The 115,343-nt window shown below is 68.0% G+C and carries 102 protein-coding genes, 2 pseudogenes and 2 riboswitches (1 of these 106 only partly in view); of the genes and pseudogenes, 54 read left to right on the top strand and 50 right to left on the bottom strand.

The features are described 5' to 3' along the window. Positions 1-19, bottom strand: the beginning of a protein-coding gene (locus tag CJ179_RS19035; RefSeq protein WP_095862745.1) for a DUF445 domain-containing protein. It extends 1,253 nt beyond the left edge of the window; 19 of the gene's 1,272 nt are visible here — the first part of the coding sequence; the start codon lies at positions 17-19; the stop codon falls past the left edge of the window. A 190-nt stretch (positions 20-209) separates the two neighbouring features. On the opposite strand from CJ179_RS19035, the gene CJ179_RS19030 reads away from it, so the two are divergent. Both CJ179_RS19030 and CJ179_RS19025 read left to right on the top strand, forming a co-directional pair. Continuing rightward, positions 210-905: a TetR/AcrR family transcriptional regulator gene (locus tag CJ179_RS19030; RefSeq protein WP_225858509.1), complete on the top strand. Its 696-nt coding sequence runs from the start codon at positions 210-212 to the stop codon at positions 903-905. Between the two features lie 48 nt (positions 906-953). After that, a complete protein-coding gene (locus tag CJ179_RS19025) occupies positions 954-1,262 on the top strand; it encodes a DUF4873 domain-containing protein (RefSeq protein ID WP_095862507.1) in 309 nt (102 codons plus the stop codon). Here the strand turns inward: CJ179_RS19025 and CJ179_RS19020 are convergent. After that, a complete protein-coding gene (locus tag CJ179_RS19020) occupies positions 1,249-2,724 on the bottom strand; it encodes an NAD(P)/FAD-dependent oxidoreductase (protein ID WP_083395789.1) in 1,476 nt (491 codons plus the stop codon). The two genes, CJ179_RS19025 and CJ179_RS19020, sit on opposite strands and share 14 nt — an antisense overlap. Before the next feature lie 35 nt (positions 2,725-2,759). Between CJ179_RS19020 and CJ179_RS19015 the strand changes: the two genes are divergently transcribed. Next, on the top strand, positions 2,760-3,620 hold the full coding sequence (locus CJ179_RS19015; protein ID WP_095862506.1) for a polyphosphate kinase 2 family protein: 861 nt from the start codon (positions 2,760-2,762) through the stop codon (positions 3,618-3,620). Between the two features lie 21 nt (positions 3,621-3,641). On the opposite strand, the gene CJ179_RS19010 is transcribed toward CJ179_RS19015, so the two are convergent. After that, entirely contained in the window at positions 3,642-3,863 is a 222-nt protein-coding gene (locus CJ179_RS19010; RefSeq protein WP_072939646.1) for a hypothetical protein, read from the bottom strand. A 105-nt stretch (positions 3,864-3,968) separates the two neighbouring features. On the opposite strand from CJ179_RS19010, the gene CJ179_RS19005 reads away from it, so the two are divergent. The 3 genes from CJ179_RS19005 (at position 3,969) to CJ179_RS18995 (ending at position 6,087) form a co-directional block, all read left to right on the top strand. After that, complete coding sequence (locus CJ179_RS19005) at positions 3,969-4,526, top strand: DUF2231 domain-containing protein (protein WP_095862505.1); 558 nt, start codon at positions 3,969-3,971, stop codon at positions 4,524-4,526. A 16-nt stretch (positions 4,527-4,542) separates the two neighbouring features. Further along, on the top strand, positions 4,543-4,698 hold the full coding sequence (locus CJ179_RS51385; protein WP_095862504.1) for a DUF6131 family protein: 156 nt from the start codon (positions 4,543-4,545) through the stop codon (positions 4,696-4,698). Between the two features lie 186 nt (positions 4,699-4,884). Continuing rightward, on the top strand, positions 4,885-6,087 hold the full coding sequence (locus tag CJ179_RS18995; RefSeq protein WP_072939642.1) for a glycosyltransferase: 1,203 nt from the start codon (positions 4,885-4,887) through the stop codon (positions 6,085-6,087). 22 nt (positions 6,088-6,109) lie between these two features. Here the strand turns inward: CJ179_RS18995 and CJ179_RS18990 are convergent, their stop codons facing one another. Together CJ179_RS18990 and CJ179_RS18985 are read right to left on the bottom strand one after the other, a co-directional pair. Further along, positions 6,110-6,418, bottom strand: a complete 309-nt coding sequence (locus tag CJ179_RS18990) for an STAS domain-containing protein (RefSeq protein ID WP_225858508.1) — start codon at positions 6,416-6,418, stop codon at positions 6,110-6,112. Positions 6,419-6,776: 358 nt separating this feature from the next. Continuing rightward, positions 6,777-7,532, bottom strand: coding sequence for a GAF and ANTAR domain-containing protein (locus CJ179_RS18985; RefSeq protein ID WP_072939639.1), 756 nt, complete (start codon positions 7,530-7,532; stop codon positions 6,777-6,779). A gap of 225 nt (positions 7,533-7,757) precedes the next feature. Between CJ179_RS18985 and CJ179_RS18980 the strand changes: the two genes are divergently transcribed. Then, a complete protein-coding gene (locus CJ179_RS18980) occupies positions 7,758-8,192 on the top strand; it encodes an anti-sigma factor (RefSeq protein WP_072939637.1) in 435 nt (144 codons plus the stop codon). Beyond that, positions 8,189-8,986, top strand: a complete 798-nt coding sequence (locus tag CJ179_RS18975; RefSeq protein WP_072939636.1) for an RNA polymerase sigma factor SigF — start codon at positions 8,189-8,191, stop codon at positions 8,984-8,986. Before CJ179_RS18980 ends, CJ179_RS18975 begins: the two co-directional genes overlap by 4 nt. A gap of 1 nt (position 8,987) precedes the next feature. Here the strand turns inward: CJ179_RS18975 and CJ179_RS18970 are convergent, their stop codons facing one another. The 4 genes from CJ179_RS18970 to aceA form a co-directional block, all read right to left on the bottom strand. After that, positions 8,988-10,028, bottom strand: a complete 1,041-nt coding sequence (locus tag CJ179_RS18970) for an NAD(P)-dependent alcohol dehydrogenase (protein ID WP_095862503.1) — start codon at positions 10,026-10,028, stop codon at positions 8,988-8,990. A gap of 83 nt (positions 10,029-10,111) precedes the next feature. After that, positions 10,112-12,406: a 5-methyltetrahydropteroyltriglutamate--homocysteine S-methyltransferase gene (gene metE, locus CJ179_RS18965; RefSeq protein ID WP_095862502.1), complete on the bottom strand. Its 2,295-nt coding sequence runs from the start codon at positions 12,404-12,406 to the stop codon at positions 10,112-10,114. A 119-nt stretch (positions 12,407-12,525) separates the two neighbouring features. Next, entirely contained in the window at positions 12,526-13,422 is an 897-nt protein-coding gene (locus tag CJ179_RS18960) for a 3-hydroxybutyryl-CoA dehydrogenase (protein ID WP_072939631.1), read from the bottom strand. Positions 13,423-13,541: 119 nt separating this feature from the next. After that, positions 13,542-14,831, bottom strand: coding sequence for an isocitrate lyase (gene aceA / locus CJ179_RS18955; RefSeq protein ID WP_072939629.1), 1,290 nt, complete (start codon positions 14,829-14,831; stop codon positions 13,542-13,544). A gap of 363 nt (positions 14,832-15,194) precedes the next feature. Here aceA and CJ179_RS18950 point away from each other — a divergent pair, with 363 nt between their 5' ends. The 3 genes from CJ179_RS18950 (at position 15,195) to ramB (ending at position 18,280) form a co-directional block, all read left to right on the top strand. Next, positions 15,195-15,524, top strand: a complete 330-nt coding sequence (locus CJ179_RS18950; RefSeq protein WP_373560146.1) for an FmdB family zinc ribbon protein — start codon at positions 15,195-15,197, stop codon at positions 15,522-15,524. Between the two features lie 21 nt (positions 15,525-15,545). Continuing rightward, complete coding sequence (gene fmdA / locus CJ179_RS18945) at positions 15,546-16,805, top strand: formamidase (protein WP_095862501.1); 1,260 nt, start codon at positions 15,546-15,548, stop codon at positions 16,803-16,805. A gap of 62 nt (positions 16,806-16,867) precedes the next feature. Then, positions 16,868-18,280: an acetate metabolism transcriptional regulator RamB gene (ramB, locus tag CJ179_RS18940; protein ID WP_072939624.1), complete on the top strand. Its 1,413-nt coding sequence runs from the start codon at positions 16,868-16,870 to the stop codon at positions 18,278-18,280. A gap of 39 nt (positions 18,281-18,319) precedes the next feature. Here ramB and CJ179_RS18935 read toward each other — a convergent pair whose 3' ends face one another. Next, positions 18,320-19,057, bottom strand: coding sequence for a Pycsar system effector family protein (locus tag CJ179_RS18935; RefSeq protein ID WP_143548912.1), 738 nt, complete (start codon positions 19,055-19,057; stop codon positions 18,320-18,322). 580 nt (positions 19,058-19,637) lie between these two features. On the opposite strand from CJ179_RS18935, the gene urtA reads away from it, so the two are divergent. Genes urtA through CJ179_RS18905 form a run of 6 tightly spaced genes read left to right on the top strand, consistent with a single transcriptional unit; the run spans position 19,638 to position 25,176 of the window. Further along, on the top strand, positions 19,638-20,888 hold the full coding sequence (urtA, locus tag CJ179_RS18930) for an urea ABC transporter substrate-binding protein (protein ID WP_095862499.1): 1,251 nt from the start codon (positions 19,638-19,640) through the stop codon (positions 20,886-20,888). Between the two features lie 48 nt (positions 20,889-20,936). Next, positions 20,937-21,821, top strand: coding sequence for an urea ABC transporter permease subunit UrtB (gene urtB / locus CJ179_RS18925; RefSeq protein WP_012689050.1), 885 nt, complete (start codon positions 20,937-20,939; stop codon positions 21,819-21,821). Continuing rightward, positions 21,818-22,936 carry an urea ABC transporter permease subunit UrtC gene (urtC, locus tag CJ179_RS18920; protein ID WP_095862498.1) on the top strand — a complete coding sequence of 373 codons (1,119 nt, stop codon included), beginning with the start codon at positions 21,818-21,820 and terminating at the stop codon, positions 22,934-22,936. Before urtB ends, urtC begins: the two co-directional genes overlap by 4 nt. After that, entirely contained in the window at positions 22,933-23,778 is an 846-nt protein-coding gene (gene urtD, locus CJ179_RS18915) for an urea ABC transporter ATP-binding protein UrtD (RefSeq protein ID WP_095862497.1), read from the top strand. The genes urtC and urtD overlap by 4 nt, the downstream gene beginning before the upstream one ends. Further along, positions 23,765-24,478 (top strand): urea ABC transporter ATP-binding subunit UrtE, encoded by a 714-nt coding sequence (gene urtE / locus CJ179_RS18910; RefSeq protein ID WP_072939610.1) that lies wholly within the window; start codon positions 23,765-23,767, stop codon positions 24,476-24,478. The genes urtD and urtE overlap by 14 nt, the downstream gene beginning before the upstream one ends. Next, entirely contained in the window at positions 24,478-25,176 is a 699-nt protein-coding gene (locus CJ179_RS18905) for a GntR family transcriptional regulator (RefSeq protein ID WP_095862496.1), read from the top strand. Before urtE ends, CJ179_RS18905 begins: the two co-directional genes overlap by 1 nt. Positions 25,177-25,327: 151 nt before the next feature. On the opposite strand, the gene CJ179_RS18900 is transcribed toward CJ179_RS18905, so the two are convergent. Next, the gene (locus tag CJ179_RS18900; protein WP_095862743.1) at positions 25,328-26,476 is read right to left on the bottom strand and encodes an RNA-guided endonuclease TnpB family protein; all 1,149 of its coding nucleotides are present in this window, start codon (positions 26,474-26,476) and stop codon (positions 25,328-25,330) included. Between the two features lie 22 nt (positions 26,477-26,498). Between CJ179_RS18900 and tnpA the strand changes: the two genes are divergently transcribed. After that, the gene (tnpA, locus tag CJ179_RS18895; protein WP_095862495.1) at positions 26,499-26,945 is read left to right on the top strand and encodes an IS200/IS605 family transposase; all 447 of its coding nucleotides are present in this window, start codon (positions 26,499-26,501) and stop codon (positions 26,943-26,945) included. A gap of 87 nt (positions 26,946-27,032) precedes the next feature. On the opposite strand, the pseudogene CJ179_RS18890 reads toward tnpA, so the two are convergent. Next, positions 27,033-28,275 (bottom strand): annotated as a pseudogene (locus tag CJ179_RS18890) (IS110 family transposase). A gap of 285 nt (positions 28,276-28,560) precedes the next feature. Here CJ179_RS18890 and CJ179_RS18885 point away from each other — a divergent pair. From CJ179_RS18885 to atzF, 5 genes are all read left to right on the top strand, one after another. After that, entirely contained in the window at positions 28,561-29,298 is a 738-nt protein-coding gene (locus CJ179_RS18885; protein ID WP_257015618.1) for an SDR family NAD(P)-dependent oxidoreductase, read from the top strand. Beyond that, complete coding sequence (locus tag CJ179_RS18880; protein WP_072948413.1) at positions 29,295-29,828, top strand: carboxymuconolactone decarboxylase family protein; 534 nt, start codon at positions 29,295-29,297, stop codon at positions 29,826-29,828. The genes CJ179_RS18885 and CJ179_RS18880 overlap by 4 nt, the downstream gene beginning before the upstream one ends. A 42-nt stretch (positions 29,829-29,870) precedes the next feature. Further along, positions 29,871-31,310 (top strand): short-chain fatty acid transporter, encoded by a 1,440-nt coding sequence (locus tag CJ179_RS18875; protein ID WP_072948415.1) that lies wholly within the window; start codon positions 29,871-29,873, stop codon positions 31,308-31,310. A 70-nt stretch (positions 31,311-31,380) separates the two neighbouring features. Next, entirely contained in the window at positions 31,381-35,031 is a 3,651-nt protein-coding gene (uca, locus tag CJ179_RS18870; RefSeq protein WP_095862494.1) for an urea carboxylase, read from the top strand. Further along, entirely contained in the window at positions 35,031-36,773 is a 1,743-nt protein-coding gene (gene atzF, locus CJ179_RS18865) for an allophanate hydrolase (RefSeq protein WP_095862493.1), read from the top strand. Before uca ends, atzF begins: the two co-directional genes overlap by 1 nt. A 9-nt stretch (positions 36,774-36,782) precedes the next feature. Here atzF and CJ179_RS18860 read toward each other — a convergent pair whose 3' ends face one another. After that, positions 36,783-37,640, bottom strand: a complete 858-nt coding sequence (locus CJ179_RS18860) for an SDR family oxidoreductase (RefSeq protein WP_095862492.1) — start codon at positions 37,638-37,640, stop codon at positions 36,783-36,785. 123 nt (positions 37,641-37,763) lie between these two features. Between CJ179_RS18860 and CJ179_RS18855 the strand changes: the two genes are divergently transcribed. Then, positions 37,764-38,174, top strand: coding sequence for a helix-turn-helix domain-containing protein (locus CJ179_RS18855; RefSeq protein ID WP_095862491.1), 411 nt, complete (start codon positions 37,764-37,766; stop codon positions 38,172-38,174). Here the strand turns inward: CJ179_RS18855 and CJ179_RS18850 are convergent. Both CJ179_RS18850 and lpdA read right to left on the bottom strand, forming a co-directional pair. Further along, entirely contained in the window at positions 38,167-38,616 is a 450-nt protein-coding gene (locus tag CJ179_RS18850) for a DUF5709 domain-containing protein (protein ID WP_095862742.1), read from the bottom strand. The two genes, CJ179_RS18855 and CJ179_RS18850, sit on opposite strands and share 8 nt — an antisense overlap. 113 nt (positions 38,617-38,729) lie before the next feature. Next, a complete protein-coding gene (lpdA, locus tag CJ179_RS18845; protein ID WP_072948424.1) occupies positions 38,730-40,133 on the bottom strand; it encodes a dihydrolipoyl dehydrogenase in 1,404 nt (467 codons plus the stop codon). 67 nt (positions 40,134-40,200) lie between these two features. On the opposite strand from lpdA, the gene CJ179_RS18840 reads away from it, so the two are divergent. Next, entirely contained in the window at positions 40,201-42,276 is a 2,076-nt protein-coding gene (locus CJ179_RS18840) for a prolyl oligopeptidase family protein (RefSeq protein WP_257015668.1), read from the top strand. A gap of 52 nt (positions 42,277-42,328) precedes the next feature. Here CJ179_RS18840 and CJ179_RS18835 read toward each other — a convergent pair whose 3' ends face one another. After that, positions 42,329-43,162, bottom strand: a complete 834-nt coding sequence (locus CJ179_RS18835) for an alpha/beta fold hydrolase (protein ID WP_241031315.1) — start codon at positions 43,160-43,162, stop codon at positions 42,329-42,331. 73 nt (positions 43,163-43,235) lie between these two features. Beyond that, positions 43,236-44,279, bottom strand: a complete 1,044-nt coding sequence (locus CJ179_RS18830; protein WP_095862489.1) for an alpha/beta hydrolase family protein — start codon at positions 44,277-44,279, stop codon at positions 43,236-43,238. A 734-nt stretch (positions 44,280-45,013) separates the two neighbouring features. Between CJ179_RS18830 and CJ179_RS18820 the strand changes: the two genes are divergently transcribed. Then, complete coding sequence (locus tag CJ179_RS18820) at positions 45,014-45,220, top strand: PspC domain-containing protein (protein WP_072948529.1); 207 nt, start codon at positions 45,014-45,016, stop codon at positions 45,218-45,220. A 179-nt stretch (positions 45,221-45,399) separates the two neighbouring features. Here CJ179_RS18820 and groL read toward each other — a convergent pair whose 3' ends face one another. The 5 genes from groL to CJ179_RS18795 all read right to left on the bottom strand — a co-directional run bounded on the left by groL (position 45,400) and on the right by CJ179_RS18795 (position 50,597). Beyond that, positions 45,400-47,025: a chaperonin GroEL gene (gene groL, locus CJ179_RS18815; protein ID WP_072948434.1), complete on the bottom strand. Its 1,626-nt coding sequence runs from the start codon at positions 47,023-47,025 to the stop codon at positions 45,400-45,402. 229 nt (positions 47,026-47,254) lie between these two features. Further along, positions 47,255-47,809, bottom strand: coding sequence for a DUF6764 family protein (locus CJ179_RS18810; protein ID WP_072948436.1), 555 nt, complete (start codon positions 47,807-47,809; stop codon positions 47,255-47,257). A gap of 80 nt (positions 47,810-47,889) precedes the next feature. After that, the gene (locus CJ179_RS18805) at positions 47,890-48,669 is read right to left on the bottom strand and encodes an HAD-IIA family hydrolase (protein ID WP_072948438.1); all 780 of its coding nucleotides are present in this window, start codon (positions 48,667-48,669) and stop codon (positions 47,890-47,892) included. 20 nt (positions 48,670-48,689) lie between these two features. Beyond that, the gene (locus CJ179_RS18800) at positions 48,690-49,583 is read right to left on the bottom strand and encodes a universal stress protein (protein ID WP_095862487.1); all 894 of its coding nucleotides are present in this window, start codon (positions 49,581-49,583) and stop codon (positions 48,690-48,692) included. A gap of 12 nt (positions 49,584-49,595) precedes the next feature. Next, entirely contained in the window at positions 49,596-50,597 is a 1,002-nt protein-coding gene (locus CJ179_RS18795; protein ID WP_072948531.1) for a zinc-binding alcohol dehydrogenase family protein, read from the bottom strand. A 147-nt stretch (positions 50,598-50,744) separates the two neighbouring features. Between CJ179_RS18795 and CJ179_RS18790 the strand changes: the two genes are divergently transcribed. After that, positions 50,745-51,908, top strand: coding sequence for a CdaR family transcriptional regulator (locus CJ179_RS18790; RefSeq protein ID WP_095862485.1), 1,164 nt, complete (start codon positions 50,745-50,747; stop codon positions 51,906-51,908). 103 nt (positions 51,909-52,011) lie between these two features. After that, a complete protein-coding gene (locus CJ179_RS18785; RefSeq protein WP_095862484.1) occupies positions 52,012-53,268 on the top strand; it encodes an FAD-binding oxidoreductase in 1,257 nt (418 codons plus the stop codon). A gap of 7 nt (positions 53,269-53,275) precedes the next feature. On the opposite strand, the gene CJ179_RS18780 is transcribed toward CJ179_RS18785, so the two are convergent. The 3 genes from CJ179_RS18780 to hutH form a co-directional block, all read right to left on the bottom strand. Further along, positions 53,276-54,139 carry an alpha/beta fold hydrolase gene (locus CJ179_RS18780; protein ID WP_095862741.1) on the bottom strand — a complete coding sequence of 288 codons (864 nt, stop codon included), beginning with the start codon at positions 54,137-54,139 and terminating at the stop codon, positions 53,276-53,278. 134 nt (positions 54,140-54,273) lie between these two features. Further along, entirely contained in the window at positions 54,274-55,416 is a 1,143-nt protein-coding gene (locus CJ179_RS18775) for an RNA-guided endonuclease TnpB family protein (protein ID WP_095862483.1), read from the bottom strand. Positions 55,417-55,513: 97 nt separating this feature from the next. Next, positions 55,514-57,061, bottom strand: a complete 1,548-nt coding sequence (hutH, locus tag CJ179_RS18770; RefSeq protein WP_095862482.1) for a histidine ammonia-lyase — start codon at positions 57,059-57,061, stop codon at positions 55,514-55,516. A 476-nt stretch (positions 57,062-57,537) separates the two neighbouring features. Here hutH and CJ179_RS18765 point away from each other — a divergent pair, with 476 nt between their 5' ends. From CJ179_RS18765 to CJ179_RS18740, 6 genes are all read left to right on the top strand, one after another. After that, positions 57,538-57,993 carry an SRPBCC family protein gene (locus tag CJ179_RS18765; RefSeq protein WP_072948448.1) on the top strand — a complete coding sequence of 152 codons (456 nt, stop codon included), beginning with the start codon at positions 57,538-57,540 and terminating at the stop codon, positions 57,991-57,993. A 34-nt stretch (positions 57,994-58,027) separates the two neighbouring features. Further along, the gene (locus CJ179_RS18760; protein ID WP_095862481.1) at positions 58,028-58,549 is read left to right on the top strand and encodes a hypothetical protein; all 522 of its coding nucleotides are present in this window, start codon (positions 58,028-58,030) and stop codon (positions 58,547-58,549) included. Further along, the gene (locus CJ179_RS18755; RefSeq protein ID WP_095862480.1) at positions 58,524-59,561 is read left to right on the top strand and encodes a MerR family transcriptional regulator; all 1,038 of its coding nucleotides are present in this window, start codon (positions 58,524-58,526) and stop codon (positions 59,559-59,561) included. Before CJ179_RS18760 ends, CJ179_RS18755 begins: the two co-directional genes overlap by 26 nt. A 63-nt stretch (positions 59,562-59,624) precedes the next feature. Next, positions 59,625-60,338, top strand: coding sequence for a phosphatidylserine decarboxylase (locus CJ179_RS18750; RefSeq protein ID WP_095862479.1), 714 nt, complete (start codon positions 59,625-59,627; stop codon positions 60,336-60,338). Beyond that, positions 60,335-61,198, top strand: a complete 864-nt coding sequence (gene pssA, locus CJ179_RS18745) for a CDP-diacylglycerol--serine O-phosphatidyltransferase (RefSeq protein WP_072948454.1) — start codon at positions 60,335-60,337, stop codon at positions 61,196-61,198. The genes CJ179_RS18750 and pssA overlap by 4 nt, the downstream gene beginning before the upstream one ends. Before the next feature lie 27 nt (positions 61,199-61,225). Beyond that, positions 61,226-63,409, top strand: coding sequence for an AAA family ATPase (locus CJ179_RS18740; protein WP_072948456.1), 2,184 nt, complete (start codon positions 61,226-61,228; stop codon positions 63,407-63,409). Positions 63,410-63,448: 39 nt separating this feature from the next. Here CJ179_RS18740 and CJ179_RS18735 read toward each other — a convergent pair whose 3' ends face one another. After that, positions 63,449-64,201 carry an isocitrate lyase/phosphoenolpyruvate mutase family protein gene (locus CJ179_RS18735; protein ID WP_072948457.1) on the bottom strand — a complete coding sequence of 251 codons (753 nt, stop codon included), beginning with the start codon at positions 64,199-64,201 and terminating at the stop codon, positions 63,449-63,451. Between the two features lie 111 nt (positions 64,202-64,312). Here CJ179_RS18735 and CJ179_RS18730 point away from each other — a divergent pair, with 111 nt between their 5' ends. Then, positions 64,313-65,665 (top strand): hypothetical protein, encoded by a 1,353-nt coding sequence (locus tag CJ179_RS18730; protein ID WP_072948459.1) that lies wholly within the window; start codon positions 64,313-64,315, stop codon positions 65,663-65,665. On the opposite strand, the gene CJ179_RS18725 is transcribed toward CJ179_RS18730, so the two are convergent. Further along, complete coding sequence (locus tag CJ179_RS18725) at positions 65,662-66,072, bottom strand: NUDIX domain-containing protein (protein ID WP_244163738.1); 411 nt, start codon at positions 66,070-66,072, stop codon at positions 65,662-65,664. The genes CJ179_RS18730 and CJ179_RS18725 overlap by 4 nt on opposite strands. A 201-nt stretch (positions 66,073-66,273) precedes the next feature. Here CJ179_RS18725 and CJ179_RS18720 point away from each other — a divergent pair, with 201 nt between their 5' ends. From CJ179_RS18720 to mnhG, 6 genes are read left to right on the top strand one after another with little or no spacing between them, the layout of a single operon-like run. After that, the gene (locus CJ179_RS18720; protein ID WP_095862478.1) at positions 66,274-69,105 is read left to right on the top strand and encodes a Na+/H+ antiporter subunit A; all 2,832 of its coding nucleotides are present in this window, start codon (positions 66,274-66,276) and stop codon (positions 69,103-69,105) included. Continuing rightward, on the top strand, positions 69,105-69,674 hold the full coding sequence (locus CJ179_RS18715; protein ID WP_095862477.1) for a Na(+)/H(+) antiporter subunit C: 570 nt from the start codon (positions 69,105-69,107) through the stop codon (positions 69,672-69,674). The genes CJ179_RS18720 and CJ179_RS18715 overlap by 1 nt, the downstream gene beginning before the upstream one ends. Then, positions 69,671-71,293 (top strand): Na+/H+ antiporter subunit D, encoded by a 1,623-nt coding sequence (locus CJ179_RS18710; RefSeq protein ID WP_095862476.1) that lies wholly within the window; start codon positions 69,671-69,673, stop codon positions 71,291-71,293. The genes CJ179_RS18715 and CJ179_RS18710 overlap by 4 nt, the downstream gene beginning before the upstream one ends. Beyond that, positions 71,290-71,862, top strand: a complete 573-nt coding sequence (locus tag CJ179_RS18705) for a Na+/H+ antiporter subunit E (RefSeq protein WP_072948471.1) — start codon at positions 71,290-71,292, stop codon at positions 71,860-71,862. The genes CJ179_RS18710 and CJ179_RS18705 overlap by 4 nt, the downstream gene beginning before the upstream one ends. Further along, the gene (locus tag CJ179_RS18700; protein ID WP_005251754.1) at positions 71,859-72,119 is read left to right on the top strand and encodes a monovalent cation/H+ antiporter complex subunit F; all 261 of its coding nucleotides are present in this window, start codon (positions 71,859-71,861) and stop codon (positions 72,117-72,119) included. Before CJ179_RS18705 ends, CJ179_RS18700 begins: the two co-directional genes overlap by 4 nt. Next, positions 72,116-72,454 (top strand): monovalent cation/H(+) antiporter subunit G, encoded by a 339-nt coding sequence (mnhG, locus tag CJ179_RS18695; RefSeq protein WP_005264391.1) that lies wholly within the window; start codon positions 72,116-72,118, stop codon positions 72,452-72,454. Before CJ179_RS18700 ends, mnhG begins: the two co-directional genes overlap by 4 nt. Here mnhG and CJ179_RS18690 read toward each other — a convergent pair. From CJ179_RS18690 to CJ179_RS18670, 5 genes are all read right to left on the bottom strand, one after another. Continuing rightward, a complete protein-coding gene (locus tag CJ179_RS18690; RefSeq protein ID WP_095862475.1) occupies positions 72,423-73,706 on the bottom strand; it encodes a phosphatase PAP2 family protein in 1,284 nt (427 codons plus the stop codon). The genes mnhG and CJ179_RS18690 overlap by 32 nt on opposite strands. Positions 73,707-73,824: 118 nt before the next feature. After that, on the bottom strand, positions 73,825-74,949 hold the full coding sequence (locus tag CJ179_RS18685; protein WP_095862474.1) for a glutamate--cysteine ligase: 1,125 nt from the start codon (positions 74,947-74,949) through the stop codon (positions 73,825-73,827). A 75-nt stretch (positions 74,950-75,024) separates the two neighbouring features. Beyond that, positions 75,025-75,726, bottom strand: coding sequence for a superoxide dismutase family protein (locus CJ179_RS18680; protein WP_072948476.1), 702 nt, complete (start codon positions 75,724-75,726; stop codon positions 75,025-75,027). Between the two features lie 73 nt (positions 75,727-75,799). Further along, positions 75,800-76,348, bottom strand: a complete 549-nt coding sequence (locus CJ179_RS18675; protein ID WP_072948478.1) for a LytR C-terminal domain-containing protein — start codon at positions 76,346-76,348, stop codon at positions 75,800-75,802. 24 nt (positions 76,349-76,372) lie between these two features. Further along, on the bottom strand, positions 76,373-76,711 hold the full coding sequence (locus tag CJ179_RS18670; RefSeq protein WP_072948479.1) for a DUF3263 domain-containing protein: 339 nt from the start codon (positions 76,709-76,711) through the stop codon (positions 76,373-76,375). 178 nt (positions 76,712-76,889) lie between these two features. Here CJ179_RS18670 and CJ179_RS18665 point away from each other — a divergent pair, with 178 nt between their 5' ends. The 3 genes from CJ179_RS18665 to CJ179_RS18655 are packed head-to-tail and all read left to right on the top strand — an operon-like array spanning position 76,890 to position 79,273. Further along, on the top strand, positions 76,890-77,480 hold the full coding sequence (locus CJ179_RS18665; protein WP_072948481.1) for a peptide deformylase: 591 nt from the start codon (positions 76,890-76,892) through the stop codon (positions 77,478-77,480). Further along, positions 77,470-78,435, top strand: coding sequence for an N-acetyltransferase (locus tag CJ179_RS18660; protein WP_095862473.1), 966 nt, complete (start codon positions 77,470-77,472; stop codon positions 78,433-78,435). The genes CJ179_RS18665 and CJ179_RS18660 overlap by 11 nt, the downstream gene beginning before the upstream one ends. A 34-nt stretch (positions 78,436-78,469) precedes the next feature. Continuing rightward, a complete protein-coding gene (locus CJ179_RS18655; protein WP_072948485.1) occupies positions 78,470-79,273 on the top strand; it encodes an exodeoxyribonuclease III in 804 nt (267 codons plus the stop codon). Here the strand turns inward: CJ179_RS18655 and CJ179_RS18650 are convergent. The 3 genes from CJ179_RS18650 to CJ179_RS18640 form a co-directional block, all read right to left on the bottom strand. After that, positions 79,240-79,917 (bottom strand): hypothetical protein, encoded by a 678-nt coding sequence (locus CJ179_RS18650; protein ID WP_095862472.1) that lies wholly within the window; start codon positions 79,915-79,917, stop codon positions 79,240-79,242. The genes CJ179_RS18655 and CJ179_RS18650 overlap by 34 nt on opposite strands. A 92-nt stretch (positions 79,918-80,009) precedes the next feature. Then, positions 80,010-80,372 (bottom strand): GNAT family N-acetyltransferase, encoded by a 363-nt coding sequence (locus CJ179_RS18645; RefSeq protein WP_072948489.1) that lies wholly within the window; start codon positions 80,370-80,372, stop codon positions 80,010-80,012. Between the two features lie 100 nt (positions 80,373-80,472). Then, entirely contained in the window at positions 80,473-80,844 is a 372-nt protein-coding gene (locus tag CJ179_RS18640) for a GNAT family N-acetyltransferase (protein WP_095862471.1), read from the bottom strand. 133 nt (positions 80,845-80,977) lie between these two features. Then, positions 80,978-81,086: riboswitch (TPP riboswitch) on the top strand. Between CJ179_RS18640 and thiC the strand changes: the two genes are divergently transcribed. Then, positions 81,079-82,725: a phosphomethylpyrimidine synthase ThiC gene (gene thiC / locus CJ179_RS18635; RefSeq protein WP_095862470.1), complete on the top strand. Its 1,647-nt coding sequence runs from the start codon at positions 81,079-81,081 to the stop codon at positions 82,723-82,725. Its footprint overlaps the riboswitch before it by 8 nt. Before the next feature lie 10 nt (positions 82,726-82,735). Continuing rightward, a complete protein-coding gene (gene thiD / locus CJ179_RS18630) occupies positions 82,736-83,581 on the top strand; it encodes a bifunctional hydroxymethylpyrimidine kinase/phosphomethylpyrimidine kinase (RefSeq protein ID WP_095862469.1) in 846 nt (281 codons plus the stop codon). A 32-nt stretch (positions 83,582-83,613) separates the two neighbouring features. On the opposite strand, the gene CJ179_RS18625 is transcribed toward thiD, so the two are convergent. The 7 genes from CJ179_RS18625 to thiO form a co-directional block, all read right to left on the bottom strand. Next, positions 83,614-84,468: an adenylate/guanylate cyclase domain-containing protein gene (locus CJ179_RS18625; RefSeq protein WP_095862468.1), complete on the bottom strand. Its 855-nt coding sequence runs from the start codon at positions 84,466-84,468 to the stop codon at positions 83,614-83,616. 52 nt (positions 84,469-84,520) lie between these two features. Continuing rightward, on the bottom strand, positions 84,521-85,975 hold the full coding sequence (locus CJ179_RS18620) for a M20/M25/M40 family metallo-hydrolase (protein WP_174705564.1): 1,455 nt from the start codon (positions 85,973-85,975) through the stop codon (positions 84,521-84,523). 145 nt (positions 85,976-86,120) lie between these two features. Further along, positions 86,121-86,915: an ABC transporter permease gene (locus CJ179_RS18615; RefSeq protein WP_072948499.1), complete on the bottom strand. Its 795-nt coding sequence runs from the start codon at positions 86,913-86,915 to the stop codon at positions 86,121-86,123. Beyond that, positions 86,915-87,856, bottom strand: coding sequence for an ABC transporter ATP-binding protein (locus tag CJ179_RS18610; RefSeq protein ID WP_011594987.1), 942 nt, complete (start codon positions 87,854-87,856; stop codon positions 86,915-86,917). Before CJ179_RS18610 ends, CJ179_RS18615 begins: the two co-directional genes overlap by 1 nt. A 112-nt stretch (positions 87,857-87,968) precedes the next feature. Beyond that, the gene (locus tag CJ179_RS18605; protein ID WP_072948501.1) at positions 87,969-88,736 is read right to left on the bottom strand and encodes a thiazole synthase; all 768 of its coding nucleotides are present in this window, start codon (positions 88,734-88,736) and stop codon (positions 87,969-87,971) included. Then, complete coding sequence (thiS, locus tag CJ179_RS18600) at positions 88,729-88,953, bottom strand: sulfur carrier protein ThiS (protein WP_005251712.1); 225 nt, start codon at positions 88,951-88,953, stop codon at positions 88,729-88,731. Before thiS ends, CJ179_RS18605 begins: the two co-directional genes overlap by 8 nt. Positions 88,954-88,955: 2 nt before the next feature. After that, positions 88,956-90,023 carry a glycine oxidase ThiO gene (gene thiO, locus CJ179_RS18595; protein ID WP_095862467.1) on the bottom strand — a complete coding sequence of 356 codons (1,068 nt, stop codon included), beginning with the start codon at positions 90,021-90,023 and terminating at the stop codon, positions 88,956-88,958. Continuing rightward, a riboswitch (TPP riboswitch) is annotated at positions 90,020-90,134 on the bottom strand. Its footprint overlaps the gene before it by 4 nt. A 24-nt stretch (positions 90,135-90,158) precedes the next feature. On the opposite strand from thiO, the gene thiE reads away from it, so the two are divergent. Then, complete coding sequence (gene thiE, locus CJ179_RS18590; RefSeq protein WP_095862466.1) at positions 90,159-90,857, top strand: thiamine phosphate synthase; 699 nt, start codon at positions 90,159-90,161, stop codon at positions 90,855-90,857. Here thiE and CJ179_RS18585 read toward each other — a convergent pair whose 3' ends face one another. Further along, positions 90,858-91,616, bottom strand: a complete 759-nt coding sequence (locus CJ179_RS18585) for an NUDIX hydrolase (protein WP_072948507.1) — start codon at positions 91,614-91,616, stop codon at positions 90,858-90,860. 123 nt (positions 91,617-91,739) lie between these two features. On the opposite strand from CJ179_RS18585, the gene CJ179_RS18580 reads away from it, so the two are divergent. Genes CJ179_RS18580 through CJ179_RS18570 form a run of 3 tightly spaced genes read left to right on the top strand, consistent with a single transcriptional unit; the run spans position 91,740 to position 96,423 of the window. Further along, positions 91,740-93,122 (top strand): hypothetical protein, encoded by a 1,383-nt coding sequence (locus tag CJ179_RS18580; RefSeq protein WP_072948508.1) that lies wholly within the window; start codon positions 91,740-91,742, stop codon positions 93,120-93,122. Next, positions 93,119-94,093: a glutamate ABC transporter substrate-binding protein gene (locus CJ179_RS18575; protein WP_095862465.1), complete on the top strand. Its 975-nt coding sequence runs from the start codon at positions 93,119-93,121 to the stop codon at positions 94,091-94,093. Before CJ179_RS18580 ends, CJ179_RS18575 begins: the two co-directional genes overlap by 4 nt. A gap of 8 nt (positions 94,094-94,101) precedes the next feature. Next, the gene (locus CJ179_RS18570) at positions 94,102-96,423 is read left to right on the top strand and encodes a serine/threonine-protein kinase (protein ID WP_095862464.1); all 2,322 of its coding nucleotides are present in this window, start codon (positions 94,102-94,104) and stop codon (positions 96,421-96,423) included. A 3-nt stretch (positions 96,424-96,426) separates the two neighbouring features. Here the strand turns inward: CJ179_RS18570 and CJ179_RS18565 are convergent, their stop codons facing one another. Both CJ179_RS18565 and pta read right to left on the bottom strand, forming a co-directional pair. Further along, entirely contained in the window at positions 96,427-97,629 is a 1,203-nt protein-coding gene (locus tag CJ179_RS18565; protein WP_095862463.1) for an acetate kinase, read from the bottom strand. Then, complete coding sequence (gene pta / locus CJ179_RS18560; protein ID WP_095862462.1) at positions 97,626-99,746, bottom strand: phosphate acetyltransferase; 2,121 nt, start codon at positions 99,744-99,746, stop codon at positions 97,626-97,628. Before pta ends, CJ179_RS18565 begins: the two co-directional genes overlap by 4 nt. Positions 99,747-99,808: 62 nt before the next feature. On the opposite strand from pta, the gene CJ179_RS18555 reads away from it, so the two are divergent. Next, a complete protein-coding gene (locus tag CJ179_RS18555; protein WP_072948516.1) occupies positions 99,809-100,318 on the top strand; it encodes a nitroreductase/quinone reductase family protein in 510 nt (169 codons plus the stop codon). A 32-nt stretch (positions 100,319-100,350) separates the two neighbouring features. Here CJ179_RS18555 and CJ179_RS18550 read toward each other — a convergent pair whose 3' ends face one another. After that, entirely contained in the window at positions 100,351-101,673 is a 1,323-nt protein-coding gene (locus tag CJ179_RS18550; RefSeq protein ID WP_095862461.1) for an HNH endonuclease signature motif containing protein, read from the bottom strand. Between the two features lie 187 nt (positions 101,674-101,860). Between CJ179_RS18550 and CJ179_RS18545 the strand changes: the two are divergent. Beyond that, a pseudogene (locus tag CJ179_RS18545) lies at positions 101,861-102,460 on the top strand (CatB-related O-acetyltransferase); the annotation flags it as partial. A 25-nt stretch (positions 102,461-102,485) separates the two neighbouring features. On the opposite strand, the gene CJ179_RS18540 reads toward CJ179_RS18545, so the two are convergent. After that, positions 102,486-102,752 (bottom strand): hypothetical protein, encoded by a 267-nt coding sequence (locus CJ179_RS18540; protein ID WP_072948519.1) that lies wholly within the window; start codon positions 102,750-102,752, stop codon positions 102,486-102,488. A gap of 254 nt (positions 102,753-103,006) precedes the next feature. Here CJ179_RS18540 and CJ179_RS18535 point away from each other — a divergent pair, with 254 nt between their 5' ends. Beyond that, positions 103,007-103,921, top strand: coding sequence for a diiron oxygenase (locus CJ179_RS18535; protein WP_072948521.1), 915 nt, complete (start codon positions 103,007-103,009; stop codon positions 103,919-103,921). Between the two features lie 69 nt (positions 103,922-103,990). Here the strand turns inward: CJ179_RS18535 and fgd are convergent, their stop codons facing one another. Together fgd and CJ179_RS18525 are read right to left on the bottom strand one after the other, a co-directional pair. Then, positions 103,991-104,998: a glucose-6-phosphate dehydrogenase (coenzyme-F420) gene (gene fgd, locus CJ179_RS18530; RefSeq protein ID WP_095862739.1), complete on the bottom strand. Its 1,008-nt coding sequence runs from the start codon at positions 104,996-104,998 to the stop codon at positions 103,991-103,993. 55 nt (positions 104,999-105,053) lie between these two features. After that, positions 105,054-105,395: a YidH family protein gene (locus CJ179_RS18525; protein WP_072948522.1), complete on the bottom strand. Its 342-nt coding sequence runs from the start codon at positions 105,393-105,395 to the stop codon at positions 105,054-105,056. 92 nt (positions 105,396-105,487) lie between these two features. On the opposite strand from CJ179_RS18525, the gene CJ179_RS18520 reads away from it, so the two are divergent. Next, positions 105,488-106,447, top strand: coding sequence for an alpha/beta hydrolase family protein (locus CJ179_RS18520; protein WP_072948524.1), 960 nt, complete (start codon positions 105,488-105,490; stop codon positions 106,445-106,447). Here CJ179_RS18520 and CJ179_RS18515 read toward each other — a convergent pair. Further along, positions 106,403-115,180: an amino acid adenylation domain-containing protein gene (locus CJ179_RS18515; protein WP_257015604.1), complete on the bottom strand. Its 8,778-nt coding sequence runs from the start codon at positions 115,178-115,180 to the stop codon at positions 106,403-106,405. The genes CJ179_RS18520 and CJ179_RS18515 overlap by 45 nt on opposite strands. Between the last annotated feature and the right edge of the window lie 163 nt (positions 115,181-115,343).

The following is a 115,343-nucleotide window of genomic DNA, read 5'->3' as shown; positions in this document are numbered from 1 at the left end:
AAAGGCTCAATTGATCCACAGACGCCATTGTGCCCAAGGTCGACGCGGGGGCGGTCGCCCAGCCGCGGGACGCGCGCCCGCACAGACGGCGTTGTGCCGTGAGACAAGACCCGCGCACTAAGCTGACAGGAGATCGCGACACGAAACGGATGTGAAGAGAGTCAGTGGCGAACGACGGCGTGAAGGATCCCGAGCAGGTGACCGAGTCGATGACCAAGCTGGACAAGGCGGCAAAGCCCGATGGGCGCAAGCGCCGCTGGCGTGAGCACAAGATCGCGCGCCGAGAAGAACTCGTCGACGGAACGATCGCCGCCATCCGCCTGCGTGGACGGGACATCGGCATGGACGAGATCGCGTCCGAGATCGGCGTCTCCAAGACCGTCCTGTACCGCTATTTCGCGGACAAGAGCGACCTGACGAACGCGACCATGGCGCGGTACGTGGAGACCACGCTCGCCCCCCGGATCTACGAGGCCATCGGCGGAGACCTCGACGACTTCGAGTTGACCCGCGCCACGATCACCGCATACGTGGAGACGGTGGCGTCGGATCCCGACGTCTACCTCTACATCATGGCCAACGGTTCCGGCCCCGGCCGCGAGACGGTCGCCGACTCGGAACGGATGATCGCCGAGGTGCTCTCCACCGTTCTCGGCGAGCGGCTGCGGCAGATGGAGATGGACTCCGGCGGCGCAGTTCCCTGGGCGTACGGAATCGTCGGCGGTGTGCAACTGGCCACCCACTGGTGGATCTCCAACCGGTCGATGTCGGTCGAGGACCTGATCAACTACCTCACGATGATGACCTGGGGTGGCGTCACGGGCATCGCCGCGGTCAACGGCTCGCCCGCCCGCTTCAATGCGATCCCGCACCCGCTGCTGCCGCCTGCCGACGCGACCGAATAGGCATCGGTCAATCTTGTGTAACTCACAGTTACAGGTAAACTTGCCCGTGTGAACGAACACGAGGAAGAAGAAGAGGGCTACCGCGGCCCCGCCGACGTCGTCGTCGGCGACCGTCCCGCCGTGACCGTGCAGGTCCAGTTGGCGGGAAACTTCGAACCCATCAGCGGTCGGTACGTCTGGCACGGCCGCGTCCGCACCCTGACGGATGCCCTCGGCGCGGACGCAGACCTGTCCGCAGGCACGGAACTCCGGATCACCAGCCCGGAAGGCACGGCCACCGCCCGGATCACCGGAGTGGATCTCTGGGGAAGCCATCTCGTCGACGGAGTGACGCCCCCACCCTTCAGCCGGGTGTGAACTCGAAGTCCGCCGGATCGACCTCCCGCGTCTGCCGCCAGTAACGCACGGTCGAGCCCGGCCAGATCGCGCGGTTGACGCCGTGCGAGTCCAGATACCAGCTCACGCATCCGCCACGGGACCACACGCCCTTCGACAGCTTCCGCTGAATGTCTGCGTTGAACCTGCTCTGCACGGCCGGCCGGACGACCGCAGCGTCCGCGCCGCGCCGGTCGACGAGATCCATCAGCCGGAGGGCGTAGCGAATCTGCGACTCGATCATGAACACGACCGAATTGTGACCGAGCCCGGTGTTGGGGCCGAGGAGGAAGAACGCGTTGGGGTAACCCGCGACGGTGATACCGAGATGAGTGCGGATGCCGTGCTCCTGCCATTCATCGGCGAGGCGCCTGCCGTCGACCCCGGTGAGGGCGACGCTCTCGAAGCCGTCGGTGACGTGGAATCCGGTGGCGTAGATGATCGCGTCCACGTCCCGCTCCGTCCCGTCCCCCGCGACGATGCCGTGCGGCCGGACCTCCGCGATACCCTCGGTGATCACGACCGACCTCGGTGAGATCAGCGCCGGGTAGTACCTGTCCGACCCGAGGATCCTCTTGCAGCCGATGACGTAGGACGGGGTGAGCTTGCGGCGGAGTTCGGGATCGGTGACGGTCCTGTTCAGATTCCCCCGCGCCGCGCTCTCGATCGGCTTCATCAGGCGGAAATGCCCGTTGAACCCGAGCGCGAGCGATTCGTAAGTCCAGTAGACGGCGGCACGCGCCATCCGTCGTGCCAGCGGGACCCGGCCGAACAGGCGCCGCGCCTTCTGCGGGATACGGAAGTTCAAGCCCGGGATCACCCAGGGCGGCGTCCGCTGATACAACTGCAACTCGGCGACGTCGCCCACGATTTCGGGAACGAACTGGATCGCGCTGGCGCCCGTGCCGATCACCGCGACCTTCTTGCCCCGCAGGTCGTAATCGTGGTTCCACCGCGCCGAATGAAACGCGGTGCCCTCGAACGTGCCGGCTCCCGGCAGATCCGGGACGTTCGGGATGTGCAGGGAGCCGATCCCGGACACCACGAACTGGGCGACGTACTCGTCGCCCGACTCGGTGTGGATGTGCCAGCGGCAGTGTTCGGCGTCCCAGTAGCCGCCCATCATCGTGCGGCCGAAATGAATGTTGCGCCGCAGGTCGTACTTGTCGGCCAGTCCGCGCAGATAGTCGAAGATCTCCGCCTGCCCCGACCACATCTGCGTCCAGTCCGCGTTCGGCTCGAACGAGAACGAATACAGGTGCGAGGGCACGTCACACGCACAGCCCGGATATGTATTCTCCCGCCACGTACCGCCGACCTCCCGCGCCTTCTCCAGCAGGATGAAGTCGTCGCGCCCACGCTTGCGTAGCTGGATGGCCGTGCCCAGACCGGAGAACCCGGTCCCGATCACCAGGACACGGCACTGATGCACCTCGCCGCCCACACCTCCATGTAACGCTCCTGTGGCACTGTCTGTACATGGCAGAGAACGCACGCGGATTCTGGACGACGCCGGCAACCGAGGCCCTGCGGTCACACCCGGGTCGGCGGATCGCCGAACTCGACTGCGGGAGCACACCCGGATTCGTCGGCGACAAGTCGGACGGCGTCCAGCTGTTCGAGGAACGCGGCGCGGTGCTGTCCGCCCTGCAGGAGAAGCTCTACGCCAACGGACGATCCGGCGACCGGCGGTCGGTGCTCCTCGTGCTCCAGGGTATGGACACCGCGGGTAAGGGCGGGATGGTCCGCCATGTCATCGGGCACGTGGACCCGCAGGGAGTCGATCACGCCTCCTTCGGTGTTCCCACTCCCGAGGAGAAGCGTCACCACTTCCTGTGGCGGATCGGCAAGGCCGTCCCCCGCGGCGGGCAACTCGGCGTGTTCGACCGGTCGCATTACGAGGACGTGCTGGTGGTCCGGGTTCACGATCTCGTGCCCGAGGCAGTCTGGAGCGGCCGCTACGACGAGATCAATCAATTCGAGAAGGAACTCGTCGCGAGCGGCACGACCCTGGTCAAGGTCGCGATGTTCGTGTCACTCGACGAGCAGAAGTCGCGGTTGCGCGAGCGTGTGGAACGCCGCGACAAATACTGGAAGTACAACCCGTCGGACGTCGACGAGCGCTTGCTGTGGCCGGCGTACCAGGACGCGTATCAGGCCATGCTCGACCTGACGTCGACCGACTACGCGCCGTGGCACGTGGTTCCGTGCGACCGCAAGTGGTACAGCCGGCTCGCGGTCACCGAACTGCTGATCGACGCACTCGAGAAACTCGACCTCGACTGGCCGCCCGCCACTTTCGACATCGACGCGGAAAAGCGGCGGCTCGCGGAATCCTGACGCCGACCGGGAGCGCCGCAGTCAGAAGAGGTGCGGCGATTCGTGATGCAACCTGTGGTCGTGGCGCACGGTTCCGCCGTACAGCGCCATCGCTCCGGCCAGTGCGACGACGCACAGAGACCCGGAGATCACCGCCCAGCCGCCCTGCCCGGATCCCGCGGCGACGAGGAACCCGCCGAGACAGACCACCGAGAGCAGAACCAGTGCGAAGCTGACCCAAGCTGCGAAGAGATTGAGTTTCATTGCACTCACCTCACCTTCGAGAACGTGGTCCCGACGCTACGCCCGACCTGCACCGACGACAAGGCGGGCCGGTTTTCTTCGAGCCGCGGTGGGTAATCGAATGTCATGAACCTCGAGAGCGTGTTCCGGAAAGCGGAGGCCGCCGGATTCCTCGACGGCGGCAGCCGGTTTCTGCAGCAGCGGATCCAGGGGGCGCTCGGTTCGTCCGGCGCGGGCCCGTTGTTGCGCGGGTCCTGGCTCGGGCACCCCGTGCATCCCGTTCTCGTCAGCATTCCCATCGGCGCGTGGGTCGGCGCGAGCATCTTCGATCTGGCATTCCGCGATCACGTCGGCGCACGCAGGCTGATCGCCCTGGGACTACTCGCCACTCCCCCGACGCTGATGACCGGCTGGGCGGATTGGGCCGACCGCGACACCGTTCAGCGCCGCGTCGGACTGATCCACGCCGAGGCCAACGCCATCGGTGTCGTGGCCATGCTCGCCTCCTACCTTCGCCGCAGACACGGGACCGACGGACGCGCTGTCGCCACCAGCACCGCGGGACTCCTCGCGATCGGCATCGGCGGCGCGCTCGGCGGGCATCTGACCTACGCAATGGGCGCAGGGGTCGACGAGGTGCGGGAGGGTCCGCGAACGGACTCGCCCCTCACTTCGGTGGGATGAAGAATCGAGGAACGTCATGATCGTGCTCGGACTGATCTTGCTCCTGATCGGATGGCTGGCCGGCATCAACTGGCTCTGGACCATCGGCATCATCCTCGTGGTGATCGGTGCGGTCCTGTGGATTCTCGGCGCGACCGGGCGTGCGGTCGGCGGCAGGCGTCGCTGGTACTAGAACGCAACACCGGCCGGCTCGTGTCACCCGTCCCGTGACCGAATGCGAGTCGGTCGGTTTACAAACCCGAACTTCGGGAATCCCCGTGGCATGACGGCCATTCATCGCGAACCCAGACCTCCCGTGTGCGGCGGGCAGCCGATGAGAACGACCGCCGTCGGCACCTCGAGACGATTACGGATTTCGATGGTCTCCGCCAACGCCAGTCCCCTCGACGTGTCGGACGGCGCCGAAGTCGGAGGGCAGAGCATTCATCTCGCCGAACTGTCGGCGGCCCTCACGAGGGAGGGCCACGACGTCACGGTCTACACGCGGGCGGAGAGCGAGGACGCCCCGGCACGGGTCACAACCGCGGGCGGGTACACCGTCGTGCACGTTCCGGTCGGCCCCGCACGGCCGATGCCGGAGGCCGAGATCCTCCCGCTGATGGGGGCATTCGGCAGCTTCCTGAAGGCCGAATGGGAGGCCGAGCGGCCCGACATCGTCCACGCCCACTACTGGATGTCCGGGATCGCGACGCAACTCGCGGCCCGCACACTCGGCATTCCGGTGGTCCAGACGTTCCACGCACTGGGAGTGGTCGAGCAACGGTTCGAGCACGCCGACACGTCGAGCACCCACAACCGAATTCACCTGGAGCAGTTGATTGCCCGCGGCGCTACCCGTGTGGTGGCGACGTGCACGGACGAGGTCTTCGAACTCTCCCACCTCGGCCTGCCCCGCTCGCGCACGTCCGTCGTTCCGTCCGGCGTCGACGTCAAGGAGTTCACGCCCGACGGCCGCGCCGACGAGAAGGGCAAACGCCACCGCCTCGTCATGGTCGGCAGGCTGGCGCCGAGCAAGGGCTTCGACACTGCCATCGAGGCGCTCACCCACTTCCCCGACACCGAACTCGTCATCGCGGGCGGACCGGCCGCAGACGACGTCGCCGACGACCCCGAAGCGTCCAGACTGCTGACGCTGGCCCGTGAGACGAAGGTGCGCAACCGGGTACGGATCGTGGGGCGGGTGCCGCGAAACGCCATGCCCGCGTTGCTGCGCTCGGCGGACGCCGTCGTGTGCACCCCGTGGTACGAGCCGTTCGGCATGGTGCCGCTGGAGGCGATGGCCTGCGGCACCCCGGTGGTCGCGTCCGCCGTCGGCGGCATGCGCGACACGGTGGTCGACGGCATCACCGGACGCCTGATCTCCCCGCGCAACCCGGTCCGCCTGGCCGAGGCCCTGCGACAGATCTTCGACGACGACGCCCTGCGCACGGGATACGGCATGGCGGGCTGCGATCGCGCCCGCGCCCGCTATTCGTGGGACCGGGTCGCCACCGACACCCTCCGCGCCTACGGGCGCTGTGTGTCGGCCCCTCCGCGCACGAGTCGAACCGGCGCCCACTGAACTCGGGCGCCGGCTCGGCCGGTTACGCCGTACGGCCGTGCCAGGCCCCGAGGGCGCTGTCCACGGACGCGAAGCAGGGGAAGCTCGACTCCTGGCCCGCCGCCCTGAGCAGCCGGTAGACCGGCCGGCCACAGATCATCGCCCACGTCCGCCCGTCCCGGACGTTCGTCTCGTGAACGGTGTCGAGCACCGACAGACCCGCGGTTCCGATGAAGTCCACCTTCGACATGTCGAGGATAAACTGCCCCTCGGGCGAGATCCGCGTGCACACGTAATCACGGAACCCCGGTGCACTGAACAGGTCGATCTCGCCTCGCACCCCTACCAACATCACCCCGGAACCGAGCCTCTCGGAAGTGAATTCCGCGCTCGCACAGCGTGTCGGAGCGGAACCGACGGCCGCGAGCGTTACTCTCGGCTTGTACGTGGTACCGAACTCCGTGCCCGAACACGCCATTTCAGGTTCTGGGACCCCTTGACCAACAGACATGGCTCACCCCATCTCGAACATTGAGAGGGGAAGCGGAGCACCTGCAGACAGACCCGACCTCGGACACATGACACTGTCTGCTACGGCAGCGCTTCCCGACATCGGCTGTGTGTTCAACCTCGGTTCGAGACTACTCCCGCCTGTGATGTGTCACAAGGAAATAACAGATACTGGGGCCCTCATTTGCCCTGGTGAGCGTTTACAAACCGTTATGCACGGTTGTGCGGGCAGAAACAGCCGCCACGACACGTTCTGCGACCACCCGAAGTTTGACGTTCTCGCGCTGCGAACGGGTGACGAGGACATCGAATGCGGTCTCGGCGTCGAGACCCCTCAACGCCATCACGATTCCCTTCGCCTGGTCGATGACGGAACGGGAACGAAGTGCGATACGAAGTTGCTCGATCAGATTTCTCGCCTCGCCGTACCGTCGCGCGTTGCGCACCGCGACCGATGCCGCCTCGACGTGCAACTCGAGCACCGACTCGTCCATCCGGTGGAAGGCGTGCGGCAACAGTCCGTACAGATTCAGTGCCGCCGACTGCTCCGGGCCGGGCAGCGGCACGGACAGATAGCTGTGGACGCCTGCCGGTTCGGAACTCGCGGCGTACGCCGGCCACCTCTCGTACGCGGCGGCGCGGTCGGCGCGCACCGGTTCACGGGAGCGCACCGCGTCGAGCGCGGGACCCTCACCGAAGCGGTACTGCAACTCCTCGAGTGCCACGACGTCGTCCGAGGTCGCCGCCGCCGTCACCGGTCCGGTCGCCCGGAGAACGGTGACCCCGGCCATCGCCGCACCCGGGAACGTCGACACGATCCGACGGCACACCGTGTTCAGCGCGACCTCGAACTCGTCCTCGGGCTCGAGCAATTCGAGCACGGAGTCGAGCGAGACGGTGACCGCGTCGGCATCGACGTCACTCGTCAACGTGTGCAGGTGAATCTCGTCAGGCATCCCACTCACTCGTCTCCCGTGACCATCATGACCCTGCCGAGGGCCTCAGGAACGCTGATCGTGCCGCCAACACTACCCGCGCAAACGTACTGATCGGACTGGTTTGATCGGTCCTGTTCTGCGGTATTCCACCTGCGGTGTCGCCGGATCGCTACCCTGACTTCTCAGCAGCGCGAGCCGACCCACCACTCGCCGACAGCACGGAACGCCCGACCCGGAGGTCTCATGGCCATCGCCAAGACAATCGAACCCGACCAGGATCACACACATCCCGTCGTCGAACTGCGCGTGCGAGCAACGCCCGATCAGCTCTCCGTACTGCGCGCCCTGGCAGCTACCGTTGCCATCCACGAAGACTTCGACCTCGACTCCATCGCCGACATCAAACTGGCCATGGACGAGATCTGTACCCAGCTGATCGTCCGCGCGACACCGGATGCACTTCTGGTGTGCCGGCTGCAATTTCTCGACGGCACCTTGCGAGTCGACGTGTCGAGCACCACCACCTCGGTCGACTCCCTCGGCGAGCGTTCGTTCGCCTGGCACGTCCTCAACGCCCTCACCGATTCGCTCGACCTGAAACAGGAGCCCGACCCTTCCACCGCGGGTTTCGTCACCACCATGGAATTCACCAAGGTGAAGAATGGCCTGAGTCTGTGACGTCCCATACTCACAGTGGGGGGCACACGGCCCGTTGGCCGGACGAGTATCAGGACGTCACAGCACTGTTTCAACAGATGGCAGCCCTCGATGAGGACGACCCCCGGCGCAGCAGACTGCGCGACGCCGTCGTGACTCGCTGCCTGCCACTGGCCGAGCACATCGCCCGCCGCTTCGACGGCCGCGGCGAGGCGCACGACGATCTGGTGCAGGTCGCGCGCCTCGGCCTGGTCAACTCCGTGGACCGGTTCGACGTGGAGCGCGGATCGGACTTCGTGTCGTTCGCCGTTCCCACCATCATGGGCGAGGTCCGGCGGCATTTCCGCGACACCGGGTGGGCCGTCCGCGTCCCCCGCCGGATGAAGGAACTGCATCTCGCGCTCAGCCAGGCCGTCGCCGAACTGTCGCAGAGCCTCGGCCACGCCCCCACCGTCAGCGAACTCGCCGAGCACCTGGACCTCGAACAGGAGGAGGTGGCGCAGGGACTGCTCGCCGGCAACGCCTACCAGACCGTCTCCGTCGACAACACGTCCTCGGACCGGGCAGGTGAGCTGTCCATGGTGGAGACGCTCGGCGACTACGACGCCGCGATGGACGACGTCGAGAACCACGAGACCCTGCGCCCCCTGCTCCAGTCACTGCCCGAACGGGAGCGGACCGTCCTCATGCTGCGGTTCTTCGGCAACATGACCCAGACCCAGATCGCCGACCGCGTCGGCATCTCGCAGATGCACGTGTCCCGCCTGCTCGCGAAGACCCTGGCGTCGCTGCGAGATCAACTCGGTGACGCGTAGGTCAGATCGTTGCCGTGTCGATCACGAATCGGTACCGCACGTCGCTGCCGACCACGCGGTCGTAGGCGCCGTCGATCTGGTCCGCCGAGATCACCTCGATCTCGGCGCCGATTCCGTGTTCGGCGCAGAAGTTCAGCATCTCCTGCGTCTGAGCGATGCCGCCCACCATCGAACCGGCCAGGCTGCGGCGGTTCGCGGCGAGGCTGAACGCGCGCACCTCGATCGGCTTCTCCGGCAACCCCAGTTCGACGAGTGTGCCGTTGATCGCGAGCATGGACATGTATGCGTCGATGTCGAGATTCACCGACACCGTGTTGACGATGAGGTCGAACTGTCCGCGCAACTGCGCGAACGTGCCCGGATCCGAGGTGGCGTAGTAGTGGTCGGCGCCGAATTTCAGGCCGTCGTCCCTCTTGCCGAGCGACTGGCTGAGCACGGTGACGTCGGCGCCCATCGCATGCGCGATCTTCACGCCGACGTGTCCGAGACCGCCCATCCCGATGACCGCGACCTTCTTGCCCGGTCCGGCGCCCCAGTGGGCGAGCGGTGAGTACAACGTGATGCCCGCGCACAGCAGCGGCGCCGCAACGTCCAGTTCCAGACCGTCCGGGATGGACAGGACAAAGTGTTCCGTCACCACGATGTGCGTCGAGTAGCCGCCCTGCGTCCACTCGCCGTCACGCCCCGTGGCGTTGTACGTCCCGGTCGCCCGGTTGAAGCAGTACTGCTCCTCGTCGGCCCGGCAGGCGTCGCATTCCCCGCAGGAGTCGACGAAGCACCCGACCCCGACGCGGTCGCCGACCCGGTGCTTCGTGACCTCGGACCCGACCGCGCTCACCACGCCCGCGATCTCGTGACCGGGCACGACCGGGTAGTGGGTGCTGCCCCATTCGTTACGGGCGGTGTGGATGTCGGAGTGGCAGATGCCGGCGAACTTGATCTCGATCAGCACATCGAGCGGTCCGAGTTCGCGGCGCTGCACGGTGGTCTTCTCGAATCGGCTGTCGGCGGACGTGACTGCATATGCGGCTGCGGTAACCATGCTTACATGCCTACATGTTTGCGCGACCGAACGCACGTTCGGGGCCACCACTGCCGCGGTGACCCCTGAACACGCCTGAGGAATCAGTCCTCGGATTCTTCCTTCTCGGACCGCCGGCGCAGACGCTTCGCGGCCGCCACCAGGTTGCGCAGCGACGGCTCGAGCTGCCAATAGTGGCGAGTCTTCAGCCCGCCGTCCGGGTTGGCCCACAACCGTTCCAGTGAGACCGACTCGCTCGCCTCCGTGAGCAGTTCGTCCAACTCGTCGATGTCCGGAATCCGGGCCGACCGGCTCTCGTACACACCCGGACCGACCCCGTGGGTCAGCGCCCGCTCCTTGATGGCATCGAGCACCCACGTGATGGAACGCGTCGCCACGATCGCCGTCACGTCCGCATCGAGCCGTTCGATGGCGTCGACCACCGACGCCCGGCTCGTGTACGTGAGGTGCGTGTGGATCTGCGTCTCCGGCTTCGCCGCACCCGTCGCGAGACGGAACGCGTCGACCGCCCACTCGAGATACGCCTCGCGGCCGTCCTCGCGCAACGGCAGCAGTTCCCGGATCGCCGGCTCGTCGACCTGGATGATCGCGATTCCCGCCGCCTCCAGGTCGGCGATCTCGTCACGGATCACCAGCGCCAACTGGTCAGCCGTCTCGTACAGCGGCTGATCCTGGCGGACGAACGACCGCGCGATCATCGTCACCGGACCCGTCAGCATGCCCTTGACCGGCTTGTCCGTCAGCGACTGCGCGTACGCGATCCACTCGACGGTCATCGGCTTCGGCCGCGAAACGTCCCCGTAGAGGATCGGGGGACGTGTACACCGCGAGCCGTAAGCCTGCACCCAGCCGTTGTGGGTGAAGGCATACCCCTCGAGAAGCTCCGCGAAGTACTGCACCATGTCGTTGCGCTCGTGCTCACCGTGCACGAGGACGTCGAGACCGATGTCCTCCTGCAACCGGATCGTGCTTTCGATCTCCGCCTGGATCCCCTTGTAGTACTCGTCCCACTCCAGGCGCCCCTGCCCCAGCTCGTACCGGGCCTTCCTGATCGCATCCGTCTGCGGGAACGAACCCAGCGTCGTCGCCGGAACCAGCGGCAGGTTCAGTCGCTCCTGCTGCGCGACCCGCCGCTCCTCGTACGGGACCCGGATGCGGTCGTCCGGCTTGATCGCGTTGACCCGTGCGCGCACCGCATGCTTGAGCTTGAAGTGCACCGACGTGGGACGCTTGCGCCACTTGTCGGACGGGCCCTCGGTCAGCGCCTTGGCCAGCGAGACCACCTCACCGACCTTCTGCTTCGCGAACGCGAGCCGGTCCGCGACGTCACCCGGAATGTCGTACTCGGACAACACGTCGTACGGCACGTGCAGCAACGACGTCGACGTCGAGACCACCAGATCGGGCACGACGTCCTTCAGCGTGTTCAGGTACGTCAGCGTGTTGTACCGGTCGACGCGCCACACGTTCCGGCCGTCGACCACGCCGGCGTAGATGCGCTTGCGCTTCATCCCCGGGATCCTCGCCAGCTCGTCGGCACTGAGCCGATGACTGACGAGGTCGAGACCGAGAGCCTCGACCTTCGTGGAGGCGAGGACGGCGAGGGCCTCCCCGAGATGCCCGTACGGGCCGGTGACGAGGATGCGGGGACGCAGCGGCGCGTGCGACAACTTCTCGTACACCCGGGCCAGCGCCGCCAGCTCCTCCGGCGTGCGGTCCTCGGTGAACGACGGCTCGTCCAGCTGGACACACGTGGCGCCGGCCTTCGCGAGCTGCTCGAACAGCAGCTCGTATTCCGGCAGCAGTTTGTCCAGCAGCTCGAGGGTCGAGAAGCCGTGCCGCTTCGACGTCGGACCGACCTTCGACAGCAGGAGCAGCGACACGGGCCCCATCACGACGGGACGCAGTTCGATCCCGCGTGCCTTCGCCCGTTCGAACTCGTCCAGCAGGATCTCGGACCGCAGCGAGAACTCGGTGTTCTCGTCCAATTCGGGCTGGCGGTAGTGGTAGTTGGTGCCGAAGAACCGCACCAGCTCGAGCGGGGGGAAGTCCGGCCTGCCCCGTGCCAGCGTGAAATAGAAGTCCAGCGGATCGAGCTGGTTCTCGAGCGACGCGAACCGCTCGGGCACCGCACCGAACAGCAGCGCGTTGTCGAGTACGTGGTCGTAGTACGAGAACGTATTGCCCGGGACCTGGGTCAGACCGGTTGCGGCGAGCTCACTCCACGTCTCCTCCTGGAGATCCCGGGCGACGGCGACGAGTTCGTCCTTCGTTCCCGTGCCGTGCCAGTAGGACTCGAGGGCACGCTTGAGTTCGCGGTGAGGTCCGATGCGGGGATACCCCAGGATGCTGGATCCGTATGCTGCGGTGCTGGACATGCGGTCGACCTTTCTGGGCTCAGTCCGGTGGCTGAGAATGCCTCTGGGCTCGATGCACCTGTGCGCCTCTCACAACCGCCGGAGGTCGTGAAAGGCGCACAGCTGTAGTCGCCTACCTACTAGCTGGCCTTCTTGCTCGCACGGCCGTTGTCGCCGTACTCGTAGAAGCCCGCGCCGGACTTCTTGCCGACCAACCCGGCCTCGACCATGCGGAGCAGCAGCGGCGGAGCCGAGTACAGGGGCTCCTTGAACTCTTCGTACATGGAGTCGGCGATGGACTTCACCGTGTCCAGGCCCACCAGGTCGGTCAGTGCAAGCGGTCCCATCGGGTGTGCGAGGCCGAGAACCGTTGCCTTGTCGATGTCTTCCTTCGTGGCGAACCCGGACTCCACCATGCGGATCGCGGACAGCAGGTACGGCACCAGGAGGGCGTTGACGACGAATCCGGAACGGTCCGCGGACCGGACGACCTGCTTGCCCAGCACGTCGCTCGCGAAGGCCTCGGCCCGCTCGGACACAGACTTGCTCGTCTTGAGCGTGGTCACCAGCTCGACGAGGGGAAGCACCGGAACGGGGTTGAAGAAGTGCATCCCGATGACCCGCTCCGGGGCCGTCGTGGCGATGCCCAGCTTCATGATCGGGATCGACGACGTGTTGGACGCCAGCACGGCGTTCGGATCCGTCACGACCTGGTCTAGTTCGGCGAAGATCTCGCTCTTCACCTTCTCGTCCTCGACGACGGCCTCCACGACGAGCTGCCGGTCCGCGAAATCGCCGAGGTCGGAGGTGAACCGCAGCCGCCAGGCGGCCTGCTCACGTTCCCGCTCGGTGATCTTGCCGCTGCTCACTCCGCGATCGAGCGAACGCAGGATGCGCGAACGCCCCGCCGCCGCAAGCTCACGGGTCTGCTCGAACACCAGAACGTCGACGTGCGCGCGAGCGCACACCTCTGCGATTCCGGCACCCATGATCCCGGCGCCGATCACGCCGACGCGCTGAATCTTTTCGCTGGTCACGTCAGCTCCTTTTCGTCTAGTGGAGTCGTCGTCCGGGGAGGGGCCCTGTCACAGGCCCCTCCCCGGGGTCGGGTTGATCAGGTGAGGCCTTGATCGGTCGAAGCCTCGGAGGACAAGACTCAGTGGAACTGACCCTCTTCGGTGGAGCCCTTCAGCGCAGCCGTCGACGTGTTGGGGTCGACCGTGGTGGCGATGCTGTCGAAGTAGCCGGCTCCGACCTCACGCTGGTGCTTGATGGCCGTGAAGCCACGCTCCTCGGCGGCCTTGAACTCGCGCTCCTGCAGGTCGACGAAGGCGGTCATGCCCTCGCGGGCGTAGCCGTGGGCCAGGTCGAACATGCCGTAGTTGAGCGAGTGGAAGCCTGCCAGGGTGATGAACTGGAACTTGAAGCCCATCGCGCCGAGCTCCTTCTGGAACTTCGCGATGGTCGCGTCGTCCAGGTGCGCCTTCCAGTTGAAGGACGGGGAGCAGTTGTAGGCGAGCAGCTGGTCGGGGAACTCGCTGCGGACGGCCTCGGCGAACTTCTTGGCGACCTCGAGGTCCGGCACGCCGGTCTCCATCCAGATGAGGTCGGAGTACGGGGCGTAGGCCTTGGCACGCGCGATGCAGGGCTCGATGCCGTTCTTGATGCCGTAGAAGCCCTCGGCGGTGCGGGTGCCGTCGAGGAACGGGCGGTCACGCTCGTCCACGTCGGAGGTGATGAGGGTGGCGGCCTCGGCGTCGGTGCGCGCGATGACGACGGTGGGGACGTCCGCGACGTCGGCCGCGAGGCGAGCCGAGGTCAGGGTGCGGATGTGCTGCTGCGTCGGGATGAGCACCTTGCCACCGAGGTGGCCGCACTTCTTCTCCGACGCGAGCTGGTCCTCCCAGTGCGAACCGGCGACACCGGCCGCGATCATGGCCTTCTGCAGCTCGTAGACGTTGAGCGCGCCACCGAAGCCGGCTTCACCGTCGGCGACGATCGGGGCGAGCCAGTTGTCGACGGAGGTGTCACCCTCGACCTTGGCGATCTCGTCGGCGCGCAGCAGCGCATTGTTGATGCGGCGCACGACCTGCGGGACCGAGTTGGCCGGGTAGAGGCTCTGGTCGGGGTAGGTGTGTCCGGACAGGTTCGCGTCACCGGCGACCTGCCAGCCGGACAGGTAGATGGCCTTGAGGCCTGCACGGACCTGCTGCACGGCCTGGTTGCCGGTCAGCGCGCCCAGCGAGTTGATGTAGTCCTCGTTGTTCACGAGGTCCCAGAGGATCTCGGATCCACGGCGTGCGAGGGTCGCCTCTTCGACAACGGTGCCCTGGAGCTTGGTGACCTGCTCCGCCGTGTAGTTGCGGGTTACTCCCTTCCAGCGCGGGTTGGTGTCCCAATCCTGCTGGATTTCAGCTGCGGTCTTCGGGGTGCCGGTGGTCGACATCAAGACTCCACTCTCTTCGACTTCTGGTCCGGTACGGATGTACTGCTTCACATCCTTGCCAGGCCCTTCGTATGTACTCACCGAGAATGACATAAGCAAAAAGTGCCGTCTACCTGTTGCTACTGCCAATCTTGGCTAGCTTTTCACAGCACTTTGCAAAGACTGTTAAGAAAGTTCAGCGTCAAACCTGCCCGATCGGGGAGGAAAATTACTCGCCAGTAGCAAATACTCGCAGGTGGTGAACCACATGCACGCAACCCGGCGTACACAGATAGTTGCTCCCGTCGGACCGTGCCGTTCACCGCCTGCGCAGGAGCCTCGACGCATCCGATGTGACTGCAATCACGGATCGGGTCGGCTACCGTGACCTCGAATGGTCTCCTCCGGGCGAAGGGCACCACGATGCCGCTGTACGAATTCCGATGCGCCGCCGACTGCGGCCCGTTCGAGCGGTCGTTCCCCATGGCCGACGTGCCCCGATCGGTCCCCTGCCCCGGATGCGAAGGCGACGCCGCCCGACTCGTGTCCTCCCCGCGCCTCGGACACGGATCCTCGTCCGCGATGAACCTCCTCGACCGCACGAAGAGGTCGGCTCACGAACCGGACGTCGTGACCGGTCCGCCGCCCCCGGCCACGGCCGGACGTCCACCCGTCACGAGCAATCCGCTGCACCGCCGACTTCCTCGTCCCTGACCGGCCACCGAAGGAGCGCACATGCCCGAACTGCTGTTTCCGCTCGATTCCTCGAAGAAGTTCACCGATCAGGCGATCGTCGGTCACAACCGCTGGCACCCCGACATCCCGGCCGCGGTCACGGTGAAACCGGGCGACTCCTTCCGCGTCCACTGCCGCGAATGGTTCGACGGCGCCATCCACAACGACGATTCCGCCGACGACATCCTGAACGCGCCCCTCACCACGGTCCACACATTGTCCGGGCCGTTCGCCGTGGAGGGCGCGAAGCCCGGCGACCTGCTGATCGTCGACATCCTGGACGTCGGACCCATCCCCCAGGAGGATTCCGGCCCGCTGGCCGGCCAGGGCTGGGGGTACACGGGAATCTTCTCCCGCCACAACGGCGGCGGATTCCTCACCGAGCAGTTCCCCGACGCCTACAAGGCCGTCTGGGACTTCTCCGGTCAGACCGCCACGTCGCGGCACGTCCCGCACGTCTCGTTCACCGGCATCGTCCACCCCGGACTGATGGGCACCGCGCCGTCGGCCGCACTCCTGTCGAAGTGGAACGCGAGGGAGGGTGCGCTCATCGCCACCGACCCGGGCCGGGTTCCCCCACTCGCCCTGCCGCCCGAACCGCAGGACGCCGTCCTCGGGTCCCTGTCGGGCGCCGACTTCGACCGCGTCGCCGGCGAGGCCGCCCGCACCGCGCCCCCACGCGAGAACGGCGGCAACCAGGACATCAAGAACCTCACCAAGGGCAGCCGCGTCTTCTACCCGGTGTTCGTCGACGGCGCGAACCTGTCCGTCGGCGATCTGCACTTCTCCCAGGGCGACGGCGAGATCACGTTCTGCGGCGCCATCGAGATGGGCGGCTTCATCGACCTGCGCGTCGACGTCATCAAGGGCGGCATGGACACGTACGGCGTGTCCGAGAACGCGATCTTCATGCCCGGCAACACCGACCCGCAGTATTCGGAGTGGCTCGCGTTCTCCGGAACGTCCGTCACCCTCGACGGGGAACAGAAGTACCTCGACTCGCACCTGTCGTATCAGCGCGCGTGTCTTCACGCGATCGACTACCTCACCAAGTTCGGGTACAGCCCCGAGCAGGCCTACCTCCTGCTCGGCGCCGCCCCGATCGAGGGCCGGCTGTCCGGGGTGGTGGACATTCCGAACTCCTGCTCGACGGTGTACCTACCGACGGCGATGTTCGACTTCCCCGTCGCACCGTCCGCGTCGGGTCCGTTCCGGATCGACCCGGGCGTCGGCGCGCCGCGCTCGGAGAACAGGACCTGATCGCGAGTAAATCTTGCGAAGGTTCCGTTCGCACACCTGACCTGCACCGGTACCATTGCCGTATGTCCAAGACCTTCGTCGGCACCCGGTTGCGTCAGCTCCGAACCGAGCGTGGTCTGAGCCAGGCGGCGCTGGCGAAGACGCTGGAGATCTCCGCGAGTTACCTCAATCAGATCGAGCACGACGTCCGGCCGCTCACGGTGCCGGTGCTGTTGCGGATCAGCGAGGTCTTCGGCGTCGACACCACGTTCTTCTCCTCTCAGGACGACACGCGCCTGATCGCGGAGATGCGCGAGGTCGCGCTGGACCAGGAGATGGGCATCGACGCGGACGCCCAGGAGATCGCGGAGATGGTCGCCTCGCATCCGGGCCTGGCGAAGGCGATGGTCAACATGCACCGCCGCTTCCGCAACACCACCGCCCAGCTGGCTCTCGCGACGGAGGACCGCTACAGCGACGGCAGCGGCAGCGGCGCGATCACGATGCCGCACGAAGAGGTCCGCGACTACTTCTATCAGCGGCAGAACTACCTGCACGAACTCGACACGGCGGCGGAGGAACTGACGGCGCGGATGCGGTTCCACCGCGGCGACGTCGGCGGTGAGATCGCCCGCCGGTTGCAGACCGTGCACGACGTGCAGATCGTCAAGCGCATCGACCTCGGCGAGAACGTCCTGCACCGGTACGACCCCGGGTCGCGGCTGCTGGAGATCTCACCGCACCTGTCGGGTGGGCAGCAGGTGTTCAAGTTCGCGACCGAGCTGGCGTTCCTCGAATACGGCGACCTGCTCGACAAGCTGGTGGCGGAGGGCGGCTTCACGAGCGACGAGTCCGTCGCGCTCGCCCGGCTCGGGCTGGCCAACTACTTCGCCGCGGCGACGGTCCTCCCCTACGGCCAGTTCCACGACGTGGCCGAGGATTTCCGGTACGACATCGAGCGCTTGTCGGCGTTCTACTCGGTGAGCTACGAGACGATCTGCCACCGTCTCTCCACGCTGCAGCGTCCGAAGCTACGCGGTGTCCCGTTCATGTTCGTGCGCGTCGACCGGGCGGGCAACATGTCGAAGCGGCAGTCCGCCACCGGGTTCCATTTCTCCACCAGTGGCGGCACGTGCCCGCTGTGGAACGTGTACGAGACGTTTGCGTACCCGGGCAAGATCATGAACCAGATCGCACAGATGCCGGACGGCCGCCGGTACCTGTGGATCGCCCGCACCGTCGAACGCCGCGCCCAGCGTTACGGTCAGCCCGCCAAGATCTTCGCGATCGGGCTGGGCTGCGAGATCCGGCACGCGCACCGGCTCGTGTACGGCGACGGTCTGGACCTCGACGATTCCAACCCGGGCACCCCGATCGGCGCCGGCTGCCGGGTGTGTGAGCGGGTCAACTGCCCGCAGCGCGCGTTCCCGCCACTCGGTAAGCAACTCGACATCAGCGAGCACCAGAGTTCGGTCTCCCCGTATCTGATCCGCTAGCTCACGACCTTGACCCGCGCCGAGGTACCGGCCACACCGCTATTCGGGACCCCACAGCCAACGCGCGAATCTCCCCCACCGGATTGCCAGATTTCTTCGCAGACGAGTGGGCACGGGCGCGAGTAAGTACCGTTTGAGGTCGTCGATACGGTCCTGACGCACCGGATGCAAGACGAAGACGAAGAACACCATCAGACCGACTGCAACTGCATACGCCCATATTGTCGTCTGAAAGCTGAGAAAGAGAAGCACCGACCCTACGGTGGTGAACAACAAGGCGAGTTGTGTGAAGCGGTTCTTTCGCCAGGCATTGTCACCGGTGTACTTCAGTTCGTGGGACAGAGCGCCGAGGATCGCCGGACCGTCCAATTCCAAGTACCGATGAATTTCCGTGTCGGACAGCTGTCGGAGATGCCCGTAATAGATGAATTTGTTGTGGTTCCTCGCTTCCGACTGGAGCACACTTCTGCGCCGCAGCACGGGAGTCACCACCGCCACAGCGCACAGTGCCGAAGCGAACACGAAGGCCACGCCCACGAAGTTGAAGACACGCGACGCGCCGCCCAGACCAGCGAACAGACCGCCGTCCGTCGACAGTGCAATGACGGCACCGATCAGAGCGGTATCGATGGTGAGAGTGAACGTCGCTCGTATGTCCACCCGGCCATTCCAATCGAGGAGCGCCTTCTGGATCTCCCAGGCGGTGTCGACGCGAGCCTTGTCCCTCATCACGTCGAGGCGTTCCTGATCGAGTCCGCGATCGGATCCAGTGGTCACCGGCGCGGTGGGCGTGGCGCCGGCAGAAGAATGTGCAGCACCGTCAGACGACTGCGAGCCGGTGTGCCGGTGATGGCTCCTCCTCGACGCCCGGCTTTTCGATCCCGTTGTCATTCGAATTCGCCACCTCACGGGTCGCGCGGTGAACTGTGCGCTTGCCGCTTTGTCCGGGGCTCAGTACATCGCAAACGGTCTGTTTCAATCGTGCTCCCGGGCTCCGCAATTGTCACTGACCTTTTGAACGGCAAATGGTCGTCGTACCACACGGGTCCCGCCGTGTCCGGCAGAATCAGTCGCGGGGATCGACTGCTGCCGGCGCGGACCGACGTCACGGTGGTTCAATCCGACTGAACCGGTGTGGCATTGGCCGCGGGTGCAGGCAGGATCCGGCCGCGTGTCAGCGCTGTGAGCGCTTGTTCACGCAACCGTAATTCGCGTCACGAACACGTCACCGACAGACATTCGGACGCAACAACGGCCGCTTAATGTTCGCCCCACGAATACACCTCTGTATACGTGGGGCGGATACATGTCCCGGGTTGCGGAGGTCCACCAAGTCCTCCGACGGAAAGGCCCGTACATGCGCACCTTCTCCAAGCGCGCCCTCGCTGCACCGACCGCGCTCGCCGCCATCGGGCTCGTGCTGACCGGTTGCGGCAGCAAGGCGTCCGACACGGCCGGCGAGTCCACCGCGGCGTCCTGTGTGGACACGTCCGGGGACACGATCAAGGTCGGGTCTCTGAACTCGCTGTCCGGCACCATGGCCATCAGTGAGGTGACCGTCCGGGACTCGATCGCACTCGCGGTCGACGAGATCAACAACTCGGGCGGCGTGCTCGGCAAGAAGATCCAGATCGTGGCCGAGGACGGCGCCTCGGAGCCCACCGTGTTCGCGGAGAAGGCCGAGAAGCTCATCAGCAGCGATTGCGTCGCAGCCGTGTTCGGCGGCTGGACGTCGTCGAGCCGCAAGGCGATGCTGCCGGTGTTCGAGGACAACAACTCGCTGCTCTACTACCCCGTGCAGTACGAGGGGCTCGAGGACTCGAAGAACATCTTCTACACCGGCGCGACCACCAACCAGCAGATCGTGCCCGCTCTCGACTACCTGAAGGAGAAGGGCGTCAAGTCGCTGTACCTGGTGGGTAGCGACTACGTGTTCCCGCAAACGGCCAACCGCATCATCAAGGCGTACGCGGATGCCAACGGCATCGAGATCAAGGGCGAGGACTACACACCGCTCGGCTCCACCGACTTCTCGACCATCGTCAACAAGGTCCGCTCCGCCGACGCGGACGCCGTGTTCAATACCCTGAACGGCGATTCCAACGTCGCCTTCTTCCGCGAGTACGCGAACGTCGGCCTGAAGCCCGCCGACATGCCCGTCGTGTCGGTGTCGATCGCCGAGGAGGAGGTCGGCGGCATCGGCGTCCAGAACATCGAAGGTCAGCTGACCGCATGGAACTACTACCAGACCATCGACACGCCGGAGAACAAGAAGTTCGTCGACGCGTACAAGGCCCGGTACGGCGCGAACAAGCCGACGTCCGACCCGATGGAAGCCGCGTACACGTCCGTGTACCTGTGGAAGAACACCGTCGAGAAGGCGAACTCCTTCGCCACCAAGGACATCCAGGACAACGCGGACGGTGTCACGTTCGCCGCGCCGGAGGGACTGGTCACCATCGACGGGTCCAACCATCACATCACCAAGACCGCGCGCATCGGTGAGATCCGCGGCGACGGCCTAATCTACACGGTCTGGGATTCGGGCACCCCGATTCAGCCGGACCCGTACCTGAAGTCCTACCCGTGGGCCGAGTCGCTGGGGTAGCTGGAACACGGTCCGACGAGCACGAGGGAAGAGAGAGGACATACATCGATGGATGTAGTGATCGGACAGCTGTTCACCGGGTTGAGTATCGGATCGATCCTGTTGCTCGCGGCGCTGGGGCTGTCGTTGACGTTCGGCCAGATGGGCGTCATCAACATGGCGCACGGCGAATTCATCATGGCCGGCTCGTACACGGCCTACGTGGTGCAGCAGGTGGTGTCGAGCGCGACCGGTTCTCTGTTCATTTCTCTGCTCGTCGGTTTCGTGGTCGGTGGTGCGATGGGCGTCCTGCTCGAGGTGACACTCGTGAAGCGGATGTACCACCGGCCGCTGGACACGCTGCTGGTGACGTTCGGTGTGGGACTGATCCTGCAGCAATTGGCCCGCGACGTCTTCGGGGCGCCCGCCGTCAACGTCGCCGCACCGGGCTGGCTGTCCGGCGGGGTGGAGATCCTGGGCGCGGTGGTCCCGAAGACGCGGCTGTTCATCCTGGTGCTCGCCGTCGTGGCCGTCGTCGCGCTGTCGCTGGCGATGCAGAAGTCGTCGATGGGACGCCGCATCCGCGCCGTTGTACAGAACCGCGACCTCGCGGAGACGAGCGGGATCTCCAGTCGCCGAACCGATGTGACGACGTTCTTCATCGGTTCCGGGCTGGCGGGCGTCGCGGGTGTGGCGCTGACCCTGATCGGCTCGACGAGCCCGACCATCGGCCAGAGTTACCTCATCGACGCGTTCCTGGTGGTCGTGGTCGGCGGCCTGGGCCAGATGAAGGGTGCGGTGATCGCCGCGTTCGCGCTCGGCATCCTCAATTCGTTCGTCGAGTACTCGACCACGGCGTCGATCGCCAAGGTCATCGTGTTCGTGGTCATCGTGGTGTTCCTCCAGGTTCGGCCGCAGGGCCTGTTCGCCGTCAAGACGAGGAGTCTCGTATGAGCATCCTGACGAGTGGCCGCTACCGCGCGTGGGCGGGATTCGCGCTGGCCGCGCTGCTTCTGTTCGTTCTCGCCCCCGCGGTCCTCAGCGACTTCCGGCTGAGTCTGCTCGGCAAGTTCCTGTGCTTCGCGATCGTCGCGGTCGGGATCGGCCTCGCCTGGGGCCGCGGCGGCATGCTCACGCTCGGCCAGGGTGTGTTCTTCGGACTGGGCGCGTACATGATGGCGATGCATCTGAAGATCGCCGACGCCGAACTCCGCGGCGACACCGTGCCCGACTTCATGCAGATCGCGGGCATCCGCGAACTGCCGGGCTACTGGGTGCCGTTCACGTCGCCGATCGTGACGATCCTGGGAATCCTCCTGGTCCCCGCGTCGGTGGCGTTCGTCCTCGGCCTCGGCGTGTTCAAGCGCCGCGTCAAGGGCGCGTATTTCGCGATCCTCAGCCAGGCACTCGCCGCCGCGTTCGCCATCCTGCTGGTGGGTCAGCAGAGCACCGGAGGAAGCAACGGCCTCAACCGGTTTCGCACGTTCTTCGGTTTCAACCTGAACGATCCCGCCAACAAGCAGATGCTGTTCTTCATCGCCGCAGGCGTGCTGCTGGCCGTCGTCGCCGTCACCCGGCAGCTGATGAACAGCCGGTACGGCGAACTGCTCGTCGCCGTCCGGGATCAGGAGGAGCGGGTGCGCTTCCTCGGGTACGACCCGGCGAACATCAAACTCGTCGCCTACGTGACGGCAGCATTCTTCGCAGGCCTCGCCGGTGCGCTGTTCGTGCCGATCGTCGGCATCATCTCCCCCGCCGACGTCGGGATCGTCCCGTCGATCGCGTTCCTGATCGGGGTGGCCATCGGCGGACGCGCCACGCTCCTCGGCCCCGTCCTCGGCGCGATCGGGGTGGCGTGGGCGCAGAGCGCCTTCTCGGAGTCGTTCCCGTCCGGCTGGATCTACGCGCAGGGTCTGCTGTTCATCGTGGTAGTCGGATTCTTCCCCGCAGGTGTCGCGGGACTGTTCGCGCTGCTGAAGCGCAAGCAGAAGGCCGCGTCCGAGCAGCAGCCACGGCCCGGTCCGGAGGACGAGACCGAGGCGGCGGAACGAATGGAGATGGCGCGATGACGATTCCCACCACAACCAGGGAGCCGGTGCTCGGCGGCAACGCCGGAATGTCCAGCGAGTACCTCGAGGTCCGGGACCTGCGGGTCAGCTTCGACGGCTTCAAGGCGGTCGACGGCGTCGACCTCACCCTGATGCAGGGCGATCTGCGGTTCCTGATCGGCCCCAACGGCGCGGGCAAGACCACGCTGGTCGACGCCATCACCGGGCTCGTCCCCGCGACGGGATCGGTCACGAAATCCGGCGTCGAGTTGATCGGCAAGAAGGTGCACCGCATCGCCCGGCTCGGCGTGGGCCGCACGTTCCAGACGGCGAGTGTGTTCGAGGACCTGTCGGTGCTCCAGAACCTCGACATCGCCGCGGGCGCGGGCCGCTCCGCGCTCACCCTGCTGCGCCGCCGCAAGACGGTGCTCCCCGCGATCGAGGAGGCGCTCGACGTCACGGGTCTCGGCAAGCTCCGCGACACCCCGGCCGGAATCCTCGCGCACGGGCAGAAGCAGTGGCTCGAGATCGGCATGCTCCTGGTGCAGAACTGCTCGGTCCTGCTGCTCGACGAGCCGGTGGCGGGCATGAGCCACGAGGAACGCGAGGAGACGGGAAACCTGCTGCGCCGCATCGGCGGTGAACGGACCGTCGTGGTGGTCGAGCACGACATGGACTTCATGCGCGCGTTCGCGACCTCGGTGACGGTGTTGCACGCCGGGAAGGTGCTGAGCGAGGGAACGGTCGAGCAGGTGCAGGCCGATCCACGTGTGCAGGAGGTGTACCTCGGGACCGCCGCGGCGGGCGCCGCCCCCGAGTTGCAGCCCGACGTTTCGAAGGAGGACAGCGATGCTCGAGCTTGACGACGTCCGGGCCGGGTACGGCCGAACCGAGGTGATCCACGGAGTGTCGCTGACGGTCCCGTCGGACGGGGTCGCCGCGGTGATGGGACACAACGGCGCAGGCAAGACCACGCTTCTCCGGGCCGCGGTCGGACTGATCAAGGTGAATTCCGGGCGGGTGCTGTTCGACGGCGAGGACGTCACGGCGCTGCGGCCCAGCGCCCGGGTGGCGCGCGGCCTCGCGTACGTGCCGCAGGGCCAGCAGTCGTTCGGTCAGCTGACGACCGCGGAGAACCTGCAGGTGGTGGCGGACGGCCGCAAGCGCGGCAAGGAACTCGTCGGCGAGGCGCTGGACCTGTTCCCGGCGCTGCGCGGCCTGCTCGACCGGCGCGCCGGTCTCCTCTCCGGGGGCCAGCGTCAGCAACTCGCCATCGCGCGGGCGCTGATCACGGAACCGAAGATGCTGATCCTCGACGAACCGACGGAGGGAATCCAGCCGTCCGTCGTGACGGAGATCGAACGCACGATCATGGAACTCACCCGCCGCGGCGGCCTCGGAGTGCTGTTGGTGGAACAGCACATCGGCTTCGCGCTCGAATCCGCCGAGCGCTACTACGTGCTCGAGTCCGGGCGGGTCACGTCGTCCGGCGACGGCGGCGCCGCACCCGATTCCGACGTCCGGACCGCGGTCTCCGACGTCCGCGCGGCGATGGCGATCTGATGGCCCGCCGAGAACCGGCCGGTTCCCTCAGCGACCACGTGTACCTGTCGCTGCGCACCGATCTGATGAGCGGCCGGATCCCGCCGGGACAGCGGCTCGGCGAGGAGCGTCTCGCCGACACCTATGGAGTGTCGCGGACACCGGTGCGGGAGGCCCTCGCCCGGCTCCTCGCCGACGGACTGGTCCAGCGCGACGTCGGCGGGCTGTTTCCGTACCGCCCCCGCATCGACGAACTGGCCGGACTGTACGAACTGCGCATCACCCTCGAGCTTCAGGGCATCGCCCGGGTCCGTGCCGACGAGTCGCTGTCGCACGACCCGGACGTTCTGGGACCGGAACTCGAGCGGTGGTACGCGCTGCGGAAGGAGAACCCCGAGCCGGACGCCGGATTCGTGGCGCTCGACGAGCAGTTCCACACGGTGCTACTGCGGTCGGCCGGAAACCGGGCGCTGTCCGATGCGCTCGTCAGCGTGAACGCGAAGGTTCGGCCGGTCCGGATGTTCGACTACCTGACCCCCGACCGCATGCGCGCGACCGTCGACGAGCACATCGCGGTGGCCGAGTTCGCACTCGACGGCAAGCTCGATACCGCGTACGACACGCTGCTCGCGCACATCAGCGAGTCGCGGGAGGTGGTGATCGAGCGCGCAGAACAGGCGCTTTCCCTCGCGCGGATGGCCTGGGCGATCCGTGATTGAGACAGTTGTCCAACTCGGTGGGACGTTGTTGTTTGTTGTTTGTGGGAACTCGCTTCATTTGACGTCCTCCCGGCCGTGAACGGCCGGGATTCCTTCTGCGCCGCTGCGCGCCGCTGGGGTGGGTTCCTGTTTCACTGGGGCTCGCTTCCCTCTAGGAGGGAAGGCTGACGGCCCCTCCGCAGGCGTTTAGCCACTCCGCACGTCCTGCGGCGTGGATGTTCTTCGCGGCGTTGACGTCGCGGTCGTGAACCGCGTCGCACGCCGTGCATGTCCACTCCCGGATCGAGAGCGGTTTCGGGCCGCCCCGGACCCCACATCGGGAGCAGATCTGCGACGACGGATAGAACCGGTCCACCTTGACGAAGGTGCGCCCGTAGCGGGCGGCTTTCTCCTCCAGCATGCGGGTGAACATCCCCCACCCGGCGTCGTGTACCGATTTCGCCAACCGTGTCCGCGCCAGCCCCCGCACGCACAGATCCTCGACGAACACCGCTTGGTTCTCGCGGATGATCGCCGTGGAATGCTTGTGCGCCCAGTCCCTGCGGGCGTCGGACACTCTGGCGTGGGCCTTCGCGACGCGAAGACGTGCCTTGACCCGGTTGTTGCTGCCCTTCTCCTTGCGCGAGAGAACCAGCTGCGCCTTGCCGAGCTTGCGTTCGGCACGGCGCAGGAACTTCGGCGAGCTGATCGTCTCGCCGTTCGACAGCACCGCGAACGTCGCCAACCCGAGGTCGATCCCGACCTCCGCATCGACCGGCGGCAGCGGTTCGTCGGTCGTCTCGACCACGAACGACGCGAAATACCGGCCCGCCGCATCCTTGATGATCGTCACCGACGACGGTTCCGACGGCAGATCGCGGGACCAGGCGACCTCCACCTCGCCGACCTTCGCCACGTACAGCTTCCCGTTCGGTCGGATCGAAAACCCGTTGCGGGTCAGACGGATCGTCTGCCGATTGTCCCGGCGGGACCGCAGCCGCGGCGCGCCGACCATGCGGCCCTTCCGTTTCCCGGAGAGCGAGTCGAACCAGTTTCGGTACGCCCGCCGCGCGTCCTGGCACGCCTGCACCAGCACCACCGAGGCGACCTCGCCCAACCAGGCCCGCTCCGGAGTCTTTTTCGCCGCGGTGACCACCTGCTTCTGTACGGCGGTATCCGACAGGCTCACCCCGGCCGCATACGCGTCTTGGCGGATGCGCAGGCAGTCGTTGAACACCACCCGTGCACACCCGAACGACCGGGCCAGCATGTCCTGCTGACCGGGCGTCGGATAGACGCGGTACTGGTATCGCAACTGCACACCCACAGAATATCATTGGTCTATGGTTTCTGAACCGGAATACAGACGTGGCCGCTCCGTTTTTGCCGCCCTACACGTCCACTTGGTCTTTGTTACCAAATATCGGAAGGGAGCCCTTACCGACGAGATGCTGACCACCTGCGAACAGGTGATGCGCAGCGTGTGCGACGACTTCGGTTCCCGGTTGGTCGAGTTCGACGGGGAGGGCGACCACGTGCACCTGCTGATCGACTACCCTCCGACCATCCAAGTCTCGAAGCTGGTGAACAGCCTCAAAGGCGTCTCCGCACGCCGCCTGCGCGACCAGTATCGCGAATGGGTGAACCGGCACTCCATGAACGGGCACCTCTGGTCCCCGAGCTACTTCGCCGCATCGTGCGGCGGGGCACCGATCTCGATCATCCGGCAGTACATCGAGCAACAGCGGCGACCGCCCCGCGCTCCCGGCAGGCCGAAGTCGATGCGCTGATACGAAAATATGGTGACCACAATTCGGTGAGGACAGACCCGGTTACCCGCCGGTCGTTGCGGTGGAGGTGGTTGGTCCGGCGTGTGGTTATGCGGTGCCGACGGCGGGTTCGAGGATGACGCGGTAGCCCAGTGATTCGAGCTGACTGATGGCGCGGGCCCTGGTCTTCGTGGGGACGCGCCGGGTGAAGTAATCGGCCCCGGGATCACGGTAGAAGTCGCCGTGGGTGAGCATGTTCCAGGCGGCGACGAGCATCGCGTGCTCCACCGCCACGACTGCCTTCATCGGCCCCCGATGCGCGGCGATGCGCCGGAACTTCGCCGAGAAATAGGTTCCCTTGGAGCGGGAGACGGCGAGGGCGGCGGCGGGCGAGGGCGCCCTTGAGATACCGGTTTCCGGGCCGGGTCTTCGTGGATTTCACCCGACCGGCCGACTCGTTGGACCCCGGTGCGGCGCCCGCCCACGAGGCCAGATGCCCGGCGGTGGGGAACACCCGCATGTCACCGCCGGTCTCGGCGATGAATATCTCGGCGACGGTCGTCGAGAAGCCCGGGATGCTGATCAGCAGGTCCCGGGCCGGCCGAAAAGGTGCCATGGCCTCGTCGATGCGGGCCGAGAGCTTGTCGATGTCGGCGGTGTGGGCGTCGATCCGGCCTGGGAACAGCCGGGTCATGAACGCGTGGTGGGCGCTGAAATGCCCGGTCAGGGCCTCGGTCAACACCGGAATCTGCGACCGCAGTCGTCCCTTGGCCAACTGGGAAAGTTGGACCGGATCGTTACGGCCGTCGATGAGCGCCTCGAGCATCAACCGCCCGGAGACCCCGGTGACATCGGTGGCGACGGAAGACAGTTTGATCCCCGTGTCCTCGAGCAGCTTTTCGAGTCGTTGGATCTCCCGGGTCCGCTCGTGGGTGATCATGGTGCGGGCGCGGGTGAGATCGCGCAGCACACGAATCGGTTCCGGTGGCACGAACGAGGCCCTGACCAACCCGTGCGCCCCGAGATCGGCCAGCCAGGCGGCATCGGAGACATCGCTCTTGCGGCCGGGCACGGTCCTGACGTCATGGGCGTTGACCAGCATCACCTCGAGGAGTTCCTCGAGCAGGTAGTAGAACGGGCGCCAGTAGTTGCTGGTGGCTTCCATCACCACGCAGGTGACCTTCCGCTCGAGTAGGTGCTCGCGCAGGGCGAGGATCTGGTTGGTCATCGCGCCCCACGTCGTCACCGTGGAGGAGGTGCGTCTGTTGCCGCGGCCCTGGATCCGCACGCACACCTTCGCGTCCTTCTTGGAGATGTCGATTCCCGCGCATCGCGGGTGCACCACGTCCATCACCGCCACCGATCCCGGGCTGGGCCCGATACGTATCTGGTTGTATGGGTGCGTGTTCCGGGGAGGGCGGGGATAGAAACAGGACTCTGACACTCGTGCTCGAAGGCAACAGTCCACGGTTCCCGCGGACGACGAACTGTGCCCTCCGCCACCAAACTAATCCACAGGCTCACCGGCACCATAGAGCATCCGGGGTCGACCGAAACACCCCTCAAGTATCCCCCAACCAGCACCGACCCCACCGGACTGCGGCCGTGACGATCACCGGCAAACCACGCACTCACGGTGACCGACCGCCACATTTCCCCTCACCACGGCGGAGCAGCGCCCCTGTGGCGCCGGTGCGACATCCGCGACCGGCGTGCCGTCGAGGACTCGTTCGACTACCTCACCGACCGGCTCGGCGGCCTCGACGTCGTCGTCGCGAACGCGGGCGTGACACCCCCGGCGCACCTTGTCGCGGGTGATCCGGAAGTGATGCGCTACGCCATCGAGGTCAACGTGCTGGGGACGTACCACACGCTGCGGGCCGCGGGGCCGTACATCGGGCATCGCAACGGATACGCGCTGGTCGTGGCATCGTCGACGGCATTCGACCCGCTGCGTGGCGTTCACAGCGCGACGCGAGGCGGCGCCGAGGAACTCGGCGAGGCGCTGCGGGAGGAGTTGAAGCCGCTCGGGACCCGGGTCGGCATCGCCCGGCTCGGCGAGATCGACACCGATCGCACCCTGATCGGTTTCGACGGCGTCGCGGTCCCCGCACCCCGCGGCAGCGCACTCGCCCGGACGTCCTCGATCACGGTGGCGGTCGACGCGCTCGAACGGGGAATCGCGGGACGGAAGAACCGGATTTCCGCGCCGTCCCGGGTACCCGGGACGGATTCTGTGCGTATGCTCGCACTCCGGGCCCTCCCACTTCGGGGCCTCGCATCTCGGGCGACCGAGATGACCCGGTCGATCGAACTACGCACGCACGCAACCGTTCCTGCCAGGGGGCGAGTAGAAGGAGAGGGGGCGGCGTGACCGCACGCATTCCACCGGGACGTCTGAAGGAACTCGGCCCCGTCAACTGGGTGCTGTGGCGCGTCATCTCCCGCGTCGCCGGCGTCCCGGACGCGCATCTGTTCAGCACGGTGGGCCACACGGGGGGTCTCTTCCGCGCGTGGCTGCACTACTCCGGCAAGCTGATGCCGGGCGGAAAGATCTCCCGCCACGAGACCGAACTGATCATCCTCCGGGTGGCGCACCTGCGGAAGTGCGGCTACGAGATGGACCACCACGTGCGCCTCGGACGCCGGGCCGGCGTCACCCCGGCGCTGCTCGAACAGGTGCTGGAAGGTCCCGACGCGGAAGGCTGGGACGCGCGCCGCCGCGCCATCCTCACCGCTGTCGACCAACTCGTCACCACCGACAATCTGGACGATGCCACGTGGTCGGCGCTCGGCGTGTACTTCGACGATCGCCGGCTGATCGAGTTCTGTTTTCTGGTGACCCAGTACGACGCCCTGGCCACCACCATCGGGACGCTGAGGATCGAACGCGACTACTCCTAGGTTCCGCACAGCGCAGAGAACGCAGAGAAGAGGAACGGCTGCATGACCTCCGCCACCGAAGACGTCCGTTCCGAGAAGGGTCTGGCGCGGGTTGCGCAGTCGCTGGCCGGGTGGACGGAGAAGTGGTTTCCGGACGCCTACGTCTTCGCCCTCGTCGGTGTCTTCGTCGTCGCGGTGGCCGCACTGGCCAACGGTTCGTCTCCGCAGGAAGTGGTGGACGCGTTCGGCGACGGGTTCTGGGATCTGACCGCGTTCACCCTGCAGATGGCGATGGTGGTGCTGACCGGGTACGTCGTCGCGACGTCCCCACCGGTGGCCCGGCTGATCGACCGTCTGGCGACGGTGCCCGGGACTGCACGCAGCGCAGTCAGTTTCGTGGCCTTCCTGTCCATGTCGGTCTCGTTCCTGAACTGGGGGCTCAGCCTGGTGTTCGGCGGGCTGCTGGCCCGGGCGATCGCGCGCCGAACCGATCTGCGGGTGGACTACCGCGCTCTGGGCGCGGCGGCCTTCATGGGCCTCGGCGCGGTGTGGGCGCTCGGCATGTCGTCCTCCGCCGCCCAACTCCAGGCCACCGCCGCGTCCCTGCCGCCGGCGCTGCTGACGATCACCGGCGTCCTCGACTTCGGGACCACGATCTTCACGTGGCAGTCGCTGCTGATGTGCGTGATCATCATCGCCCTGACCGTGGTGATCGCCCACTTCTCGGCGCCGAGGGGCGCCGCCGTCACCACCGCCCACGACCTGGAGGTGGACCTCGACGACCGGCCGAAGGACGTCCCGCCTCGATCGCGACCGGGAGAGTGGCTCGAGTACAGCCGGATCCTGCCGATACTGGCCGGTCTGATGACGTTGGGATGGCTCGTCTCTCAGCTGGCGACCAAACCCCTGCTCACCGTCGTCAGCAGCCTGAACGGCTATCTGCTGGTCTTCCTCATGCTGGGGCTGGTGCTGCACGGGACGCCGCGTAAATTCCTGCAGGCCGTCGCCCTGGCCGTCCCGGCCACGGCAGGCATCCTGGTCCAGTTTCCGCTGTATGCCGCGATGGCCGCGATCCTCACCAAGGCCGAGGGCAGAAACGGCCTCACCATCTCGGAGCACCTGGCCGAGTTCTTCACGAACATCGGCAGCGGCGGAGCGTTCACCGTCGTCATCGCCCTCTACACCGTCGTGCTGGGCCTGTTCGTGCCGTCCGGCGGCGGAAAGTGGCTGGTCGAGGCACCGTACGTCATGCAGTCGGCCACCGACGTCGGGATGAACCTGGGCTGGACGGTCCAGGTGTACAACGTCGCCGAGGCGCTGCCGAACCTGATCAACCCGTTCTTCATGCTGCCGCTGCTCGCGGTGCTGGGGCTCAGGGCACGCGATCTGGTGGGATTCACGTTCCTGCAGTTCATGTTCCACCTGCCGGTGGTCCTGCTGCTGGTGTGGCTGCTCGGCACGACGTTCGACTTCGTCCCCCCGGTGCAGCCCTCGACACCGTGAGAGGTGTTACTAACCCACGCTTTACTTCGAGAAATCTCGGTGAAACACCCCGTCCTTAGCGTATACAACCATGTCCACAGGGATGAATACGCCGCCGATCGAGTACTCCTTCGACACCCTGCTCGTCGCGAACCGGGGCGAAATCGCCTGCCGCATCATGCGAACCGCGCATCTTCTCGGACTGAAGACGGTTGCGGTGTATTCCGACGCCGATTCCGCGGCCGCGCACGTCGAGATGGCCGACGTCGCCGTCCGGCTGGGCCCGGCTCCCGCCCACGAGTCGTATCTGCGGGCCGACGCCGTCGTGGAGGCCGCACTCGCCACGGGCGCAGGCGCGATTCATCCCGGGTACGGGTTCCTGTCGGAGAACGACGCGTTCGCCGCGGCGGCGGAATCCGCGGGCATCGCGTTCGTCGGTCCCACTCCCGAACAGTTGCGCACGTTCGGGAACAAGCACACGGCACGCGAGGCCGCACGCGCCGTCGGCGTCCCGCTCGTCGCGGGCAGCGGGCTCCTCGACTCCGCGGACGCCGCCCTGTCCGCGGCTTCCGAGATCGGTTATCCGGTGATGATCAAGGCGGTCGGCGGCGGTGGCGGCATCGGGATGCAGGCGTGCTTCGACGCCACGGAGCTCCGCGAAGCCTACGACCGCGTCCAGCGCCTCGCCCAGGCAAACTTCTCCTCGTCGGGGGTGTTCCTGGAACGCTTCGTGGCCCGCGCCCGGCACATCGAGGTGCAGGTGTTCGGTGACGGCCACGGCCGCACGCTCAGCCTCGGCACCCGCGACTGCTCGCTGCAGCGCCGCAATCAGAAGGTGGTCGAGGAGGCGCCGGCGCCCGGACTCTCCGACGAGGTGGTGGAGCGACTGCTGGCCGCGTCCCGCGGTCTCGCGTCCTCGGTGAACTACCGGTCGGCCGGAACCGTGGAGTTCGTCTACGACGTGGACCGCGGTGAGGCGTCGTTCCTCGAGATGAACACCCGACTGCAGGTGGAGCACCCGGTGACCGAGGAGGTCACCGGGGTGGATCTCGTCGAGTGGATGCTGAGGCTCGCCCGCGGCGACGGTTCCATGCTGGACGGGCTGCCCGACTCCGGACCCGAGATCAGGGGAACCGCCGTCGAGGCCCGCATCTACGCCGAGGACCCCGGCCACGACTACCGTCCCAGCGCCGGACGCCTCACGGGTGTGGAGTTCCCGGCTCACACGCGGGTGGAGACGTGGGTCGACACGGGCACCGAGGTGAGCGCCTTCTACGACCCGATGCTGGCGAAGGTGATCACCCGCGGGCACCGGCGCACGGCGGCGTTCGCCGCCCTCGCGGAGGCGCTCGCCGACACCCACATCTACGGAATCCAGACCAACCTTCCCCAGCTCCGGCGGATCTGCGTCGCCGACACCGTTCTGGACGCCGCGCACACCACGCAGTCGCTGGCCGATCTGCGGGCCACCGGGCGTCGCGTCGACGTCCTCCGTGCGGGAACCATGACGACGGTGCAGGACCATCCGGGCCGGATCGGCCTGTGGGAGGTCGGAATTCCCCCGTCCGGGCCGATGGACGACCTGTCGTTCCAGCTGGTCAACACGGCGGTCGGCAATCCGGCCGGCGCACCGGGGCTCGAATGCACCCTGCAGGGGCCGCGCCTGGTGTTCTCGGACGCCACCGTGATCTGCGTGGGCGGCGCCGATGCCCCGGTCACCCTCGACGGCGAGCCGATCCCTCTGTGGCACCCGGTGGAAGCGCCGGCCGGATCCGTACTCGACGTCGGCACTCCGGCGGACACGGGTCTGCGCACGTACGTCGCGTTCCGGGGCGGGATCGACGCCCCGCTCTATCACGGCAGCGCAGCCACGTTCACGCTCGGCGGGTTCGGCGGCATCACGGGCAAGGCCGTCGCGACGGGCGACGTGCTGGGCCTGTTCGACGACTCGCTGTTCGAGAACACGACGGGTCTCGGCGCGCCGCATCCCGTCCCGGAGGACTCGATCCCGGAGTTCACGCACGTGTGGCATCTCGCCGTCACCGAGGGACCGCAGCCGGCGCCCGCCTACTTCACCGATTCCGACATGGCACAGTTCTACGACACCACCTGGAAGGTCCAGACCCACGCGAACCGGACCGGACTCCGGCTCGACGGCCCCAAGCCGGTGTGGTCGAGAACCGACGGCGGCGACGCCGGACTGCACCCGTCGAACCTGCACGACAACCCGTACAGCGTCGGAGCCCTCAACGTCTCGGGCGACACTCCGATTCTGCTCGGACCCGACGGGCCGAGCCTCGGCGGCTTCGCGTGCCCGCTCACCGTCGCCAAGGCCCACCGGTGGAAGCTCGGGCAGATCCGGCCCGGCGACAGCGTGCGGTTCGTCGCGGTCTCCGACGACGGTGCGGACTCACTGCGTTCTTCGGATTCGTCTCGCAGACTGGATGTTCCGCCCGCGGTGACCCGGTCGTCGAACAGCGACGGCGGGGTGCTGCACCGCATCGCGCCGATTCTGGACCGACCGGAGGTCGCGTACCTGCGCGCCGGCGACGACAACGTCCTCGTCGAATACGGGGACCGGGAACTGGATCTCGGACTCCGCATGCGCGTCCATGCGTTGTCGGAGGCGCTGGTCCGGCGCCGCGTGCCGGGCGTCATCGACATCACGCCGGGTGTCCGGTCACTGCACCTGCACTTCGACGCCGACCGCCTCCCGGCCGGGAAGCTGCTGGACATCCTCCAGGACATCGAGGAGCTGCTGCCGGCGACGCACGATCTGGTGGTGCCGAGTCGCACGGTCCGGTTGCCGTTGTCGTTCGACGACCCGTCCATCGCGGAGGCCATCGACCGCTACCGCAGCGGGGTCCGCGACGAGGCGCCGTGGCTGCCGTCGAACACCGAATTCATCCGGCGGATCAACGGATTGGGCAGCGTCGACGACGTCCGGGACGCCGTGTTCGACGCCGAATACCTGGTACTGGGGCTCGGCGACGTCTACCTCGGTGCACCGCTGGCCGTGCCCCTCGACCCGCGGCACCGCCTGGTCACCACCAAGTACAACCCGGCCCGCACCTGGACGCCATCCGACGCCGTCGGGATCGGCGGCAAGTACCTGTGTGTCTACGGCATGGAGTCGCCGGGCGGCTACCAGTTGATCGGCCGCACCGTCCCGATCTGGTCGGGTTACCGGCAGCACCGCCCGTTCGACGAGGGCAAACCCTGGATGTTCCGGTTCTTCGACCGCATCGTGTGGGAACCCGTCACCCCGGAGCGGTTGCGCGAGTACCGCGCGCAGGCGGTGGCCGGTCGGTTCGACGCGGAGATCTCCGACGGCACGTTCGCGTTCGCCGACCATCTGAAGTTCCTGCAGGACAACGCCGAATCCATCGCCGAGTTCGACGCCCGGCAGTCCGCGGCGTTCGAGACCGAGAAGTCGGCGTGGCGCGCGTCGGGCGAATTCGACCGTGTCGAACAGGTCACCGCACCCGAGCCGGCCGCGCGCGGCGACTTCCCGCCGGGCGCCGTCGTCGTCGAGGCGCCGATGGTCGGCAGCGTGTGGCGCGTCGAGGTCGAGGCCGGGCAGCGCGTCGAAGCGGGCCAGAACGCCGTGGTGCTCGAGGCGATGAAACTCGAGATGCCGGTCGCGTTCACCTCGCCGGGCACCGTCCTCGAAGTCCTCGTGTCACCGGGCGCGATCGTCGAACCGGGCACCCCTCTCGTCGTGATTGGAGCAGAAAACTGATGACTGTCGATGCCGTGAACCGAGGACAGGCCGCCCTGTCCCCCACCGCCCGGGTCGAGGACGCCTTCCGGCGGATCGCCGAGGTGGACCGCCCGGAGGTGTGGATCACCCTCCGGCCCGCCGAGGACGTCCACGCCGATGCCGTTGCCGTGCAGGCCCGTCTCGACGCCGGCGAGCACCTGCCCCTGGCCGGGAAGGTCGTGGCGGTCAAGGACAACATCGACGTCGCCGGACTCCCGACGTCGGCCGCGTGCCCCGAGTTCGCCTATCTCCCGGACGTCACCGCGAGTGCCGTGCGCCGCCTGGTCGACCAGGGCGCTGTCGTACTCGGGAAGACGAACCTCGACCAGTTCGCGACCGGACTGGTCGGGACACGCAGTCCGTACGGCGCCGTCCGGTGCTCGTGGGACCCCGAACGTGTGTCGGGCGGATCCAGCTCGGGTTCGGCGGTGGCCGTCGCCCTCGGCATCGCCGACATCGGAATCGGCACCGACACAGCGGGATCCGGCCGGGTCCCGGCGGCGTTCAACGGCCTCGTCGGAATCAAGGCGACACTCGGCGTCATCCCCGCCGACGGGGTCGTTCCGGCGTGCGTCGACTACGACTGCGTCACCGTCTTCGCCTCTGAACTCGACACGGCGGTGACTGCCGCCCGCATCATGTCTGGCCCCGCGACCGCGGACCCGCGCAGCCGTGCGTGGCCGTCCGACGTCCGGCTCGCCGCGCCCGCGCATGCACGCGTCGCGATTCCCACGGAAGCAAATCTCGCCCTGCTGACGCCGGAGTACCGCGCGGCGTTCGCCGACACGGTCGCGTCGTTGACGGACCGCGGGTACGCCGTCGAGGCGGTCGACATCTCCCCGCTGCTCGATGCCGCCCGGTTGCTGTACGACGGCGCCGTCGTCGCCGAGCGGTACACCGCCGTCGGGCAATTCCTCGACACGGCACCTGCGGGTGCCGATCCTGTGGTCACCGCCATCGTCGAGTCGGCGCGCAAGCCCGCGGGCCACGAGTTCGCCGCCGACCTCGACACGCTCACCCGCGTCAAGGCGCAGACGCGGGATCTGCTGGCCGGTTTCGACGGACTCCTGCTGCCCACCACCACCGAACACCCGACCATCGCTGCCGTGCAAGCGGATCCGATCGGCATCAACCGGCGGATGGGCACCTACACGAACTTCTGCAACCTGCTCGACATGGCGGCGGTCGCCGTCCCGGGTGTCCCGACCGCCGCCGGCGAACCGTTCGGGGTCATGTTCGTGGTGCCGGCGTTCGCCGATCAGGTGGCCGTCGACCTCGCCGCCCGGCTGCTCGGCGCGCCCGCGCCCACCCTCGTCGAGGAGGGGGTGGAACTGGCCGTGTTCGGCGCGCACCTGCGCGGGCAGCCCCTGCACTTCCAACTCGAGGACATCGGGGCACGCTACGTCGACACCGTCACCACCACCGACGCGTACCGGCTCACCGCGCTCGACACCACCCCGCCCAAGCCCGGCCTCGTCCGCCGCGGTCCCGGCGCGGGCTCCCCGATTTCCGGGGAACTGTTCCGCGTGTCCGCTGCGGGGCTGGGTAGCTTCCTCGCGGCGCTGCCCGCCCCGATGGCCCTGACGAGCGTCGAATTGTCCGACGGCCGCGCCGTGGTGGGCTTCAGCTGCACCCACGACGCGGTCGACGGGGCCACGGACATCACCGAGTTCGGCAGCTGGGTTGCCTATGCCGCTTCGCGCCCCGTGAGTACTTCTTAACCGCCGACGTTAAGAAGTACTCACGGCGAGGGCGGTGGCGGCAGGGGTCGAGTTGCGGCCGATCAACCTCTGCAGGTCGCCGCTCTCGGTGTCGAGAGCGCCGATGGCCACGCCCGCATCCGAATCGGCGAGCATACTCGCGATCGGTGCGGGCAGTCCGGCACCCTCGAGCGCCGCGGCGTACTCGGCCTGCGGAAGGTCCTTGTACGACACCGGCTTTCCGATGACGGAGGAGATGACGTCCGCCAGTTCGCTGTACGTCAGGCGCTCGTCGCCGCCGAGTTCGTAGACCTTGCCCGCCTGCCCGTCGGAGAGCAGGACGGCGGCGGCCGCCTCGGCGTAGTCCTTGCGGGCGGCAGCGGCGACGACACCGGTCCCGGCACTCCCGAACAGCGCACCGGTCTCGCCCGCCGCGGGAATGCTGCCGAGGTAGTTCTCCCAGTACCAGCCGTTGCGGAGCAGCGCGAAGTCGATCCCGGACTGTGCCAGCCGATCCTCGGTGGCGCGGTGTTCCACGGCCAGACCGATCGTGCTGTTCTGCGCGTCGAGAACGCTGGTGTAGGCGACGAAGCCGACCGCGGCGGCCTTCGCGGCATCGATCACGTTGGCGTGCTGGGCAACCCGCTGTCCGACCTCACTGCCGGAGACGAGCAGTAGCTTGTCGACGCCGGCGAATGCGGTCTCGAGCGCGGCGCGATCGCTGTAGTCGGCCTGCCGGACCTCGACTCCCCTGTCCGCGAGGTCTGCGGCCTTGGCCGGGGTGCGGACCACGGCGACGATGTCGGCGGCGGGTGTCCCCTTGTCGAGCAGTGCCTCGACGACGAGCCTGCCGAGGTGTCCGGTTGCTCCTGTGACGGCGATGGTCATGACGAACTCCTAGCGCGTAGTGGTGCGAGTTGACTGTTCAAGCTCACTTTCCATCATGCACTAATTTTTCGTAAGTGCAAATACTTCAGTAAGTGCTTCCTCTTCGTCGGATACACTGGACGCATGTCCGAGCCCGCTCACCCAACGCAGGAAAGTGAAGACCGCACCCTCGAAGCGGACGTCTTCGCACGCAACTGCGCGTCTCGCGAGACCCTGCAGACCGTCACCGGCCGCTGGGGTGTGCTCGCGCTCGCGGCACTGACCGAGGGAAACTACCGATTCAGCGCACTCCGCCGACGCGTCGACGGCGTCAGCGAACGCATGCTGTCGCAGACACTGCAAGCACTCGAACGAGACGGCCTCGTGGTTCGCGACGTGCTCGAGGCCATCCCGCCGAAGGTCGAATACAGCCTCACGCCGCTCGGCGCCGAGGTCGGTTCACGCCTGATCGACCTGATCGAACTGGTCGAATCGCGCGTACCCGACGTTCTGGCAGCGCAAGAAAGGTACGACGCCGGTCGCGGCGTCAGCTGAGTTCGTCGAGGTCGGACTCTTCGTCGACGATGTGGACCGCGGCCTCCTCCGCCGACGCCGCTCCCCCGTCGATTCCGATGTCGAAAGCAACGAGATCCTTCTCCTCGTCCTCCCCCACACCCTCGTTCTCGGCGAGAAGCCGCCCCGAACGCTGCCGTCCGACCTCGTTGTCATCGAGGATTTCCACGTTCTCGTCCTCCTCGAACGCCGGATCCGGTTCCTCCTCCGCGAGCCGCTGATCGAGGGTCTCGCCTTCGCGCTGCTCGGCCGCCGTCGTTCCGAACGCGTTCAGCCCGAGCGGCTTCTCCGGAGGCGAATACCCCTCGTCGAGAACGTCGTCCACACCTCGGTCGACCAACGTGTCCTCCGGCTGCAGCTGGTCTTCGTCGTCCAGGCTGTACTCGCCCTCGGATCCTTCTGGCGTGCTGTCCGGCATGGTCATCTTCCCCACGATGCCATCGCTGCGGGCAGTTCGCCATCGGATCGCGGAACGGATCCGCCCGGAAACGACGAGGACCCGCACAGAGACTGTGCGGGCCCTCGTCGGTGTTCGGGTCAGAAGTTGATCATGTGTCCGGCGAGGCCGTGGATGGCCTCCTGCAGGGCTTCGGACAGCGTGGGGTGCGTGTGCACGTTGCGGGCCAGCTCGTTGACGGTGAGGTCCCACTTCTGCGCGAGGGTGAGCTCGGGCAGCAGCTCGGAGACGTCGGGGCCGATGAGGTGTCCGCCGATCAGCTCGCCGTACTTCGTGTCGGCGATCAGCTTGACGAAGCCGGTGGCGTCGCCGAGGCCGTGTGCCTTGCCGTTGGCGGCGAACGGGAACGTCGCGACCTTGATGTCGTAGCCCTCGTCCTTGGCCTGCTGCTCGGTCAGACCGAAGCTGGCGACCTGCGGTTGGCAGAACGTCGCGCGCGGCATCATCCGGTAGTCCTCGATCGGCAGCGTCTCGGCGCCGGCGATCGTCTCGGCGGCCACCACGGCCTGCGCCTCGGCGACGTGCGCGAGCTGCAGCTTCATCGTGACGTCACCGATGGCGTAGATGTGCGGCACCGACGTCTGCATGGTGTCGGTGATGCCGATGGCGCCGCGGTCGGTGAGCTGCACGCCGGTCTTCTCGAGGCCGAAGCCCTCGACGCGGGGTGCGAACCCGACGGACTGCATCACCTTGTCGACGACGACCGACTCGGTCTCGCCGGACTTGTTGTTCTTGATCGAGACGGTGACCTTGGAGCCGTCGTCGTCGATGCTCTGCACGGCGGCGCCGGTGATGACCTTGACGCCGAGCTTCTTGTACTGCTTCTCGATTTCCTTGGAGACGTCCGCGTCCTCGTTGGGCAGCGCGCGGTCGAGGAACTCGACGATGGTGACGTCGACCCCGTAGTTCTTCAACACGTACCCGAACTCCATGCCGATCGCGCCGGCACCGACGATGAGGATCGAACCGGGCAGCTCCCGGGTCATGATCTGCTCTTCGTAAGTGACGACGTTCGTGCTCAGCTCGGTGCCGGGCAGCAGCTTGGTGGTGCTGCCGGTGGCGATGATCGCGTTGTCGAACGTGATCGTCTCGGTGCCGCCCTTGGTGAGCGCGACCTCGATGGTGTTGGCGTCGGTGAAGGTGCCCTTGCCGTCGTACTCGGGGATCTTGTTCTTCTTCATCAGGAAGTGGATGCCCTTGACGCGGCCCTCGGCAACCTTGCGGCTGCGGTCGAACGCGGCGCCGAAGTCGAAGGACGCCTCACCCGAGATGCCGAACAACTTGGCCTCTTTTGTGAAGAGATGCGCAAGTTCGGCATTGCGGAGAAGGGCCTTCGAGGGGATGCAGCCCACGTTCAGGCACACACCACCCCAGTACTTCTGCTCGATGATGGCAGTGCTCAGTCCGAGTTGTGCCGCGCGGATAGCAGCGACGTACCCACCGGGACCGGCTCCGAGGACAACGACGTCATAGTGTGAGGTCACGGTTGTTCAGGGTAGTCCCGTCCCGATTCGCTGTCTCCACGCGGTCGCGTTACCCGCGGGTAGCCTCATCCGTCACACCTTTCCCGCCGCGACCAGGCACGACACCGCCTGCAAGAATGGCGCCATGACGGATCCCTTCCTCTGGCTCGAAGATGTCACCGCGGAACGGTCACTCGACTGGGTGCGGGAACGCAACGCCCGCACGCTCGCCGAGTACACCGAGAACGCCGGGTTCTCCGCGCTGGAGAGCCGGATCCTGGACGTGCTCGACACGGACGACCGGATCCCCTACGCGGGCATGCGCGGCGAGTACCTGTACAACTTCTGGCGCGACGGCGAACACAAGCGCGGCATCTGGCGGCGCACCACCCTGGAGCAGTACCGCACCGACAACCCCGAGTGGGACGTCCTGCTCGACGTCGACGCACTCGCCGAACGGGAGGGCGAGAACTGGGTGTGGGCAGGCGCCAGCGTGCTGCGACCCGAGCAGTCACGTGCCCTGCTGTCGTTCTCGCGCGGCGGCGCCGACGCGTCCGTGGTGCGCGAATTCGACCTCGAGACGCGCGAATTCGTCGGCGGCGACCACGCATTCGACGTGCCCGAGGCGAAGACCAGCATCAGCTGGATCGACAAGGACACCGTGTACGTCGGGACCGACTTCGGCGAAGGCTCGATGACCGACTCCGGCTACCCGAGAATCGCGAAACGCTGGCATCGCGGCACCACGTTCACCGAGGCGGTCACCGTCTTCGAGGGCGAGACCACCGACGTGTCCGTCGGCGCGTCGTACGACGACACCCCCGGGTACGAGCGGCACTTCGTCGGCCGGTCGATGGACTTCTACAACTCCGAACGCTACGAACTGCTCCCCGACGGGTCGAAGGTCCGGATCGACACCCCGGACGACGCGGGTTCGTCCGTGTACCGCGAGTGGCTGACCATCCGTCCGCGCACCGACTGGGAGGTGAACGGCACCGTCTACCCGGCCGGGTCGCTGCTCGTCGCGAACTACGTCGACTTCCTCGCCGGGTCCCGCGAGCTGACGCCGCTGTTCACCCCGGACGAGCACACGTCCCTCGAACAGGGAACGTGGACCAGGAACCACCTCCTCCTCGTGCGACTGTCGGACGTGCAGACCAAGCTGTCGGTGCTCACGCCGAACGACACCGGGTGGGAGGAGAAGCCTCTCGACGGTGTCCCGGAACTCACGGCGAGCGGGATCATCAGCACCGACCCGCGCACCGGCGACGACTTCTTCGTCAACTCCAGCGGATTCACCACGCCTGCGACGCTGCTGTACGGCTCCGTCGGTGGTGCGCTCGAACCCGTCAAGCAGGCGCCCTCGTTCTTCGACGCGGACGGCATGTCGGTGTCGCAGCACTTCGCGGTGTCCGACGACGGAACCGAGATCCCCTATTTCGTGGTGCGCCGCGACGACGTGACCGGACCCTGCCCCACCATGCTGTACGGGTACGGCGGCTTCGAGAACTCGATGGTCCCCGGGTACAGCGGGTCGGTCGGGTTCGCATGGCTCGAACGCGGCGGCGCGTACGTGGTCGCGAACATCCGCGGCGGCGGCGAGTACGGCCCGTCGTGGCACACCCAGGCGGTGCGGGAGGGCAGGCACAAAGCGTTCGAGGACTTCGCCGCGGTCGCCCGCGACCTCGTGGCCCGGGGTATCACCACGTCGGAGCAGCTCGGAATCCAGGGCGGCAGCAACGGCGGGCTGCTCATGGGCGTCATGCTCACCCGCTACCCGGAACTGTTCGGCGCGATCGTGTGCCAGGTTCCGCTCCTCGACATGAAGCGGTACCACCTGCTGCTCGCCGGGGCGTCGTGGATGGCCGAGTACGGCGATCCGGACAACCCGGACGACTGGAAGTTCATCAGCGAGTACTCGCCGTATCAGAACACCGACGCGGCGGCGGACTACCCGCCGATCCTCGTCACCACCTCCACCCGCGACGACCGCGTCCATCCCGGGCATGCCCGCAAGATGGCGGCGCTGCTCGAAGAGCAGGGCCACGAGGTCTGGTACTACGAGAACATCGAGGGCGGGCACGGCGGGGCCGCGGACAACGCGCAGGCCGCGTTCAAATCGGCGCTCACGTTCACGTTCCTGTGGGAGCAGCTCACCCGTTGACCCCCACCTGTGAGTACTTCTCAACCGCCCGCGGTTAACAAGTACTCACAGGTCAGGTGTGGTCGTGGATCCAGTCGACGATCCGGTCGACGGTGCTCGCGGGCTCGCGGATCCACCCGTTGTGGCCGAGTGGTTGCGGCTGGTGCCACAGGGTGACGTCCGCGTTGGGGAGTTTCGCGAGGAGGTTCTTCGCCGCCGATTCCGGAGCCAGATCGTCCCCCTCGACGGTCACGGACAGCACCGGCAGTTTCAGCCGGGCGATGCGTTCCTCGTAATCGATGTCGGCGCCGTCGGGTTCGATCCTGCCGGTGCGGGCGAATCGCGACCAATCAGTGATCAGCACCTTCGACTGCCGCCCGAACCCGCCGATATCCAGTTTGTCGCCTGGCCAGAACCCGGCCAGGTTGGCGGTCATCGACATCGCCGCGGCGCCGACGAGCATCCGCGGGGCATGGATCCCGGGGAACCCGCGGTGATACGGCGACCCGGACGCGACGAGCACGATCCCGCCGAGCCGGCCCCGGATCCGTGCCCCGTACATCACACCGAGCTGACCGCCCATGCTGTGCCCCAGCAGGAACGGCGTCGCCGCAGGAAAACGCTCGCGCACCACTTCGAAGATCGCGGGAAAGTCGAGGGCCACCAGTTCGTGGTAGCCGTACGTGCTGTCGCTGCTCGGGCGGGGGCGACTGTCGCCCTGGCCGCGGAGTTCGCCGATCGCCGCGTTGAATCCCCGGGACACGAGTTCCTCGGCGAAGGGTTCGTAGTAGCCGGCGGGAATTCCCAGTCCGGGAAACACCACGATCACGGGGGCGTCGTCCGGGCCGGGAAACAGGCGAACCGGAGTAGTGGTTCCGTCGGGCATCTGGATCGGTACTGTCTCCACTTCGTCAGACTAGACGGCTCGACCCCCGCAGATCCGGGATCTGCGGGGGTCGATTCTGTTCCGAGACCGGACGCTACAGGCCGATCGACGCGGCGAGCATCGGCCACGACTTGTGCAGGTCTTCCTGCCAGTAGGTCCAGGAGTGGGTGCCGGTGGGCCGGAAGTCGAACGTCGCGGGAATCTGCAGTTCGTTCAGTCTGTCCGCCAGCGCGTGGGTGCACTGGTTGGTGGCGGCCTCGATGGCGCCGCCGACGAGGATCTGGTTGGCGAGCGTCCCGACGTCGCCGTTGATTCCCGGTGCGTTCAGCTGATCGCCCGCCCCGGGCAGCCCGGATCCGTTGCTGACATAGATGTCGAGTCCGCGCAGCTTCTCCGCGTTGATGTACGGGTCGTTGGCGGCCCACCCCGGACCGTCTTCAGGACCCCACATGTTGGAGGTGTCGCCGCCGCCGCGACCCTCGACGACCATACGTACGTACGCGCGACCGGGGTCGGTACTGGTCATCGCGCACCCGCTGTAGGCGCCGACGCTCTGGTACAGGTCGGGCGCCGACTGCGCCAGGCTCAGCACGGAGCTACCGGCCATCGAGATGCCGGCGATCGAGTTGACGCCGTTGGTGTCGAACGCGGAGTCGACGATCGGCGGAAGTTCCTGCGTGAGGAACGTCGTCCACTTGTTGTTGCCCAGTTCCGGGTCGGTCTGCTCCCAGTCGGTGTAGTAACTGAACGCGCCCTCCATGGGCGTGACGACGTTGACGTTCTTGTCGGCGAAGAAGTCGACGACGTCGGTCCGGGCCTGCCACGTGGCGGAGTCCTCGCCGCCGCCCGCACCGTTGAGCAGGTAGAGCGTCGGCCTCGGCGCGCTCGTGTCCGCGGGGGTGATCACCCGCAGCGGAATCTCGCGGTCCATGGAGGCCGAGTACACGTGAATGGTCGACTGCCGGTCGTCGATCGGGTCGGTGCTCACCAGGTGGGAGCCGCCGGCCGCGACAGTGGCGTCTTCGGCGGGATCTGCGGAAGCGGACGCCTGGACCCCGAGGCAGGGAGTGGCCGTCGTCAGAGCGACCGCGAGCGCCAAGCGCACCCCGTACCTACCCGCTGCAGTGCGGTTGACCATCGTTCTCCTTCGCTGCGACGTGGCCTGCCCGACTCCGTAGAGGCGAGAGCTGGAGCCCACATGATGTCATGCGAACTCCAGCTCTCGTTCAGAAGTGGGGTCGAAACGGGTGCCCCTATCCTTCGACGGACCCGAGGAAGCCGATGAGGGTGGTGAGCGCGTCGAGCAAGGACGTAATGACGGTCGACATATTTTTTACTCCTTTTGTCGATTCAGCGGATTCGATATCCCCCACCTTCAGGGGCTTCGTCATTTGTACCCGAGTTTCCGCGCCGAATAAGCACGAAGTGGTAAACATTTGCGATCGTTGACTTAACGAAGAACTGATGTTCAGACACCGGCTAATCCCCAATTTACCTCCGAAACATGCTGCACCACCAGGAGTTATGCCGAGACCTCGACTCCCGGGTTCCCGTTCCCGTAATCGAAGAGCGACAGAACATACTTCGCTTCACCGTTTCCGGACATTTGCTTGTCGCTCCGCTTGAATTTCCCGCCGAAGAAACGGCGAGTTGGCGAATTTCGCACATCTCTTCTTTGGCCGTGGTACACGCATCTCATTTATCCCGAAAAATGGATGATGCAAACAAAATTTTTCAGTATTACATCAATTCGACCCGAAGTGTGGGATTTCTAGTTCTTCGGCGCGTCGTCACTGCTCAGGGTGAAAGACCAGGGTCGAGATCCGGGAACATCCCGATGTGCCGGCACGTCCGGCCGAACAGACTGGACGCATGACATTCGACAGCAACACTCCCCGCCAGTTCACCCGTTCCGACAGCCAGAAGATGCTCGCAGGCGTCTGCGGCGGCATCGCCGAATACTTCTCGGTGGACGTCAACCTCGTCCGCTTGCTCACCGTGGTGGCCACTCTGGTCACCGGCGGCACCGCTGCCCTCGTCTACCTCGCCGCCTGGATGCTGATGCCTGCCGGACACTGAGACGAGAACACAACCCCGAAAAGCACTGTGGCCGTGAAACGGACCCGGCAAACGACGCACAGACGAGAAAGAGCCCGGGACACCAGTTGGTGTCCCGGGCTCTTTCGGAGCACTTCGTGCCCGTGCGCGGTGAACGAGCCCGAGGACTCCTCAGCCACGCACGGTAGGCGTAGCCGCCTTTAGAAGTCCATACCGCCCATGCCGCCGGTCGGGTCGCCCACGGGCGCTCCGGCCTTCTCCGGCTTGTCGGCGACGACGGCCTCGGTGGTCAGGAACAGAGCCGCGATGGACGCTGCGTTCTGCAGCGCGGAGCGGGTGACCTTGACCGGGTCGTTGATGCCGGCTTCGAGCAGGTCGCCGTACTCGTTGGTCGAGGCGTTGAGGCCGTGACCTGCGGGCAGGTTGCGAACCTTCTCGGCAACGACGCCGGGCTCGAGGCCCGCGTTGAAGGCGATCTGCTTCAGCGGAGCTTCGAGGGCGACGCGAACGATGTTCGCACCGGTGGCCTCGTCACCTTCGAGCTTCAGGTCGTCCAGTGCGGGAGCCGACTGCAGCAGAGCCACGCCACCACCGGCGACGATGCCCTCTTCGACGGCAGCCTTGGCGTTACGCACGGCATCTTCGATGCGGTGCTTGCGCTCCTTGAGCTCCACCTCGGTGGCAGCGCCGGCCTTGATGACTGCAACGCCACCGGCCAGCTTGGCCAGACGCTCCTGCAGCTTCTCGCGGTCGTAGTCCGAGTCGCTGTTCTCGATCTCGGCGCGGATCTGGGACACGCGACCGGCGATGGCCTCGGGGTCTCCCGCGCCTTCGACGATGGTGGTCTCGTCCTTGGTGATGACGACCTTGCGTGCCTGGCCGAGCAGCTCGAGTCCGGCGGTCTCCAGGGAGAGGCCGACCTCTTCGCTGACGACCTCGCCACCGGTGAGGATGGCGATGTCGGCGAGCTGAGCCTTGCGACGGTCACCGAAGCCGGGAGCCTTGACGGCCACGGACTTGAAGGTGCCACGGATCTTGTTGACCACCAGGGTGGACAGGGCTTCGCCCTCGACGTCCTCGGCGATGATGACCAGCGGCTTGCCGGACTGGATGACCTTCTCCAGCAGCGGCAGCAGGTCCTTGACCGTGGAGATCTTGGAGCTCACGAGCAGGATGTACGCGTCCTCGAGGACGGCTTCCTGACGCTCCGGGTCGGTGGCGAAGTACGCCGAGATGTAGCCCTTGTCGAAGCGCATGCCCTCGGTGAGCTCGAGCTGCAGGCCGAAGGTGTTGGACTCCTCGACCGTGATGACGCCTTCCTTGCCGACCTTGTCCATGGCCTCGGCGATGAGCTCGCCGATGGACGGGTCGCCTGCGGAGATACCAGCGGTAGCAGCGATCTGCTCCTTGGTGTCGATCTCCTTGGCGGTCTCGAGCAGACGCACGGTGACGGCCTCGACGGCCTTCTCGATGCCGCGCTTCAGACCCAGCGGGTTGGCGCCGGCAGCGACGTTGCGGAGGCCCTCACGGACGAGAGCCTGGGCGAGAACGGTAGCGGTGGTGGTTCCGTCGCCGGCGACGTCGTCAGTCTTCTTGGCGACCTCCTTGACCAGCTCGGCACCGATCTTCTCGTAGGGGTCCTCGAGCTCGATCTCCTTGGCGATGGACACGCCATCGTTGGTGATCGTGGGGGCGCCCCACTTCTTCTCGAGCACGACGTTGCGACCCTTGGGGCCCAACGTCACCTTGACTGCGTCGGCGAGGGCGTTGAGTCCCCGCTCGAGGCCGCGACGGGCCTCTTCGTCGAACGCGATGATCTTGGCCATTGCGAAGTGATCCTCCGGATTGGGGGTGACACACAAGGCGACCGCTAGTCGGGTCGCCTCATTTACGCCTTCGGCCGAGTTCGGTGCCCGCGACGGACGACCAGGGGTGTCTGTGGTTCCCGGTCTCACCGTCCCGACCTGGCACTCACCCGCGGCGAGTGCCAAGTGCATTTTTAGCACTCGAACAGGGTGAGTGCAAGGTCGGGACGGAAGCGCTGCGCCGGGGCGATCAGCGCATCGCGCAGACCTGACCGGTGTTCAGGTTGAAGGCGAGAGACAGCGCGCCGACGCAGTCCACGCCGTTCGCGTCGGCCGTCGCACCCGAACCCCAGCCCGCGATCGCGACGGTGGTCGTGCCGTCGGCCGCACCGGAACGGGCGATGCCGCCGCCGAGCGAGACCGCGTACGCCTGACCCGAGCCCGTCGACGCACCGAGCGACGTTCCGTACCCGTTGGCGTACGTGGTGGCGCCGCTGTGCCCGTTGGCGACGCTCACCGCGGTGCCGCTGTCCGCGGCCATCGCGTGGGCGGTGCCGGCCTCGGTCGCCTTGGCGCCGCAGCTCGCGGTGTCCGACACCTGGACGTCGTTGGCCGACGGCGGGGAGACGCAGTTGACGGGGGCGGCACCGGCGACACCTGCGCCTGCCACCGAGATTCCCGCCGCGACGCCCAGACCCACGGCCATCGCCGCTCCCACACGTGCCAGCCGTCGGCCGAAGAGAGACGAGATACGAGTACGCGATGCCGAGGCGGTCGAGGTGACGGGGGTGGAGACAGCGAGCATGGAAGCTCCTTCTGGGAACGTCGAATTGGAGGATTCGCCGCGAGAGTACCCGCTCCGGGCCGGTTAGTCCCGGACCCCGCTCAGGCGAGTTCGTCGAGGAGCTTCGGCAGCTGCGCGACGGAGTCGACGACGTGGTCCGGTCGCTGCGCGGCGAGGTCCAGAATCGACTGGCGGAACTTGCCCGTCCGCACCAGCACACCGATGAGTCCCACGCGCTGCGCAGCCAGGACGTCACCCGTCAGATCGTCGCCGACCATCATCGTCACGTCCGGTCCCGTGCCCATCAGATCGGTGGCGGTGAGGAACGCGGCGAGCGACGGCTTGCCCACCGACACGACGTTGGTTCCCGCGACCTCCTCCATCCCGGGGAGGTAGGTGCCCGTGTCGATGCGCAGCCCGTCGTGGGTGGCCCACGTGGTGCCCCGGTGCATCGCCACGACGGGGACGCCGTCGAGCATCAACTCGACCACGCGGCTGAGTGCGGCGTGGGTGAATTCGGGCCCGGCGCCGCCGAGGATCACCACTTCCGGGTTGTCGTCGTCCAGTTCGATCCCGGACAGATCGGCGGTGATGTCGCCGCTGTTGAGGACCCAGGCCCGCGACCCGGGATAGGTCGACCGGACGTACTCGGCGGTGAGCCGGGCCGCGGTGACGATCTCGTCGGAGTCGGCTTCGATGCCCGCCGACCGGAGGCCGTCGGCGACCTCGTCGCACGTCCTCGACGTCGTGTTGGTGAGGTACGCGCACGCGAGTCCGCGCTCGCGCACCTCCCGCACCGCGGCGGCGGCGCCGTCGATCGGATGCCACGAAGTAACGAGCACACCGTCTATATCGAGCAGGACACCCTCGACCCCAGCCATGACAGGAGCCTATCCCGGCGTCACTGCCGAGTCCGGCAGACGAGGACGGGGCAGGGAGCGTGATGCACGAGATTCTGGCTGACGGATCCGAGCAGGGCACCCATCACCTTGCCCCGGCCGTGGCTTCCGACGACCAGCAGTTGCGCGGTCGCCGCGTGCCGCAGCAGGACGTCGGCGGACGCGCCCTGTGTCGTCACCTCGGTCACCGGTACGTCGGGATATTCGTCGCGGGTCCCGGCGAGGCATTCGGACACGACGGCCTTCTCCCCTTCTTCGTACGCGGCCCAGTCGACGTACTTGGACGCGTGCGCGAGTCCGTGCTGCTTCTCCCCGCTCCACGCGTGCACCGCGTCCAGACCGACCCCGAACGCGGACGCGAGCGCGAACGCCTCCTCGACGGCTTTCTCACTGACCTGGCTGCCGTCCACGCCGACGACGATCGGGCGGGCGTCCGGTGATTCCGGCGCAGGCTCTCCCCGGACCACCGCGACCGGGCTGTGCGCGTGGTTGACCGTCCGGAGGACCGTGGATCCGAGGAGATAGTCGGTGACCGCACCCGCACCCTGCGCGCCGACCGCGACGATCCGCGCCGCCCGGGACAGCTCGATCAGGTGGGACGCCGCGGTCCCGGATCGGACGTCGCGCTCGACGGCGAGTCCGGGTTGATCCTGCAGGGCGACGGCGGTGGCGGCGTCGAGCATCGAGTTGCCGTCCTCACGCAGTTCCTGGATGAACTGGGCGTCGATCATCATCGCGGTGCCGTTGTAGAACGTGGCCTCGTCCGGGTACGTGTGGGCGAGCAGGAGCGGGGCTCCGAGCCGGACCGCCGTGCCCGCGGCCCAGCGCGCCGCGTCGAGCGCGGCCCGGGACCCGTCGATACCGACGACGACGGGTGCCCCTGCGTGTTCGCTCATATCTCTCTCCCTCTACGGCTCGAGAACTGCTGCACCGCTGAACTTTCCGCCTGCCAGGTCCCGGAGGGCCCGATCGGCGCGGTCGAGTGGGTACGGGTGGGTGTCGATGCTCAGCCGGTGTTCCGCTGCGATGCGCAGGAATTCGACGGAATCCGAACGGGTGTTGGCGGTGACGCTGCGGATCTGCCGTTCCCGGAACAGGTGCCGCTGGTACTCGAGCGCGGGAATGTCGGTGAGGTGGATTCCGGCGACGGCGAGGGTGCCGCCGTCGGCGAGCGCCTCCATCGCGACGGGCACCAGGTCGCCGACCGGGGCGAACAGGATCGCGGAGTCGAGGGGCTCCGGCGGTGTGTCGCGCACGCCCTGCACGGACGTCGCCCCGAGTCGTTCCGCCAATGCCCGGGCCTCCGCCCCTCGCGTCATGACGTGCACCCGGGCGCCGCGCGTCGACGCGACCTGGGCGGTGAGGTGCGCGCTGCCGCCGAACCCGTAGATGCCGAGCGCGCCGCCGACGGGGACCGCGGCGCGCTCGAGTGCCCGGTAGCCGATGATCCCGGCGCACAGCAGCGGGGCGAGTTCGGTGTCCGTGTACCCCGCCGGCAGGTGCAGCGCGTAGTCGGCCGGGACCGTCGCGAATTCGGCGTACCCGCCGTCCGCGTCCCATCCCGTGTACTGCGACTGCCTGCACAGGTTCTCCGCGCCGCGCAGGCAGGCCGCGCACTGTCCGCACGTGCGCCGCAGCCAGGCGATGCCCACCCGGTCCCCGACGGCGAACGATTCGGTCACCGAATCCCCCAGTGCGGCAACCTCCCCCACCACCTCGTGGCCGGGAATCACCCGGGGCCGGTGCACGGGAAGATCCCCCTCGGTCACGTGCAGGTCGGTGCGGCACACTCCGCACGCCAGAACCTTCACGAGAAGTTCGCCCGGCCCCGGCTCGGGTATGGGCTCGCTCGCCCGTTCCAGCGGGTGGCCCGCGACAGGACCCGGAGCGACCACGCGCCACGCGGTCATCGTTCCGGTTCCGCCCTGCGTCGCCGCCATACCCCCACAATGCCCGTGACGGGTGGCCACCGCCAGGACCCGGAGGGCCGTGTCTCGACGACACGGGACCGCGGCGAAGACCCGGCCGGACCGCGGCCGGCAACTAGGCTCGCACCCATGGACCTGCGCGGTGAAGACCTGTTCACGGTGGCGGGGTCGCTGGCCGAGCTGATCGGGGCCCCGATCACGATCGAGGACGAGAACTCGACCGTCCTGGCTTATTCGAGCGGCGAGCAGGCCGTGGACCAAGCGCGCATCGAGACCATCCTGGGACGGCAGGTGCCCGGGAAGTACCGGCAACTCCTCGAGGATGCGGGCGTCTTCGAGCGCCTGCACCGGGACACCGACGTCTTCTACGTGGACATGGGACTGCCGGACATGACTCCCCGCGCGGTGATCGCGGTGCGGGACGCGGGACGGTCGGTCGGGTCGATCTGGGCGGCGATGACGTCAGCCCCCACCCCGGAACAGGAATCGATCCTGCGGTCCGCGGTCCCGGTCGTCGCCGAGCACATCGCGGCGGAGCGGGAACGGGTGGACGTGACGCGCCGGATGCAAGTCGACCGCGTCCGCGCGCTGATCAACGGCGGCGAGCCCGCCTTCCGTGCCGCCGACGACCTCCGGCTGGAGGGACGGCTGACGGTCGCGGCGGCCGCCCCCGTCGCGATCGGGCGCCCGCTGCCCTCCGGTCTGCTCGCCTCCCTCGGCCTGTACCTCGACACACTGGCGGTCGATTCGGTGGCCGCGCAGCTCGACGACGTCATCTACGTGGTCATCGCCGCGTCGGAGAAGGACGTCCGGCGCCTCGCCGAGGACTTCCTCGGCCGCGCCCGCAGCGGGGCAACATTCGTGGTCGCCGTCGGACGCGAGGTGAGCACGGCCAGCCAGGCACACCTGTCGCGCGGGGACGCCGACCGGGTGCTCACCGTGCTGCAGCACTCCCGGTCCGGTGGTGTCGCCGGGACGATGCGGGACAGTCTCGCGTCCGTGCTGGCGTTGCGCGTCGCCGACATCTTCGACGGCCTGGGCGAGCTCACCCCGCTCGCCGCGCTCACCCGGCACGACGAGCAGCACGGCACCGATCTCGTCGCCACCGCCCGCGCCTTCCTGGCGCACGGCGGCGACGTCGCCGATGCCGCCGCCGCGCTGCGCGTGCACCCCAACACGCTGAGGAATCGGCTGCGGCGCTGCGTCGACTCGTGCGACGTGGACCTGACCGACGCGGACACCCGGCTCATCCTGATGCTGCACCTGAAGCTGACGGGACTGCGGGATTGGTGACCGCTGGGGGATTTGTGACCCCTGGCCGATTGCACAGGGGGCGCTGTCCGGGATTGGCCGAACGGCTACTGCCCCGGCTCCGTCGCCCGCCGATGATGGAGTCATGAGCACAGTGCAGCGCCCTGACCATGTCGCGATCGTCGGAGCAGGCGTCGTCGGATTGTCCACGGCGTGGTTCCTCCAGGAGCGTGGTGTGCGCGTCACCGTCGTCGACCGTGCGGGTGTCGCGGCGGATGCGTCCTGGGGCAATGCAGGTTGGCTCGCACCGGCGTTGACGCTGCCGCTGCCCGAACCGGCCGTGCTGCGGTACGGCCTGCGCGCGATGCTGAATCCGTCCTCGCCGGTCTATGTGCCGTTCACGACCGATCTGCGGTTGGTGCGTTTCCTCGTCGGCTTCGCCCGGCACTGCACGCCCTCCCGGTGGGCGGACGCGATGAAGGTGTACGCCGAGGTCAACCGGATCTCCCTGGGCGCCTACGACGAACTCGCGGACGGCGGCGTCCGGGAGCACACGCATCTCGCCGACCCGTTCCTCACCGCGTTCAAGTCGGACGAGGACCGGCAAGCGCTCGTCGACGAGTTCCGCCACGTCGAGGCCGCGGGCGGCGGGGTCGAGTACGACCGCGTCGACCGGGACGAGATCCACTCTCTCGAGCCGAGTCTCGGCGACGGCGTGCACTCCGGTCTGCGGCTGCGCAACCAGCGTTTCATCGACCCGCCGCGTTTCGTGCATTCGCTCGCCGACGCCGTCCGCGCCCGGGGCGGCGAGATCAGGTCCGGCTTCGACGTCGCGACGGTGCAGGATCAGGGGCAGTCGGGCGTCCGGCTGGTCGCGGCTTCCGGCGACACGGTGACCGCCGATTCCGTCGTCCTCGCGGGCGGCGCACACCTCAATACTCTCGCCCGCCCGTTCGGTGTCCGCGCCCTGGTACAGGCCGGCCGCGGGTACAGCTTCAGCGTCCAGCCCGAGCAGATGCCGAAGAACCCCATCTACTTCCCCACCCAGCGCGTGGCGTGCACCCCACTGCACGACCGTTTCCGCGTCGCCGGGATGATGGAATTCCGCAGTCCCGACGCACCTCTCGACCCGCGCCGGGTGCAGGCGATCATCGCGGCCGCGACGCCCATGTTCACCGGCATCGACTGGGAATCGCGGCGGGAGGAGTGGGTCGGATCCCGGCCCTGCACCACCGACGGACTTCCGCTCGTCGGCGCCACCCGCTCCCCCCGTGTGCACGTGGCGGGCGGCCACGGCATGTGGGGCATCGCCCTGGGTCCGCTCACCGGACGCATGATGGCCGACTCCATGACCGGGGGCGAGGTTCCCGCCGTCATGCGGCATTTCGACCCGCTGCGCTGAACCCGGCTCAGGACCGGGCCGCCCAGAATCTGCGCAGTTCGACGACGAGTTCGCGCGAACGCTCGTCGGGGAAGAACAGCTTGCCACCCCGGATCTCCACGACTTCCCGCGCTCCCGGAATGAGATCGCGGAGCCGGTAGGCCCACGGGGTCCGGAAGAACAGGTCTCCCGTGCCCCACACGATGAGCGTGGGCACCGCGAGCGCCGCGAGGTCCGGCTCGACCGCGAGCAGATCGCGCGGATTCAGAGACGCGATCCAGCGCTGGAAGAGCAACGCGCGGTCGCGGGTGCCGAGCAGCGGCTCGACGTACGCCGCGACGACCTCTTCCGGCAGCGAACGCACGTTCTGATACCCGGTGCCGTACAACAGCTTACGAGCCCTCTTCACCTTCCGCGTCAACGGCGGCAGAATGCGGGCGAGTAGTCCGGCCCGGGCCAGCAACACGGCCGGCAGGAATGCCTTCGGCGGCACGTTGTCGTGGGTGTCGCAGTTCGTCAGCGTCAGCGTCGACAACCGGTCGGGGTGCCGGGCGGCGTAGATCTGCGCGACCGCGCCGCCGGTGTCGTTGGCGACCACGTCGACCTTCTCCAAACCCAGCGCGTCGCAGGTGGCCGCGACGACGTCGGCCAGTGCGCCCAGCGTGAAGTCCTGATCGGGTGCGGCGGGGGTGCGACCGTGCAGCGGGAGGTCCAGGGCGATGCACCGTCGTTCGTCCTCGAGTTGACGGATCACGTTGCGCCACAGGTAGCCGGACGTCCCGACGCCGTGAATGAAGAACGCCACACGGCCGGCGCCGGAATCGAGGTAGCTGACCGGTCCACGGTCGGTGTCGACGGTCTTCCGGCGTGTGTCGAACTCCGCGAGAGTCATGCGGACCATCTCCTGCAGTCCACGGTAGTCGCAAGACTCGAGACTTGACTTGCTCTCGGCCGTGAACGACCGAGATTCCCCTCGAGACTCACGTCCCGAGGTTCCTGTTTCACCGACAGTCGCCTCCCCACACTTTAGGTGCGGGGTGGTCTCACACCGTCTCCGCAGGCTGCCACCGCCAGTCCGACGGCCAAAATGTTCCTCGCCGCGTTCACATCCCGGTCGTGGACGGCGCCGCATCGGCACGTCCACTCCCGCACATTCAGCGGCATCGCCGAGGCGACCTCCCCGCACACCGAGCAGGTCTTCGACGACGGATGAAACCGGTCGACCGCCACCACCCGCCGCCCGTACCAGTCGGCCTTGTACTCGAGCATCGACCGGAACTCGGACCAACCCGCATCCGAGATCGCCCGAGACAACGACCGATTCTTGACCATGTTCCGCACACTCAGATCCTCGATGGCGATCACTTGGTTTTCGCGCACCAGTCGAGTGGAGAGTTTGTGCAGATAATCGCGGCGCCGATCGGCGATCCGGCCATGAATCTTCGCGACCTTCAGTCGGGCCTTGGCCCGGTTCCGGGATCCCTTCTGCTTCTTGGCCAGCGTCCGCTGCGCCTTCGCCAACCGCGCACGGTCCGTGCGTTCATGGCGCGGGTTGGTGATCTTCTCCCCCGTCGACAGCGTGTACAGGCTGGTGATCCCGGCATCGAGCCCGACCACCCGATCGGTCGGCTCGAGTTCGGTGATCGTGTCCTCGACGAGGATCGAAATGTGGTACTGACCACGAGCATTACGCGACACCGTCACCTGCGACGGCACGGCCCCCTCCGGCAGCGGCCTCGACCACCGAATATCCAGGGGTTCGGCCTGCTTGGCCAACCGGAGCTGCCCGCCGCGGTAGGTGAAGCAGTTCGAATAGTAGGTCGCCGAATCCTTCGACTGGCCCTTCCTCTTGAACTGCGGGTAGCGGGACTGCCCGCGCCAGAACCTCTCGAACGCACCCTGCAACTGCCGCAGAGACTCCTGCAACGGCCCCTTCGACGGCTCCGCCAACCACTCCGTCTCGGTGTCCCGTTTCCATCCGGTGAGCATCTTCGAGGTATCCGCATAGGTGACCCGCCGCTGCTCCTGCGACCACGCCCGCGACCGCTCCGCCAACGCCCGGTTGTAGACATACCGGGTGCACCCGAACGTCCGAGCAAGCTGTTCCGCCTGCACCGCAGTCGGATAGAAACGAAACTTGAACGCCCGCTTCACCACCCTCCCCGCCATGACCGAAGACACTAGCCCCACAGTCCGACACAACCAGATCAGCTATCCCGGACCTGAAGGACCGGGTGTGCGCCGAAAGACTCACGGATCAACAGCGTCAGTCCAGCCGGCCCACCACCGCCTCCGCGCTCGCGACCAGCGCACCGGAGGCGGCGAGGGCGACTGCGGCCTCGATCTCCGGCGCGAGGTGACGGTCGGTTCCCGGTCCGGCGACGTGCTCGCGGATCGTGTCCCGCACCGCCCCCGTCGCCGGTGACGGTGCGAGCGGGGCCCGCAGGTCGAGCGCGCGAGCAGCCGTCAGCGCCTCGACGGCGAGGACCCGGGTGAGCCCGTCGATCGCCCGGCGCAGCTTCCGGGCGGCGGACCACCCCATCGACACGTGGTCCTCCTGCATCGCCGACGACGGAATCGAGTCGACACTCGCCGGCGCCGCCAGCCGCTTCAGTTCCGACACGATCGCGGCCTGCGTGTACTGGGCGATCATGTGGCCGCTGTCCACCCCCGGATCGTCGGCCAGGAACGGCGGCAGCCCGTGGTTGCGGGCGACGTCGAGGAACCGGTCGGTGCGGCGCTCGCTCATGCTCGCGACGTCCGCGACGACGATGGCCAGGAAGTCCAGGACGTACCCGACCGGCGCCCCGTGGAAATTGCCGTTCGACTCCACCCGGCCGTCGAGCGTGACCACCGGGTTGTCGACGGCGCTCGCCAGTTCCCACGACGCCACCCGCTCGGCGTGCGCGAGCGTGTCCCGCGCGGCGCCCGCGACCTGCGGCGCGCACCGCAACGAGTAGGCGTCCTGCACCACGGTGCAACTCGGGTTGGCGTGGCTCTGCACGATCTCGGAGCCGGCGAGCAGGCGGACCATGTTCGCGGCGGCGCGGGCCTGGCCGGGGTGGGGCCGCAGCGCCTGCAGGTCGGGGGCGAACACCTTGTCGGTGCCGAGCAGCCCCTCGACGCTCATCGCCGCCGTGACGTCGGCCAGCCGCAGGAGCGCGTGCAGGTCCTCGCACGCCAGCACCAGCATGCCGAGCATTCCGTCGGTGCCGTTGATGAGGGCGAGACCCTCCTTCTCCTCGAGGACCACCGGCACGATCCCGGCCGAGGACAACGCTGCCGCGGCCGGCATGAGGGCGCCGTCCGCGTCCCGCACCGTGCCCTCGCCGATCACCGCGAGCGCGACGTGGGCCAGCGGCGCCAGATCACCGGAGCACCCGAGGCTGCCGTACTCGTGCACCACCGGAGTGATCCCCGCCGACAGCAGCGAGGCGTAGACCTGCGCGACTTCCGGCCGGGCGCCGGTCCTGCCGGTGGCGAGGGTCGACAGTCGGAGCAGCATCAGAGCGCGCACCACCTCGCGTTCCACCTCGGGCCCGTTTCCGGCGGCGTGCGAGCGGACGAGACTGCGCTGCAGTTGCGTGCGCAGGGCAGAGGGAATGTGCCTTGTGGCGAGGGCCCCGAACCCCGTCGAGATGCCGTAGACGGGCTTCGGGTCCGCGGCCAGCGCCTCGATGCGCTTGCGGGTCTCCGCCATCGCCGACATCGCGTCGCGCGAGATCCGCACGGGCGCGCCGTGGCGCGCCACCCGGATCACTTCTTCGGCGGAGACCGCACCGGTTCCGACCACGACACACTCTTCGGCTCCCACAACCCCAGTCTCCCCCGCGTCCGGGCGGAGAGTGACGGGATTGCGGGAGCCTCGACCGTGTCTACAACCGGCCGCGTAGAGCTTCCTCGATTTCGCGTGGCGTCATCAGACGTTCGAGTTTTTCACTCGGCCACGAGGACGGACGTCCTTGCAATCGGGCTGATTCGAGTAGAGGGAGAGGGCTGCGGTCCCACCGCAGGATCGAATGAACATTCACTACCGATCACTTCCGAACACCGACTCGACAACTTTCCAATTTGCGCCATTGCATCGGCGACAGTTCGTCGCACTATTGACTCATTGCCAATCGTGCCCCTTTGGTTACACGGTTTCGATGAGGCGCGCGGAAGTGCTGGAAAACTGCAGGCCGGGCCACGTTTCAGTGACCTACCGCACAGCTCTCCGGCCACAGGGCCTACCATGACGCAAAAGTAATTGTTACCTTACGTACCACCTTCCCTGACTGGAGACAGCCGATGGCAACCACCCTCGAAGCAAGCATCGACATCGACGCGACCCCGCAAGACGTGTGGGCGGTCGTCTCGGATCTGAAGCGGATGGGCGAATGGAGCCCCCAGTGCCGCAAGATGCGCGTCCTCGGCGGCGTCGTCGAAGAGGGCACGAAAACCGTCAACATCAACCGCAAGGGCTTCCTCGTGTGGCCGACCACGTCGAAGGTCGTGAAGTTCCAGCCCAACAAGGCCATCGCCTTCCGGATCCTCGAGAACCGCACGATCTGGTCGTACGAACTCGAGCCGACCGCAAGCGGGACCAAGGTCATCGAGCGCCGCGAAGCCCCGACCGGCACGTCCAAGGTGTCGCAGTTCCTCGTCAAGACCGTCCTCGGCGGCAACGAAGACTTCGAGGTCGACCTCGTCAACGGCATGAACACCACCCTCGCCCGGATCAAGTCGGCGGCCGAGGGCAAGTAGCCGGGTTGACCCTCGACCTGGTCGAGGCCTCAGCGTGGTCCGCATGGACACACCGGACGCCGTCATGGCGAGGATCTCGCAGGGGCAGGAACGGGCAGTGGCGGGTGACCGGGAGGGCGCCCGGCGCATCTTCGACGAGGTGTGGGACGCCCTCCAGGGGTCCGGCGACACCACGCCGGACCCGCTGCACGTCGTCACGCTGGCCCACTACATGGCGGACGTCCAGACCGACCCCGCCGAGGAGTTGCGCTGGGACCTGCGAGCCCTCGGCGCCGCCGACTCGCTGACCGACGACCGGGCGCGGGAACATCACTCGTCGCTGTCGGTCGCGGGTTTCTACCCGTCGCTGCACCTCAACGTGGCGGCCGCTCATCACGCCCTCGGCCAGTCGTCCGAGGCGCGCCACCATCTCGATCGGGCAGCGCAGAGCTGCGACCACCTCGCCGACGACGGCTACGGACGGATGATCCGCGGCGCCGTCACCCGGCTCCGCGCCGAACTGGACGTGACTGTCGGACCGCCGGGGCAGAGTGGACGCCGTGCTCAGCATCGGTGAACTCGCTCGCGCGTCCGGTCTGTCGGTCAGCGCACTGCGGTTCTACGACAAGGCCGGGGTGCTCACCCCGCACGCGGTCGACCCGCGCACCGGTTACCGCTGGTACACCGACCGGCAGGTGGACGCCGCCGTCCTCGTCGCCGCGATGCGCCGGGTGGGGATGCCGGTGAAGGAGATGGCGGCCGTGCTGAGCGGCACCGACGCCCACGGACTTCTCGACCGGCACCTCGGCCGGCTGGAGCAGGGGCTGGACGACGCCCGCCGTGAACTGACGCGGATTCACCGCCTGCTCGACGCCCGAGCGGACCGGACGCGGACGGTTGTCCTCCGCACCGCCGACCTCCGCGCCGCGGTCGGGGCGGTGCGGTTCGCCGCCGACGCCGACTCGGAGTTCCCGGTGCTGCGCGGCTGCCTCTTCGAGGCGGACCACGACGTGCTGCGGCTCGTCACCACCGACCGCTACCGGCTGGCCGTCGGAACGGCGACCGTGCTCGAACCGCCGGACCAGCCGATCTCCGTGGTCGTCCCGTGCACGTTCCTGGACGACGCTGCCGGGTTGCTGCGGCGCCACGACACGGTGACCGTCGTCGTGGGAGCCGACTCGGTCAGCCTCCGCTGCGGCCGCGAACAGCTCACCACCGGTCTCGTCGACGGCGCCTTCCCCGACCATCGCAGCCTGTCGCCCCGCGACCCGGGAATCGAACACACCTTCTCCTCGGCGGCCCTGCGGGTACTCCTGGCCGACGCGGGTGACCGGGTGGATCTGGGGGTTCTCGAGTCGGGCGAGATCGTCGTCGGCCACCCGGGCACCGAGCGGCCCGTCCGCTTCCATGTGCAGGTGAACGCCGGTTTTCTCCTCGAAGCGGTCGACGCGCTGCCCGGCGCGCAATTGACGTTCCGGGTCGGTGGGCCCATCACGCCCCTCGCCATCCGGCCACGATCCGTTCACACATCGGACCCCGCGAGTGCGTACTCTCTCCTGATGCCGTTGCAGCCGGAAGCGCTCACGTAACCTGTGGGTGCGGCGCGATGGCGCGCAGGCAGCACGTCCGTCCGAACACAGTTAGAGGAGCCCGTGGCACGCAAGCCCACACCCCCCGGAACCCCGCAAGCCACGAGCGTCGGGCACATCGTCGACCTCGTCCGCGGAGCAGTTCCGCCCCTGCATCCGGCCGGGCTGCCCTTCGTCCTCGCACCACTCGGCGTGGCCGTCCTCGGCCGCAACCGCAAATGGGTCCGTCGCGGAGCACTGACCTCCGCCGCTGCCTGCGCCGCCTTCTTCCGGCATCCGCACCGCGTTCCGCCGAACCGTGTCGGCGTCGCAGTCGCACCCGCCGACGGTGAGGTCGCGCTCGTCGACTCCGCGGTCCCGCCGTCCGAACTCGACATGGGAACCGAACCGCTCCCCCGGGTCAGCATCTTCCTGTCGGTGCTGGACGTGCACGTCCAGCGCAGCCCCGTCGGCGGCGAAGTGAAAAAGGTCGTCCACCGGCCGGGCAAGTTCCTCTCCGCCGACCTCGCCGACGCCAGCGAGGTCAACGAACGCAACAGCATGCTGCTGCACACCGCGGAGGGCCACGACGTCGCCGTCGTCCAGATCGCCGGTCTGCTCGCCCGCCGGATCGTCTGCGACGCCAAGGTCGGCGACACCCTCCCGATCGGTGACACGTATGGCCTGATCCGGTTCGGCTCCCGCGTCGACACGTACTTCCCGGCCGGCACCACGCTGCTCGCCGAGCGGGGACAGCGGACGATCGGCGCCGAGACCGTCATCGCTCAACTGCCGTGATCGCGAACGCGAAGAAACAGCGGAGGGGACGACCCCAGCAGGCGGTGCGGCTCCTGCCGAGTGTCGTCACGATCCTCGCGCTGTGTGCGGGACTGTCCGCCGTCAAGTTCGCGCTGGACGAGGATCTGGGAACGGCACTGGCCATGATCGGCGCCGCCGCGGTCCTCGACTCGCTCGACGGGCGGATCGCGCGACTGCTCGACGCCACCAGCAAGATGGGCGCCGAACTGGATTCGCTCGCCGATTCCATCTCGTTCGGCGTCGCCCCGGCTCTCGTCCTCTACGTCACGCTGCTGGACGGCCAGAGTTTCGGCTGGATCATCGCCCTGATCTACGCGGTGAGCATCGTGCTGCGGCTGGCCCGGTTCAACACGCTCCTCGACGAGGACGACATTCCGGGTTACGCCAACGAGTACTTCACGGGTGTCCCGGCGCCGGCGGGTGCGCTGGTCGCGCTGGCCCCGCTGGCCGCCGCCGCGCAGTGGGGCGACGGCTGGTGGTCGTCGTATCCCGTCGTCGTCGCATGGACCGTGTTCTCCGCGGCGCTGATCGTCAGCCGGATCCCCACGCTCGCACTGAAGACGGTGTCCGTGCCCCCGCACATGGCGGCCGGTCTGCTCGTCCTCGTGGCGCTCGCGGCGGCGGCCCTCGTCACCTACCCGTACATCCTGCTGATCGTCCTCGTCGCGGTGTACCTCGGGCACATTCCGTTCGCCGTCCACTCGAAGCGGTGGGTGGCCGCGCGGCCCGAGACGTGGGACATCAAGCCGTCCGAGCGGCGGGCCATCCGGCGTCAGCCCGACGCCCGCGGCAGGCGGTCCGCGGCACGGCTCGGACTGCGCCGTCCCCGGGCCCGGTAGGTCGCTCCCACACGTAGGCTCGACGGCGTGACCTCACCGGAACTCGCGCTCACAGTCCGACTGAACACCTCGGCCGCCGACACCCGGCGCGGCGTGGTCCGGTTGCATCCGGAAGCCCTGGCCGCGCTCGGTCTGCGCGAGTGGGACGCAATCGCCCTGATCGGTGCGCGCCGCACCGCCGCCGTGGCCGGTCGCGCGCCTGCCGGAACCCCCACCGGCACCGCGCTCCTCGACGACGTGACGCTGTCCAACGCCGGGCTGTCCGAGAACAGCACGGTCGTCGTGACACCGGTGACGGTGTACGGCGGGAAGACGGTGACGGTCAGCGGCTCCAATCTGGCCGTCAACTCCGTCTCCGACGTCACCCTGCGTCACGCCCTGCTCGGCAAGGTCCTCACGGTCGGCGACACGGTGTCGCTGCTGCCCCGCGACCTGGGCCCCGGAACCAGCACCGCCCCCGCGACACAGGCCCTGTCCCGGACGTTCGGTGTCGCCTGGACGTCCGAACTGCTCACCGTGACCGGGGTCGACCCGGCCGGTGGTCCGGTGAGCGTGCAGCCCAACACCGCGGTCGGGTGGGGTGAGGGTGTGCGCGCGACGGTGACCTCGCCGCCGTCCCGCCTGCCCGCACCGCCGGTCCGGCCCGCCGAGGAGGTGCCCCCGGTCCCGGTCGAGGACCTGGTCGGCGCCCACACCCAGGCCGCCAAACTCACCGAGTGGCTCGGGTTGGCACTCGACGAACCCGAACTGCTCCGCACGCTCGGGGCCTCGCCCCATCTGGGCGTCCTCGTGACCGGGCCCGCCGGTGTCGGGAAGGCGACGCTCGCCCGTGCGGTTCTCGCGTCCCGGCGGGTGGTCGAACTCGACGGGCCGAGTGCCGGCGCGCTCGAGGCAGGCTCCCGGCTGCAGCGGGTCACCGCGGCCGTCGAGGCGATCCGCAGCGGCGGCGTCCTGTTGATCACCGACATCGACGCCCTGCTGCCGTCCACCCCGGAGCCGGTGTCGGCGCTGATCATCGAACAGCTCCGCCACGCGGTCGAGACCGTCGGGGTCGCGTTCGTCGCGACGTCGGCGCACCCGGAGTCGGTCGACACCCGGTTGCGCGGGCAGGACCTGTGCGACCGCGAACTCGCCCTCACCCTGCCCGACGGCTCCACCCGCCGGGCCTTGCTGGAACTGCTCCTGCGGAAGGTCCCCAGCGACGGCATCGCCCTCGACGCGATCGCGGCCCGGACACCGGGGTTCGTCGTCGCCGACCTCGCCGCGCTGTGCCGGGAAGCCGCCCTGCGGGCCGCGTCCCGCGCGGCCAGGAAACCCGTCGAGCCGGCGCTCACCCAGGACGACCTCCTCGGCGCACTCGACGTCATCCGCCCACTGTCGCGGTCGGGCAGCGAGGAACTCGCGATCGGCAGCCTCACCCTCGACGACGTCGGGGACATGGTGGAGACCAAGCAGGCGCTGACCGAGGCGGTGCTGTGGCCGTTGCAGCACCCGGATTCGTTCGCCCGGCTGGGTGTCGATCCGCCGCGCGGCGTGCTGCTCTACGGCCCGCCCGGCTGCGGCAAGACGTATCTCGTTCGGGCGCTGGCCAGTTCGGGACATCTGAGTGTGCACGCCGTCAAGGGCGCCGAGCTGATGGACAAGTGGGTGGGCGCGTCCGAGAAGGCGGTCCGCGAACTGTTCCAGCGGGCACGGGATTCGGCCCCGTCGCTGATCTTCCTCGACGAGGTGGACGCGCTCGCGCCGCGGCGCGGCCAGAGTTCCGATTCCGGGGTGGCCGATCGGGTGGTCGCCGCGCTGCTCACCGAACTCGACGGCGTCGAACCGCTGCGCGACGTGGTGGTCGTCGGCGCCACCAACCGGCCCGATCTCATCGACCCGGCGTTGCTGCGCCCCGGCCGCCTGGAGCGGCTGGTGTTCGTGCCGCCGCCGGACGGCGACGCCCGCCGCGCGATCCTCCGGACGTCCGGGAAGGCGGTCCCGCTCGCCGACGACGTCGACCTGAACGCTCTGGCGGACGATCTCGACGGCTACTCGGCCGCCGACTGCTCGGCGTTGCTGCGGGAAGCCGCGCTGGCCGCGATGCGCCGGAACATCGACGCCGCCGACGTCACCGCGGCCGACGTGGCCGAGGCACGCGAAAAGGTGCGCCCCTCACTCGATCCCGAGCAAGTGGCGCACCTGAAGGCCTATGCGCTGTCGCGCCCGTGAGTACTTGTTAACCGCCGGCGGTTAACAAGTACTCACGGGTCAGGACCAGCGGCCGAGCAGGGTGGCCGCGTGTGCGGCGAGCGCGGCCTGGAAGAACGGGCCGAAACTCACCCGCGCGACGCCGAGCGGTCCGAAGCTCGCCGGATCGTCCTGATCGGGCAGCCCGATCGCGTTGACGGGCAGCGGAAGCTCCGACGTGAGCCGCTTCTGGGTGGCGTCGTCGTGACGGCCGACGGGGTAGAGCACGTCGGCTCCGGCCTCGGCGGCGAGCTTCAGGCGCGCGATCGCGCGGTCGACACGGTCGGACTCGTCGCCCACCTGCTTCACGAACAGATCGGTCCGCGCGTTCACGACCACATGGACCCCGGCGGCGTCGGCGGCCTGCCGCAACCCTCCGACGAAGTCGGCGTGCTCCTGCGGCTCACGGAGGCGTCCGCCCTCGCTGTGGACCGTGTCCTCGATGTTCAGACCCACCGCGCCCGCACCGATCAGACCCTCGATCAGCCGGGCGGGCTCGAGGCCGTATCCGGATTCGATGTCGACCGACAGCGGCAGCTCCACCGCGGCGGTGATCTGCGAGATGCGGTGCAGCAGCTCGTCGAACGTGATCCCCTCGTTGTCGGGCTTGCCGATCGAGTCGGACACCGGGTGGCTTCCCACCGTCAGTGCCTGAAACCCGGCGGACACAGCCAGATTCGCGGACCACGCATCCCACACGGTGGGCAGGATGACGGGGTTGCCGGGCCGGTGCAGCTCCAGCAGGGTGGTGGCCTTCTCGTTGATCGACGTCATAGGGGGCTCCTCGCCTCGGGTGTATTCGATCGGAGTCGTTCTCGGGCACGCCTTCGGTGCCAACGCCGGGTTCGCCATTTCCATTCCTACCCGCTCGAGTACCGTGGGCAAATGGACTTCCGGGAACCCCTGTCGGCCGCGGCTGCGCTCGCGTCCGGCGCACTGGCCGGGTTCGTCCTCACCAATCCCCGTAACCGGGCCTGGACGATCAACGCCTCCGATCGCGAGATCGACCGGTGGATCAGCAGCCAGCCGACGGGTGTGGTGGTGGCCCTGGTTCTCGCCGTCATCGCGGTGGGCGGTCTGCAACGGTCGGGCTCCCGGCGGGTGTCGTGGCTCCTGGCCGCGGCGTGCGCGGTCGTCCTGATCGGCGCGCGCTGGGCGGTACCCGGCGCCGGCGGCGTCGACACGTTGATCGCCCTGCACTTCGCCAAGACCGCGACTGCCGGGTTCCTGCTGGGCGCCGCGGTCGCCGCGGTGTGGGGTCGCTGGGTTTCGCAGCTGGCGCTGACTCTCGGGGTGGCGGGCGCGTTCCTCCTCGCGAGCGTGCAGAAACTGCCGCGCGGCGATACCGCGTATGTCGAGCCCGCAAGCATGAGCACCTCGGCGATCGGCGAACCTCCGCAGTGGCTGCTGATCGGAGTTCTCGTGCTCGCGCTCGCGTCTGCGGTGCTGGCGCGGTCGCAGTTCCGGGTGCAACGCCCCGAACGGAAGACCCTGCTCACCGCGCTGGTCGGAGCCCTGGGACTCGCGCTGCTCAACCGGCTGCTCGGGGCGTGGATCGACGATCAGGAATTCGGCGAACCCCTGACGGTCTGGCTGATCGTGGCGTTCTCGCTCGCCGTGATCCTGGGGGTGACCGTGCTGATCGGGCGACGGCTCCCCGGGATCGACGGACACTTCCTCCTCGCGGCGACCGGGGTCACCGCCGCGGCCGTGCTCGTCCTCGACGACCTCCGGACCCCGCGGGTGACGACGCCCGCGCCGGCGTTGCTGGCGGTCGGCGTCGTCACCCTCGCCGCGGGAATGGCGGTGGCGGTCAGGGTTCCGCCGAAGCGGCGACGGCCCGGGTGGGGTCTGTGTGTCGCCGCCGTCGTTCCGCTGGTCGCCACCATCTCGCCGGACTTCGGCAACGACGGCGTCGCGCTCCTGCTCCGGCTGGGGGTCCTGGGCGGCGGGACGGGTTTCGCGCTCGCCTCCGCGCTGCCGGGTTCTGCGCCGGTCGCGGTGCTCGGTCTGGCGCTGCCGTTCGCGTCGCTGGTGTTCGTCGCGGCGACCACGGTTCCCCGCAGCCGGGTGGTCTATTCGGGTGCGCCCAGCGAACACCGCCTGCCGTCGTCGCCGGCCTCGACCGCCGCGTCCGACCATCTCGCCGGTGTCGCGATGCTGCTCGTCGTCGCGTTCTGCGTCTACTCGCTACGTGAGCGCCACGGCGCACCGGAGGGCACCGCGCCACTCACCTAGTCGAGGAGGCCGAGCGACTGCAGCCGGCGGAACACGAGCATCGAGCCGGGCGCGACGTCCGGCATCGCCGCGTATTCGTCGACGGTGAAGTACCGCAGTTCGGCGATCTCGCTCGTCGGCCGCGGCTCGGTGCTCAGTTCGGCGAGAAAGCAGGTCATGTGCAGGTCCGTGCCCTCGGGATGTCCGTACGCGGGCGCCTCGAAGACCCCCAGGCGTTCGAGCGTCCCGTCGACGATTCCGGCGTCGAGTTCCTCCCGGATCTCGCGGTGCAGAGCCTGTTCGGCGTTCTCGCCCGGGTCGATCTTGCCGCCTGCCATGTAGAACGCGGTCTTCCCCGCCGAACGCGTCTGGAGGAGTTTGCGGTCACGGATGTGGGCGAGCGCGGCGGTTCGGATCTCGGCTGGCACCGACCCAAGATAGATCAGTCCGGGCACGTGCCCATAACACAATGCGCCCCATTAGTCCGATTTGCCGCGATTGTGGGTCCGAATAACCGACCCAGTAGGATGTACACGTAGCCCAGTTCGCTAGCTAAGCGAACGGTCTACACGACTCGGTTCGTTTCGTTCCGACACCCCGCCGCCCGCTGACCCCCGACGGAGTGCCTTTTGCTTGCTGTTCTGCTCGCCCATGCCGTTGCCGCCGTTCTGGCTCCGCTTGTGGTGCGCCAGTTCGGCCGCAACGGTTTCTATCCCCTCTCCCTCGTCCCGCTGGTGTCACTCGGATGGGTGATCGCGAACTGGGGCACGGTGCAGACCGTGTCCGTCGAATGGGCTCCGGGCCTGTCGATGGACCTCGACTTCTGGTTCGATCCGCTCGCCGCGATCATGTCGGTGCTGGTGCTGGGCATCGGCACGCTGATCCTGGTCTACTGCGCCCGCTACTTCACCGACGACGAACCCCGTCTCGGCATCTTCGCCGCCGAGATGGTGGCATTCGCCGGGGCCATGTTCGGGCTCGTCGCGAGCGACAACATGTTGCTGCTGTACATCTTCTGGGAACTGACGACGGTCCTGTCGTTCCTGCTGGTCGGGCATTACGCCGAACGCGCCTCGAGCCGCCGCGCCGCGACGCAGGCGCTGCTCGTCACGACCGCGGGTGGTCTGGCGATGCTCGTCGGCATCATCATCCTCGGCCAGGTGAGTGGCACGTACAACCTGTCCGAACTGATCGAGGTCGCACCTCGCGGCTGGCTCGCCGGTGTCGCCGTCGTGCTGGTCCTCATCGGTGCGCTGTCGAAGTCGGCGATCGTCCCGCTGCACTTCTGGTTGCCCGGCGCGATGGCCGCCCCCACCCCGGTCAGCGGCTATCTGCATGCCGCCGCGATGGTGAAGGCCGGTATCTATCTCGTGGCCAGGTTGTCGCCGGGTTTCGCCGACGCGGCGCCCTGGCGGTTCACGATCATCACGCTCGGCCTGCTGACGATGGTCCTCGCCGGGTGGCGGGCGATGCGCGCGTTCGACCTCAAACTGGTGCTCGCGTTCGGCACCGTCAGCCAGCTCGGCTTCATGATTGTGCTGGTCGGTCTCGGCACCCGCGACGCCGCGCTCGCCGGCATGACGATGGTCGTCGCGCACGCGATGTTCAAGGCCGCACTGTTCATGGTGGTCGGCATCATCGACCACACGACGGGGACCCGCGACATCCGCAAACTCGCGCACCTCGGCAATCGTGCGCCGGCGCTGATGGTGTTCGCCGCACTGGCCGCGGCCAGCATGGCCGGGTTTCCGCCGTTCCTCGGGTTCGTCGGCAAGGAGGCCGCGTTCGACTCCCTGCTGAGCACGACCGTCCTCGCCGACCCCGCGCGGATCGCCACCGTCGGCGTCGTCGTGCTGGGTTCGATCCTCACGCTCGCCTACAGCGTGCGCTTCATGTGGGGCGCCTTCGGCCGCAAGCGGCTCGCGCGGCCGAGCCCGGCCGTGCAGGGCATGCATGCGCCCGGACCGTTGTTCCTCGCCGCACCCGCCGTTCTCGCGGTGCTGAGCCTGGCGGCGGGACTGGCGGCGCCGCAGCTCGAGAAGCTGCTGACGCCGTACTCGCGCACCCTGCCCCCGGAGGCCGCCACCGACTACCACCTCGCGCTGTGGCACGGCGTCAACACGGCGCTGCTGCTGACACTGCTCGTCTTCGCCGTCGGCACCGCGCTCTTCGTGGCGCAGCGCTGGGTCAACCGGTTGCGGTTCGAGCATCCCCCGCTCGGCAACGCCGACCGCATCTACGACGCGACGCTGCGCGGCATGGACGCCCTGTCGATGCGGCTGACCGGCGCCACCCAGCGCGGTTCGCTACCGCTGACCCAGGCGACCATCCTCGGCACCCTGGTGCTGGTGCCGCTGGTGCTGCTCGCCGTCGGCACCGACACCGGCGCCGACGTGCGCCTGTGGGATTCGCCGGTGCAGTTCGTGATCGGGCTGATGATGGTCGCGGCCGCGCTCGCCGCAACCGTGATGCGCAACCGTCTGGCCAGCGTGATCCTCGTCGGTCTCAGCGGCTACGGCTGCGGTGTGCTGTTCGCTCTGCACGGCGCTCCCGACCTCGCGCTCACCCAGTTCCTGGTGGAGACACTGACGCTGGTCATCTTCGTCCTCGTGTTCCGGAAACTGCCCGCCGAGGTGGACGAGCGCCGGGCGATCGGATTCAAGATTCCGCGGGCGCTGCTGGCGGTCGCGGTCGGTGCCACCATCACCACGATCGGCGCGTACGCCATCAACGCGCGGAACTCGGTGCCGATCTACGAGCGACTCCCCGACGCGGCGTACTACCTCGGCAACGGCAAGAACGTCGTCAACGTCCTGCTCGTCGACATCCGCGCCTGGGACACGCTCGGCGAGATCTCGGTGCTGCTCGTCGCGGCCACCGGTGTCGCGAGCCTGGTGTTCCGCAACCGCCGCTTCGGCAGCGCCCCCCGGGTGGCCGACGCCCCCGCGGTCACGGCCGAGTCTTCGGCCTCGCATTCCGAGACCACCTGGCTGCTCGGCGGCGACCTCATCGATCCGAAACACCGGTCACTGGTCCTCGAGGTGACAACCCGGCTGATCTTCCCGACCATCATGGTGCTGTCGGTGTACTTCTTCTTCGCCGGCCACAACGCACCCGGCGGCGGGTTCGCCGGCGGCCTCACCGCCGGTCTGGCGCTGGTCCTGCGGTACCTCGCGGGCGGGCGGTACGAACTCGGCGAGACGGTCCCGATCGACGCGGGCAAGATCCTGGGGCTCGGGCTCACGCTCGCCGCAGGCACCGCGCTGGCGTCGCTGTTCCTCGGTGCCCCCGCGCTGTCCTCCGCGGTGTTCGAGGTGACGCTGCCGGTGTTCGGTCACGTCAAGATGGTCACCGCCCTGTTCTTCGACCTGGGTGTGTACCTCATCGTGGTCGGACTCGTACTCGACGTACTCCGCAGTCTCGGGGCACGTCTCGACGCACAGGTCGAGGTGAACCAGTAATGAGCGCCAACCTCGGATTTCTCGTCATCATCGGCGTCCTCGTGTCGGCCGGCGTCTACCTGCTCATCGAACGCAGTATCACCCGCATGCTGCTGGGGTTGCTGCTGTTCGGCAACGGCATCAACCTTCTCATCCTCACGTCCGGTGGGCGGGACGGCAATCCGCCCATCGTGGGCCGCGAGTCCATTCACGAGTCGATGGCCGACCCGCTGGCTCAGGCGATGATCCTGACGGCGATCGTCATCACGATGGGGATCGCCGGTTTCGTGCTCGCGCTCGCGTACCGGTCGTTCAAGATCACCACGCAGGACGCCGTCGAGAACGACCCCGAGGACACCAAGGTCCTGCGACGCCGGTCGCCCGCCGAGGCCCCGGACCGCGACCGCTCCGACGACCCGGTCACCGGCGAGCCGAGTTTCAGCGGCGACGCCTTCGACAAGGACGGAAACCCCATTCCCCTGGAAGAACTGAAGAACCTCGAAGACCTCGAATGCTACGAAGACCTGCATGACGGTGACTTCGACGACGACGAGGAGATCGACAAGGCCGGGATCGGGGAGAAGTCGTGACCATTTCCCCGCACGTCATCACGGCGCTCGCGCCGCTGCCCGTCCTCGTCCCGATGCTCGCCGCCGCGGCCACGCTGGTGCTCGGACGGCGTCCGCGGGCCCAGCGGATCATCACGCTCGTCGCGTTGATCTGCGTCCTCGTCGTGTCGGGACTGCTGCTGTTCCTCGCCGACCGCGACGGGACGACGGCCGTTCAGGTGGGTGGCTGGGACTCGCCGATCGGCATCACGCTGGTGGTCGACCGGCTGTCCGCGATGATGCTGGTGGTCTCGTCCATCGTGCTGCTCGCCGTCATGGCGTACGCCGTGGGTCAGGGTATCCGCGACGGCAGTGAGGACCAGCCCGTCTCGATCTTCCTGCCGACGTATCTGGCGCTGACGGCGGGCATCTCCAACGCATTCCTCGCCGGCGACCTGTTCAACCTGTATGTCGGTTTCGAGGTGCTCCTCGCCGCCAGTTTCGTGCTGCTGACTCTGGGCGCGAGCGCCGACCGCGTCCGCGCGGGTGTGTCGTATGTGATGGTGTCGATGGTGTCCTCGCTGATCTTCCTGGCGGGCATCGCGTTCGCCTATGCGGCCACCGGCACCCTCAACCTCGCCGACATGGCCACCCGCCTCGACGGCATCCCGTCCGGCACCCGCACCGCCATCTTCGGCGTGCTGCTCGTGGCGTTCGGCATCAAGGCCGCGGTGTTCCCGCTGTCGACGTGGCTGCCCGACTCCTACCCCACCGCGCCGGCCCCGGTCACCGCCGTGTTCGCCGGCCTGCTCACCAAGGTGGGTGTGTACGCGATCATCCGCGCGCACACGCTGCTCTTTCCGGAGGGCGAACTCGACAACGTGCTGATGGTGTGCGGCCTGCTGACGATGCTCGTCGGCATCCTCGGTGCGATCGCGCAGAGCGACATCAAACGTCTGCTGTCCTTCACCCTGGTCAGCCACATCGGGTACATGGTGTTCGGTGTCGCGCTGTCCACGCAGTCGGGGCTCTCGGGTGCCATCTACTACGTCGCCCACCACATCCTGGTGCAGACCACGCTGTTCCTGGTGGTCGGTCTCATCGAACGCCAGGCCGGGTCCTCGTCGCTGCGGCGTCTCGGTGGGCTCGCCGCGGCCAGCCCCGTCCTGGCCATCGTGTTTCTCATTCCGGCCCTCAACCTCGGCGGCATTCCCCCGTTCTCCGGGTTCATCGGCAAGGTCGCGTTGTTGCAGGCCGGCTCGGCGGACGCGAGCGTGCTGGCGTGGACCCTCGTCGCAGGCGGAACCGTCACCAGCCTCCTCACCCTGTACGTCGTCGCACGCGTGTGGACCAAGGCGTTCTGGCGGGCCCGCGCCGACGCCCCCGAGGGCGACCTCGCGGACGTCAGCCCGTCGGCGCTGCTCGACGAGTCCGAGGCCGACATCGCATTCGACGACCGCGCCGACGTGGGCCGGATTCCCGCAATGATGCTGATCCCCACCGTCGCCCTCGTCGCCGTCGGGCTGGCGATGACGGTGTTCGCCGGCCAGATCATCCAGATCAGCGATCGCGCGGCGAGCGATCTGCAGAACCGGTCCATCTACATCGACGCCGTCCTCGGCGGTCACCCCGGCGGCGAAGCGCAGGAGGCACCGCGATGAAACGCGAGAGAATTCTCCAGTTCGGCGCGTTGCTGTGGCTGATGTCGGTGTGGATCCTGTTGTGGGGCAACGTCAGCTGGGGCAACATCCTCGGCGGACTCGCCGTCGGCGCGATCATCATGGTGCTGATGCCGCTGCCGCGGGTGCCCGTGGAGGGCCGGGTGCATTTCCTGCCGCTGCTGCGGCTGGCGGTGATGTTCGTGTACTACTCGCTCCAGTCGAGCCTCCAGATCGCGTGGCTCGCACTCCGTCCCGGGCCGCCGCCCGTCACCGGCGTCCTGCGGTACCAGCTGGGGATCAAGTCGGACCTCGTGCTGACCCTCTGCATCGACGTGCTGAACCTCATCCCCGGGACCATGGTTCTCGAGATCGACCAGGTCCGGCGGATCGTCTACGTCCACGTCCTGGACATGGGCTCGCAGAAGGCGGTCAGCCAGTTCTACCGCACGGTCGCGCAGCTGGAGCGGTTGTTCATCGAGGCGTTCGAACGGGACTCCGACTGGAAACCGAGCCCCTGGCACAACCGCGACCAGCAGTACGACGACCCCGCTCAGGAGGGCAGCTCATGACAGTCGTATCGGTCATATCCGGAATCATCCTGGTCGTTGCCGGGGTGCTGACGACGTTCCGGCTGCTCGACGGTCCGAACTCGCTGGATCGCCTCGTCGCCCTCGACACGCTGATCGCCCTCGCGATGTGCGGACTCGCCGTGTGGGCGGCGTACACCGGCGACACGACGATCGTGCCCGCAATCGTCGCGTTGTCGCTGGTGGGGTTCATCGGCTCGGTGTCGGTGGCCCGATTCCGGGTGAGTGACAAGTCGTGACGACCGTGCTGAACGTCATCGGGGCCACCCTCATGCTGTGCGGGTCGTTGCTCGCACTGACGGCCGCCATCGCCATCGTCCGCTTCCCGGACACCCTGCGCCGCATGCACGCCGCCACCAAACCGCAGGTGGTCGGTCTCATCATGGTTCTCGCGGGCGCAGTCCTCGAACTGCGCGGCAACGTCGACATCTGGATGCTGATCCTCGTCGGCATCTTCACCCTGTTCACCGCGCCGGTCATCGCGCACAGCGTCGGCCGGGTGGCGTACCGGGAGCAGCGCGATCAGGACGGGCTGCTGATGATCAACGAGTTGGAGCCACCAGAACGTCCGTGACCGCCGCCTTCGCGCCGTTGCCCCACCGGGCGAGCGCGGTGTCGGGCCTGGCGAAGAACGTCGCATAGAAGCCGAGACTCATCGCGGCAAGGGCGCCGAGAACGAGCGGTCCGGACACCTCCGGAAATCGGCCCATCGGCACCGCGAGGTAGCGGTAGCTGAGCAGCAGTCCCGTCAGCACCAGCGCGCCACCGCCGACGAGACGGACCCGGAACCAGCCCCACCCCCGTTCGGGGTCGCGGAGCGCGGACTCGATGGTCAGGCACAGGACGGCTCCGGCGACCAGGTCGACGCCGTAGTGGTAGCCGAACCCGAGGGTCGCAGTCAGTGTGCACACCAGCCAGAACGTGCCGCCGAGCCGCAGCCACCAGGCGCCCTGCCGGGAGTGGATGAACAGCGCGAGTGCCCACGCCGTGTGCAGGCTCGGCATGCAGTTGCGCGGGGTCGTCGAATCGAACGACAGGGGTTCGGGCGCGAAGTCGGGTGCCGGGACGAAGTTCGGCCAGTAGTCGCTGACCTGGAACCCCTGCCCTTCGGTGCCGAACGCGAAGATCGGACCGACCACGGGGAACAGCACGTAGAAGATGGGACCGACGAGACCGATCAGCAGGAACGTGCGCACCAGGTAGTGCGAGGGCCATCCGTTTCGAAGCTGGTAGACGGCCACCGCGATGGCCGCGACGGGCAGTTCGATGTAGACCCAGTGCAGGATGCCGTAACCGACGGGACCGAGCGCGTCGACGAACTGCCCCATGTGCCACGACGGGCTTCCCAGCGCGTGATCCGCGAGCTGGGCGAACTCGTCGAGGACCATCGGCCCGGCCATGATCGTGACCTGCAGCCAGGCGTCGCCGAACTTGGTCGCGAGAATCAGCAGCGCACCCAGCCCGACACCTTTCAGGGCGCTGCGCCGCTGCTCACCCGTCCACCGGACCGCGGCGTAGACACCGACCGCCGTCAGAACCCACGTCGCGCCGTTACCAACGGTCAGCGGGCCACCCGACAGGTAGCGCACAGCCGCGACCACCACGTCGATGCCCACTGCCGCGGACAGCGCCACGACGCGTTGCCGGTTGCTGAGCCCGACCATCGCGAGCGCGAGGCCGGCCCACGGAACGGACGCCGACTTGGGGGTCAGGACGTAGTCGCGGAACAGGCTCTCCAGGGGCCCCTGGAAACCCTGGACGGACGCGACCGACTGGACCACGACCAGCAGGATCGCCGCCCCGAGCGCCCCGCCCGCGACGAACATGCGGGAACGATCGACGGGCCCACCCGGCCGTACAACGGCAACATCGTCGATCGACACCCGCCAAGTGTAAACAACACGTGAACGGCAAGTGGACGAGTGTCCTGCCCGAGACCGGCTTTCAGGTCCCGAGCTCCTTCACCAGCGCATCGACGACCGCCACCAGGTCACCGCCGGTCGCCTCCGCGACCTGACGTTGCCGCTGGTAGGAGGCGCCGCGGCGGGGAATCTCCGCCACGGCGGCCAATTCGTCCGCGCACCCGAGACGCACGGCGGTCGGCGCCAGCTTCTCCAGCAGGTCGTTCAGGTCGTCGGTGACGAGTCGCTCGTTGCTGTCCTCGTCGAGAATGATCTCGGCGTCGAGCCCGTACCGCGCGGCCCGCCACTTGTTTTCCTTCACGTGCCACGGCTGCAGGTTCGGCAGGTTCTCGCCCGCCTCGAAGCGCCGGTCCAGGTCGACGATCAGGCAGTGCACGAGCGCGACGAGAGAACTGAGTTCGGCGCGGGTGGAGATACCGTCGAAGACGCGGACCTCGATGGTGCCCCACCGCGGCGCGGGCCGGATGTCCCAGTGCATCCCGCCGATCTTGGTGATCACGCCGGTCTTCATCTGGTCGCTGATGAAATCCTCGTACTGCGCCCAGTTCGCGAACTGGTACGGCAGCCCCGCGGTGGGAAGTTGCTGGAACATCAGGGCGCGATTGCTCGCGTACCCCGTGTTGACGCCCGCCCACATCGGTGACGACGCGGACAGCGCGAGCAGATGCGGGTACCGCTGCAAGAGCGCGTTGAGGATCGGGAACACCTTCTGCGGCGAAGACACACCCACGTGGACGTGCACACCCCAGATCAGCATCTGACGGCCCCACCACTGGGTTCGCTCGATCAGCTCGTCGTAATCCGGTGTCCGCGTGACCAATTGGGTCGACCACTGCGCGAACGGGTGCGTTCCGGCGCAGATGAGATCGACCCCGAGCGGGTTCGCCGCCCGCCGCAGCAGGTCGAGCGACTCGTCGAGGTCGTCCATCGCCTCACCGACGGTGGAGTGGATGCCGGTGACGAGTTCGACGGTGTTGCGCAGCAACTCCTTGGTGATCCGCGGATCCTCTGGACCCGCTAGATTCGCGACCGCGTCGAACACCTCCGCGGCCGTGTTGGAGAGATCCCGCGTGACCCTGTCGACCAGCGCGATCTCCCACTCGACACCCAATGTCGGCCGCGGCGAACCGGGAAAGGGAACTACCACGGTTTCGATCCAACCACAGGCCGCGGCCCGCGGCAGCGCGCCGACACCCCGGCCGCAGCCGGGGTGTCACGCGACTCAGCTGGCGCCGATGACACCGCAGGCCACACGAGAGCCTGCGTCACCGGTGTTCAGGGTTTCCTGATCGGGAGCGGGCGCGTACCGGGTGGGGATGTTCGCGAAATTGTCGGGACCCGAGTGGATCATGACCGCGGTGCCGCTGTCGCCGTTCTTCAGGTCCTCGACCGTGAAGGCGTCGGTGGTGGTGACCAACTCGGCTGTGCCGTCCTCCAGCACCTGCAGCGAGGTGAGATCGCCGCTCGCGGGGTGCCCCGAGTGGCCCTCGGCCTGGAAGTGCCCGCCCGCGGACAGGAAGTTTCCGGGCGCACCACCGGTCGGTGCCACGGAGTTCGTCTCACACTTTCCGACGGAGTGCACGTGGAATCCGTGGAACCCGGGCGTCTGATCCTTGACGGACACGGTGACCTCGACGTGACTTCCCGACTGCTTGAACGTGGCGGTACCCACGTTCACGCCCTCCGCGTTCTTCAGCGTCGCGGTGAGCGCGCCGCTCTCCGCGTGCTCGCCCGAGCCGCTCTCGGCGTCGCCGGGAACGCCTGCGGCACTGGGATCGGCGGCACCGGTCCAGACGGGAGGAGTGGTGCCGGGAACGTCGGACGGCGCCTCGTTGTTACTGCAGGCGGTCAGTCCGAGTGCGGCAATGGCCACCACCGGGGTGACAATGCGCCAGGACATCCGACGGGTAGAACTCGAGGCCATCAAACCGCTCCTTTGAGGTGGCGAAGAAGTGCATCTGATCATAACCGCGGCGCCGATGCACCGACCGTCCGGTCTACTGCGCGGAAGTGACGATGACGACCACACCGGCAGACGAATTCGCGATTCCCGGGAACTTCGGCTCGGCCGACACCCCCAGTTGCGCCGCGATCTCGATGGCCGCTTCCTTCTCCGCGGCGGAAGTCCCGTAGTACACGGTGGTTTCGGAGATGGTGCTGTCGCTGTAGTTGCCGGTCTCCGACACCGTCCACCCCGAGGACATCAGTTCGGTGGCGGTCTGGCTCGCGAGACCCGTGACGTTGCTGTTGTTGAGCACCCGCACCGGCACCGACGCCGCGTCGGCGGCCTTCGTGGTACTGGACGCACCGGACGTCGTGCTCGCCGCGGAAGCCGAGGTGCCTCCCGCCGCTCCGGCGGCCGTCGTCGGACGGGCGGCGGTGGTCGTGGCAGCCGCCGAGGTCGTGACGGTGGCTGCGGTCTCCTCCGAGTCCGAACCTCCGAGGGAGGCGAAACCGAGACCCGCGAAGAGAATCGCGAGGGCGATCAGCACCATCGCGAGGGCACGTAACGGCGGGCCGGACGATTCGGGTTTCGGAGTACTCACGATGTCGACCTTAGCGACCGGGTGCTACGTGACGTCGAACCCGAGGCGACGGGCCGCGCGGGCCTTCTGCCTGCTCGCGCGCAGCCGTCGCAGGCGCTTCACGAGCATCGGGTCGGCTGCGAGTGCCTCCGGCCGGTCCACCAGCGCGTTGAGCACCTGGTAGTACCGGGTGGCGGACATGTCGAACAGCTCTTTGATCGCTTCTTCCTTCGCGCCGGCGTACTTCCACCATTGGCGCTCGAAGGACAGGATGTCGTGCTCCCGACGCGAGAGACCGTCGTCGACGACGTCGTCGACCCCTACGGAAGTGTCGCTGTCGGTGCGCTCGGACTGGTTCCGACTACGCGCTGTTGCGCCGTCCATCTCACTCCTCGACTACTAGCTCTCGCTCGATGTCAGCGAAACCACGTTCCCCCGGCTCCTCGATCGCGTGGCCGACCGAGCAACGAATTACACAGCTGTACTTCAGCGACTATTCAACCACGACGAACGCCGCGGGCAGTGCGAACGGCTCGGGCGCGCCGCACTATCCTTGACGACCATGGCCATCCTCCCCATCCGGATCGTGGGCGACCCGGTATTGCACGAACCGACCGAGACGGTGTCCCAGTCACCTGCGGAACTCGCAGACATCATCGCCGACATGTACGACACGATGGACGCCGCCAACGGCGTCGGGCTCGCCGCCAACCAGGTCGGCCTGCCGCTGCGGTTGTTCGTCTACGACTGCCCGGACGTCGACGAGAACGGAAAGCCGTTCCGCCGCCGGGGTTGCGTCGTCAACCCGGTCCTCGAGACGTCGGAACGACCCGAGACCATGCCGGACCCGGACGACGACGTCGAGGGCTGCCTGTCGGTTCCCGGCGAGCAGTTCCCCACCGGCCGGGCCGAGTGGGCGAAGGTCACCGGCACCGACGCCGACGGCAACGCCGTCGAGATCGAGGGACGCGACTTCTTCGCGCGCATGCTGCAGCACGAGGTCGGTCACCTCGACGGTTTCCTCTACGTCGACATGCTGGTCGGCCGCAACGCACGCGCCGCCAAGAAGACCATCAAGCGCGCCGGCTGGGGAGTTCCCGGGCTCAGCTGGGTGCCGGGAACGGTCGAAGACCCGTTCGGGCATGACGACTGACATTCCGCTCGGAAGCCGGGTGGTGCTGCGATACCAACTGCCGCCCGGGTCCAGCCATCCGGTGACCGACGTCATCGGGGTGCTCGAGAGCATCGAGCCGGCCGTGGTCGTCCGCGACGCTGCCGGCTCCGCGATCGAAGTGGAGCCGGAGCGTGTGGTCGCACTGAAGGCGGTCCCCGCACGACCGGTGCGGGCGAGCGAGATCCGGTCCCTCGAACTGGCCTCCGCCGACGGCTGGCCGGGGATCGAGCACGCATGGATCGACGGCTGGCTCGCCCGGTACGGCCACGGCTTCACCGGACGCGCCAACTCGGCGGCGCCGCTCGGCGACCGCGGGACGGTCGGGAGTCTCGACGACCCCTCCCCCGGCGGCACGCTCGACCGCCTGCGCGAGTGGTACGCCGAACGGGACCGCCCGCTGCGGTTGCTGATCCCCGACCGCCTGGGCGAGGTGCCGCTGGGCTGGAACGTCAGCGACGAAGTGGTCGTGATGGCCGCCGACGTCGAAAACCTGGCGCTGCCCGAGGGTCCGCGGACCACGACGGTCACCGATCACCCGGATCCGGACTGGCTCGCCCTGTACCGCTACCGCGGGTCCGCGCTGCCCGACTTCGCGGTCGACGTGCTGAACGCGGTCCGCGGCGGGACGCTCGGCTTCGGCCGGATCGGCGCCGCCGACTCGGCGCTCCTCGCCGTCGCCCGCGGATCCGTCACGACCGCGCCCGACGACCGACGATGGGTCGGACTCACCGCGGTCGAGGTGGCGCAGGCTCACCGCCGCCGCGGAATCGGCAGCCTGATCTGCGGCGACATGATCAATTGGGGACGCGAGCACGGCGCGACCCACGCGTGCCTGCAGGTCGCAGTCGAGAACGAGGGCGCGCAGGCGATGTACCGCAACGTCGGCTTCGTGGCGCACCACCGGTACCGCTACGCCACCGAACCCGGCGGCTGAAAATCTGTCGGACAATGCCGCTAGGGTGGCTGCCGTGCGCATCGCAACCTGGAACGTGAACTCTGTTCGTGCCCGTACCGACCGGATCCTGGACTGGCTCCAGCGGTCCGACGTCGACGTGCTGGCGATGCAGGAAACCAAGTGCAAGGACGAGCAGTTCCCGTACGAGCGGTTCCGCGAACTGGGGTACGAGGTCGCGCACGTGGGCCTCAGCCAGTGGAACGGTGTCGCGATCGCGTCCCGTGTCGGTCTCGACGACGTGCAGATCGGCTTCGAGGATCAGCCCGGGTTCCACAAGGACCCGGAGGTCGCGCCCGCGCAGGAAGCCCGCGCCATCGGCGCCACCTGCAACGGCGTCCGCATCTGGAGCCTGTACGTCCCCAACGGCCGTGAGCTCGCCGATCCGCACTACACGTACAAGCTGGAGTGGCTGGCGAAGCTGCACACGGATGCGGTCGGATGGCTGGACCGAAATCCGGACGCGCAGATCGCGCTGGTCGGCGACTGGAACGTCGCGCCCACCGACGAGGACGTCTGGGATCCGGCGCTGTTCGAGGGCAAGACCCACACGTCCGTCCCCGAGCGCGAGGCCTTCCAGGCGTTCGTCGAATCGGGATTCGCCGATGTCGTCCGTCCGCACACCCCGGGCCCGGGTGTCTACACCTACTGGGACTACACCCAGCTGCGGTTCCCGAAGAAGCAGGGAATGCGCATCGACTTCGTGCTCGGGTCGCCCGCCCTCGCGGGCCGTGTCGACAAGGCCGAGATCGACCGCAACGAACGCAAGGGCAAGGGCGCCAGCGATCACGCGCCGGTCATCGTCGACCTCGGCGACTGAGAACGCAGCAACCCGAGACTCACAACCGCACAACCGAACCCGATGAGCACGCCGTGCGCGATGCGCAGGGGGGCGTCGGCGTAGAACTGCGGGATGAACAGTGCTAACCCCACTGCCATCGGAATGCCCGACCAGCCGGCGAGTAGCCGGGAGCGGGCGATGGCCACGGCGGCCGCCGCCGCGCCGACCGCGACGAGGAGCAGGCCGGTGGCGAACAGCGTCGCCTGCGCCGCTCCCATCCGCACGCTCTCGGCGAGGGCGGTGACGGCACCGTCGTCCAGGCCGCTGGCGCCGAGCGTGTGCAGCGCGAACGTTTCGGCCCCGTAGTACGGCAGGGTCAGTCCTATGCCGATCCACGACGCCGCCACGGCAACCACGCCCGCCCGCCTGCCGGCCGTCCCCTCCAGCAGGCCGGCGAGCGGAACGAGCGCGAGTCCGAACGCGATGAATCCGCCGACGGCGGCGAGGTGGGCGACGAGCCACCACGGTGAGGCGAACTCCGCCCGCCCGTCCGGTGCCCCGCCCGCCGCGTACGGACGCACCACGGGGTAGACGACGAACAGCGCACCCGCGAGGGCGAACAGCGCTGCGGCGGAGATCCGTGCGATCCCGGCACGACCGTCGATCCGATCCGACACCACCATGACACGCCTCCGATTGTGAGCACTGCTCTCTATGCAGAGCAGTATTCACCACGAATCGACGTCCAGCAAGAGCAGTGCTCTCGGAAGTCGTTCTAGTCGGCGACCAGGATGTCGAGATGCTCTGGGTTCAGCGCCACGTAGCGCCGGACGTACGTGCAGATGGGACGCACCTTCCAGCCCCGCCGGCGCGCTGAACCCAGCGCCTCGCCCACGAGGACCGCGGCGAGGCCGCGGCCACCGAAGTCTTCCACGATCACCGTGTGCATGAACGCGACCACCTCGCCGGGCTCGGCGGTGAACCCAGGGATGTCGTCCTCGTCGCGATAGCCGAGGATGCCGACCAGCTCGTCCCCCAGCCACAGGTCGAATCGTTCGTGGGCGGGGTTGTCGAGTACGCGAGTATCGACGGCCGTGATGCTCCCCGACGGCTCGGAACCGTCCGACATGTGATCCATGCCACTCATGGAATCAGTTCACGAGCACCGTCGCGAGTGGAATCACCGGCCCCGGAACCGTTTCGTTGCCGACGAGTGGTCGATTCGTGTCCCGACCGCGTCAGGCGTCCACCGGAACCATGAGGTCGCGGTAGTCGGGATGCCCCGCGACGAAGCGCTGCACGTACGTGCAGACGGGCCGGACCTTCCAGCCGTACCCGCGGGCGAGGTCGAGGGAGCGCCCCACCATGAGTGCGGCGAGTCCGCGGTGACCGAAGTCCTCCACGATCACCGTGTGCATGAACGAGACCACCGGGGCCTGACGCCCCCGACTCTTCGGGCCCGGCGGCCGGGCCACCACTCCCGCACCCGGTGGGGTGTCCGCGAGGGCGAAGTATCCGAGGATGCCGACCAGGTCACCACTCAGTCGGAGTTCGAATCGGTTCTGATCGGCGTTGTCGATCACGTCCACAACCTGCGCGTCCGTCAGCATGGCTATCTCCTGGGGGTATGTGTCGTAATCGAAATGTGATGTTCATCACCCTTTATACCGATGCACGGAACCGCTGTCCAAGTTTCCCCCGAATGTTCACTCTCAGAGATCTCGGTTACAGTCTCCGGGACAACTACACATCCACGGGGGCTCGCACCAGCGGGCTGAGAGGACGGCTAGGGGCCGTCGACCGTCGAACCTGTCCGGGTAATGCCGGCGTAGGGAGCATCATCGATGAGCACAACCATATCTACAGCCACGTCCGTCACCACGGGACCGATCCAGGGCAGCACCAAGCAGTACCTGCTGTCGGGCGACGACGTCCGGGTGCCGGTCCGGCGCGTACATCTCACCAACGGTGAGCACCTCGACGTGTACGACACGTCGGGCCCGTACACCGACACGGACGCCACGATCGACCTGGACGCGGGACTTCCGCACCTGCGGGCGTCGTGGATCGCCGACCGGGCGGGCACCCAGCTCGACGCCGCCCGCGCCGGAACCGTCACCCCCGAGATGCGGTATTGCGCTGCACGAGAGGGTGTTTCACCTGAGACGGTGCGCGCCGAGGTCGCGGCGGGTCGCGCCGTGATCCCGGCCAACCGCTGCCACCCCGAACTCGAGCCGATGATCATCGGCAAGGCGTTCGCGGTCAAGATCAACGCGAACATCGGCAACAGCGCGGTGACGTCGTCGATCGCGGAAGAGGTCGAGAAGATGGTGTGGGCGACGCGGTGGGGCGCGGACACCATCATGGACCTGTCCACCGGCAAGAACATTCACGAGACCCGGGAATGGATCCTGCGCAATTCGCCGGTACCCGTGGGGACCGTGCCGATCTATCAGGCGCTGGAGAAGGTCAACGGCGATCCGACCGCGCTCACGTGGGAGATCTACCGCGACACCGTGATCGAGCAGTGCGAGCAGGGCGTCGACTACATGACGGTCCATGCCGGGGTGCTGCTCCGCTACATTCCACTGACCGCGCGCCGGGTCACCGGCATCGTCTCCCGCGGCGGTTCGATCATGGCGGCCTGGTGTCTGGCGCATCACCGGGAATCGTTCCTGTACACCCACTTCGACGAACTCTGCGAGATCCTCCACCGCTACGACGTCACGTTCTCGCTCGGTGACGGTCTGCGCCCCGGCTCCATCGCGGACGCCAACGACGAGGCCCAGTTCGCCGAACTCCGCACCCTCGGCGAGCTCACGAAGATCGCGAAATCGCATGGCGTGCAGGTGATGATCGAAGGTCCCGGGCACGTGCCGATGCACAAGATCGTCGAGAACGTGCGGCTCGAGGAGGAGTTGTGCGAGGAGGCGCCGTTCTACACGCTCGGACCGCTCGCCACCGACATCGCACCGGCGTACGACCACATCACGTCCGCGATCGGGGCGGCGATGATCGCGCAGGCCGGTACCGCGATGCTCTGCTACGTGACACCCAAGGAGCACCTGGGGCTGCCGAACCGGGACGACGTCAAGACCGGGGTCATCACGTACAAGATCGCGGCGCACGCCGCGGACCTCGCAAAGCAGCATCCGCGCGCGCAGGAGCGGGACGACGCGCTGTCGAAGGCCCGGTTCGAGTTCCGCTGGCACGACCAGTTCGCCCTGTCCCTCGACCCGGACACGGCGCGGGAGTTCCACGACGAGACGCTGCCCGCCGAGCCGGCGAAGACGGCCCACTTCTGCTCGATGTGCGGTCCGAAGTTCTGCTCCATGCGGATCTCCGCCGACGTGCGGGAGCACGCGCAGCAGCACGGACTCGATTCGGTCGAAGCCATCGAGGCGGGCATGGCCGAGAAGTCGAGCGAGTTCGTCGACGCAGGTGGCCGTGTGTATCTGCCCGTCGAGTCCGTCACCTCAGAGAATCGGTAAGGTCCCCTTCGTGAAGCTGCTGCCCCTGACCCCCGACGGCCAGACCCCCGTCCGCGTCCTCACCATCGCCGGCACCGATTCCGGCGGTGGCGCCGGGATCCAGGCGGACTCGCGGACGATGGCGCTGTGCGGCGTCCACGCATGTGTCGCGGTCGCCGCGGTGACGGTGCAGAACTCGGTGGGGGTCAGCGGCTTCCACGAGATTCCGCCGGAGACGGTGGCCGCGCAGGTGCGGTGCGTCGTCGACGACATCGGGGTCGGGGCAGCGAAGACGGGGATGCTGGCGTCGACGGCCATCATCGAGGCCGTCGCCGCCGTGTGCACCGAGGTCGGGATCGGCCGGGACCAACCGGTCCCGCTGGTCGTCGACCCGGTGTGCGCGTCGATGCACGGCGATCCGCTCCTGCACGCCGAGGCGCTGGACGCCGTGCGGAACACGCTGATCCCGATCGCCACGGTGGTCACCCCGAATCTCGACGAGATCCGGTTGATCACCGGCATCGACGTGGTGGACGACGCGACCGCACGCCAGGCCGCGGAGGCGCTGCACGCACTCGGCGCGCAGTGGTCGATCGTGAAGGGCGGGCACCTGCGGACGTCGGCGTCGAGCACCGATCTGCTGTTCGACGGCGACCGATTCCTCGAGTTCAGCAGTCCCCGGATCGACACCGGCAACGACCACGGCGGCGGCGACACCCTCGCGGCCGCCATCGCGAGTGCACTCGCCCACGGATGGTCCGTGCCCGACGCGGTGGCGTTCGGCAAGGAGTGGGTCACCAAGTGCCTGGAGGCGTCGTACGACCTGGGTGCCGGTCACGGCCCCGTCTCCCCCCTGTGGCGCCTGCGGCACCCGTGAGTACTTATTAACGTCCGGCGGTTAACAAGTACTCACGGGCGGCGGAGCCGCAACCGCCAGATACCGAGGTCGGAGGGCACCCCACTGGGTGCGGGGGCGAAGAAGGCGCGTCGCCACGGCTTGACCCCGACCCCCAGTTCGTCGAGGGTGCCCGGCTGCAGGCTCGACAGCGTGGCGGACGACGCCATCACGTTGCCGTCGCCGCCGAGTTCCATCATGCGGGCCGCGACGGTCACGTCGACACCGAGCCAATCGCTGCCGATCTGCCGGGGCGAACCGGTGTGGAGGCCGACGCGCATGCGGGGACGGTAGCCGTCCACCTCGACGTCCGCGAGGGCGTCCTGCGCGGCGAAGACGGCGTCGATCGCGCGGTCCGGGCTGGAGAAGACGGCCATCACACCGTCGCCCAGGCGTTTGACCACATGCCCACCCCGGTCGACGATGGGGGTCTCGACGGCTCGGGCGACGTCGCGCAGCAGGGCGAGGGTGGCGCTGTCACCGGCGGGCAGCGACCAACTGGAGAACCCGACGAGGTCGGTGAACACGATGGTCACCTCGCGTGTTCCCCGGCCACGTCCGGTGCGCTCGAGCAGTGCCTGCCACACCTGCAGCGCGCCGAGGCTCATCTCGCGGGACGCGCCCGGCTGGTGATCGAGGAAGCGGTCGGCGACGCGGGCGATCGCCCGCGCGCTTCCGGGGCCCGCCGTCGACAGTGGGTCGCCGAACGCGGGATCGCCGGGGAGCGCGCGACGAACCCTCCGCAGCCCCTCGATCAGCTGCGGCTGCCGGTTGACCGATTCCACCCAGCCCAGCACCTTGTCGCCCCGTTTCGGCGTCTGCGCAGCGCCGTGCTCGGCACTGTTCTCTTCGGCGGGGTCGTCGCTCACGAGAGTAAGAGTAACTCAGCGTCACATGCACAAACCCGTGACGAATCGGACATCACTCGGTGGCCCGCGCCTTCTCCCGGTCCGCGCCGATGGGGACTCCGTTCGGACCCGCGAGCGACTCCGCGTACACCCCGACGGCATACGCGACCGCGGCGGCGTTCTTGGCGAGCGCGGCCCGGTCCACGTTCTCGAGGGTATCGGTCGCGCTGTGGTAGTTCTTGTCGTACACGACACCCGGGGTGCCGCCCCACTTCTGCGCCTGCTCGGGGGTCTTCGTCTCGTCGGCACCGCTGAACACCCCGCCCGAGGGGATGCCGTGCTCGATGAACGGACCGTAGTCGGATCGGCCGTCGAAGTCCGTGCCGTCCGCGGCGATGCCGTCGCCCTGCAGGAACTCGGTGAACGTGCGCTCGATGCCCGCGGACCCCTCGGGTCCGGGCCCCTCACCGACGTTGTCGGAGTTGTCGCCGTCGTAGGCCAGGTAGCCGGCGTTCTCGGAACCGAGCATGTCGAAGTTCAGGTACAGCGCGATGTCGTTCCGCTGCTCCTCGCTGAGGCTGTCGACGTACGCCTCCGATCCGAGCAGACCCAATTCCTCGGCGCCCCAGAACGCGAAGCGCACGGCGTTGTCGACGTCGGGCGAACCGCCGAGTTGCACGGCCGTTTCGAGGGTCGCGGCGACGCCGGTGCCGTTGTCGTTGATGCCGGGGCCCTCGGGGACGCTGTCCAGGTGCGCGCCGACCATCACGACGTCCTCGGTCGAGCCGGTCTTCGTCTGGGCGATGACGTTGCGCGCGGTGCTCGACTCGGTGACGGTGTCGAGCGTGAGGGTGACGTCACCCCCCGCCTGCTCGAGCGCGGCGCCGTCCGCCTTGCTCACCCCGCCCGTGGGCACCTTGCCCACATCCGGGTCGCCGAGGGTGCCGCCGCTCATCGGTCCGTCCTCGTTGTTGACGACGATCACGCCTGCGGCACCGCGCTCGGACGCCACCTGCTGCTTGGCCGCGAACGGGCACACCCCGCGGTTCACGAGGACGATCGCGCCTGTCACGTCGAGGCCGTCGTAATCGGTGACCTCGCATCCCGGACTGTCGTCCTTCGGGGCGGGCACCAGGCGGGCGGTGAGCCCCTGCGGACCGGTCGACGGTGAATACGACATCGCCCGGACGTCGAAGTCGCGGTCGCCGGACCGCAGGGCCTCCGTCCGCACGTCGAACTTGTGGAACTCGAATTCCGGGGTCTGGACGTCGAAGCCCTTGTCTTCCAATGTCTGTGCGACGTAGTCGACGCTCGCGTCGTAGCCGGACGTTCCGGCTGCGCGGTTGCCGTCGTTGCTCTCGGCGATCGTCTGCAGTTGCTCGAGGTGCCCCACCACACCGCTCTCGGTGACCGAGGCCGCGAGAGCGCTCGCGTCGACCGGCGGCGAATCGGGTTCACTCGTCGACGAGCACCCGGCCAGGACCATCGCACCGGCCACTCCGACTGTGAAAACTCCCCGTAGTCGCATGTCGGGAGCCTAACGCAGAAGCACCTGTGGGCCGGCGCGAATGGATTTCGCACCGGCCCACAGGCTCCCGCCCCACCGTCACCCTCAGCCAGGTCTCCCGACGATCACCTGGCGGAGGAGCAGGGCGAGATTACTGTATCGGGTGTCAGGCGTCGCGCTTGTTGACGACCACCAGTCCGGCCCCGAAGATCACGAAGACGAACACCGCGAAGTACACGAGGCTGCCCCACGGGCCCCAGTGGAAATCGACTCCCTGCGACGCTCCCAGGAAGTTGTTGGCGTTGAGGAACGGCAGGAACGGCATGATCTTCTGGCCGAACGAGCCGAACAGGTTGAACAGGCTCTCGATCAGCAGCGGCCACAGCAGCAGCAGGGCGATCGCCCCCGCCGACTGACGCAGCAGGGTGCCGACTCCGACGGCGAGAACCACGCACAGGAACGCGTAGATCGGGACGCCGTAGATCGACCGCCACGCGTCCGCACCGGTCAGGGTGAGTGCCGCTCCGGCCTCGTCGCCGGCCGTCGCCTTCGCAATGGCGTACGCGCCGAACGTGAGCACGAACGTCAGCACGGCGCCGAACGCGCCGATCAGGCCGGCCTTCGCGACGAGGACGGACGCCCGGTTCGGGATGGCCTGGAACGTGGTGCGGATGACCCCGAACCGGTATTCGCTGGTCACGGCCAGTGCCGCGAGGATCATCAGAACCAGCACACCGAACCCGGAGACACCGCCGACGGCGTCGGACATCTGCGGCAGGAACGGGTCGAAGTCGGGTTGCTTACCGTCCGCGATCTGGTTGTTGAACGTGTTGATGCTCGCCTTCGCGCTCAGCCCGATGACCGCCGCGAGACCGAGGCCCAGCACGATGATGATGACGGTGCACCACCACGGCGACCTCGTCGACGTGATCTTGATCCGTTCGGCATTGAGAACAGCCATTACAGTGCACCCCTCATCACATCTTCGACGCCTTCTGCGTGGTACTGCACGTCGTCTCCGGTCAACTTCATGAAGGCGTCCTCCAGCGATCCGCGCTGAGATGCCAACTCGTGCAGGACGATGCCCTGCGAACCGGCGATCCCGCCGACGACGTCCGTCGACGAATCCACCACGACGAGCGCCTGCTGCCCGTCGGATCCGTCTTCGCGCACGGTGAGTCCGTTGGACGTGAGCGCGCTGCGCAGCGCGTCCAGCTGTGGGCTCCGCACGCGCACCGTCGATTCCGAGGACTTGCTGACGAACTCGGACACGGTGGTGTCGGCGATCAGACGCCCGCGGCCGATGACCACCAGATGTTCTGCGGTGAGCGCCATCTCGGACAGCAGGTGGCTCGACACCAGCACGGTGCGGCCCTCGGCGGCGAGGCGCTGCATGAACTTCCGGATCCAGACGATGCCCTCCGGGTCGAGCCCGTTCACCGGCTCGTCGAACAGCAGCACCTTCGGATCGCCGAGCAGCGTGGCGGCCAGGCCCAGTCGCTGGGACATGCCGAGGGAGAATCCGCCGGCCTTCTTCCCCGCCACCTCGGTGAGCCCGACGAGGTGCAGCACCTCGTCGACCCGGCTCTTCGGCAGCGAGTTGGACGCCGCCATCCACTGCAGGTGGGCGCGGGCCGAGCGATTGGGGTGCACCCACTTCGCGTCGAGCAGAGCCCCCACCGTCCGCAGCGGCTGCACCAGGTCGCTGTACGGTTTGCCGTCGATCAGCGCGCTGCCCGCCGTGGGGCGGTCCAGCCCGAGGATCATGCGCATCGTCGTCGATTTTCCTGCACCGTTCGGGCCGAGGAAGCCGGTGACCATACCCGGCTTCACGTTGAACGTCAGGTTGTCCACCGCCTTCGTCGCACCGAAGGTCTTTGAAAGTCCCCTCACTTCAATCATGTGAGAAGAATGCCGGAACCTGCGGCCGGCGCGCATCGGCCGCAGGTCTACTCCCGACTCGTCCCCTGGTACCGGTCGGACCCCGAACCGGACCCCGACTCGACCCCGAGTTCTACGACGACGCCTGCGCCCAGAACCGCTTGGGGATGCGGCCCGCGTGCCGGGCCTCGTACCCCGCCACCACGGCCCCGCGCATCGCCGACGCCATGAGCGCCGGATCCTTCGCCCTGGTCACCGCCGTGGCCAGCAGGACGGCGTCGCAGCCGAGTTCCATCGCGAGGGTCGCGTCGCTGGCGGTCCCGATGCCGGCGTCGAGGATGACCGGTACCCCGGCACCCTCCACGATCATCTCGATGTTGTGCGGGTTCGCGATACCGAGCCCGGTGCCGATCGGCGAACCCAGCGGCATCACGGCCACGCAGCCGACGTCCTCGAGCCTGCGGGCCAGGACCGGGTCGTCGGTGGTGTACGGCAGGACGACGAATCCGTCGTCGACCAGTTGCTCGGCGGCGCTGACCAACTCGATGGCGTCGGGCATGAGGGTGCGTTCGTCGGCGATGACCTCGAGCTTCACCCAGTCGGTTTCGAGCGCCTCCCGGGCGAGTTGCGCCGTCAGCACCGCCTCGGCCGCACCGCGACACCCCGCGGTGTTGGGCAGCGGCGCGATGTCGAGCCGGCGCAGCAGGTCCAGCACCCCGGTGCCGCCGACGGCGTCGACGCGGCGCATCGCGACCGTGGTCAGCTCGGTGCCGGACGCGACGAGCGCCTCTTCGAGCACCGTCAGGTTGGCGGCGCCACCGGTGCCCATGATCAACCGTGAACCGAACGTGCGGCCCGCGATCGTGAGGCCCTTCTGCACGCCGGGCGTCGCGTCAGCCACCCTGCACCGCCGTGAGGATCTCGATCTCCCAGCCCCGGACCACGAGCTCGTCCCAACGGGCGCGGGGGAACACGGCGCCGTTCACGGCCACCGCGATTCCCTTGGTCGGCAGGTTCAGCACCTCCAGCAGCCCGGTGACGGTCAACGGTTCCGTGAACTCGTGATCCTCGCCGTTGACGCTGATGCCGATCGGCACCACTACTTGCTGCTCACTCATCTCTACCTCGCTACTTTCTCGAAACGTTCGGGGTCTGCGGCTTTCGCCTCGACCAGTGCCGAGCCCTCCAACAATGCCACCGTCGCGTCGGCGGTCACCGGAGTGAGCAGGATGCCGTTGCGGCCGTGTCCCGTCGCCACCACGACCCGATCGGACACCCGGCCGATCAGCGGCAGGTTGTCCGGGGTCATCGGACGCAGACCCGCCGAGGTCTCACGCAGTTCGTACTCGCCGATGGCGGGCATCAGCGCCTCCGCGTCCGCGATCAGGTCCCGCACACCGGCCACCGTGACCTGCGTGTCGTTGCCCGATTCGTACTGGGTGGCTCCGACGACGATGCCGTCGGCACGCGGCACCAGGTAGGCGGGTCTGCCGTGGACGCTGCCGCGGATGGTCCGGCCAGGCGCGGGGGTCACCCCGGGACGGGCCCGCAACCGCAGGATCTCGCCCTTCACCGGGCGCACCGGAAGTCCCGGCCACAGTGCCGGTGACGCGATGCCCGCGGTGACGACGATCTGGTCCACGCCCAGCCCGTCCAGACTGCGCACGGCCTCACCGATCAGCTCCACCCCGGCGTCGACGGCACACCGTTGCAACGCCTGCAGGAGCAGCCTGTTGTCGACGGCCAGTTCGTCGACGGCCAAGAGCCCTAACCGGACTCCGCGACCCAGCATCGGCTCGAGGGCGCGGACCTCGGCGCGATTCAGGATCTGCAGATCCCGGCCCTGCGCCCCCACCCACTCGGCGATGGTCCGGAGGTCTTCGGCGTCGGCGCCGTCCAACGCGACGGTGAGCGAACCCTCCGACGTGAACAGGTCGACGCCGGCCCCGGCCTCCAGTTCCTTCCCGAACTCGGGCCACCGGTCGAGCGACGCGCTCCCCAGTTCGAGGACGCTCTCCTCACCGGGCCAGCCCTCGGACAGCGGGGCGAGCATGCCGCCCGCCACCCAGGACGCTCCCGAACCGATCGACGGGTCGTACAGCTTCACCGACCAGCCGTTGCGGGCTGCTCGCCACGCAATCGACAGGCCGATCACTCCGCCTCCGACGACGGATACCGATCTCGCCATTGAACTCCACCTCACTTCCTGCGCCGGCATGATCCGGGTCAGGTATGACGGTCGGGCTCGGCGTGAGCCCCTCTCAGCCCCACGTTCCCCGGGACTCCCGTGTTGCACTTTCACCGTAGAGGCTACCGTCATGCCGTGACCACCTCACATCACAGCAACCTCACGGACCGTCGGCGCCGCCTCGGAACAGCACGTTTGTACCTGTGCACCGATGCTCGGCGCGAGAAGGGCGACCTGGCGCAGTTCGCCGAGGCCGCGCTGTCCGGCGGCGTCGACATCATCCAGCTCCGCGACAAGGGCTCGGCCGGTGAGAAGAAGTTCGGCACGATGGACGCCAGGGACGAACTGGCGGCACTGTCGGTGCTCGCGGCCGCGGCCAGGCGGCACGGGGCGCTGCTCGCCGTCAACGACCGGGCCGACATGGCGCTGGCCGCAGGCGCCGACGTCCTGCACCTCGGCCAGGACGATCTGCCCGTCCCCTACGCGCGGACCGTCGTGGGTTCGGATGTGCTGATCGGCCGGTCCACGCACAGCCGCGCCCAGGCCAGCCTCGCGGCGATCGAGGACGGCGTCGACTACTTCTGCACCGGACCGGTGTGGGCGACCCCCACCAAGCCCGGGCGGACCGCGTCGGGCATCGACCTGGTGCGCTCGACCGCCGACTCCGCGCCGAACCGCCCGTGGTTCGCGATCGGCGGCATCGACGAGTCCCGGGTTCCGGAGATCCTCGCCGCAGGCGCCGACCGGATCGTCGTCGTGCGGGCCATCACCGAGGCCCGCGACCCGCAGGCCGCCGCGCGCTCACTGTCCGCCCTGCTGCAGCAGAACGCGTAGTTACGCCTGCTGGAGCCAGTCTCGCACCGTGGCGGGCGGTAGGACCACGACCGTGGCGGGCAACTGTTCGATCAGCTCGGGGTCGGTGGTGACGACCGCGGTCACCGTCCCCAGCGTGGTGCCGTGACCTGCCGGTTCGGCGAGGCGACCGACCGTGTCCAGTGCCTCGAGCACCTCGACGCGCGGCAGCCACCCGTAGGTGCCGTCGGGCAGGTGCACGGTGCGGGGCAGTGCCTTCGACAGCTGCGCGAGCGCGCCGCTCTCACCCAGCACGTCGTACCGGTCGAGCAGCAGCCGCACCTCGGTGGTGCGCAGTTGCGGCCACCCCGCTTCGAACCCGGGGTGCAGTGGCAACCCGGCGACGTCGGTTTCCCGCACCCAGCGCAGTTCGGTGCTCTCACCGTTCGCGACGGTGGGCAGTGGACGCTCGGCGTCGGCGATCACCGTGGTGTAACTCCAGCCGCTCGCGGCCTTCATGGTGACGACCTCGGTGCGGACTCGGATGGCCGCACTCTCGATGCCGGCTTCCTCGTGCGCCTCGCGTACCGCGGCGTGGGTCGTGGTCTCGTGGCTGTCCCGGGCACCGCCCGGCAACGCCCACGTCCCGCCCTGGTGGCTCCAGGCCGCACGGTGCTGTAAGAGCACGGCCGGCGTCTCGTCCGGGAGCGGCGCACGCAGCAACAACCCGGCCGCACCGTGCTTGCCCCAATGACGACTGCCGTCCGGCCCGGTCGCCCAGCCGTCACCGTCACCACGCATCGACTACCCCTGTCCGACCTGATGGGTCTCCCTGCAGTTCCCTCACACTAACGGTTTCTGCCGGAAGTGCCCGATATCCCCAGTCACCGACTCCTGCTTATATGCTCCCCACAAGGTGCGGCCGTGACACGGGAGGGGTGCGACGTGGTTCTGCGTGAGGCGCCGTCGATCGAACCCCACGGCAGCCGCGCCCTGTCTGCCGCCGCGGACGACGACGTCGACCCCGCCGTCGCGCGTCGTAAGGAACTTCGGGCCTTCCTGGGGTCGACACCCGCCAAGCTCACCGCCCTCGGCGCGCTCCTGGTGCTGCTCACCCTGACCGCCGGATTCGTGGCCGCGTCGACCGTGAACGGCAGGGAGGCCACCCTCGACAGCGTCCTCGCCGAGACCGAACCGCTGTCGTTCTCGGCGCAGAACCTCTACAGCGCCCTGTCGGTGGCGGACGCCGCGGCCACCACCGCGTTCATCTCCGGCGGTCTCGAACCCCCCGAACTCCGGGACACGTACGCGCAGGCGCTCGGCACGGCCTCCGCCGACCTCGTGTACGCGTCCGGCGGGCTCGCCCCCAGCGACGTGGACAGCAGGCGCCTTCTCGCCTCCATCTCCACCGACCTCAGCGTCTACTCCGGTCTCGTCGAGACCGCGCGGGCCAACAACCGCACCGGTCACCCCGTGGGCGCGGCCTACCTCAGCGAGGCATCCACGCTGATGCAGACGAGCATGCTGCCGAAGGCCCAGGAGTTGCACGCCCGGCAGGAAACCGACGTCGCGGACATACAGCGGGACTACTCCCGTCCGCCCTGGACGGCGCTGATCCTGGTCCTCGTCGCGCTCGTCGCGCTGCTCGTCGCGCAGGTCGTCCTCGCGCGGCTCAGCAGGCGCACGTTCAATCTCGGGTTGATCCTGGCGTCGTCGTGCACCGCGATCCTCCTGGTGTGGATGCTGGTAGCCGGGTTGGTCTCCTCCCTCGACACCAAGCGGGCGCTGACCCAGGGTGCCCGACCGATGCACGAGTTGACCGCGGCGCGCATCCTGGCGCAGCAGGCGCGCACCGAGGAGACGCTCAAACTGGTCCGCCGGGACTCTAACGGCGACTACGACGCCGTCTTCGAGGACAAGTCCGGTCAGCTCGACACCCTGCTGTCGGGCTATCCGCACGACGGCGACCGCGCGGTCGGCCACGACGAGGTGGTGCGGGCCGAGGACGCCTGGAAAAGCTGGTCTTCGGCGCACGATCGCATGAACGAGATCCTCGCGAAGGGCGACTTCGTTTCGGCGGCAACGGTTGCCATCGGGCCGGGACCCTCGGATTCCGCGGCCCAGTTCACCGCCGTCGACGACGCGCTCACCGACGGCATCGGGACCGCCCGCGACCATCTGCGGTCGAACGTCGAGTCCGCGGCCCGGGTGCTGACCGCACTCGGTTCCGGTGCCCTCGTCCTCACGCTCGTCGCGTTCGCCGGAATTATTATCGGATTGTGGCCTCGGTTGAGGGAATACCAGTGAGGCGGCACCGGATCGCGCTGGTGCTGCTGGCGGCCACGTTGCTGATCGGCGGGTGCGCCGAGGCCGCTCCGGAGCATGTCGGATCGCCGAACGTGTCCTACACCGAGCCCCCGCTTCCCGCGGCCGCGGCACCGGCCCCCGAGACCAGCGCCGCCCCGCCTGCTCCCGAGAAGGACTGCGGCGACCCCACCGCGAGCCTGCGCCCGTTCCCCGACTCCGACACGCCGATGCCGACGGTCGACGCCATCCGCGCGCGGGGGCGTCTCGTCGTCGGCCTCGACACGGGCAGCAACCTGATGAGTTTCCGCGCTCCCGCGACCGGCGCCGTCGAGGGCTTCGACGTCGACGTCGCCCGGGAGATCTCGCGGGACCTGTTCGGCGACCCGGACCGGCTCGACTACCGCATTCTCACGTCGGCGAATCGTGAGAAGGCGCTGCAGGAGTCGATGGTCGACATCGTGGCGAAGACGATGACCATCACCTGCGACCGCAAGGAACGGGTGGCGTTCTCCTCCGAGTACTTCGAGGCGCAGCAGCGGGTTCTGGTCGTGAAGGGATCCCCGATCCGCAGCGCCGCCGACCTGGGCGGAAAGCGGGTCTGCGTCGTCCGCGGCACGACGTCGCTGACCCGGTTGCAGAAGGTCGCGCCGACCGCCGAGATCCTCACGGTCCCCATGTGGTCGGATTGCCTGGTGGTCCTGCAGCAGCGGCAGGTCGACGCGGTGAGCACCGACGACACGATCCTCGCCGGCCTGGCGTCCCAGGACCCGTACCTCGAGATCGTGGGGGACAGCATGGGAGCCGAACCGTACGGCATCGGCATCACCAAGGCGAACGAGGACCTCGTGCGGTTCGTCAACCGCACACTCGAACGGATCCGCAGCGACGGAACCTGGACCAGAATGTACGACCAGTGGCTGTCGGTGCTGGGCCCGTCCCCCGCCCCGCCGTCCGCCGTGTACCAGGACTGAGGGGACGCATGCCGCAACATTCGAAGAACCCCGAGTCCACCGACCCGGACCTCGCCACCCAGGCCGCGGTCCGGGAACCCGAGGACGAGGCCACGCAGGCAGCGGTCCGGGAAGAACTGGACGAGGGGCCGGCCACCCAGGCGGCGCCGACGTCCCGGCCGTCGGGTGCGTCCGGCACCGGTCGCTCGACGCGGTCACCGCGCACCCGGTCCGGGCAGCGCCTGCGTCTCGGCGGCGGACTCGTCGAGGTGCCCGTCGTCAAGACACTCGACCCGGCGTCGGCGGTGATGGCCGACCCGAAGGTCCCCGAGGGCAAGCGCTTCTGCTGGAAGTGCAACAAGCCGGTCGGCCGCAGTGGCCCCACGTCCGAGGCCTCCGAGTTCGGTCTGTGCCCCTCGTGCGGAGCGACGTTCGACTTCCGGCCGCTCCTCGATCCGAACGAACTGATCGGCGGCCAGTACGAGGTGCAGGGCTGCATCGCGCACGGCGGCCTCGGCTGGATCTACCTGGCCATCGACCGCAACGTCAGCGACAGGTGGGTGGTTCTCAAGGGGCTGTTGCACTTCGGCGACGCCGAGGCGCAGGCGGTGGCGGTGGCCGAACGCCAGTTCCTCGCGGAGGTGGCGCACCCGAGCATCGTGAAGATCTTCAACTTCGTGGAGCATCCCCGGTCGGACGGAACCCCGATGGGCTACATCGTCATGGAGTACGTGGGCGGTCATTCGCTGCGCGACGTCCTGTCGACGCACATCAGGCCCGAGCGCATGCCGGTCGAGCAGGCCATCGCGTACGTGCTCGAAATCCTTCCCGCACTGACATATCTACACTCCACCGGTCTGGTGTACAACGACCTCAAACCCGACAACGTGATGGTCACCGAGGACGCCCTGAAGCTGATCGACCTCGGCGCCGTCGCCGGCATCGAGGACTACGGGTACCTGTACGGCACGCCGGGGTACCAGGCGCCGGAGATCGTCAAGACCGGCCCGACCGTGGCCTCCGACATCTACACGGTGGGGCGCACACTCGCGGTGCTGACGCTCGACATGCCGTCCGACAAGGGCCGGTACCTCGACGGGATCCCCTCCCCAGAGCAGGCGCCGCTCCTGACGGAATACGAGTTCTTCCACCGACTCCTGTTGCGCGCCACCGACCCCGATCCGAGCAGGCGGTTCGCGTCCGCCGAGGAGATGGCCGGTCAGCTCACCGCCGTACTCCGCGAGGTGCTCGCGCAGCAGACCGGCGAGGAGCATCCCGGACTGTCGACCGTGTTCAGCAAGCAACGAACGACTTTCGGCACGAACGAGGCCGTCGAGCAGACGGACGTGTACGTCGACGGCGTCGAACGGGACAGGAATCTCGACCCGCTGTCGGTGGCGCAGGCCCTGGCGGTGCCGCTGATCGACCCGGCCGACCCCAACGCCCAGCTCCTGGCCGCCGCGGTGCACAGCGAACCGCAGCAGACCCTCGATTCCATTCGGCACGCCCGCGAGAGCGGAATCGAGCGGGTCGTCGGCGACCTGGACGTGTCGTTCTCCCGGGAACTGACCCTCGCCGAGATCAAGGCGCACCTCGACCTCGGGGACGCCGCCACCGCGACCACACTCCTCCGCGACCTGGAGGCGGAGATGGGCGGGAACTGGCGCGTCGACTGGTACGCCGGACTCGCGACGCTGATCGACGGCGAGTACGAGACGGCATTCTCCCGGTTCGAGTCCGTGCTGCAGGCGATGCCCGGTGAAACGGCTCCCAAACTTGCGCTCGCGGCCACCGCCGAACTGATTCTGCAGCACTGCGAAAGCTCCGATTCCCACCGATGGCGGACCTTCGCCGAGAAGTACTACCGGACGGTGTGGCGCACCGATCACAGCCTGGTGAGCGCAGCATTCGGGCTGGCCCGCCAACTCACCGAACGCGGAGATCTGCCCGGCGCCATCGCCGCGCTCGATCAGGTTCCCGCGATGTCCCGGCACTTCACCATGGCCCGGATGACGAGTGTGCTGATGCTGCTGTCCGGCAGGCCGATCGAGGAGATCGACGAGGCGGCGCTGCGAGAGGCGGCGCTCCGCGTCACCGCGCTCGCACCCGAGGAGAGCCGGGCGCTGCAGATGCGCACACTCGTGCTGGGCACGGCACTGGACTGGATGCGTGCCGGTCACACGTCGGCGACGGAACTCGAGCAGATCCTGGGGGTGCCGTTCACCGAACGGGGCCTACGCAAGGGCGCCGAGGCCGGTCTGCGGGCGCTGGCCCGCAACGCCCCCGAGCGCACCCACCGGTACACGCTGGTGGACCTCGCCAACGCCATCAGGCCCAGGAGCCTGCTGTAACACTCAGACCCCGACCAGCTCCACCGCGGCGCGGGCAATCGCGAACTCCTCGTTGGTCGGCACGACCAGCACCTGGACGTCGGACTCGTCCGCCGAGATGCGGCGGGCGTCCCGGGAATCCGCGCGGTTGCGGTCGTCGTCGACGACGATGCCGAGGCGGCCCAGCCCCGCCAGGCTGTCGCGGCGGACGTCGACGTTGTTCTCGCCGACTCCCCCGGTGAACGTGATGACGTCCACGCCGCCCAGTTCCACCAGGTAGGCGCCGATGTACTTGCGGAGCCGGTGCACGTACACGTCGTAGGCCAGCGCCGCGTCCTCGTCGCCCTCGCCGACGAGTGCCAGCAGCGCCCGGAAGTCGTTGACCCCGGACAGGCCCTTGAGTCCGGAGTGCCGGTTCAGCAGGTCGTCGATCTGATCGACACCCATGCCGCTGCGGTGCAGGTGCAGGATCACCCCGGGGTCGACGTCGCCGGACCGCGTGCCCATGACGAGACCCTCGAGCGGAGTCAGGCCCATGGACGTGTCGACGGCCAGTCCCCCGCGGATCGCGGACGCCGACGCGCCGTTCCCGAGGTGCAGCACTATCTGATTCAGCTCCGACAGGCCCCGGCCGAGGAACTCGGCCGCCCGCCCCGACACGTACTGATGCGAGGTGCCGTGGAAGCCGTACCGCCGGATGGCGTGCTCCTGCGCGACCGTCCGGTCGATCGCATACGTCGACGCCTCCGCAGGCAGCGTGTGGAAGAACGCGGTGTCGAACACGGCGACGTGCGGGATGTCCGGCAACTCCTCGCGCGCCACCTCGATCCCGATCACGTTCGCCGGATTGTGCAGCGGCGCAAGCGCCGACAGGTCCGAGATGGACTGCACCACCGCGTCGTCGATGATCGTCGGCTCGTAGAACACGTCGCCGCCGTGGACGATGCGGTGCCCGACCGCGACGATCCCCGCCTCCCGCAGCGGACGCCCCACCTCGGCGACGATGTCCGACACCATCTTCAGCCCCGCCCGGTGGTCGGCGATGTGGACGTGGCGCTCCGCCAACCCGGTGCGGTGGTGATAGACGATGCGCCCCTCGGGTTCCCCGATCCTCTCGATGAGACCGGACGCCGAGGACTTCCCGGTGTCCGGGTGGACCAGCTGGAACTTGATCGACGACGAACCGGAATTGACCACCAGGACGGAACCTTCGCTGCCTTCGCTCACTGCTCTGCTCCCTGCGCCTGGATCGCCGTGATCGCCACGGTGTTCACGATGTCCTCGACCAACGCCCCTCGCGACAGGTCGTTGACGGGTTTGTTGAGACCCTGCAGCACCGGCCCGACCGCGATCGCTCCGGCACTGCGCTGCACCGCCTTGTACGTGTTGTTGCCGGTGTTGAGGTCGGGGAAGATGAAGACCGTCGCCTTGCCCGCCACCTCCGAACCGGGCATCTTCTTGTCGGCCACGCTCTGCTCGATGGCGGCATCGTACTGAATGGGGCCTTCCACCAACAGGTCCGGCCTACGCTCCCGCACCAGTTTGGTCGCGGAGCGCACCTTGTCGACATCCGCGCCGCTGCCCGAGTCGCCCGTCGAATACGACAGCATCGCGATGCGCGGATCGATGCCGAACTGGGACGACGTCTGCGCCGACGAGATCGCGATGTCGGCCAGCTGCTCGGCCGTGGGGTCGGGCACCACCGCGCAGTCACCGTACGCGAGCACCCGGTCGGACAGGCACATCAGGAACACGCTCGACACGGTGGACACACCCGGTTGCGTCTTGATGATCTCGAACGACGGCCGGATGGTGTGCGCCGTGGTGTGCGCGGCACCGGAGACCATGCCGTCCGCGATTCCCAAGTGCACCATCATGGTTCCGAAATACGAGATGTCGGTCATCACCTCGCGGGCGCGGTCCACACTCATGCCCTTGTGGGCGCGGAGCCGCGCGTACTCCTCCGCGAACGGACCGGCATGTTCGGAGGTCCGCGGGTCGAGGACCTGCGCTTCCGCGAGGTCGACACCGAGTTCCGCCGCGCGGCGACGCACCTGCACCTCGTCGCCGAGAATGGTCAACTGCGCCACCTGCCGTTGCAGCAGCCTCCCCGCCGCCCGCAGGATGCGGTCGTCGGCGCCCTCCGGGAGCACGACGTGCTTGCGGTCCCGGCGGGCGCGGTCGATCAGCTGGTACTCGAACATCTGCGGAGTCACCACCGACGGGATGGGCAGCTTCAACCGCTCCAGCAGCGTCGGCGCGTCCACCCGGAGTTCCATGACACTCAGGGCGGTGTCGATCTTGCGTTGCGAGCCGACCGCCACCCGGCCACGGGTCTGAGCGGCCGCACTGGCCGTGTCGAACGTGCCCAGATCGGTGGTGAGGATCGGCAACCGCGGCCTGAGGCCGGCCATCAGCTTCGCGATCGCCGGGTGCGGCACCAGCCCACCGTTCATGATGATGCCCGCCAGCGACGGGAACCCCTCGGCCTCATGCGCATTCACCATCGCCAGCAGCACGTCGGACCGGTCGGCCGGGGCAATCACCACCGTGCCCTCCGTCAGCCGCTCGAGAATGTGCTCGGCCGTCATTCCCCCGACCAGCACCCGCAGCGCCTCCCGGTGCAGCAACTCGGGGTCGCCGCTGAACAGGCTGCCGTCGATCGACTCGAGAAGTTCGGCCATGGTCGGTGCGACCAGCAGCGGGATCTCGGGCAGGCTCCACGCGGGCACACCGGTGGACGCCAACGCGTCGGTCACGGCGTCGAGTTCGTCGGGGTTGCATCGATTGGCGACCACGGCCAGCAGGTGCGCGTGGTGACCGGTCAGTTCACCGATGGCAAGTTGGGCGAGCTGCGCGACCTCCTCGGGGGTGCGCCGGACTCCCTTCACTGCGAGCAACACCGGTGCGCCCAGGTTCACGGCGATCCTGGCGTTGTAGCCGAGCTCGCTCGGGCTGGCCACGTCGGTGTAATCGCTGCCGATCACCACGACAGCATCGCACTGCGCCGCCACCTGGTGGTACCGGGCGACGATCTCGCTGAGCGCGCCCTCCGGGTCTGCGTGGACATGCTCGTACGTGACCCCCAGCGACTCCTCGTACCCGAGGTCGGCCGTCGTGTGCTCGAGGAGCAATTCGAGGATGTAATCGGTCTCCTCCGTCGACCGGGCGATGGGGCGGAAGACACCCACCCTCGCCGCCGACGCACACAGCATCTGCAGGACACCCAGCGCGATGGTGGACTTTCCGGTGTCCCCCTCCGGTGAGGCGATGAAGATACTCGAGGGCTGAGGACGTGCGGGTGGATTCACAGGCGAAGGTGTCGCGGGCGCAGCCATGGCCATAGCGTATCCGGACACCGCCGCTGGGTGATTGACACCGCTCCGTCCCGACGGTCAGATGGCGTATGGCCGAATCACCCTTCCCCGACGTCCGATGGGGCAGCGAGACCAGTTTCCTCCGCGAACCCGCCGCTACGTTTGCCGCCACCCGACCCGGATCGTGGGTGATCCGGAACCTCGCCGGAGTGGATCGCCTGCTCCTGCAGAAGAGCAGGGGACGCTTCACGATCCTCGGCCCGATCGCCGCACCGGTGGTCCTGCTGACCACCACGGGTCGGAAATCGGGCGCGCCGCGGACGAGCCCACTCCTGTACTACCGCGAAGGACAGCAGATCTTCGTCGTGGGCAGCAACTTCGGGCAGGATCACCACCCGGCGTGGTCGGCGAACCTCCTCGCCCAGCCGAACGCGAAGGTCACCATCGGCGGGAAGGACATCCCCGTCACCGCAACCCTGCTCGCGGAACCGGAGCGGACGCGGATCTATCGCGAATTCGACGAGATGGTGCGCGTCTACGGCGTCTACGAGCACCGAACGAACCGCACGATGCGGGTGTTCGCCCTCACCGCCGCGTGAGACGTTCCGCGCGGCCGCGCCCCGGTTCGAACTCATGACGCTCGCAGATGCGCGATGAGGATCGCTTCGATCTCCGACCGTCGTGCCGCGGACGGGAGGCGCGGGGCTGCGGACCGGTAGTGGTGACCGGTCGGGGTGCCGAGGTCGAAGAGATGCGTTCGGCCATGCCTCCGGACAGGGCGCGCGGTCCAGCCGTCGCCTTCCTTCGCGTAATTGCACGCCGCACACAACCCGGCCCCATTATCTGCCGTGGTGGCACCCTTCTTGCGGCGCGAGAGAATGTGATCGTGATGGCGGATCGGCGCATCACACCACGGCGTCCGGCACGTCCGGTCACGGAGATCGATCAACTTCGCAAGGCTTTTCGGGAACGTCCGGGACTGCGACTCCATCGCCGTCAACGCACCCGACAACGGGCACGAGTAGATCAACCGCAACGTGGCCTCGGTCTCCCCATCAAGGGCGTCGGCGACCAGTTTCCGGGCGATCCCCGCCGGCACCGGCCCGAACTCCGCCAGGTCCGCCGCCTCGTTCTCGCCCGCCAGCAGTGTTTCGTCGGAGATCACCAGGTTCACCGCCACCGGCACACCATTGGCGACCGTTGCCCCGGTGCCGCGGTCGAACAACAGATCCGCCATCAGCTGGTTGCGGGTGCGGCCACCGCTCTCCCCGGTGGCGATGAGGCTGTCCGCGTCGCGCCCCAATGTGGCGTGTAGGCAGACGGCCTGTTCCATCGGCAGCAGCACACTCAGATACGCCATCGAATCCGGCGCCGGCCGCGTCGTGACCCGCCGCTCCGAGACGGCCTTGCGGTACCGGGCCACGACCGCGGCCGCGTCGAGTTCCACCGCCAGGGCCTTCGCCTTCGCGACCAGGCCGCGGTCCCCGACCCCGTCGAGACTGTTCGGGTCCGAACACAACCGGTGGTCGACGATCTTCCGATCCGCCGCCGACAAACACGCCGTTTCCCGCACCAGCAGCGTGGCACGCCACTCGTTCAACCGGCCCGACCGCAACAACGCCAACGTGTGCGGCATCTCGTGCACCACCGCCCGAGCGAACCCCAGATGCCGGCCACCGCGGTTCGGGGACTCCCTGCGCGCCAACGCAATCTGCGACGCGATACCGCGGTCCCACTCCGCCCGCGGCAACCCCCGAACCTTGCGGTCCTCCCGCATGCAGGTGGCGACATCGTCGGTGACCACCGCCTGCACCGCACACCCCACCGACTTCAACGACTCCACCGCGTCGAGCCACTCGATGCCCAAACCCGCATCACCACACGGCCCGACACACCGCAACCGCGCCGTGAACGCCCGCAACTCCTCCAGATCCGGTGCAACCACATCCCCCACGACCAGCCCTCCCCCGAGGTTGTTCGAAACTTTGTTCGACTCTAGCAATCACCCATAACTCATGGCAATAGCCGAATCCGGTGTAAAGCGCGTGCAGCGCAGCGCTGCACGGCGCTATACAGGAGATCGCGCATACCTGCGCCGAGGAATGGAGAAGTAGTTGCCCACGAGTGCCGCACCGGATCCGATGACACTGCACCCAATTTCGGGGCAGCCCCGGGTGGTCCTGCTCAAACCCCTGATCGACAACCCGCTGATCGAGGTCGGGGAGTACAGCTATTACGACGATCCCGAGTTCGCGGACGAGTTCGAGACGCGAAACGTTCTGCACCACTACGGCCCGGATCGGTTGATCATCGGCAAGTTCTGCGCGTTCGCGACCGGGACGACGTTCATCATGAACGGCGCGAATCATCGAATGAGCGGCGTCTCGACCTTCCCGTTTCCTATCATGGGAGGCGCATGGGCCGAGCATGCCGATCTGCTCGCGGATCTACCGTCCCGCGGCGACACGGTCGTCGGCAACGACGTGTGGATCGGGGGCAACACGACGATCATGCCCGGCGTGCGCATCGGGCACGGCGCGATCGTGTCGACCGGTTCGGTGGTGACACGATCGGTGCCGGACTATGCCGTCGTGGGCGGGAATCCGGCCGTCCACATCAAGGACCGCTATTCGGAATCCGAGATCGTCGCGCTGGTGCGCATCGCGTGGTGGGACTGGCCGATCTCCGTCATCACCGAACAGGTGCGAACGATCGCCGCAGGTACTGTCGAGCAACTTCAGGAGATCGCCGACGGACTCGGCTTAATCAGCCGCACGCAGCTTTGGGCGACTCGGCGTCGAGGTCGAGTTCGCCGTCGTCGGCGAAGACGAGGCGTCCGTCGTCGAGGGCGACGGCCCAGCGGTGCACGGGCGCCCAATCGCGCCCGAGGAGTCCCTCGGACTGGGACAGGTCCGCGAAATCCTCGATCACGACGCCCGGCGCGGGAGCGTCGGCGTCGCGGCGGACGCGAACGCGAGCACCGACGACGACATCGGCACTGTGGGGCTGTGCGGCACTCTTCTGATCAGACATGGGTTCATTCCACTTTCTGCCGGGTGGTGCCAGGCAAGGGATCATCCGGGCCCGCTGCCGAGAACTCACTACAGACGATCGGCAAATTTTGAGCAAGCCCCGAGTCGGAGTTGTGGGGATCATCACCGAGGCCTTGACTCCCGAAGAACCACGCGACAGTTGTCCATCATTTGTACACAAGAGCCATTGACGTCAAGAGAACCCTCCGCCATGATTAGATGTAACTGCTGGTTACACTGACATGGAGGGATCTCATGGCACGCTCGACGCTCGCTATCCGCAATCCGAAGATCACGGATCGCCAGGACACCGGCGCCCGGCTTCTCCAGTCCTCCGCACGCATGTCGTACGACCCGACGGTCGAGGTGGACTGGGACGCGCCCGTCCCCGACGACCTGTACGGCCTCACTCCCGAGTGGTCCTCGCTGTACGGCACGCCGATGTGGGACGAGATGACGTTCGCGCAGCAGATCACGCTGACGAAGCACGAGGTGTCGTCGATCATGGGCACCGGAATCTGGTTCGAGATGATTCTCCAGCAGATGGTCATCCGGGACATGTACGCCAAGGACGCCTCACAGGCGCATTTCCAGTTCGCGCTGACGGAGGTGGCCGACGAATGCAGGCACTCCGTGATGTTCGCGCGTACCGCCGAGAAGTTCGGATGCCCCTCCTACGTTCCGCGCAAGTCGGTGGTCACGCTGGGGCGCGGATTCAAGGCGCTCGCGTCGGGGGAGGTCGCGTACGCCGGCATTCTCGTCGCCGAGGAGATCCTCGACGTGATGCAGCGCGACTGGATGAAGGACACCCGCGTCCAGCCGATCGTCCGCGTCACCAGCAAGATTCACGTGGTCGAAGAGGCCCGGCACATGCGCTTCGCCCGGGAGGAGACCCTGCGACGGGCCGAGGGCATGAGCAGGGTGCACCGCGCGGCGAGCCGCGCCTGCATCGCGATCGCGTCGAACCTGATCGTCTCCAGCATGATCAACCCGGCCGTCTACGCGGCAGCCGGCCTCGACACCGAACGCGCGGTGCGCGAGGCGAAGAAAAACCGGTTCCGGGCCGAGAAGATCCGGGAGAGTTCGCAGCCGCTCATGCGGTTCCTGGACGAGGCCGATCTGCTGGGCGGTCCTTCCCGGCGGCTCTACAAGCGCGTGAACATGCTCTGAGGCCCTTCGGGCCCGTGAGTGGCTAACGAGTCCCTGCGCTCGTCAACCACGCACGGGCGGCGGAGCCGCCTACCCCCGCAGCCGGGGCGCGAGATCGCGCTCGAAGAGTTCCAGGAACCGCTTCTGATCGTGCCCGGGGGCGTGGAACACGAGGTGGTTCAACCCGGCGTCGAGGTACGGGCGGATCTGCGCCACCGCCTCGTCCGGATCCGACGCCACGATCCACCGCTTCGCCACCTGCTCGATCGGCAACGCATCCGCCGCCTTCTCCATCTCGATCGGATCCTCGATCGAATGCTTCTGCTCCGGCGTCAACGACAACGGCGCCCAGAACCGCGTGTTCTCGAGCGCCAACTCCGGATCCGTGTCGTACGAAATCTTGATCTCGATCATCTTGTCGATCTCCGCGACATCCCGCTCCGCCTTGGCCGCCCCCTCCGCGACCGCAGGCATCAACTTCTCCGTGTACAACTCCATGCCCTTGCCCGACGTGCAGATGAACCCGTCACCACTGCGACCGGCGTACCGGGCCACCACCGGACCACCCGCAGCGATGTACACCGGAATCCCGCCCTCGGGCACGTCGTAGATCGACGCCCCCTTCGTGGAGAAGTAGTCACCCTCGAAATCGACCCGGTCACCGAGCCAGAGCTCCCGCATCAACCGGACCGCCTCCCGCAGCCGCGCGAACCGCTCCTTGAACTCCGGCCACTCCCCGGCAAAACCGGTCGCGATCTCATTCAGCGCCTCGCCGGTACCGACACCGAGCATGATCCGCCCCGGATACAGACAACCCATCGTCGCGAACGCCTGCGCCACCACCGCCGGGTTGTACCGGAACGTCGGCGTCATCACCGACGTCCCCAACTGCAGCCGCTCCGTCCGCTCCCCCACCGCCGTCATCCACGCCAGCGAGAACGGCGCATGACCACCCTCGTGCCGCCACGGCTGGAAATGATCCGACACCGTCGCCGAATCCATGCCGTGCCGCTCCGCCAGCACACCCAGCTCCACCAACTCCCGCGGACCGAACTGTTCCGCGGACGCCTTGTAACCGAGCTTGAGTTCGTGGGCCACCGTGTACTCCTTCGTCTTCACGTCCGGTTCGCGAGATGCAAACCTCTTCTGCAGGTTAGAGCGCGGCCACCAGGCTGGCGAGCGCCGCTCCCAGTGCCACCACCGTCAGGGTCACCGCGAACAACCACAACTCGTGGGGCGGCGGCATCGGTGCGCCGTCGCGCAGCGCCCTCTCGACCTGCGACCACCGCCGCATCCCGACGAGGGCCGCGGCGGCGGCGAGGCCGATCAGGATCAGTCCTAGGGTCGTCCGCACCCATCCGGTGCTGAATTCGGGGACCAGGTGGATCATCGCGATGCCACCGGCCAGGAGTGCGAGTGAACTCCGCATCCAGGCGAGGAACGTCCGCTCGCTTGCGAGCGTGAAACGTTCGTCGGGCCGGTCGTTGTCGGTCACCGAATCATCTTTACACCGGTTCACGGGAACCGCACCAAGCAGGTACCCCGCAGTCCTAGATTGGAAGGGCAGGCCACAGCCAGGGGGCGTCCATGCGACCGTTCGAAGCTCTGCGATCCGCGATCTCTCTGCGTGTTGCGGCGGTGATGCTGCTGGTCTTCTCCGCGTGGGCGGCGCTCGGACCGTCGCCTGCTTCGGCGGAGCCGCGCATCACCAGGGTGGACGTCTATTCGGAGTCGATGGGCCGGTGGGTGGCCAACGACGTGATCTCTCCGGCGTCGGCAGGTCCGGCGCCCACGTTCTACCTCCTCACCGGCATCGGCGGCGGCTCGGATGGGATCTCGTGGTTCAACAACACCGGTGTGCGGGACTTCTTCGCCGACAAGCACGTCAACGTGGTAATGCCGATCGGCGGGCAGTACAGCATGTACACCGACTGGGATGCCGACGACCCGGTCCTCGGCAGGAACAAGTGGCAGACGTACCTGACGAGCGAACTTCCCGCCGCGATCGACGGCCGGTTCGCGACCACCGGGGCGAACGCCATCGGCGGGGTGTCGATGGCTGGCGGCGCGGTGCTCGACCTCGCGGTCCAGGCTCCGGGGTTCTACCGGGCCGTCGGCTCGTACAGCGGTTGCGCCGCGACGAGTGGACTGCTCGGCCAGGCGATGGTGCGGTCGATGGTGGAATTGCGGGGCGGCGGCAACGCGACCAACATGTGGGGCTCTGCTGTGGACCCACAGTGGCGGGTGCACGATCCGATGGTGAACGCCGAACGTCTGCGCGGCACAGAGTTGTTCGTCTCGAGCGGCAACGGACTTCCGGGCGGCATCGACAACCACGACCCGGTGCTGGTGGTGCCGCAGACGATCGGCGGCAGCGCGGTCGAGATGGTGACCAACGTGTGTGCGGTCGCGTTCCAGTCGCGATTGCACTCGCTGGGGATTCCGGCGACGTTCGCGTATCTCTCGCAGGGCACCCATTCGTGGGGGCTGTTCGAGACGGAGCTACGGGAGTCCTGGCCCGTCATCGGCAGAGCGATCGGGGCCTGACCCCAGGGAGTTCTCCAGGATCGGTCCGATCACCGCGAGGGCTTGCGGTGTGGTCATCCGCAGATGGTCGCAGTCCACCTTGTTCTCGACGATGACACCGGTGATCGCGGGCTGCCAGACGCCCGGCGACGGCCGTTCGCCTTCTTCCCCTTCGGCGGATTGCGCGGCGCTGAAGAACAGCAGGTCGCCGTCGAACACGCGCGGGCGGTGTCCGGTGGAGATCTGCTTCGAGTTCTCCAGCCCGGTGCTGATGCGAGCGAGGAGGGTCGACGCGAACGCGGGGTCCCGGCCGAACGAGCGTCCGAGCATCTCGAGCAGTTGCTCGCGGTACGACGTGCCGGCGTCGTCGCTGCCCTCGAATTCGACGCCCAGCCCGTGCAGCCACTCCTCGGCGTTCACTTCGAGGTCACCGAAGTTTTCGCCCTCCGCGACGTAGCTGTCCATCATCGCGAGGGTGCCGACCTCGGCGCCCGACTCACGGAGTTCGACGGCAATCGCCTGGGCGATGACACCGCCGAGCGACCAGCCGAGCAGGTGGTACGGCCCCCGGGGCTGGACGGCACGCATCTCGACCACGTACCGGTGAGCGAGTTGTTCCATCGACTCGAACGTCGTTCCGCCGCTGAGGATCGGCAGTTGCAGCCCGTACACCGGACGGTCGGGCGAGAGGTGCCCGATCAGTCCGGCGTAGCCCAGCGCGAGTCCGCCCGCCGGGTGCACACAGAAGAGGGCGGGTTGCGCGCCGGACGCCCGGAGCGGGACGACGACGTTCAGCACGTCGTCGGCCGGCATGCTTCCGAGCACCGACGGGTCGACGATCCGGCGGGCGAGGCCCTCCGGGGTCGGGTTGCGGAAGATCCACTGCAGGACGACGTCGGTGCCGAGCCGGTCCCGGAGCGCGGACGCCACCCGGGTCGCGACGAGCGAGTTGCCGCCGAGTTCGAAGAAGTCGTCGTCGGCCCCGACGCGGTCGATGCCGAGGACGTCGGCGAAGACCTCCGCGACGGCCTCCTCCACCGGGGTGGCGGGTGCCCGGAACTCCCGGGGCGCGAGCACGGGGGCGGGGAGCGCCCGGCGGTCCAGCTTGCCGGTGCGGCCGACGGGCAGCCGGTCGAGGACCACCAGCTGGGTGGGCACCATGTACGGCGCGAGATGCGACCCGGCGTACCGGAGCACCTCGGCGGTGTCGATGCTCGCGCCGGGCTCCGCCGTCACGTATCCCACCAGCCGGTCGCCGGTGCCGCTGTGCACGGCGACCGCCGCCCGGCCGACGCCGTCGCAGCGGGACAGCACCGATTCGATCTCGCCGAGCTCCACCCGCTGTCCGCGGATCTTCACCTGGAAGTCGTTGCGTCCCACATACTCCAGCCGTCCGATCTCGGTCCACCGTACGAGGTCGCCGGTGCGGTACATGCGGGAGCCCGGTTCGCCGAACGGGTTCGCGACGAAGGACGCACCCGTGAGCGCCGCACGCCGGTGGTAGCCGCGCGCCAGCCCCGGTCCCGCGACGTACAGTTCTCCGATCACGCCCACCGGGACGGGCTGCAACCAGGTGTTGGCCACGATGACGTCGACGCCCCGCCCCGGACCGCCGACGTTCACCGATTCGTCGGGCGACAGGACCTCGCTGATCGTGGTCTGCACAGTCGCCTCGGTGGGTCCGTATCCGTTGAAGACGAACCGTCCCGGGGTCCAGCGGTCGGCGATCTCGGGTGGGAACCGTTCGCCCGCGACGGCGAGAATCCGCAGTGACGGCAGATCCTCGGGGCGGAGGGTGTCGAGGATGGTCGGGGTGAAGAACGCGTGCGAGACGCGCTCGCTCGCGAGGAGTTCGGCCAGTTCCCGTCCCCCGAGCACCGTCGGTGGCACGACCACCAGCGTCGCGCCGACGGCGAACGCCATCAGCAGTTCGAACAGGGACGCGTCGAAGCTCGGCGACGCCAGGTGCGACACCCGCGCCCCGTGCATCGATGCGAACCGTTCCCGTTCCTCGACAGCGAGATTCGCGATGCCGCCGTGTGTGAGCACGACGCCCTTCGGTGTTCCCGTCGAACCCGACGTGTAGAGCAGGAACGCGGCGTGCTCGACTCTCAGCGGACGCAGACGGTCGGCGTCGGTCACCGCGTCGCCGGAGTACCCGTCCACGACGTCGGGATCGTCGAGCAGCAGCCACGGCACGACCCCGGGCAGCCGGTCGCGGTGCGCGGTCACCGTCAGTCCGTGCATCGCACCCGAATCTTCGAGCATGCCGCCGGTGCGCGCGGGCGGCAGCGCCGGGTCCACCGGCACGTAGGCGGCCCCCGATTTCGCGACCGCCCACACCGACAGCACCCAGTCGATCGACCGGGGCACGCCGATCGCGACGAAGGCGTCCGGACCGGCGCCGCGGTCGATCAGCGCCCTGGCCAGCCGGTTCGACTGCTCGTCGAGTTCCCGGTACGACAGCGTGACGCCTTCGCACGACACCGCGGTCGCGCCCGGTGCGAGCGCGGCGCCCGCGGTGAGGACGTCCGGGAGCAGGCGTTCCGCGACCGCGGGGAAGCCGCGCATCGGTACGAGTTCGTCCCGTTCGAGGGCGTCGAGGATCTCGAGGTCGCCGACCCGGATCGACGAATCGGATACGGCCGCATCGAGCATCCGGACGAACCGGTCGGCCAGGCCTGCGACGGTCTCGGCATCGAAAAGGTCAGTGGCGTAGGCGAAACCGGCGGTGATGCCGGCCGGCGTTCCGTCGTCCGTGTACTCCTCGGCCAGTGTCAGCTGCAGATCGAACCGGGCGATCGTGGCACCGAGGTCGATGCCGCGCACCTCGACGCCCGGCAGCGAGAGGTCGGGGCGCTCGACGTTCTGGAATTCGAGCAGCACCTGGAACAGCGGTGAATGCGCCGTGGAGCGGGGCGGATCGAGTGCTTCCACGACCTTCTCGAACGGCACCTCCGCGTGCGCGTACGCACCGAGGTCGACGTCGCGTACCTGGTCGAGCAGGTCGGAGAACCGGTCCGCGTCGGACACGACGGTCCGCAGGACGACGGTGTTGACGAACATTCCGACGACGTCGTCGAGTGCGGCCTCGCCGCGTCCGGCGACGGGGGTGCCGACGGCGATGTCCCCGGTGCCCGACATTCTCGCGAGGAACGCGGCCAGGGCGGCGTGCGCGACCATGAACACCGTCGACTGGTGCATGGACGCCGTCGCCAGCAGCCGGCGATGGAGGTCGGCGTCGATCTCGAACCCGACCCTGCTCCCGTCCGGTGTGCGTTGCAGCGACCGCGGACGGTCGGCGGGCAGGTCCAGCGCGGCGGGGAGCCCGGCCAGTGTGCTGCGCCAGTAGTCCAGTTGCTGCGACACCAGCGACTGCGGATCGTCTTCCGAGCCGAGGAGGCGGCGCTGCCAGAGCGTGAAATCGGCGTACTGGACCGTGGTCGGTGGCCAGTCGGGGGCGTGCCCGGCCGCCCGGGCGGTGTAGGCCGTCGTCACGTCGCGCGCGAGCGGGACCATCGACACTCCGTCCGCGACGATGTGATGGACCACCACCAGGAGCGTCCGGTCGGTGCCGGAGGTCTCGAACACGGCTGCCCGCAACGGAATCTGTTCCGTGACGTCGAATCCCTGCGCGACCGCCGCCGACAGCAGCTCCCGCAACTCCGCCTCGCTGGACACCGCGGTGACGGGCAGGTCCGGAACCGCATCGGCGGCGGGCACGATCACCTGCACCGGTTCTTCGCCGGCCATCGGGAACCGGGTGCGGAGCGTCTCGTGGCGTCGCACCACGTCGGATACCGCGGCGCGCAGGGCGTCGAGGTCGAGTGCGCCGGTGAGGCGGAACGCCATGGCGATGTTGTAGGCGGGCGACGCGGTGTCGAACTGGTTGAGGAACCACATGCGGGTCTGGGTCAGGGACAGCGGAATTCGCGCGGGCCGCGGCTCCGCCCGCAGTTCCGGCCGGTGTGTCGGCGCACCGGCCTTCGCCGCGCGTTCCGCGAACTCCGCCACGGTCGGCGCCTCGAACAGGGCGTGCACGCCGACGTCGACGCCGAGAGCCGCGTCGACGCGGGCGACCACACGGGTGGCGGACAGCGAATCTCCCCCCAGACGGAAGAAGTGGTCTTCGGCCCCGACGCGGTCGACGCCGAGGACCTCACCGAACACGTCGGCGACGACGGCCTCGAACGGCGTGGCCGGCGCCCGGAACATCCGCACCGGAGCCTCGGGTGCGGGTAGTGCGGCACGGTCCACCTTCCCCGACGCCGTCACCGGCAACTCCCCCAACACCACCACCACCGACGGCACCATGAACCCCGGCAACACCGACCCCGCAAACTCCACCACCGCACCCGAATCCACCCGAACCCCCACCTCCGGCACCACATACCCCACCAACCCACCACCCGAACCCACCACCACCACAGCCGCACCCACCCCCGGACACGACACCAACACCGACTCCACCTCCCCCAACTCCACCCGCTGCCCCCGCACCTTCACCTGAAAATCAGCCCGCCCCACAAACACCAACGACCCCAACCCATCCCACCGCACCAAATCCCCCGTCCGATACAACCGCGCCCCCACCCCAAACGGACTCGCCACAAACGACGCCGCCGTCAACCCCACCAACCCGTGATACCCCCGCGCCAACCCCACACCCCCCACATACAACTCCCCCACCACCCCCACCGGCACCGGCCGCAACCACGAATCCAACACCACCACCTCAACACCCACCCCCGGACCACCCACCGTCACCACACCCCCCGGCACCAACGCACCACTCACCGTCGCCTGCACCGTCACCTCGGTCGGCCCATACGCATCGAACAACTCCCGACCCACACCCCACCGCTCCACCAACTCCGGACCACACACCTCCCCCGCCACCACCAACACCCGCACCGACCCCAACGACCCCTCCACCGAACCCAACACCGACGGCGTCACAAAACAATGCGACACCCCCTCCACCTCCAACCACTCCCCCAACACCGCACCCCCGAACACCCCCGGCGGCGCCACCACCAAACACGCCCCCACCGAAAACGCCATCAACCACTCGTACACCGCCGCATCAAAACCCGGCGACGCCACATGCGACACCCGACACCCCGACCACAACCCAAACCGAACCCGCACCTCCTCCACCAAATTCGCCAACCCCCCATGCGACACCACCACCCCCTTCGGACGCCCCGTCGACCCCGACGTATACATCACATACGCCGCATTCCCCACCCCCAACCCACCCAACCGCTCCCCCTCCGACACCGCCCCATCCGACACCCCCTCCACCACCGACACATCATCAACCCGCAACCACTCCACCACCCCCGGCACCACCACCCCCGACACCGACAACCCCACCACCGCACCCGAATCCACCAACACCTCCCGCACCCGCCCCACCGGCAACCCCACATCCACCGGCACAAACACACCCCCCGACTTCACCACCGCCCACACCGCCACCACCAACTCCACCGACCGCGGCACCACCACCCCCACCACCACCTCCGGACCCACCCCACAACCAATCAACACCCGCGCCAACCGATTCGACCACCCATCCAACTCCCCATACGACAACTCCACACCCCCACACGACACCGCCACCCCACCCCCACCCGCCACCGCACCCCCCGCCAAAATCTCCGGCAACAACCGCACCCCCACACCCGACACACCACACACCAACCCCACACCCGACCCCCACACACCCACCCCACCCACACCCACACCCGGATCCGACGCCATCGCCTCGAGCACGCGGGTGACCTGTCCCGCGATCGAGCCGACGGTGGCCCGGTCGATCAGGTCGGGCCGGTAGTGGAATGTCATGCGCAACCGGGTGTCCACGGAGAAGGCGACGCTCAGCGGGTAGTGCGTGGCGTCGACGCCGCGCACGTCGACCACCCGGATTCCGGCGAGGTCGGTGTCCTCGGTGAGGCCTCCGCGGTCGATCGGGTACGACTCGAAGACGGTCGCGGTGTCGAACCCGATGTCGGCGCCGACCGCGCGCTGGATGTCGGCGAGGCCGAGGTGATGGTGGTCGAGGAGCGCTGCCTGTTCCGCTTGCGTCCGGTCGAGCAGCGCACCCAGGGTCTCCCGGGGGTCGAGGGTGATGCGGGTGGGTACGGTGTTGACGAACAGCCCGATCATCGACTCCACCCCGGGCAGGTGCGGCGACCGCCCGGACACGGTGCTCCCGAACGTCACGTCGTCGCGGGATGTCGCGGTGCCCAGCACGATGGCCCACGCCACCTGCGTGACCGTGTTCAGGGTCGTGTTGCGGGTCCGCGTGAGGGTCGTGAGGTCGGCGGTCAGTTCCTCGGACACCGTGTACTGGGTGCTCTCGGGGGGAGCCGACAGCTGCCGCCCCCGTGCGTCGGGCAGGAGCAGTGTCGGACCGTCGATGCCGGCGAGTGCGGTCGCCCAGGCCTCCCGCGATTCGGCCGGGTCCCGGCGGTGCAGCCACGACAGGAAGTCCCGATAGGGCCGGGGCCGCGGCAACGCCGACGCATCGGCGTCCCCGGCCACATAGAGCGCGAGCAGTTCGCGGATCGCGAGCGGCATCGACCATCCGTCCAGGAGGGTGTGGTGGTTGGTCCACACGAGCCGCGATTCCCGGCTGCCGGTGTACACGAGCAGGAACCGCAGCAGCGGGGCCCGGGAGGTGTCGAACGGCGCGGCCCGGTCGGCGGCGAGGACGCGCTCCAGTTCGATGGTCCGCTCGGCCTCCGGCAGGCCGGTGAGGTCGAGTGCGCGGAACGGCACGTCGACGGTCGCGGGCACCACCTGCACGAACGTGCCGTCCCGCGCGGGGACGAACGCCACCCGCAGATTCGCGTGCCGCTCCAGTAGAGCCGCCGCAGCCCGGCGCATCCGGTCCGGGTCGACGGCGCCCTTCAGGTGCAGTTCCACCTGCACCGTGTAGGCGTCGATCGACGGTTTCGCGAGCAGGGCGTGGAACAGCAACCCGGCCTGCAGCGGGGTGGGCGGCCACACGTCGGTCAGCGCGCCGAAGTGTTCTTCCCACGTCTCGAGGTCGTCCTGGGTGACGTCGACGAGCGGAACGTCCGAGGGCGTGAGCCCACCGGCGATCCCGCTGCGTGCGTGGGACACCAATGCGGACAGCGCCTCCCGCCACCGCGCCGCCAGCCTCTCCACCTCGGCGCGCGCGAGCAGGGTGTCGGGGAAACCGAAACCGACCCGGAGCCGTCCGCCGATGACGATCGCGTTGATCTCGACGGCGGCCGACGCCGGCATGTCCAAGTCCGGGACGTACCGGAGGTCGCCGAACCCGTCGGCGGGGGTCCAACCGGCCTCGGTGTCGCCGACCGCCGGATCCGGGACCTGGCCGAGGTAGTTGAAACTGATCTGCCCCGGTTCAGGGTCCGGCAGGCTGCCCGCGGTGTCCGGGTTCAGGTACCGGAGCAGTCCGTAGCCGATGCCCATGTCCGGCACCGCCCGGAGGTGTTCCTTCACCCGTTTCAGTGCGCTGCCCAGGTCGGGGCCGCCGGCGAGCGCGTCGTCGAGGTCGATGCCGCGGAGTTCGACGCGGACCGGGAAGACCGTCGTGAACCAGCCGACGGTGCGGGACAGGTCGGCGCCCGGCACCATCTGCTGCTCCCGGCCGTGCCCTTCCAATCGGATCAGCGTCGACGTTCCCGGGATCCCCCGTTCGGCTCGCCACCTCGACGACGCCACCACCAGCGCCGTCAGCAGAATGTCTAGGGCGCCTCCGCGATAGAGGTCCGGTAGGCGGGTGAGCAGCACGGACGTGTCGTCGAGGGAGGTCTCGACACTCACGTCCTGCAGGGCGGTCGCGACGTCCACGCCCGGGTCGAGGGGGCGGTCGGTGATCAGCGGGTCCGGTCCCCCGACGACGTTCTGCCACCACCGCAGTTCGGCGATTCGCTCGCTCCGGACGGCTTCCTCCGCCAGCGCGTGCGCCCACCGGCGCATCGACGTCGCCGGTTCCGGGAGCGTCGGCACGCTCCCGGCGCTCACCTGATGCCAGGCGGCCACGAAGTCGGGCAGCAGAATCCGCCACGACACCCCGTCGACCGCGAGGTGGTGTGCGACCACGATCAATCGCCCCGACCGGCCCGGGGTTGCGGCGGCCGGCGCGGGGTCGAGCCACACGAACTGGGCGACCACCCCGTCGGACGGGCGCAGTCGCTCCACGGCGGCCTGGTGCTCGGTCGCGATCAGGTCTGCTGACAGGCCGGGATCGGTGGCCGGATCGAAGACGACCCGCCGCAGCAGTGACGCGGCGTCGACGTCGGCCGCGGCGCGAGTCTCCATCTGCCACTGCCCGTTCGCGTCCCGATACAGCCGCGACCGCAGCATGTCGTGGCGCGCGAGCACCGCGGTGACGGTCGCGAGGAGCCGGTCGGAGTCGACGGTGCGCGGGAGGTCCAGCAGCACGCTCTGGCTGAACCTCTCGTAGTGTCCACCCCGCTCGATCAGGTACCGGACCACCGGGGTGGGCGGGAAGGTGCCGATTCCACCGCCCGCGAGTTCGGCAAGGGCGACCGTGGTTTCACGGTCCGCGATCTCCGATTCCGCTGCGAGCGCCGCCACCGTCCGGTGCTCGAACACCTGCTGCGGGGTGAACACCAATCCTCGAGCCTTGGCGCGTGACACGAGGCGGATGGACAGAATGCTGTCGCCGCCCAGCGCGAAGAACGACTCGTCGAATCCCACTTTCTCGACGCCGAGTACTTCGGCGAACACGGACGCCAGTGTTTCTTCCGCCGCACTCCGTGGGGCGCGGTCCGGCCCGCGCGGGGCCATGTCCGGTGCGGGTAGTGCGGCACGATCCACCTTCCCCGACGCCGTCACCGGCAACTCCCCCAACACCACCACCACCGACGGCACCATGAACCCCGGCAACACC

Source organism: Rhodococcus sp. ACS1 (assembly GCF_002300155.1).
In the GTDB taxonomy this organism is placed as follows: Bacteria; Actinomycetota; Actinomycetes; order Mycobacteriales; family Mycobacteriaceae; genus Rhodococcus_F; species Rhodococcus_F koreensis.
The sequence above is the reverse complement of the archived record's forward strand: the minus strand, read 5'-3'. Positions and strand labels throughout refer to the sequence as shown.

Bases quoted from the DNA above. Each gene is read 5' to 3' on its own strand.
- CJ179_RS18780 (WP_095862741.1), bottom strand. From the start codon at position 54,139: ATGACTCTCGCGGAGTTCGACACACGCCGGAAGACCGTCGACACCGAC.
- CJ179_RS18585 (WP_072948507.1), bottom strand. From the start codon at position 91,616: ATGCGTGGTGACGGTGACGGCTGGGCGACCGGGCCGGACGGCAGTCGT.
- CJ179_RS18730 (WP_072948459.1), top strand. From the start codon at position 64,313: ATGGACTTCCGGGAACCCCTGTCGGCCGCGGCTGCGCTCGCGTCCGGC.
- CJ179_RS18855 (WP_095862491.1), top strand. From the start codon at position 37,764: ATGTCCGAGCCCGCTCACCCAACGCAGGAAAGTGAAGACCGCACCCTC.
- CJ179_RS18640 (WP_095862471.1), bottom strand. From the start codon at position 80,844: ATGCTGACGGACGCGCAGGTTGTGGACGTGATCGACAACGCCGATCAG.
- pta (WP_095862462.1), bottom strand. From the start codon at position 99,746: ATGGCCATGGCTGCGCCCGCGACACCTTCGCCTGTGAATCCACCCGCA.
- CJ179_RS18970 (WP_095862503.1), bottom strand. From the start codon at position 10,028: ATGGTTACCGCAGCCGCATATGCAGTCACGTCCGCCGACAGCCGATTC.
- CJ179_RS19005 (WP_095862505.1), top strand. From the start codon at position 3,969: ATGAACCTCGAGAGCGTGTTCCGGAAAGCGGAGGCCGCCGGATTCCTC.
- CJ179_RS18670 (WP_072948479.1), bottom strand. From the start codon at position 76,711: ATGGACGGCGCAACAGCGCGTAGTCGGAACCAGTCCGAGCGCACCGAC.
- urtD (WP_095862497.1), top strand. From the start codon at position 22,933: ATGACGATTCCCACCACAACCAGGGAGCCGGTGCTCGGCGGCAACGCC.
- CJ179_RS51385 (WP_095862504.1), top strand. From the start codon at position 4,543: ATGATCGTGCTCGGACTGATCTTGCTCCTGATCGGATGGCTGGCCGGC.
- urtC (WP_095862498.1), top strand. From the start codon at position 21,818: ATGAGCATCCTGACGAGTGGCCGCTACCGCGCGTGGGCGGGATTCGCG.
- CJ179_RS18535 (WP_072948521.1), top strand. From the start codon at position 103,007: ATGGCACGCTCGACGCTCGCTATCCGCAATCCGAAGATCACGGATCGC.
- CJ179_RS18860 (WP_095862492.1), bottom strand. From the start codon at position 37,640: ATGACCATCGCCGTCACAGGAGCAACCGGACACCTCGGCAGGCTCGTC.
- CJ179_RS18715 (WP_095862477.1), top strand. From the start codon at position 69,105: ATGAGCGCCAACCTCGGATTTCTCGTCATCATCGGCGTCCTCGTGTCG.
- CJ179_RS18765 (WP_072948448.1), top strand. From the start codon at position 57,538: ATGGCAACCACCCTCGAAGCAAGCATCGACATCGACGCGACCCCGCAA.
- urtE (WP_072939610.1), top strand. From the start codon at position 23,765: ATGCTCGAGCTTGACGACGTCCGGGCCGGGTACGGCCGAACCGAGGTG.
- CJ179_RS18690 (WP_095862475.1), bottom strand. From the start codon at position 73,706: ATGTTCGTCGCGGGCGGGGCGCTCGGGGCGGCGATCCTGCTGGTCGTG.
- CJ179_RS18985 (WP_072939639.1), bottom strand. From the start codon at position 7,532: ATGCCTGACGAGATTCACCTGCACACGTTGACGAGTGACGTCGATGCC.
- CJ179_RS18540 (WP_072948519.1), bottom strand. From the start codon at position 102,752: ATGTCTGATCAGAAGAGTGCCGCACAGCCCCACAGTGCCGATGTCGTC.
- CJ179_RS18520 (WP_072948524.1), top strand. From the start codon at position 105,488: ATGCGACCGTTCGAAGCTCTGCGATCCGCGATCTCTCTGCGTGTTGCG.
- CJ179_RS18775 (WP_095862483.1), bottom strand. From the start codon at position 55,416: ATGGCGGGGAGGGTGGTGAAGCGGGCGTTCAAGTTTCGTTTCTATCCG.
- CJ179_RS18555 (WP_072948516.1), top strand. From the start codon at position 99,809: ATGGCCGAATCACCCTTCCCCGACGTCCGATGGGGCAGCGAGACCAGT.
- CJ179_RS19010 (WP_072939646.1), bottom strand. From the start codon at position 3,863: ATGAAACTCAATCTCTTCGCAGCTTGGGTCAGCTTCGCACTGGTTCTG.
- metE (WP_095862502.1), bottom strand. From the start codon at position 12,406: ATGTCCAGCACCGCAGCATACGGATCCAGCATCCTGGGGTATCCCCGC.
- CJ179_RS18800 (WP_095862487.1), bottom strand. From the start codon at position 49,583: ATGAGCGAACACGCAGGGGCACCCGTCGTCGTCGGTATCGACGGGTCC.
- tnpA (WP_095862495.1), top strand. From the start codon at position 26,499: ATGGTTTCTGAACCGGAATACAGACGTGGCCGCTCCGTTTTTGCCGCC.
- uca (WP_095862494.1), top strand. From the start codon at position 31,381: ATGTCCACAGGGATGAATACGCCGCCGATCGAGTACTCCTTCGACACC.
- CJ179_RS18665 (WP_072948481.1), top strand. From the start codon at position 76,890: ATGGCCATCCTCCCCATCCGGATCGTGGGCGACCCGGTATTGCACGAA.
- CJ179_RS18990 (WP_225858508.1), bottom strand. From the start codon at position 6,418: ATGTTGGTAGGGGTGCGAGGCGAGATCGACCTGTTCAGTGCACCGGGG.
- CJ179_RS18705 (WP_072948471.1), top strand. From the start codon at position 71,290: ATGAAACGCGAGAGAATTCTCCAGTTCGGCGCGTTGCTGTGGCTGATG.
- aceA (WP_072939629.1), bottom strand. From the start codon at position 14,831: ATGTCGACCACCGGCACCCCGAAGACCGCAGCTGAAATCCAGCAGGAT.
- CJ179_RS18620 (WP_174705564.1), bottom strand. From the start codon at position 85,975: ATGCGACTACGGGGAGTTTTCACAGTCGGAGTGGCCGGTGCGATGGTC.
- CJ179_RS18650 (WP_095862472.1), bottom strand. From the start codon at position 79,917: ATGGTGGTGTCGGATCGGATCGACGGTCGTGCCGGGATCGCACGGATC.
- CJ179_RS19030 (WP_225858509.1), top strand. From the start codon at position 210: ATGACCAAGCTGGACAAGGCGGCAAAGCCCGATGGGCGCAAGCGCCGC.
- CJ179_RS18820 (WP_072948529.1), top strand. From the start codon at position 45,014: ATGACATTCGACAGCAACACTCCCCGCCAGTTCACCCGTTCCGACAGC.
- CJ179_RS18795 (WP_072948531.1), bottom strand. From the start codon at position 50,597: ATGACCGCGTGGCGCGTGGTCGCTCCGGGTCCTGTCGCGGGCCACCCG.
- fmdA (WP_095862501.1), top strand. From the start codon at position 15,546: ATGCCCGAACTGCTGTTTCCGCTCGATTCCTCGAAGAAGTTCACCGAT.
- CJ179_RS18615 (WP_072948499.1), bottom strand. From the start codon at position 86,915: ATGGCTGTTCTCAATGCCGAACGGATCAAGATCACGTCGACGAGGTCG.
- CJ179_RS18810 (WP_072948436.1), bottom strand. From the start codon at position 47,809: ATGCTCGCTGTCTCCACCCCCGTCACCTCGACCGCCTCGGCATCGCGT.
- CJ179_RS18700 (WP_005251754.1), top strand. From the start codon at position 71,859: ATGACAGTCGTATCGGTCATATCCGGAATCATCCTGGTCGTTGCCGGG.
- CJ179_RS18995 (WP_072939642.1), top strand. From the start codon at position 4,885: ATGGTCTCCGCCAACGCCAGTCCCCTCGACGTGTCGGACGGCGCCGAA.
- CJ179_RS18980 (WP_072939637.1), top strand. From the start codon at position 7,758: ATGGCCATCGCCAAGACAATCGAACCCGACCAGGATCACACACATCCC.
- CJ179_RS18830 (WP_095862489.1), bottom strand. From the start codon at position 44,279: ATGGTCAACCGCACTGCAGCGGGTAGGTACGGGGTGCGCTTGGCGCTC.
- CJ179_RS18875 (WP_072948415.1), top strand. From the start codon at position 29,871: ATGACCTCCGCCACCGAAGACGTCCGTTCCGAGAAGGGTCTGGCGCGG.
- CJ179_RS18905 (WP_095862496.1), top strand. From the start codon at position 24,478: ATGGCCCGCCGAGAACCGGCCGGTTCCCTCAGCGACCACGTGTACCTG.
- CJ179_RS18735 (WP_072948457.1), bottom strand. From the start codon at position 64,201: ATGACGTCGATCAACGAGAAGGCCACCACCCTGCTGGAGCTGCACCGG.
- thiS (WP_005251712.1), bottom strand. From the start codon at position 88,953: ATGAGTGAGCAGCAAGTAGTGGTGCCGATCGGCATCAGCGTCAACGGC.
- CJ179_RS18610 (WP_011594987.1), bottom strand. From the start codon at position 87,856: ATGATTGAAGTGAGGGGACTTTCAAAGACCTTCGGTGCGACGAAGGCG.
- groL (WP_072948434.1), bottom strand. From the start codon at position 47,025: ATGGCCAAGATCATCGCGTTCGACGAAGAGGCCCGTCGCGGCCTCGAG.
- CJ179_RS18790 (WP_095862485.1), top strand. From the start codon at position 50,745: ATGGACCTGCGCGGTGAAGACCTGTTCACGGTGGCGGGGTCGCTGGCC.
- CJ179_RS19015 (WP_095862506.1), top strand. From the start codon at position 2,760: ATGGCAGAGAACGCACGCGGATTCTGGACGACGCCGGCAACCGAGGCC.
- atzF (WP_095862493.1), top strand. From the start codon at position 35,031: ATGACTGTCGATGCCGTGAACCGAGGACAGGCCGCCCTGTCCCCCACC.
- CJ179_RS18785 (WP_095862484.1), top strand. From the start codon at position 52,012: ATGAGCACAGTGCAGCGCCCTGACCATGTCGCGATCGTCGGAGCAGGC.
- thiC (WP_095862470.1), top strand. From the start codon at position 81,079: ATGAGCACAACCATATCTACAGCCACGTCCGTCACCACGGGACCGATC.
- CJ179_RS18645 (WP_072948489.1), bottom strand. From the start codon at position 80,372: ATGGATCACATGTCGGACGGTTCCGAGCCGTCGGGGAGCATCACGGCC.
- CJ179_RS18570 (WP_095862464.1), top strand. From the start codon at position 94,102: ATGCCGCAACATTCGAAGAACCCCGAGTCCACCGACCCGGACCTCGCC.
- thiO (WP_095862467.1), bottom strand. From the start codon at position 90,023: ATGGCGAGATCGGTATCCGTCGTCGGAGGCGGAGTGATCGGCCTGTCG.
- urtA (WP_095862499.1), top strand. From the start codon at position 19,638: ATGCGCACCTTCTCCAAGCGCGCCCTCGCTGCACCGACCGCGCTCGCC.
- CJ179_RS18660 (WP_095862473.1), top strand. From the start codon at position 77,470: ATGACGACTGACATTCCGCTCGGAAGCCGGGTGGTGCTGCGATACCAA.
- CJ179_RS18680 (WP_072948476.1), bottom strand. From the start codon at position 75,726: ATGGCCTCGAGTTCTACCCGTCGGATGTCCTGGCGCATTGTCACCCCG.
- urtB (WP_012689050.1), top strand. From the start codon at position 20,937: ATGGATGTAGTGATCGGACAGCTGTTCACCGGGTTGAGTATCGGATCG.
- ramB (WP_072939624.1), top strand. From the start codon at position 16,868: ATGTCCAAGACCTTCGTCGGCACCCGGTTGCGTCAGCTCCGAACCGAG.
- CJ179_RS18850 (WP_095862742.1), bottom strand. From the start codon at position 38,616: ATGACCATGCCGGACAGCACGCCAGAAGGATCCGAGGGCGAGTACAGC.
- CJ179_RS18805 (WP_072948438.1), bottom strand. From the start codon at position 48,669: ATGGCTGGGGTCGAGGGTGTCCTGCTCGATATAGACGGTGTGCTCGTT.